We start from the raw sequence: 88,749 nt of genomic DNA, 5'->3' as shown, positions 1-88,749 counted from the left end.
TCGAGGACCTGGTGCAGCGCGGTGATGATGCCCTTGATCCGGGGGTGGTCGGGGGCGACGCCGTAGCGGATCAGGCCGAACGGGGCGGGCATCCGCTCGAAGATGTCAATGGACACACCCGGATCCCGAGCGGCGTCGGACTTCAGCAACGCGTCAGCGGCATAGATGCCGGCAGGGCCGGAACCGACCACGGCGACCCGGAGAGAGCGTGTCATGTCGGCGGACTCCTTCAAGCAGACAGGTGGACGGACAGCGGCGAGGGCACGTGGTAAGGCAACCCTCACCTACGCCGCCCTGCCACAGTAGTCACTCCACCTCTACGCCCCCATGAGCTCGACTAATGGGTCGGTCGGGGCGACGCGTGAACAGGCTCGTCAACGTATCGCCAGGCTGTCACCTGCGAGAGCCCGACCCCGGCGCCGACCTGCGGCGAACCTCTCGTTCTTCCGCAGGTGAGCCGCCGCGGAAGGGCAGCTTGAAGCCGCCCAACTTGCGCCAGCGCGAACGGCATTCACGCCCTCGGGCGTAGATGGGCCGGGCGACGTGCTCATCGAGCTCGAGCGGGACGTCGGCCATAGAAGGACACGGAACCCACGAGGTCCCTCGGCGGCCATGGGCGTGTTGAGTGAGATCAGCACACCAACAACGCTGGGCCTCGCTACATCACGCCACTTGGCCTGCCCATTTCACCCCCGCCCAACAAGATGACGCTCACTGAGCAATCTGAGCGATGACATCACCTCATTGATCCCTGCACTCTGGTCTGCGAACGCGCTGCGGGAGCGGAAGAACTCTTCACGCGACTCTCGAGTGCGGCCGGATCGAAACTGGGGAAGGTCTCGCATGTCGTCCACTCTCTACGGGTTTCCTGACGATTTCGACGTTATCGTCATCGGCGGCGGACCCGCCGGTGCGACCACCGCGGGGCTTCTCGCCCAGCGCGGACGCCGCGTTCTCGTACTCGACCGTGAGCGGTTCCCCCGATACCACGTCGGAGAATCACTCATTCCCGCATTCATGAAGCCCATGGAGGAACTCGGCCTGCTCGATCGCATGGAGCAGATGGGATTCGAGCGCAAGTACGGCGGCACCTTGGTATGGGGCAACAACCAGGTCCCCTGGAACTTCTCGTTCAACAAGGGCGGCTCCTACGAATACTCCTACCACACGCGCCGTGCCGACCTGGACGCGATGATTCTGGACCGGGCACGTGAACTGGGCGCCTTCGTCGTGGAGGAAGCCACAGTGAAGGAGCCCATCGAGGAGGACGGCCGCGTCGTCGGCATCCGGTACGCTCTGCGCGGGCTCGAAGGAACTCACGAGGCAAGGGCTTCCCTGGTCATCGACGCCTCTGGGCAGGCCCGCGTACTCGGCAGGAAGTTCTCCGACATCAGCTGGCACGACCAGCTGCGGAACGTCGCGGTGTGGACGTACTTCGACAACTGCCACCGGCTCCCCGGCGACGAGTGGAGCAACATCCTCATCGAAGGGCTCCAGGACGGCTGGTTCTGGGCCATTCCGATCGACAAGAGCGTTACCAGCGTCGGTTATGTGACGCGTTCGGAGACGGCCGCGGGTGGGAACGACAAGTCTCTCGAAGAGCTCTTCGTCGCCCAGCAGGCACGCACCACCAAGCTCAAGGGCCTCCTGAGCGACGCCCACCAGACCGCGGGTTTCCGCACCGCGCGCGACTGGTCCTACACCAACGAGCGCTTCTACGGAAATGGCTGGGTCCTGGTCGGGGACGCCGCCGCCTTCGTGGACCCCCTGTTCTCCACCGGAGTCGCGCTCGCGACAATGGCGGGCAGCGCGCTGTCGAAGATCGTCGACAAGATCATCGAGTACCCGGAGATCGAGGAGAAGGCGCTCGACCGGTACGCCACCGCGTACCGCGAGTTCTTCGATGACATCCGCAAGTTCGTGGAGCAGTTCTACGATCGCTCGAAGACCAAGGGCTTCTACTTCACCCTGGCACAGGAGATCACCGACCCCGAGAAGGAGAACGAGGCGAGCGTGGACTTCGTCAAGCTGATCTCCGGACTCAGCGGACGGCACGCACTCTTCAATCTCAACTTCGACGACCTCATAGCCGATGCCACGCGTCCATCCATCGCCGGGAACTGACGCTCGGGCTTCCGGACGGGACAGTCGGACGGAATTGAGGGTGCGGCAGTCGCAGTGAACGGAGCGACTGCCGCACGGGAGGGTCTGGAAATGCAAAGCCATCAGATCGAGATGCTCTTTCTCGACCTCACGTTGATACTCCTGCTCGCCCGCGGACTCGGAACCCTGGCAGTGCGGATCGGCCAACCACCCGTGGTCGGGGAGATCCTGGCGGGTATCGCACTGGGCCCCACACTGTTCGGCGGAAGCCTTGCCCATACGCTCTTCCCCTCCGACGTACGGCCGTTGCTTACGGCACTGGCGTCGGTCGGAGTCGCCCTGTTCATGTTCACGATCGGCCTGGAGATCGAACACCAGGCGCTGCGCAGCACCGGCCGGGTGAGCGCGGGCGCCGCGATCGGCTCCACCTTGGTGCCGTTCCTGCTGGGGATCGGTCTGGCCGTCTACCTGCTGCGGGACCACCCCAGCCACAACGTCACCGCGTTCACCGTGTTCATCGGGCTCTCGGTGTCAGTGACCGCCTTTCCCGTGCTGGCGCGGATCCTGTCCGACCGGCGGATCTCCACCACTTCGCTGGGCGGACTGGCGCTGGCGTCGGCCGCGGTGGTGGACGTGGTCGCCTGGGTCGCGCTCGCCGGGGTTCAGGCGGCTGCCGGCGGCGGCTCGGGACACTGGCGTGTGGCGCTGATAGTGCCCTTCGTCGCCGTGCTGGTCCTCGGGGGTCGGCCGCTGCTGCGTCGGATCCTGCTGCCGGGCGGCGTCGCCGGGCCGCTCGGTCCCGGGCAGCTCGCCATCGTGTTCACCGGAGCGCTGCTGTGCGGGGCTGCCACCGAGGCGATGAACCTGCACTACATCTTCGGGGCGTTCCTGTTCGGCGTGGTGATGCCGCGGGAGGGTGCGACGGTACTGCGCTCCACGATCCATGAACGCACCACGCAGATCACCGGTTTCCTGATGCCTCTCTACTTCGTGGTGGCCGGTTTCAATGTCAACCTGAGCGGCCTCGGCCCGAGCCAGCTGGCGGACTTCGGCGCGATCCTTGTCGTCGCCGTGGCCGGCAAGTTCGGCGGCACGTACGTGGGCGCGCGCAGCCAGGGGATGCCGGGCCGCTCGGCCGCCGCCCTGGCCACGCTGATGAACACCCGAGGACTCACCGAACTGATCATCCTGGGTGTCGGCCTGCAACTAGGGTTGCTGGACGGCAAGCTGTACTCTCTGATGGTCGCCATGGCGGTTCTAACCACGGCAATGACCGGCCCGCTGCTGACGATCGTGCTCCGCAAGCCCGTGGGAGTCCCCGCCTGGGATGCGCAGACACAACCTGAGCCGGCTCACGCCGCTGAAGCCTTCTCCTGATCGCGGCCGGCCCGGACGGAGACCAAGGACTGGAGTCGACCCGGCGGGTTCACCACAGTCAGAACGCGACGAGCCCGAGCGGCTGTGCGGGCACGGCTCCTGACCCAGGAGGTCGCCTTCACGCCGCTCGCGGTGTCGACCTGGATATGGCCGCGGTAGACACCGGGCCGCGCCAGGGCGTGCTTCTGCTGATTCCCGACGCGAGTTGCCGACACTTCCCATCTGCGGGTCAGGCACTGGAGTCATTGCACAGCAGTGCAGTGAGCGCATCCCCGTGGACTGTGTACGGCACCCGACACGTAGCCGCGCGTGTCACAGGGAACGGGGCGTCGGCGTCTCGTGTTCGAGAGCCAGGAACGACAGAACGGAAGCCATCACGAGCAAGGTCTGGTTCGTCACCGGTTCGTCGCGCGGTCTGGGTCGCAGCTTCGTCGAGGCCGCGCTGTCTCGCGGCGACCAAGTGGCCGCGACCGCCCGGACGCCGGAAGCCTTGATGAGTTGGTCGGCGCCTATGGCGACGCGGTGCTCTCTCGAGCTGGACGTGACCGACAGGATGGCCGTCTTCCAAAGCGTGACGCGGGCCAAGGAACACCTCGGCCGACTTGACGTCATCGTGAACAACGCGGGCTACACCCGGATCGGCGCGATCGAGGAGCTGACCGAGAAGCAACTGCGCGACCAGTTCGAGACCAACCTGTTCGGCGCGGTGTGGGTGCTGCAGGCCGCGCTACCCTTCCTGCGCGAGCAGGCGCGGGTCACATCATTCAGATGTCCTCAGTCGCCGGGCTCATCGCCGTGCCGCTCGGCGGCGCATACCAGGCCTCCAAGTGGGCCCTCGAAGCCCTGAATGAAACCCTCGCCCAGGAGGTCGCTGACTTCGGTGTCCAGGTGACCGTGGTCGAGCCCGCCGGCTTCGCCACCGGGTCCGGCAAGAACCCGGATCCGCTTGCCAACGGTCACACGGCCGTGGCCAACCCGATCTATGACGGCCTCCGCCAGCGCCTCGCCGGAGTCATGGGAAAGCAGCCCGCCGGCGACCCGGCCGCCGCGGCCCAGGCACTCCTCGAGATCGTCGACTCCGACAACCCGCCCCTGCGGGTGCTCTTCGGCCAGGGCTTCCACCAGATCCTCCAGCAGGTCTACGCCCACCGGCTGGCCCACGGCAAGCTCGAGCAGGAAGATCGGTAACCTCGACCCGAGCCTGCGAGACCTGAGCCGCGTCGTTCCTCTCGGCGGTGACGGCAGACTCGACGCGTGATCGGGGAGTTACACCGATGACGGTACAGACCCCTCGGGAGCGGGTGCCGGAAGCGGCCGCGGGCCGGAATACGGCTCGGCCCGGTCCCCTCGGCTCCGGGCGTGCAGCGTCAGGGTGGCCAGGATGCCGAGCCCGACAGGCACGGTCAGGACGAGGAGGACCGTGGCCAAGGTCCAGTGTGCTTGGACCATCATGCCGCCGAACAGGCCGCTGGCCAGGGCGCCCAGCCGACCCATGCCGTTCGCCCAGCTCACTCCCGTGGCGCGCGCGGACGGCGAGTAGGCGACTGCGGCCACCGCCTGCAGCGCGGCGTTCGCCGCCGGAAGGCAGAGCCCGAGGACGAATGCCGCAACGAGCAGCGCGGCGAACTGCACAGCCCACAGCGCAGCTGCACCGAGGCCGAACACGCCAAGCGCCCACAGCGCTGCCAGCACTCGGAACCGATCGAACCGCTTGAGAGCGAATGCCACGGCGAGCTCTCCCACCAGGCTGGCTCCCCCGAACACCGCGATGGCCGCTCCGGCCTGTGCGGTCGTCAGACCCATGCGCTCGACCAGCAGCGGCAGGTAACTGAGGATCACGAACACGACTCCCAGGCCCACGAAGAAGCACAGCCACAGCAAGACCGTGGTGAGAGCGAAATCCCTGGACAGGATGACCCGCGTCGCCGACCGCGGGCGACGCCGCACTGCGGACTGGTCCAGGACCACGCCCGACAGGTCCTGGTCCGGTCTGACGGCGCAGAGGGCATTTCGCACATCGGACACCGACTGCCTGCGGGCGGCGAGCACGCTCACGGACTCCGGGACGAACAGGACGATCGCCGGGATCAGCAGGAGGGGAGCGAGCCCGCACACACCCATCAGCGTGGGCCAGCCGTACGCGGGAATGAGGGCCGAGGCGAGAATTCCGCCGACGGTGGTTCCGACCGCTACGCCTGCAAAGGCCAGCGTGACCGTCTGGCTTCTGCGCTTGACCGGAGTCCAGTCCGCGACAAGAGCCAGCACGGCCGGGAGGACCGCACCGAGCCCCAGGCACGCCGCGATCCGCAACCCGGCGAAGGCGCCGATATTGTGCGCGAGTCCCATGCAAGCCGTGCCCAGGCCGAACACGGAGATGCCTGCGACCGCGACGACTTTGCGCCCGTACCGGTCGGCGAGCGGACCGACGGCCACGCCGCCGACGACCATCGCCAGCACGCCCAACGCGACGGTGGCGGTCACTGTCGCAAGGGGTGTCCCCCACTCCTTGACGATCTTGGGATAGACGAGGGCGACGACGGTGGAGTCGAGTCCTTCGGCAACCATCATGAGCAGGCCCAACACCACGATGCGCCACTGTCGGCGGCTCATCGGATTCTGGTCGATGAAGTCTTGCGGACTCAACATTGCCGAGACATCCGTAGTCATGGCGGAACCTTTCGTCCGGGGAGAGTGGTTGCAGCAGTCGCGGCCGGCTCAGAAAGAGGCAGCGCGTTGTGACGTGCTCTGCTTGCTGTTGGAGGGCGGTGTGTCGGCGTACACCTGAACGGCCCTACCCGCATACGGATGAACGCGTCGGGATTCTGATGCGCTGAGGGGTGCCGGCGGGCACTCTGCTGTCTGGCAGCCGCTGCGGTGTGGCTACTCTCCCGTCGCGCGGCGCACGGCCCTCCAGCGGTCACGGCCGCCTGCACGGTCACGCCAGGACGTTCACCCGTACGGCCCCGGGGAGGGAGTCCGTACACCGGTCAGGGACACCTTCACGCGCCTGACCTTGGTCGCGGCCTGGCGGGAGGCCGCGGTGCTCTACACCTCTTCAAGGAGAAACCTCGTGAACCTCGCGCTGTGGATCGTCGCCGGGCTGCTGGCTGTTGTCTTCCTCACCGCCAGTACCACCAAGCTGCTCATTCCCAAGGAGAAGCTGGCCGCCTACCCCGCCGGGGGTTGGGTCGAGGATTTCAGCGCCGGCTCGGTCAGGGCCATCGGAGCCGTCGAACTCCTCGCCGCGGTGGGCCTGCTCCTGCCCGCCACGCTCGACATCGCGCCTGTTCTGGTGCCGCTGGCTGCCGTCGGTGCGGCGTTGCTGATGGCCGGCGCGGTCATCACACGCCTCCGCCGTCACGAGGCGGCAGTGGTGGTGGACCTTGTCTACCTGGCCCTGGCGGTGTTTGTGGCCTGGGGCCGCTTCGGCCCCGAGTCCTTCACCGGCTGACCGGGGCCTGCCGCGGTCGTCTCCAGCGGTCGAGCGCGATGCGAGCGACCAAGGCCGACAGGAACGCCCTGCTCGAAGCGGGCTCTGTGGGAAGGGCCTCGTAGCACAGCCAGGCCTCGTGCACCGCGTCATCGACCTCGCCGGCGGGGCCCAGGATCCGGTAGGCAATCGACAACAGCAGTGGCCGCGACTCCTCGAACTCTTCGATCCGGCTCACGCCAACTCCCCCTGCTGCTCCTGCTCGCCGGCATACACGGCGAGGAAGGCGGCGAGCCCGCGCACCCCGCCGCCGCCTGGCCCCAGCCCGGTGAAGGGGACGCACTGCCCGAGGCCTGCCGACAGCGCGCCGTGTGCTCGCAGGGCGGCGGCTGCCAGTTCGCCGGACGGGCGGTGGGCGGAGCCGGGAACGGCGCAGGACATGGAGAGGGCCTCGGCCCAGGCCCGGGACGCGATCTCGGCCTTGCGCGCGTGCGGCTTCGGGTTAGGCATAGCAGCACCCATCACTCCGCTTCCCTTCGGTCGGTTCCGGTTGTCTCCTGCTCCGGTGTGCGGTGCGGTTCCCCGCCGGGTGCGGCGGCACATACCGGAGGGGCGGGTACGCGCCCGCGGGATTCGGCTGGATGGACGACCTGACAGGGCCGACTGTCGGCGGCCGGGGGTCGGCCCGGGGAAGGTGTCGGTACCCGCCGGCCTGCTGTTCGGCGTGAACACGCCGGACCGGCGCCGCCGCCTTGTCGCGCAGGCGGCGGCGCGTCCTGGCGCTGCGGGGTCAGTCCTCGACGTCGCCGTTGATGTGCCGTTGCACGTACTCGTAGGCTCGGTCGCCGAACTGCACACCGAACTCAAGGGACGTCTCAGCCGTCGCCTTGAAGTGCACGCCGGCCCACACGCGGCTGCCAGCGCAGTCCTTTTCGAAGTCGGTCCAGGTCGCGTAGCGCAGCGCGATGTCCTCGGCGGGAGTGATCCCCGGCTCCGTCAGCGTCGAACCGGCGGGGACCGGATGCGTCCAGTCCAGGACGTCGTCGCCGAGGAAGCGCCGCGCAGCCTGCGCCTGTGCGGCGCAGAGCGTCGTGGCGCCGCAAGGGTAGTCAGGGTCGTCCCCTGCGGGCAGATAGCTGGCCCACTGGTCGGCGGGGATGTCGTCGACCGTCCCCTTGCCGGGTCCACCCCAGGCGGTCACCGGGTTGCTGCCGTACACGTGCTTGATCGCGCTGAACGGCCGCACGGCGTCGTACTCGTGCTTCTGGTGCCAGGCGGCGATCAGCCCGTCGAGCTGAGCCACGGAGCTTGTGAAGAGCAGGTGGACCCAGCCGTCCAGGTCCAGATCGTGGGCCATGGCGGCGGCCTTCGTCGACTGGAGGATGCCCAGGTAGGTGTTGTCGAAGAACTCCGTCTTCACCTTCTGCTCGTCGGTGAGTCCGGCCGACGCCTCAAGGACCTCGTCCACCGAGCGCTTGTACTCGCGGGGGTTGGTGTGGTCGAGGTGCTCGGGCGGGGCAAGCTTGAACTGGCCGGGGTCCCCGAAGGTGTAGGCCTTGGCCAGCCGCAGCTGCGGGGTGACGAACTGCTGGACGTTGAAGACGCCCTTGTCGCCCGTCCCGCCACCGATGCGGCGCGCGTGAGGGCCGATCGCCGGCTGCCAGCGCGAGGGGTCGACCAGTTCATAGGCGGTGTTGACGGGCTGATAGCCGGTGTAGTCGTCGTAGGGCTGGCCGTTGTACGCGCGGCCCTCGTCACCGAGGAAGTTCATGCCGTCCCGCTCGCGGGCCTTGAGGGCGGCCTTGCCGGCTGTGTTGCCGATGCCGACCGCAGTGGTCTGGTCCTCCGACTCGTCGTCGGGGTCCAAGCCGATGAAGGTCAGCAGTTGCCCCATGACGTGCGCCCGCTCCGGATACGTGGCTTTCACCACCTGGTAAGAGGCGTGCAGGGCGGCGATGTTCTTGTTCCTGTTGGTGGCGGACTCCTCGGCGGGGCGGCGGCCGATCCGGGAGTGCACGCCGACCGCGGTCGGGTGATAGGGCGCCAGTGCGTCGAACCACGCGGTCTGCAGAACGGCTTGGATCCAGATGATGATGGAGACGTCCTTGGGCCCGATGGTCTGCTCCCGCCCGGACGTGTCGCCGGCCGCGCCGATCAGGTCTCGGTAGAAGTTGCCGCTGTCGAGGTCGAAGGGTCCGGGCTTGGCCATGGTCGTGTTCCTTGTCGTTGAAGATTCGGCAGCTAGTTGGCTGTGCGGGTGTACTTCGCTGCTGGTCCGCGGGCTAGAGGCGCCCGCGGGCAGTTTGGCCACCGCGATCGTGATGTGGTTCGACGCGTCATCAATACGCGGCCGCCGCTGCCGTACGTGACGACGGGAACGACCAAGCCGGGGTGTTCGGCGATGACCGGGTCACCCGGGCCATCGCCGAACACCGGACCCGCGGGTCTGGGCTTGACGCGCGTCAGGATCGTGCTGGTTCGGCCTGCTCGACCGGCTTCTCAGCGGGGGCGCCGGGGGGCGCGGGCAGCGGACCGCGGCGCAGCACCAGGCTGGAGAAGACAGCGCCGGCGGCGAAGATCGCGGTGCACCACCAGAACACCGTGGTGTAGCCGTGGATCGATGCGAGGTGGAGCTGCGCCGGGGTCGGCTGTCCTTGCGCGTGGCTGCCCAGCCAGTTGCTGGTGGCGCTGGCGGCGACCGTGTTGAGCAGTGCGGTGCCGATGGCGCCGCCGAGCTGCTGGCCGGTGCTGACGGACGCCGAGGCGATTCCCGTGTCCTGTAGTGCCACCCCTGCGGTGCCGGTGCGCAGCGCCGCGCCGTAGATCAGGCCCATGCCGGCACCGACGAGCGCGAGCGGCCCGAGCAGGTGCGCCGCATAGCCGGAGTGCACGCCGATCGTGGTCAGCCAGCCCATGCCGGCCGCGCTCATCAGCAGGCCGCCGGTGATCAACGGCTTGGGGCCGTACTTCGGCAGCAACTTGATGGCGCTGACGTTGGCTCCTACGCCGGTGAGCACGATCATCGGCAGCAGCGCCACACCCGAGGTGATGGCCGAGTAACCGAGGTCGATCTGCATGTAGTAGACGAGGAACAGCATGACACCGAACATGCCGGTCCCGACGATCAGCATGGTGAGGTACGCGCCGCCGCGGTTGCGGTCGAGAACGACCCGGGTCGGCAGCAGCGGATGCGCGGCGCGCGTCTGCCAGACCGCGAAAGCGATCAGCAGCGCGCCGCCGAGTGCGAGGAAGCCCCACGTCGAGGGCGTGCCCCAGCTGTGGCTCGCTGCGTTGGACAGGCCGTAGACCACACAGAACATCCCGCCCGACGCGGCAAGCACGCCCGGGACGTCCATCCGGGCGCCCGTCTTGGGCTGCTTCTTCAGCAGCAGCGCGCCTCCGATGAGCGCGATTCCTGCGAAGAGCAGATTGACGTACAGGCACCACCGCCAGCTCAGGGTGGAGGTCAGCGCACCCCCCACGATCAGCCCCAGGCCCGTGCCGCTGGCCGCGACCCCGCTGAAGATACCGAAGGCCTTGCCCTTCTCCTTCGGGTCGGTGAACGTGGTGGCCAGCAGGGCCAGGGCGGCCGGTGCCAGCATCGCGGCGAAGGCTCCCTGGCAGGCACGGGCCGTTACCAGCATTCCGAAGTTGGTCGCGGCGCCGCCGACGGCGGAGGCGACCGCGAAGCCGGTCAGCCCGGTCAGGAAGGTCTGCTTACGGCCGATCAGGTCGGACAGCCGCCCGCAGAACAGCAGCAGGCTCCCGAACGGCAGCGCGTACGCCGTCACGATCCACTGCCTGTCGGCGTTCGTGAACCCCAGCGCATTCTGCGCCGACGGAAGCGCAATGTTCACCACGGTCAGGTCGAGGCCGACCATGAGGTAGGCGGTGCACACGACCGCGAGGATCAGCCAGCGCCTTGGGTCCCCGGCTGCCCCCGAGCTCGGCCCGGCCGCAGGGGCTGCGCTCCGTGCTTCCATGATCATCTCCTTGTTCAATGTTGCATCAAACGGACTTGAGGCCTCACCCATGAGACGGGCACTGCGGCCGGCTTGTGACACGACGGCCGAGCGGGACCGGCCGAACGAGCCCGCACGGCGCAACGCCGCAGCTCCCACCCGCTTCGGCAGCGCCTCCTCGACCGATCGCTGCCGGGCGTAGTCGGCGTCCGCCCCTCGATGCCTTACGCCTGCTTCGTGCGGGTTTCCATGAGACGGAAAGGCTCGTACTCTGCCGCGAGCCGATAGTATGTACAGACATCAATGTATTCCCCATCAGGGAACCATTTGACGCCATAGAGGCTCATGCGCTCGCCGTCATACGCGCGCGGAGCACTTGTCACGAACCGTTCGATGTGCGGCTCTATCGGAGCGGGAACCGCCGACGGCTCCATGCCGCGGCCCGGCGGAGGGGCGAAGCAGACCCGCACGATCTTCGGAGAATCCCAGCTGAGGGTGATATTCGCCCTCATCGACTTCTGAGCGAACTCCAGCATCCGCTGGTCCGGCTCGTGCAATCCGATTTCGCGAAGCATCGACAGGATCGCACTCGGTTCGGGACGGCCTTCGGCAGCGAACTGGAAATACAAATTCATCGTCCTGCGGTTGTAGTCGACCCCTATCATCGCCACTTCGTCCAGGCCGTAGCGGGCGAAAAAACTCGCGTTCTCGGCCACGGCACTCGGCATCGAAGGGATGTCGGCGAGCGCTGACACCTTCTGCAGGTCATCAGGGAAGTGCGCGTAGAGCTTCTTGAACCCGCCGACGACTCCGGCGTCGATGAAGTGCTCCCTGATGGCCCACCGCCCCTGAATGTCCGAGAGCACGGAGCCGACGGGATGGTCCGTCTCGGAGACAAAGCCGTGGGACAGCGCATGGGGATATGGATCGCCGAAGCCTGGAGGTGTAGTGAAGCTGTAGTCCAGCTCTCCTGCGTGGCGCCCGCCGGTCTGGACGCTGAAAACGATCAGAGCCTCCGCGAGTCCTTCCCCGAACGCACTCAGGATCGGCCAGACGTTGTCGCGTGAACAGGCTGCACCCACCAGGTGCGCCGATTCCTCAATGGCCGAGTACAACTCTTCTGCCGCAGTGTCCCCGGACATCAATCCTCCATACTCGGCGCTAGCAATTCTTTCCATAGGGAATCCCGCACTCCATCTCTCCTCGACCATAACTTATGACCGCTACAGATCCGGTGGAAATTCGCTATCCATCCGGTCCAGACGGGGGCTCATGCCGGGTAGCCGCCGAAGCGCCGGTCCCGTCCCCGAAGGTCCTGGAGAGCCGCGTCGAAGTCGGCTCGCGTCATGTCGGGGAACAGGAGGGAGGAGAAGTGCAGCTCGGCGTACGGGGACATCAGCGGGAAGAAGGAGGACATGCGGATCGCACCGCCGGTGCGGATGAGGAAGTCGACCTCTTTCGGAACGTACGCGTTGGCCGCCAGGATCTCCTCGGTCATGACCGGGATCTTCCCGTTCAGCTTGTTGAAGATGCCGACCACCTCGTGCGAGAGGGACATCCCCAGGATGTAGTGGAGAGTGAACTCCGACTCCTTGTTCGACTTGTCCCGAAGCGCCTCCAGCTCGGTGAGGTGGAGGTCGGGAACGAGGTCGAGCGACCCGGAGAACTCGAAGTTGCAGTCGTTGTGACACCGCTTCACCACGTCGTTGAACGCCTCCATGAAGGTGATCACCGCAGACTCGGGACGACTGTGGTTCGCGGCGGAGGAGGCCGTGACGTAGAGGGTCGTGATGCCCTCCTCCTTGGCCCAGCCCATGAACTCGATGAGCTTGTCCGCCATCGCCGTGTAGCCGTCGTCAAGGGAGACGCCATGCGCTTGGGACCAGCGGCGCATTCCGTCCGGCAGCAGCATCAAGGTGGTCACGATGATCTCCTTTGGTTACGTGATCTGTCGATTCGAAAGCATGTGCGTGGGCGTCGACGCTGCGGTCGGGCTCACGCCGCCATCGGCTGCGGCTCGATGCCCATCACGGCGGACAGGATCGGCGGCCGGGTCCAGTCCAGCGGGGACAGGGTGACGTCGAGGCGGTGTTCCGTATCGCCCTCCACCTCCACCGGGCCCGCGGTGGCCAGCAGCAGGGTGAGATCCGGGTCGGCGGCGCTGTCGGGGTGCCGGCCCTGGGCCAGCGCGTGGATGTACCAAATACCCGTGGGGATGCGGGTCAGCGTGAAGTGCCCCGGCGCGGGCGCGTAGTTCCAGGACGCGGGGGCCCCCTGGAGTATGGGGCTGTCGAAGGCGCCGACGTAGACGGGCGAGAGTGCGGTCCCGGCGGCGCGCAGCGCCCCCGTCACAGAGCCGGTGGACCGGGTCGCCGGCACCGGCGCGGGCACGGCTGACGCCGCGTCGGACAAGGTGGGCTCCCGCGTCCCGCGGTCGGCTGCGAGCGACAACTTCCGGTACTGCGTGGGGGAGAGACCGACCGACTCAGTGAAACGGCGGGTGAAACTCCCCGTACTGCTGTAACCGACCCGGGCCGAGACGTCGGCGACGTTGAGCGAGGTGCTCAGGAGCAGACGCTTGGCCTCCTGGAGCCGCACAGCACTCAGGAACCGTCCTGGGGTGACGCCGGTGACCCGGCTGAACGTTCTCAGGAAGTGGTACTTGCTGAGCATCGCGCTCTGCGCGAGCTCATCGAGGCTCAACGGCTCCCAGAAGCGTTCCCGAATGGTGGTGACGGCAGGCTGCACTAGGTGCTCCATGAAGGGCTCCTGATCCCGATCATTAGGCGGTCGGCAGCCGGAGATCCCGGGAGTCACCGCGACGGCGGCAGGGGCCGGCCTGGGCGCAGGTCCGGTAGAGGCGTCGCCGGTGCTCGCAGGTGAGGAATGTCCCTGAAGCTGCGGTTCCTCAGGATTTTCTCGGCCGGATTTCGCGATCAACGATCGCCCGGCGACCGGGGTCGCACCAGGGGTTCAGGGTGTCCGGCGACGGCCTGGCCACATACGGACACCGGCCACTGCGTCAGGCGGATTCGGCACGGACTCGGTCCCGCCTTCGCGCGCTGGTGGACGCAGTACTCAATCCACTGCCTCGCTGCGGTTTTTGGGCAGGCGTGGTGTGCCGAAATCGTGACACGGCCCGCATCGCAGCGCCAAGAGTGCCCCAATGTGACCTGCATCACGGCGCCCCACCGCTTCGAACGCACCCGAGACCCGAGTACATCCGTGCGCGTCCGCGGCTGTATCGGGACTCGACCACCGGTCGTTACGTTCGGCGGCAGGCGCGTCCCCGGGGGAATGGAAAGCACATGACCGCTGAATCCTTCTGATCCGGATCGTGCACCGGTCTTGAATTCACTGCCGCCATCGGAACGGAGATTCAATGAAGGTTCACCTGTGCGCCAGAGACCACTCCCAGGAGATTCCCGCCGCCACCGGATCCGTCCTCTGCGCTCCCTGCATCAAGCAGGTGGAACGCACTCTGCGCATGCTCCCCTCCCTGCACCGGGAGTGCCTGCACCACATAGCGCCGACGCCCAGGCGACTGAATCCGACGAAGGTCTCCGGGAGTCGCAGGCGTGATCACCTGAACGCTTCCGCGCTCGACGCCCGGCACAACCTGCTCACCATCCTCGAGTCCTGGTCGGAGGTCGTCGCACAGGAGCTCGGAGCCGTCACCCCGGCCCGCTCGGTTCCCCAGCTGGCACGCTTCCTGACGCTCAACCTTCAGTGGCTCGCCGCTCAGCCGCCGGCCGCCGACTTCGCGGACGAGATCGAGGGCCTCAGGCTCGAATGCCTTCGCGCCATCGACGCCGAGTCCGGCGCGGCTACCACGCCCGCGAGGGAGTGTTTCATGGACGGCTGCACAGGGACGGTGAGCGCCTCGTCGCGGAGCATCCAGGAAAGCGGAGCAAGCAGCATCACCTGTTCGTCCGGGCATTCCTGGGAAATGCATGAGTGGATCACCCTACGACAGCTCATGAAGCAGCAGAGAAAGGTCGTCGCATGACCAGGCCGCCGCGCCACCGACTCGTGCCAACCAATGTCGCCGCCCTCGCCGCAGGTGTATCCGAGGCGACGATCCGGAAATGGGTGAGTCGGGGAAAAGTCACCCGATACGGAACACCGGGCCGTTCGCAGTTCGACATCGAGGAACTCGCTGACATCGCTCTGCAGCGTCGGTCCCTGGCGTGAGCGGTCCCGCCGCCTCGACCTACTCCTCGCCGCTCAGCGGCAGCGTCCGAGACAGCGCACGGTCCGTCAACTGACGCGCCGCCCCCGTGTAGGCCGCCGGGTCGAACAGGTCGTCCGCGAGGGCGGCCGACAGGCGGTCGTCCTGCCGCAGGATGTCGGAGAGGGTCTCACCCGTGCGAGCCGACCGGGCGGACGCCTCGTTGAGCAGGTCCCGTGACAGGGTCTTCCCGAGCAGCGGCGTGAGGACGGCGCCGATCCTCTCGGAGACGATCTGCCCACCGGTCAGTTCGACGTTGGCGCGCATGCGCTGCGGGTCCACCGTCAGCTGGGAGGCGAGCTCCACCGCCTGGTGCGCGGCTCCTCCGGTCAGCCGCAGGAGGGCGCGCAGCGGCTCCCATTCGGCGTGCCAGGCTCCGGCCGAGCGCTCGTCCTCGGTCAGCATGCAGCCCAGCACGGTGGCCGCGAGCTGAGGGGCCTGGAGCGCGGCGGATCTGATGGCGGTGGCCAGCACGGGATTGCGCTTGTGGGGCATCGCCGAGGAGGTGCCGCGACCGGTGGGGGCGGGCTCGTGGACCTCGGAGACCTCGGTCCGGGTCAGGGACAGCACGTCGACGGCGATTTTGCCGAGGGCCCCGCAGGTGAACGCGGCGGCCGCGGCCAAGTCCACTACGGGTGTGCGCAGCACGTGCCACGGCAGCAGGGGGGCGATGAGCCCGAGCTCGGCCGCGAACGTCTCGGTGAGCTGCTGGACGTAGGCCGCGGGTTCGGCGCCCTGCGCGTGTTCGAGGTATCCGGCCAGCGTCCCGGCGGCTCCGCCGAGCTGGACGGGAAGCCCCTCCTCGCTCAGCCGGTCCAGCTTCTCTGCCGCGTCGAGGACGAGATGGCGCCAGCCGGCCGCCTTGCAGCCGAAGGTCGTGGGCACTGCGTGGAGGGCCAGGGTCCGGCCCGCCATGAGGGTGTCCCGGTGTTCCTCGGCGAGTGCGGCGAGCGCCACCTCGACGCGTCCCAGGTCTGCGCGGATCAGCCGAAGGGTCCGGTGGGCGACGAGCATCGTGGCCGTGTCGAGGATGTCCTGGCTGGTCGATCCGCGGTGCACGTACGCGGCCGCGTCCGGGTCGCGCGTCGCCACCAGTCCGGCGAACTCCCGCACCAGCGCCACCACGGGGTTGGCGGACTGGCGTGACTGCCTGGCCAGGGAGGCCAGGTCGAGCCGGTCGGCCCGGGCCGACTCGGTGATCACTCGTGCGGCAGTTGCGGGGACGGTGCCGAGCCGGGCCTGAGCCCGGCTCAGCGCCGCCTCGGCGTCCAGCATGGCCTGGAGCCACGCGTGATCGGACACTGCGGCCACGACGGGCGCGTCCGTCCAGACCGGCGAGAGCAGACCGCAGTCCAGCGGCGCCGGGGGCGGGACGGCGGCCGCCGTGGGGGCGGTGTCAGTGAGCATGCGTGAGTCCTTGTCCCTGGCGGACGTCGCGTGCGGGCGCCGCTGTTCTCGCCGCGCCGACGAGCGCGTGGTCGCGCAAGGGCCCGGATCCGCAGGCGAGGGCCGCACGGGCGATGGCGTCGGAGTCGGTGAGGGTCACCGAGTTGACGCCGGGCCGAATGCCGGCTGCCGTCACCCAGTGCACCGACTCCGTCGGCACCCCGAAGGCGAAGCGGCGCGGGTGCGGGTGTCCGTTCGCGTCGATCAGGCGGAATGGCCGCTCGGTGACGGCCAGTCCGTCGGTCTCGTGCGTGCCCGCGGAGCGGGTGCGGATGCGGTAGGTGGTGCACTGCCCGGTGGCCAGCAGGTGGCACAGGAGCGGGTCGTCGGTACGGCTGAGCGTGATCTCGGGCAGGCGGGCCTCGACGAGCGCGTCGACGTGGACCTGCGAACCGGGCACGAGAGGGGAGCTGACGGTGTATCCAGCGGCCTCCGCACCCGCGTCCACGTCCGCGTCCACGTGCACGCGCAGGCCGGGACCGATCACGCGCAGCACGTCGGCCTCGATCAGCGCAATCATCTCCTCGACGCGTCGCGCCGGCGGACCGATCGAGAGGTGGGCGTTGAGCGGGGTGTACCAGCCGTCGAGGTCCTCACGGTACGAGTCGCCGTCCAGGCCGCCGTGGTCGACCGCGAGGCGCACCTCGTTGCGCAGGTCCCGCAGGACGTCGAGGGCCGCCTTGAGGGGGCTGTCGACGTTGCCGTTGCGGGCCTCCTCGACGTCCTGGCGCAGGTGGTCGAGGAGCCAGTCGGCGAAGTCCCGGGGGCCGGCGAACTCCCGGTCCCGGTAGGGGTGGGCGAGCAGATCCCAGTCCCACCGGTCCTTCTCGCCGATGCCGTAGGCCTCGAGGACGGCGTCGGTCTGCTGCCTGTCCGGTCCGGCCTGCAGGTAGTCGGCCTGGAACTGCCGGGCTTGGTCGGTGTATCCACGGGAGGTGAGCAGGGTCCGGTAGTAGACAGTCTCGGCCTCCCTGGCGATCAGGGGCCACAGGTCGGCCTTGAAGTCGAGACCCAGGCGGCCGCGGGCCAGGCGCAGTTCCGCGATGCGCCCTGCGGTGAGCAGGAGCGGCTCGTGGCGGCCGTGGGGGCCCTTCTGGTTCTCGCCGCGGGCCTGGTAGGGGATGCCGCGGCGGGACCCGGCGTAGATCAGGGGTTCGCGCCCGGAAGGGCGGTAGACGAGTCGGCCGCCGACCCGGGCGAAGGAGCCGCCGCGGCCGGCGGTGAGCTGGGCCATGTGGTCGAAGAAGTTCAGGCCGAGGCCTCGCAGCAGGACCGGCGTGCCGGGAGTGAGCACGTCGAGGTCGACGTCGGCGGGGTTGGCCGGAGGGATGTGGATCAGCCCCGCCTGCCGCGCCCGGGACGCGAATTCCTGTTCGGCCCGGTTCGGGCGGGCCGGGAGATGGCCCTGGCACAGGATGACGGCGTCGAGCTCGTCCAGGACCGTTCCGTCGTCCAGCGTGACGCGCTGGCGGGGCCCGTGCGCGGCGTCGGTGGCATCGTCCAGGGTCACGACGCGGGCCCGGTGCACGGTAACGGACACTGCGTCGGGGGCTCGGTCGACGATGCGCCGGAACGCCCACCCGAGGTAGCGGCCGTAGAAGGCGCGGGTCGGGTAGGTGTCGGGGCCGAGCTCGCGTGCTTCGGCGAGGACGTGTGCCGGGTGGTCGCCGGTGATCTCGCCCGACTCCAGGGCCACGGCCCACTCGTGCAGGCTCGGCCCCGGCTCCAGCGGACCGCGCAGGTCGACGGAGGCGTCGGTGAACACCGATATCTGTCCGGCCACGGTGTTCATGAGCAGGAGGCGGGACTGATCGGTCCGCCAGACCTTGCCAGTGCCCGGCGGGTAGGGGTCGACGACATGGATGTGGACCGTGCTGCCCTCGGGCGCCGAGCGGGCGTTGGCGCACAGTCGCTCGACCACGGAGAGTCCTCGCGGGCCGGCACCTGTCACACACACAGTGGAATGTCTGGCTGTCATGTCTACCGTTTCTGCCGATGCCGGGCGGAGGGCGAGGACCGCGCTCAGGCGGCCGCGCTGGACGGTCTTGCGGGGACCGGGTCGGGCGGGGTGGTCACCACTCGACCAGCGCGAAACCCGCCGACATGCCGCCGCCGAATCCGGCCATGAGGATCAGCTCGCCGGGCTGGAAGGCGCCCGAGCGGGCGGCCGCGTCCAAGGTGATGGGGATGGAGGCAGCCCCGGTGTTGCCGTAGCGCGCCACCGTCAGATGCGTGGTGGCGTGGGGCAGAGCCAGGTCCGCGACGACGGCTTCGAGCATCACGCCGTTGGCCTGATGCGGGATGAAGTGGCTGATGTCGTCGGGCACGACCCCGGCCTCGTGCAGGAACTGCTTCGTCAGCTGCGGCAACTGCTCCTGGACGAAGCGGCGCACCTCCCGCCCGTCCATCGCGAAGTACTGCAGGCCGGCATCGAGGGTGGCCTGGTCGCAGGGAAGTCGGCTGCCGCCGGCGGGCACCTCGATCAGACCGGCCAGTTCACCGAAGCTGTGCAACGCGAGGTGCCGGATCCGTGAGCCCCGGCGATTCGGGCCGAGGACCAGCGCGCCGGCGCCGTCGCCGAACAGGACGACCGTCTTGCGGTCGACCGGGTTCAGGATGCGCGAGTACAGGTCCGCGCCGATGACCAGCGCGTGGCCGCCGCGCCTGGCGAGCACGCCCTCGGCTGCGGAGAGCGCGAAGACCGCGCCGGAGCACACGGCGTTGACGTCGAACGCGGCCGCGTCGACCGCGCCGAGGCGCTGCTGCACGTAGGCGGCTGTGGGCGGCTGGGGGTGGTCCGGTGTCGAGGTCGCGACCACGATCACTGACAGTTGCTCGGCAGTGATGCCCGCCGAGGCCAGTGCGGCGCGCCCCGCGGCCGCGGCAAGGTCCGAGGTGGCCTGGCCGGGGTCGGCAAAGCGCCGTTCCTTGATGGCTGTCTTCAGGGTGATCCAGGCGTCGTCCACCCCTGCTGCCGCACCGACTTCGTCGTTGGAGACGACCCGTTCCGGCACGTAGGCACCCGTTCCCAGGATCCCGACGTCGGTCATGGTGCTGCCCTCGCCTCTGGTGGTCTGCGGTCGATACCGGACTTGCCGGCGTTGCGGCACAAAAGCGTGCGCGGACGGCCCGTTCAGGCCGTCCGCGCACGGAGAGGGTGCAGGGATGCGACTAGCGCACCTGGTAGACGCGCTTGTGGGCGCGGATCCCGGCCAGCCGGAAGGGGCCGGTGGTCTGCTCCGGGGTGGGGTGGTCGCCGCCGTCGGTCGGGAAGGTCTGCTCGTGCAACTCCCGGTAGCCGGCGTAGTCGACCGGTCGGCGGCGCGCGATGGCCTCGCTGTTCGCCTCGGTCCGCAGGTGCTCGCGGTAGCCGGGGACCACGGTCCCTGCGAAGAACTCGGCGACGCTGCCGGAGCCGTAGCTCAGGAAGGCGACGGCCTGATCGGTCAGGTCGTCCGCCTGGTCGAGCAGCGCGGCGAGGCCGAGGTAGACCGCCGCGGTGTAGCTGTTGCCGACGACCGCGTTGTAGGCCGTGGTCTGCCCGATGGCCCGCGCGATCGCATCCTTGTCGGTGTCGTACCCGCAGGTGTTCAGCAGGTGGGTGTGGGCCTTGTAGGCCATCTTGGTGAACGGTTGGTGGTAGCAGAACGCGGCGAACTCGTCGAGTGCGCGACCGCCCTGCTCCGTGTAGTCCTTCCAGCTACCCTCCACCGCCTGCAGGTAGGCGGTGATGGACTCCTGACCGTCGACCAGGGCCGCGTCCCGGTAGTTGGGCCGCCAGAAGTCCATGACGTCGGCGGTGAACACGCCCGACGGCTCCTCGATGCGCACCAGCGCGGGGTCGGCGGCGACCAGCATGGCCACGGCCGCCGCACCCTGGGTCGCCTCGCCCGGGCTGTCCAGCTCGTACTTGGACACGTCGCTGGCGATCACCAGGACCCGCTGCGTGGGGTCGCGGTGCACCAACCCGATGGCGAACTGCAGGGCGGCGGTCGCCCCGTAGCAGGCCTGCTTGAGCTCGACGACACGGGCGGCCGACGGCAGCCCGAGCAGCGAGTGGACATACACACCGGCGGACTTGGCCTGGTCGATCGAGGACTCCGTCGCGAACACGACGGTCCGGATCTGGTCGGTGCCGTGCCGGGCGATGATGGGCGCGGCGGCGGCCGCGCCCAGGGTCACGATGTCCTCGTCGGCGGCGGTGATGCTCATCGACTGCTGGCCGATGCCCAGGTGGTATTTGCCGATCTCGGTGCCGTTGTGATCGGCGAGCGCCGTGTGCGGGAGGACGAACTCGGACGTCGCGAACGAAAGATCGTGAATGCCGATGGCAGAGACGCTGGTCATGTCCTAAACACCAATCTTTTCCGTCTTGTGGTCGCGCTCCAGTTGGACGTGTGCACGCATGAGTTCACCGGGGTTCGTCTGCGCCGCCAGCAGCGAGAGTTCGCCGCACAGCACCGTCGCCGCCGTGATGACCGCGAGCCGGCGCGCGTTCTCACCGGGTGCGCGCTCGGCCGTGCAACCGAGCCGGGCCAGGTTGGTCTCCACGAACGGGATCCCCTTGCCGTTGCCCACCGTGCCCACGATCAGGTTCGGCAGCGTGCACGAGAAGTAGAGGTCGCCGTCGCGGTCCTCAGCCATGGTGACGCCCTGGGATCCCTCGACGATGTTGGCCGCGTCCTGACCCGTCGCCAGATAGATCCCGAGCAGCATGTTCGCGTAGTGGGCATTCGCCGAGCGGATACCGCCGGCCAGCAGGGTCCCGAGCAGGTTCTTGCGGACGTTCAGCTCGACCACCTTGGCGGCCGTGGTGTGCAGCACCCCGGTGACCACATCGCGCGGCACGAGAAGCTCCGTGACCACGTTCTTGCCGCGGCCGAGGATGCCGTTGATCGCGGTCGCCTTCTTGTCCGTGCAGTAGTTACCGGAGATCGATCCGTAGGAGATCCCCGGCACGGTCTCCAGCAGGTGCCGCAGCAGCGCGTCGGACGCGAGGGTGGCCATGTTGTGCCCGGACGCGTCGCCGGTTGAGAACTCGAACCGGACGAACAGCAGGTTGGCCGTGATCTCGTGCCGGACGCCGATCAGCTCGGCGAACCTGCTGCAGCCGCGCACCACCTCGCGCAGTTCGTCGAACCGCGCGTCGATGATCCGTGCGGCCGTGTACGCGGTCTGCGCGTCCACCGCCTCGACGAGCACCGAACGTGTCATCCGCTCGTCGACGAGGGTCGCGACGATGCCGTGCTCGGCCAGCATGGAGACCTTCGCCCCACGTCCGACGGAGGGCCACAGCGGACTCTCGTAGGTGGCGAGCGGGACGTGGGTCTCGGTGGTGGCGATGTTCCCCGAGATGCGCACGGGGCCCACCCACTTCATCGGGATCCCCGCTATCGCATGTGTCTCAGTCATCGTTCGCTTCCCGTCGGGTGGTGGGGCCGTCGAGGCCGGAGGAACGCCGGGCGAGCCGCCATGTGTCGACGCCTCGGTCGGCGCAGAAGTCACGGAGCTGACCGTGGATCAGTAGGTCGCAGCGGGTCAGGTCAGCGGGGGTGCGGGCGCCGAGCATGGTCTGCAGCGCCGCCAACTGGTCGAGCCAGGTCGAGATCTGCGCGATGAGAGCGGGGACGCCACCGTCGAGCAGGGTGCGCAGGAACCCCCCGGAGACTCCGACGCCGGACGCACCCAGCGCCAGCGCGCGGGCGACGTCGAGCGGGTTGCGGACGCCGCCGGAGGCGAGCACGGGGATGCCGACGCCCTGAGCGTCCAGGAGGCAGGCAGCGGTGGACTGTCCCCAGCCGTCCATGAAGGCGTAGTCGGCGAGCTCCCGCCGGCCGTTTTCGATGCGGGCGAAGTCCGTGCCGCCCCGGCCGCCGACGTCCGCCACCCGCACGCCCAGCTCCTGCAGCAGCAGGACGGTCTCGTGGCTGAGCCCGTTCCCGACCTCCTTGACGATCACCGGGACGTCGACCGCCGCGACGATCTTCTCGATCTGCGGAACCCAGGACGAGAACGAGCGGTCGCCCTCCGGCATCACGGTCTCCTGGGCCGTGTTGACGTGGATCTGCAGGGCGTCGGCCTCGAGGAGGTCCACGGCCCGCCGCGCGTTCTCGACCGAGGCGGTCGCGTTGACGTTGGCCAGGACGAAGCCGTGCGGGTTCTGCTCGCGCAGCACGCGGAACGTGTCGGCGCACGAGGGGTCCTTGAGGTACGCGCTGACCGATCCGGAGGCGATGGCCACACCCGTCTCACGGGCAGCGATGGCCAGGTCCCGGTTGATAAGACCGGTGTTCACGCTGCCGCCGGTCATCGCGTTGATGTAGAGCGGCGCCTGCCAGGCGATGCCGGCGAAGGTCGTTGCCAGTGACACGTTCGACCGGTCGATGCCGGCCAGAGCGTGGTGGACGAACGTCACCTCGTCGAACTGGTTGCGCCCGCTGTGCCCGCGCTGGTGTTCGACAGCGAGCCGGACATGGTCGTCCTTGCGTTCAGCGATCATTCCTCGGTCCCTTCCGCGGCGGGACGGATCGGCAGGGGAAGCACCCCGGCCTCGGCCCACCGTTCGCGTACATGTGAGATCTCGGGCAGCGCCTCGGCGTACAGCAGCGCGATGCCGCAGTCGCCCCCGCCCGCCCCCGAGGGCTTGGCCGCGCCGCCGACGCTTTCGGCGACCTCGCAGAGCGTCGTCAGCGCAGGCGTGAAGATGCCCAGCCGGACCTCGTCGTCCAGACGCGCCAACTCCCCACGGGCACGCCGGATCTGGTGCAGCAGAGCATGATCGTCGCCCTGTTCGAGTGCGTCGATCGCGGCGCGCACGCAGTCGGTGGTAGCTGCCACGAAGCTGCGGTGGGACGGACCGCCCCGCCAGATCCGGCGGTGGAGGTCGGAGACGAGGGATGTGCTGGAGGCGGGCATTCCGGTCCAGCCGACCTCCAGGGACAGGCTCTTGGGCGGCGGCAGCCGGCGCACCGCGAAACCGGGCCAGGGCGCGCGGAGCGCCGCCTCGATGCCCAGGTGCGCGGCCAGGTCGAGCGCTGCGGTTCGGTCGGGCGCCTGGTAGGAGATCCAACCGCCCCAGGTGCTGGCCGCGATGTCTCCGCCCGAGGCGCGGGCGTCGATCTCGGCCGACGCGAGCATAGCCAGGCGGTACCGGGCGTCGAGTGTCAGTTCCAGACCGCAGAAGGCCGCCACGGCCCCGACGGTCGCCACGGTCACCGCGCCGCTCGACCCGAGACCGTACTTCGTGCCCCTGTCGTGCAGCCCGCTGCTGACCGAGACCTCCAGCGAGGACATGGGAAGACCGCGTTCGGCCAGCAACCGGCCCACGACCTCGATCGCGGACACCACGTGGGCCAGGCCGCCATGCGCCCGCCGCCCCTCGTCCGCCCCGCAGGCGCCGAGCCGGCCGTCGTGCCATCGCCACGGCAGCTGCTGCGGACCGATGTCGGAGGAGATCAGGACTGCGGGCCCGTCCGATGCGGAGACGGTGACGGCGACCCGCCGGTCGACCGCCACCAGGATCGCCGGGCTGCCCGGCTCCACTACCGCGTACTCGCCGGCCACGAACAACTTGCCCGGTGCGCTGCGGACGACGGTCCGCTGACGGGTGATCATGCGGCCTCGTCCAGCAGGCGGGCGCCCTGCCCCGGCCCGGCGACGAGCACCCGGGCCTGCGGGGCCGCACCGCGCACGGCCTGGGCCACCCGGTCGGCGTCCGCACGGTGGCACAGCACCTTGACGTTCGGACCGGCGTCCATGGTCGCGTAGGCCGACGTCCCGTCACGTCGCAGCTGCAGCACGGCGTCGAGCACCGTGAGCGTGGGCGGCGACAGGTAGCGCACCGCGGGCCGCGCCGCCAGCATCGTGGCGTGCATGCCGAGCGCGTTCCGCTCCGCGATCTCCCCCACGGCGTCGAGGTCACCGCGGGCGAGCGCCGTCCGCATGTCGGACAGGTCGTCCCTGCTGGAGATGGCCCACGGCCGGTACAGCGGCGAGGTGTCGACGGTCCGCCGCATCGCCTCGCGGCTGGACACGCTCTTCGGCCCGGCGTTGACCACCGCGATGACCAGCGCCGGGTCGAGTCCGTGCGCGGGCGCCGGCTCGGCGAAGGAGCGCAGGTCCGCTTCGGTGGGCGTGGCGGCGTCCAGGGCAGCGTGCCAGACCGCGAAGCCACCGAAGACCGATCGGGATGCCGAGCCAGATCCGCGCCGGGCCAGGCGCGACAGCGCGGTGGCGTCGAGATCGAGCCCGTAAGCGGCGGCGGCGGCGACCGCGAGGGCCGCGAAGCCACTCGCCGAGGAGGCCAGTCCCGCCCCGGTGGGGACGGTGTTGCGGGTGTCCACGACGGCCCGCTCCCGGCGTCCGGCCCACTCCCGAACCAGTTCCAGGAAGGCGGTGACCCGGCCCAGCGGCTCACCCGCGAGCGGCGCGCCGTCGAGCGACACCTGGTCGTCCGCCGCCTCGGGAGCGAGCAGGACGCGGGTGGTCGTCGGGAAGACGTCCAGGGTCATCGACAGGCTGTCGACACAGGGGAGGACGAGTTGCTCGTCGCGCTTGCCCCAGTACTTGACCAGGGCGATGTTCGGGTGTGCGACGGCGGTGGCGCCTGCGGCGGCCTCTGGCTGCCGCGGGCGCACCGATGTGGCCGGGGATTCATCCCGCATGGCTGGCGAGCCCCCTCAGCGAGGCGGTCCAGGTCTGCACCGCGCCGGCCTCGTGAAGCTGACGGGCGACCTCGCGCGCCTGCTCCGGCTGGGTCAGCGCGATGACGCAGCCGCCGAGGCCGCCTCCGGTGATCTTGGCTCCGTAGCTGCCGGCCGTGAGCGCTGCCTCGACCAGGGCGTCGACCCTGTCGGTGCTCAGTCGGGAGGCGCGCAGCAGTTCGTGATAGGCCGTCAGCCGCGTGCCGAGCTCCTCCAACCTGCCCGAGCCGAGGGCCTGAACGGCCTCGAACGTGAGCTGCGAGGCGCCGCGCACGAAGGAGTCCAGCCCTCCGGGGCGGGACTGGAAGCCCTCGCGCAGCATGCCGACCGCGTCCTTGGTCCGGCCCACTTCACCGCTGTCCGCGATGATGAGCAGACCGTCGCAGCCGATGTCCAGGTCCTGGGCCTCGCCCCGTTGGAAGAGCAGAGGGGCGGTCGCGCCGACGGCTCGGGCGTCGACGCCGCTGGCCCGGCCGTGGGCCACGTTCTCCGACGCCTGTACCAGGTCGAAGACCGTGTCCTCGGCCACGTCGAGGTCGAACAGGTCGGCGAGGGCCAGGGCGACCGCGCGCGCACACGCGGCACTGGAGCCGAGCCCCCGGCCGTTCGGCACCGCACCGTCGATGATCACATCGAGATGCGGGCTGTCGGCAACGCCCATGACCGCCATGAACTCCGCAGTCAGCCTGCGCAGGCCCTCCGAGGGCGCGGCAACGATCGGCGTCGCCGCGGCGCCGATCAGTGTGAAGGACGCCCCGCCGGCGTCGTCAGGAGTGCGGGAGGACCATCCGGCGCTGGCAGTGACCGCCAGCTGCGGAACGGGGACGGCGAGCGCCGGAGCTCCGTAGACGACCGCGTGCTCCCCCAGAAGAATGGCTTTCGCGTGGGCGCGGCCGATGCCGACCGAGCGGGTCCGCTGGTTCTGCGACACCCCCTCCGCCTGGGTCGTTAGGGTCAACGCACTCAGCTCCCCTTGTCTTTTCAGCATGTGAGATCGCGTCATCCGAAGTCATGGGCGGGACAGGATCAAGGTGTGATTCGCCGGTCGCGCCGCGGCAGATCAGCCCGCGGGCCAGGACGAAGGCGCCGTGGAGTTCGAGGTATCGCGAGGCAGTGGCCTGGCAGGGCGCAGGCAGCCTCTCCGCATGCACGTGGGCACGCGGAAGTCGAGGGCTGCTGGGCCGATGGAGAGCCTGCTCCGGGGGCCGGCACGGCCGCTCGCGCAAGGCGTTGGTGAATTCCGTGCGCTCGACGTCCGGCCAAAGGCCGACCGACGCGCACTCAAGTCCCCGCCCCAGAAATGATTTTGGGCATGGGTGGTGTAAGGGAATAGTGACACACGTGACTTCCGTGCGCCAAGACCACAGCGAAGTGATGCAGGTCACTTCTTGTGGCACGACGCGCGGCGGAGCAGCCCGACGTCAGCGCACCGCCTCCCGGGCGATCAGGAAAGATCGGCGACCTTGAGGTCGGTGAAGTCAGCCGTGGGCCGCGAAGACATGCTGCGTGCTCCGTGAGTCCAGGATGTTCCGATGGATCTCGAGCGTCGCCGTCGAGCGGTTGAGCGTGATGTAGTGCAGCCCGGGCGCACCCTCGCCCAGCAGCCGCTCGGCCATGCGGGTGGCGTGCTCGACGCCGACGCGGTGGCCGTCGGCGGGCTTGTCACGGGCGCCTTCCAGACGGTGCGCCAGGTCCTCGGGGAAGGCTGCGCCGCTGAGCTCTGCGAACCGGGCGATCTGGCGGGCGTCGGTGGCGGGCATGATCTCAGGGATGATCGGGGTGTCGCAGCCCGCGGCCTCGACACGGTCGCGCAGCCGCAGGTAGTCCTCGACGTGGAAGAACATCTGAGTGACGGCGTAATCGGCGCCGGCCCGGCACTTGGCGACGAAGTGTCGGATGTCGCTGTCCCAGTCCCTCGAGCGCGGATGCTTCTCCGGGAACGCCGCGACGCCGACGCTGAAGTCTCCGCACTCCCGCACGAGGCCCACCAGTTCATGAGCGTGGGTGAAGCCTTCGGGGTGCGGGATCCAGCGGGCGTTGGGGTCGCCGGGCGGGTCACCGCGCAGGGCCAGCACGTCGCGCACGCCGGCGTCCGCGTACCGGCCGATGATGTGGCGCAGCTCGGCGGCCGAATGGCCCACCGCCGTCAGGTGGGCGACGGGTCGCAGGGTCGTCTCGGCCGCGATCCGCTGGGTCAGTTCGACGGTGCGGTCCCGGGACGATCCTCCCGCGCCGTAGGTGACCGACACGAAGGTCGGCGAGAGGGCCTCGACCCGCCGGATCGCGTTCCATAGCGAGACGTCCCCAGCCTCGGTCTTCGGCGGAAAGAACTCGAACGAGAAGGACGGGGCTCCGCCGGTGAAGGCGTCGCGCAGTGTGCTCATCGCGGGCCCCCGGGGTTGAAGTGGTTCGCTGCCGGGTGGTGCAGCACGATGGCTTGCGCGGACTGCTCGGGGTGGAGCCGGAAATCCTCGGAGAGTTTCACGCCGATCCGCTCGGACCGCAGGAGATCGGCGATCTTGACGCCGTCCGCCGGGTCGGGACAGGTCGGATGACTCAGCGAGTAGCGGCACCCTTGGTATTCGGTGCGGAACATGCCGTCCAACTCGTCCGGATCGGCCCCGGATATGCCCAGTTCGACGCGGATCCGGGCGTGCCAGCACTCGGCGAGGGCCTCGGCCAGCTGTACGGCCAAGCCGTGCAGTTCGAGGCAGTCGCGGTAGGAGCTGGACTCGAACAGCTCGGCGATGGCTGCGCCGATCCTCGGGCCGACGGTCACGACCTGCAGGGCCACCACGTCCGTCTCGCCGGATTCCTCGGGCCGGAAGAAGTCCGCGAGGCTCAGACCGCGACCGCTCTGCCGGCGCGGGAAGGTGAAGCGGGCGCGCTCGCTGCCGTGCTCGTCGAGGAGGATCAGGTCCTCTCCCTTCGAGACACATGGGAAGTAGCCGTAGACGACGGCGGCTTCGAGCAGGTTCTCGGTGTGCAGCTCGTCCAGCCAGCCGCGCAGGCGCGGCCGCCCCTCGACGTCCACGAGCTCTTCATAGCCGGGCCCGTCCCCGGCACGTGCCGGCTTGAGGCCCCACTGGCCCTTGAACAGGGCGTCCTCGTCCAGCCAGGACGCGTACTCCTTGAGCGGGATGCCCTTGACGACCCGGGTGCCCCAGAACGGCGGGGAGGGCACGGGGTTGTCGACGGCGATGTCGGAGCGTCCCGGCCCCTCGAACGCGTCGCCGGCGTAGCGAACCTCGCCCTCGTACAGCCCGTGCAAATGCTGCTCGACGTCGGCGCGCCGGAGCTGCTCGACCCTCACGACAGCTTCGCAAGCCGGGGTTCGGCGGTGCGGGCGGCGTCATGACCGTAGGTCTCGTGGATGCGGTCGATCAGATCCGACGGGAGCAGCTTGTATTCCTGGGTGCCCACCGACTCAAGCACGGTGGTGGCCAGGGCGCAGCCGAGCTGGGCGGCCTGCTCCGGCGACCAGGACCACGCGGTGCCGGCGAGGAACCCGGCCCGGAAGGCATCGCCCGCGCCGGTGGGATCGGCGATCTGCTCTGCGGGCACCGCCCGCACCTGCAGGCGGTCGATGCCGGCGCGGGCCAGCGACACGCCGCCCGCGCCCAGCGTGGTGATCCACGTGCCGACCCGGTCGAGAAGCTGCTGCTCGGTCCAGCCGGTGCGCTCCTGCAGCAGCGCGGCCTCGTACTCGTTGGTGAACAGCCACCGTGCCTGGTCGACGAGTTGACGGGCCTGCTCCCGGTCGAGCCGGGTCAGCTGCTGCGAGGGGTCGGCGGCGACGGGGACGCCGAGGCGATGGGCCGTGGCGGTGTGCCGCAGCATGGCGGCGGGGTCGTCGGCGCCGACCAGGACCAGGGCGGGCTCGCCGGTGCGGGCGACGACATCGGCGAGGTCGATGCGAGAGGCCTCGGCCATGGCCCCGGCGTAGAAGGTGGCGATCTGGTTCTGGTCCTCGTCGGTGGTGCAGACGAAGCGCGCGGTGTGCAGATGGTCGCTGACCCGCACCGTGGAGGTGTCGACCCCGTTCGCTCGAAGCCACGCGCCGTAGTCGGCGAAGTCGATGCCGGCCGCGCCGACCAGGATCGGGTCGAGGCGCAGTCGCCCGAGACCGAAGGCGATGTTGGCCCCGACGCCGCCCCGGCGTACCTCGAGCCGGTCGGCGAGGAACGACAGGGAGACCCGCTCCAGCTGCTCCTTGATCAGCTGCTCGGCGAAGCGCCCGGGGAACACCATCAGGTGGTCGGTCGCAATCGATCCGGTCACGGCGATACGCACGGAGAGCTCTCCTTGTGCCTGAGGGCGGGACGATCCGGCCGGCGGGGACGGGGAAATCTGCTGGCGGAAGAGGGTGCGGGGAACGGCGGCTGGGGGTGGCCGCCGCTCCCCGTCGGCTGGCACGGCGGGGCGTCCGGAGGACGCGGGCCGTCAGCCGGCTTCGGCCGCCTTGCGCAGGGCGGCGGCGCGGTGGGTGCGCTCCCAGGTCAAGTCCGGCAGCTCGCGGCCGAAGTGGCCGTAGGCGGCGGTCTGGGAGTAGATGGGGCGCAGCAGGTCGAGGTCGCGGATGATCGCGCCCGGACGCAGATCGAAGACCGTGGCGATGGCGTCCTCGATCCTGTCGACGGCGACCGTGCTGGTGCCGAAGGTCTCGACGAACAGGCCCACCGGCTCGGCCTTGCCGATGGCGTAGGCGACCTGCACCTCACAGCGCTCGGCGAGCCCGGCGGCCACGACGTTCTTGGCGACCCAGCGCACGGCGTGGGCGGCGGAGTGGTCGACCTTGGACGGGTCCTTGCCGGAGAAGGAGCCGCCGCCGCGGCGGGCCATGCCGCCGTAGGTGTCGATGATGATCTTGCGGCCGGTCAGACCGGCGTCGCCCATCGGGCCGCCGATCTCGAAGCGGCCGGTCCGGTTGACCAGCAGGCGGTAGCTGTCGGTCTCCAGCTTGATGCCGTCCAGGGCGAGCTGCGCCAGGACGTGCTCGACGACGTGTTCGCGAATGTCCGGGGTGAGTAGCCCGTCGAGGTCGATGTCGCCCGAGTGTTGGGAGGAGACCACGACGGTGTCTGGGCGGACGGGGCGGCTGCCCAGGTACTCGATGGTGACCTGCGTCTTGCCGTCGGGCCGCAGGTACGGGACCGTTCCGTCATTGCGGACCTCCGACAGGCGACGTGAGAGGCGGTGCGCCAGCTCGATCGGCAGCGGCATCAGCGTAGGCGTCTCGTTGGTGACGTACCCGAACATCAGGCCCTGGTCGCCCGCGCCCTGCTTGCCGAGCTCGTCGGCCTCCTCCTCGCCGGCGGTGCGCGTCGAAGGTCGTGTCACTGATCTGGCCGGCGATCTTGTCCGGGTGCCCCTCGGTCACGGATTCCGAAGTGAAGAGGCGGCGGGACATGACTCTCTCCATGACGGTGGTGGGCGGGCGCATGCGGACGGGGCGCTGGGGGCACACGGCTGGGCTGCGGCGTGAAGACGGCAGGGCCTCTCCGTTCCGGGAGGGACCCTGCCGTCACGGGTACTCGGCAGGCGCCTGCGCCCGACGGGTCAGGCGATCTTCGTCGCGCTGAGGATCGCCTGGACGGGGATGACGTCCGGCGGCACGTCGGAGGCGTCCACGGTGATGGCCTTGGTCACCTTGAACCCGCACTCCTCCAGCCAGCTCTGGTAGACCGACAGCTTCTGCGGTCCGCCCTGTCCCATGGCGCAGCCGATGAAGAAAGCCGGGAAGAAGTCGACGTTGTAGTTGTCGGTGTCGGTGATGTCCTCGGGGTAGACAGGCACCATGATGTGGACCTCTCCGCCCACCTCCAGCGCCTTGTGGACACCCTCGAGGATCTTGTAGAAGTCGTCCTTGTCGAACATGTCGAGGAAGTGCTTGATCAGGACGACGTCGAAGCCTGCGGGAATCACCTCGAAGACGTTGCCGCCGATGAAGGAGCAGTGCTCCTCGACGCCGTGGGCCTTGAAGTTCGCCAGGCACTCGCCCTGCTTCTCCGGAAGGTCGAAGGTCGTCACCCGCATCCCGGGAGAGCCCTTGTGCTGGTAGGTGTGGATCGCACCGAAACCGGTGTTCCCGGCGAGGTCCAGGACCTGGGCGCCGGCCGGGATGTCGACGTTGTCGAAGAACCACGGGTCGATGTTGGTGGTGACGTCGTTCATCAGCGTCGCCCAGGACTCGCGCAGGTCCTTGTGATCGGCCACGGCGCCGTACAGGGTTCCCTCCGACACCCCGTAGAGCTCCTTCAGACCGACGAGCGTGCCGGTGCGCATGCTCTCGGTGAGGTAGAACAGCTGGCGGAGCGCCACTACCTTGATCATGTTCATGTACCGCAGCGCGCGGCGGAGGTCGGCCTCGCCGAGCTCTGCGAGCGCGTCGAGGGAGTAGGCGCCCGAAGCCTCGTCATAGGCGACGAAGCGCTCCTTGACCAGCAGGAACAGCAGCTGCTCCACGGCGTCCGCCTTGGCGCCGACGGCGTCGCCGAGCTGGGCCGCCGTCAGGCCCGGATTCTCCCGAAGCCGGTCGATGATGCCCAGCTCGAAGCAGGACACCAGATTCATGAAGCGCGAGGGGCCCACCATGTATTCGCGGAACCGCGCGAGTGTGGCCTCGGATGTCATTGCATGATCCCTTTCGTATGGGTGGTGCAGTCGCCGGCGGCTGTCGTTCTCCTCAATTCCGCGGTCGGTCCCGAGAGTCGTGCGCCGGGACCGGCGCGTGCCGCCGGACGAGGTTCAGGCCGCGTCCCCCAGTTGCGCCTCGAGGATGCGGGACAGCGCGAGTCGCTGGACCTTGAGCGTGGCGGTCCGCGGCAGCTCGGCCTGGAGAATCTGGACCGGGTCGGCCAGTTGGGGGAACTCGGCGACGGCCGCGCGCCAGCGGTCCCGGTCCAGCGGCGCGTCATCCACGGTGCAGATCACCGGGATCGCCTCGGACTTGGAGCCCTGCACCAGGACGAGCTCACTCAGCTCCTCCAGCCTGCTCAGCACGAGGTCCTCGACCTCAAGGGAGCTGCGCACCCCGGGGATCATGTCGATCTCGCGGTCGAGCATGTGCAGGCAGCCGAGCTTGGTGCGGTAGCCGACATCGCCGGTGCGCCACCAGGCGCCGCGCCGGTTGGAGTCGTAGCGCTCCTGCTCGGCGAAGTAGGTCTTCGCCAGGCCCGGCCACGAGACCTCGATGAAGCCGGGGTTCTTCCCGGACGGCTTCGTTCCGTTCCGGCTCACCACGCGGACTTTCGCCGCGCCGTTCGGCATCGCCCAGCCGACGCAGCGTCCGTTCGCCTTGTGGGCGGAGTTGCGGAAGTAGGCGCGGCCGACGGCTGGGCCGACCTCGCTCTGCCCGTAGATCTGGAAGAACAGGGCCCCACGCCGCTCGGATGCCTTCAGCAGCCGGCTCATCGTCCGGGGGTGGATCGCATCGAAGGTGCTGCTGAAGTACTTCACCGACGCGAAGGGCTTGCGCGGGTCCTCGGTGAGTTCCTCCCACTCCATAAGCGAGTTGGGCAGCGCCTCGACGAACCCCGGCCGGTTCTGGACGAGCTGCTCGGCGACCACCGCAGGGGCGGTCTCGTTCATGAGCAGGACCGGCAGCTCCTTCAGGAGCGCCAGGGACATCGCCGCGACCATCCGGGAATGCACGAAGGGGACGTGGATCGCGACGGTCTCCTTCTTCCGCATCAGGGAGAGCAGTCGCCACTGCGGCTTGAGGCGGATGCCCTGGGTGCGTGCCGTGTGCACGACCAGTTTGGGAAGGCCGGTGGTGCCGGAGGTGTGGGTGATCACGGCGGCCTCGTCGATAGGCCGGAGGACCGGCTCGACCCGCGGCGCGCCGGCGAACTCGGCGAGCGACCGCGTCCCCGGCCGGTCGCCGGCCGCGATGATCACTCTCTTGGTGAGGTCAGCCAGCGGCACCTCGGCCATGAGGTCGAGCTTGCGTCCGTCGGTGAGCAGGGTCGGCTGGTCCACCCGCTTGATCAGCGCGCCGACGGTCGCGGCGTCCAGGGCCGGTGAGAGGTTCACGGGAACCGCCCCGATGCGGGCCGTGGCGGCGGCGAGCATCCAGATGTCGGCGTTGGCGGTCTTGTAGAGCACGACGCGCTCGTCGGGCCGGATGCCCGCCGCCCACAGGCGGGCCGCCAGGTCGTCCACGTGTTCGGCGTACTGAGACACGGTCAGGCGTCGTCCCGCCTCGGGGAAGACGTCCAGATCGTGGTCGAGGGTGATCGGCGTCGACCCGTTCACAGCCGCGGCCATCTCCGGCAGCAGGCCGATGTGCAGACCACGCTTCTGTATCGACTTGTAGGCTGTGGAAGCCTTCACCGGGACTGTCTCCTTTGCGGTGTTCGATGGGCGTGCGGGCTTGGTTCGGTGACCGTGCGTCAGGGCCGCGGCTCTCGGCCGTTTCCGGCGTAGGGGCGGCGAAGGCAGGAGCGTGCAGGTGACTCGGCAGGCTGCGCCCGGCTCGACGCGCGATCGCCAAGCCCCGGCGCGGGCTCAGAGGAGTGGGGGCCGAAGCGGCCCCGCAATGGAGCGCGGCCCCGGCTAGGAGGACCACGTTCACGGCGATCGACCGCGTCTCGGCCCGGTGGAAGTGCGTCAGGGCCGCGCCGATCATCTGGACGACCAGCCCCGTAGCGGCCAACGGCACCAGGACCGGCGCGATGTCGAGCGCACCGGGCAGGACTAGACCCACCGTGGCCAGGGTCTCGAGGGCTCCGATGGCTTTGACGGCCCCGTCGCCGAAGTCCTCGACTCGTCCCCGTCCGCAAGCGGCCAGCTTCTCCCCCGGTTGGAAGAGCCTCATCGCGCCGCAGGCTGAGGGGTTCGGCCGGGAGTTGCGCGCGGGCTCTCAGACTGCGGAGCGGCCGGCCTTGAGCGCCGCCGCGACCTCCACGACGCGTCGGGCCTGGTGACCCGCCGCCTGCAGGGATACCTCGCCGGGCGGACCGTCGGCGGCCACGTGGGAGGCGCCGTAGGGGTTGCCCGCCTTCATCTGGATCGGGTCGGTGTAGCCGGGGGGCACCATGATGCCGCCCCAGTGGTAGAAGACGTTGCCGAGCGCCAGCAAGGTGGCCTCCTGACCGCCGTGGGCGGTGCCCGAGGAGGTGAAGGCCGAACACACCTTGTCGGCGAGCTTGCCCTGCTGCCACAGCCGACCGGCCGTGTCGATGAACGCCTTGAGCTGGGCCGCCGGGGTGCCGAAGCGGGTGGGGGTGCCGAACAACAGCGCGTCGGACCAGTCCAGATCGTCGAGGGTGGCCTCGGCGACGTCGGCGGTCTCCTGGAGGTGCCGACCCCAGGCCTCGTTGGCGCTTATCGCTTGCGGCGGGGCCGTCTCGGCGACGCGGCGCAGTCGCACGTTGGCGCCGGCCTTCTCTGCGCTCTCGGCGGCGGCGTGCGCCAGGGCGTGAACAGTACCGGTCGAGCTGTAGTAGATGACTGCGACGTTGACGGGATCCATGGTCCGTTTCCTTCTGTCGACCGTTCTGCCCCGGTCGTGACGCTGATGCGACTGGAACGTGAAGCAGGCCCCGCCGTGCGACGCTGCGACGGCGTAGACGAATTGACGATCGTCGGTACCGTACGGAGCGTGCCTGGAGGACTGCTCGACTCCCGGTTGAATGAGGACGTGGAGCGTGGTCGGATCCGGCGAGGCGTCGACCGAAAGCAGACAGCTGTCGATGCCCCGCTAACGGGCGATTATCAAGGTGGCGGGCGCCGCGTCATGAAACGTGATGTCCTCGAAGCCCGCCTGGGTGAGCCACGCGTGGTACTGGTCCCGCGTCCAGGTCCCGCCCTGGTTGCTCTTGAGCAGCATCTCGGAGGCGAAGATGAGCGCGAAGGGCGGGCCGCTGCGGTCGCCGTCGACGACGTAGTCGCAGACGACGAGCGCGCCACCGGGCTTGAGGGCCTCCCGGAGCCGGGTGAAGGCCTCGACGTTCCCGTCCGCCCCTTCCTGGTGGGCGACGTGGGAGTACAGCGCGAGATCGTAGGCGGCGGTGCCGAAGTCAGTGGTGTGGAAATCGCCGTCGATGCAGGTGAACCGGTCGGCCACGCCACGCTCCGCCACCAGCTTGCCTGCGATCGCGTTGACCGGTGCCCAGTCGAGCTGGGTCGAGCGGGCGGCGGGGTTGCGCTCCAGCCAGATGGCCGAGTAGATGCCCGAGCCGCCACCGACGTCGAGGATCGAAATCTCCCCTGCCTCCGCCAGGCCCAGTAGGTCGGCGGCGATCACCGCCGCGGGGACCGACTGCGCGGCGATGGCCGGGACCACCCGCTCCCAGTGGGGGTTGTCGGCCACCTCTGTCGCCGCGCCCACGCCCGGCCCGCCGGCGCGGACCACGTCGGGCAGTACCTGCAGGCCGGCCATTTGGTTCAGCTTCAGCTGGGCGAGGCTGCTCAGAGAGGACGGCTTGCCCTCGACCAGGAAGGCAGAGGCCTCGGCGCCGTTGCGGTAGCGACCGTCGTCCAGCTCGACCAGGCCCAGGCTGACGAGTCCGTCGAGCAGCGTCTGGGTGCCGCGCTCGGAGATCCTGGCCGCGACGGCAAGCCGGGAGACGGTATCCGCGCCAGCCTCGAGGTGGGTGAAGAGTGAGTGCGTCGCCGCCGCACCGATGATGCCGGTGGCCCAGTAGCCGTTGATGAGCCGCAAGACGCCGTCCGGCGTCAGTTGCCTGTTCATCAAGCTGGTCCCAGGCTCCGCGTGGACGACGCGTTGGTACGGAGCGCGGGGCGCAGGACGTCCACGACCCGTTCGACCTGGTCCATGCTCAGCTCCGCGTGCATGGGGATGGCGAGATTGCGCTGGAAGAGGTCCGCCGATACCGGGCACACCTGCTTGGACTCGAACACCGGCTGGACGTGACTCGCCCATGTGCCGTGCGCGCAGCCGATGCCCTGGGCGCGCAGCTTGGTGGCGAGCCCCTCACGGTCCACGCTCGGATCCAGCGTCACCATGTAGGTCTGCCAGGCGTGGGTGCGGTCCTCAGGCACGTGCGGCACCGTGAGGAGCTCCTCGTCGGCAAGCAGCTCCGCATAGCGCGCTGCGACCGCGCGTCGGCGCTCCAGCAGCTGGTCGATTCGGCCCAGCTGCACCTGCATGATCGCCGCGGCGATGTCGGACAGCTTGTAGTTGTAACCGACCTCGGTGAACTCCGAGATCGGCAGGCCGACGACCTGCGCCATGTCGAAGATGCTGCCGATGCCGAAGGACGCCAGCAGCCGGGCGTGGTGCGCGATCGCCGGGTCGGTGGCGATCAGCGCGCCACCCTCGCCGCTTGAGGCCCCCTTGCGCCCGTGGAAGGACAGGCAGCCCACCTCTGCCAAGGAGCCCGCCTCGCGTCCCTGGTAGGTCGCGCCGACCGCGCAGGCGGCGTCTTCGACGACGAAGAGGCCGTGGCGATCCGCGAGCGCCTGCAGTTCCGTGTAGTCGGCCGGCAGGCCGACAGTGTCCACGGCGATGATGCCGACGGTACGCGGACCGATCAGGTCCGCCACCGCCTGCGGGTCCACGGTGCCGGTGTCGGCCCGCACGTCGGCGAAGACCGGCACACCTTCGACGTACCGCACCGCCTGGCCTGGGGCCGGGAACGAGTAGTCGGCGACGATCACTTCGTCGCCTGGCTTGACGCCCAGCGTGAGCATCGCCAGGTGGAGTGCGGCGCCGCAGTTGCTCACCGCGACGGCGTCACCCGCCCCGTAACGCTCAGTCAGCATGCTTTCCAGCGCCTTGCCGCGCGGGCCCTGGCCGGCCGGCCATCCGGAGGCGAATACCTCGGCGACGGCCGCGAGCTCCTGCTCACCCAGACTCGCGTGGACCATCGAAATCGCGTCCATCGTGGTCATCTCCCTCTACGCTCCCTTTGCTGTCGCCGACTGCGGATTCAGGCGCGCGGGTGGATCGAAGCGAAGCGGCGTCAGCTGGCTGACGTCGTAACGCCGGCGCATCCGCTCCACCGCGGCGGGGTCCACCGTCTCGCCGGCTGCCCAGATCTCCGCGATCTCCTCGAAGTAGTACTCGTGATCGGGCGACGGGTAGCACTGGAAGAGCATGCGCGCCGGCTTCTCCGTGGCGTTCCTGAACGCGTGCGGAGTACCGGGGGGGATGAACATGCAGCTGCCCTCAGCCGCGCGGATCACTCGATCTCCGCTGGGGGACTCCCAGTCGTGCCAGGCCTCGTCCGTGCGCTCGGTCGGCTCGAACCCCAGCAGGTCCAGCTCCCCCTCCAGGACGTAGAAGAACTCCTGCGAGTGGTCGTGGACGTGCGCACCGACGTCGAAACCGGGCGGAACGAGCACCTCGAAGATCGATATCGAGGAGCCGTGCGCCTGGGTGGCCTTGAAGGTCACTTCCTGCGCTCGGGTGACCAGTTTTCGCCCCTGGCCCGGTGGGAGGATGAGGCCGCTCATGCGATCAGCTTCCTTCTGTCTCAGTCCAGGTTCCGCGGTGCGTCGTCGGCCCACCGGCCCAGTGCCATCTCGGCGGTGATACCGGGGCCGAAGCCGGCGATCAGACCGGTGGCGTCGGGCATCGGGGTGTCCTCCTCGAACAGCCGGCGTGCCGCGTCGAGCACGACCGCGCTGGCGATGTTGCCGTGCTCGCTCAGGGTCGCCCAGCTGTGGCGGAACACCTTGCGGTCGACGTCGAGGAATTTGGCGAGGTCGTCCAGGATGCGCGGGCCACCGGCATGGACGAGGTAGAAGTCGAGGTTGCCGATGTCCCAGCCGTGGTTCGTGGAGAAGTCGCGCAGCACCGGGGCCAGCGGCTCCATCGTCCCGGGCACCCGACGGTCCAGCCGGAAGTGGAAGCCGGTGTCGCGGACCTCGTAGGAGATCCAGTCCTCGGTGTTCGGGATCAGGTAGGAGGAGTTGCGCTCCAGCTCGATGCCGATGCCGCCGTTGCCGCGCACGACGGCGGCGGCGACCGCGTCACCGAACAGCCCGTCGGACAGCAGCGAACCGATGTCGTCCTCGTCGGGCTGGTAGCACAGCGAGCACAGCTCGCACGAGACGATCAGGACGTTGCTGCCCGGGTGGGCCAGGCAGAAGTCGTGGGCGCGGTTGATCGCCGCACCGCCCGCCGCGCACCCAAGCTGCGCGATCGGGATCTGCCGGGTGTCGGACCGCAGCCCCATCTTGTTGATCAGCCACGCGGTCAGCGACGGCATCAGGAAGCCGGTGCACGATACGTAGATGATCGCGTCGATTTCCTGGGGCGTCACATCGGCGTTGCCCAGAGCCTTCTCGATGACCTCGGGGCAGCGCTTCTTCGACTCGAGCTCGTAGATGCGATTGCGCTCCTCCAGCCCCGGGTGGCGGAGGGTCTTCTCGATGGGCTGCACGATGTGGCGCTTCTGCACCCCCGTGTTCCGGATCAGCCGAAGCGCGAGCGGGAGCTGCGGCTTGCCGACATGCACCCGTTCCGCGAATTCCAGAGTCTCTTCCATCGTGATGATGTATTCCGGCACGCTCACCGAGGGCTTGCACAGCCTTGGCATATCTGGAATCTACTTTCTGTAGATGCTACGTGTCTGCTCAGGTCCTGGTACGACGAGGGATTGATCGGTTCGTCGGTCTGTCCGCGCGCGGCGAGCACGGGTGGATCCCGGGCCCGCTGCCGCCTGCGGGCACGCCAAAACGGCGCCGGCCCGGTAGGGCCGGCGCCGTGCCAGTACTGGCCTGGGCGTCGATCTCAGAGGGTGAGGCGGAGCCGCCGGCGGCGAGGTCACGTCAGAACGCCCTCGTACGGGGTGATTCGCCGACGTGCGGCCGGAAGCTGTCCGCCACGAAGGTCGCCTGACGGGCCGGCGGTTCAGCACTCGATCCACTGCCTGGAACTGTTTTTGGGCAGGATCGTTGTGCTGAAATCGTGACACGGATGGCGCCTCCGCGCCAAGAGTGGATCGGAGTGACCTGGATCACTCCGCGGTGCCATTCGGTTCGGGAGCCTGACGATGGATCAGTCGTCTTCGCACGTGGGCGACAGAGGGGTGTCGGGCTCGGAAGCAGCACCGGAGCTCCCGGCGGGCCTGGGGCGGCTCCGAGTCGGCAGGCGGCGGGAACGCGTCGAGGTCCCGCGCGGCAGGCGTGCGCAGGACCACCGTTGTCCGAGTGCTCCTGACTCCCGCCTGTGGGCGGCGCGGGCCGGCGCTCAGTCGATCCCGCGGACGATGGTGCGGTAGTCCTCGTCCTCGTCCGCCCCGGCCAGCAGCAGCGGCGGCGCCCCGTCCACCGTGGCGGCGTCGAACACGGCCAGCGCGTTGGCGCGAAACTCTTGCCAGTCGTCGAACATCGGTGTCTCCTCCGGGGTGTGACACCCCGTCATCTCGGTATCACGGTGGCGTGAGCCGCCGACGCGGAGCGACGCGGGGCAGTTCCTCCCCGTCGAGCGCGGTCAGGGCGTCGGCGACGGTCACCGTCTCGGCGGCGGTGGGGAGGTAGCACAGCAGTCGGGCGCATTGGTCGGCCAGCAGAGCCGCGTCGGCATCGGAGATCCGGGACCGGTCGTGCAGCAGGGTGAGGGTCACCAAGCCGTCGGCGCCCCGACGAACTCGCAGGGTGAGCGGGAGGGAGCCGTGCGCGCCGCTTGCGTGCTCGAGCTCCACTCCGACACCGACGTCGGCGAGCTCGGCACGCAGACCGGCGAGCGGGCGCGGGACGCTCTCCAGGGCGACCAGACTGTCCAACAGTCGTCCGTCCGGCGGCCGGCCGGTCCACTCGCCGATCTGCTCGAGGGGGACCCATTCGTAGGCGGCCAGGTCGAGCGCCCGGTCCCGCAGCACGGCCAGCAGCCGGTCCAGCCTCTGGGCAGGGTCGACCCGCACCACCATCGGCAGGGAGTTGCGCATCGGCCCCAGCAGGCCCTCGGCGTAGTCCAGAGCGATCCCGCGACCCGAGACGGTGACGCCGAAGCCCACCAGCCCGCTCCCCCGCAGGCCCGCCGCGCGGTACAGCAGCAGCGCCCATACGGCCTGCAGCACGCTGGAGTCGGGCATGGCCCGGACCGCGGCCCACTGCGCGGCCGCCCGGGCCTCGGCGTCAGTCAGCCGCACCTCGAGGCAGCCGTACCCGCTCTGCAGGGTGTCCGGACCCGGCTGTGCGGGCAGCAGGGCGAGGGGGCCGTCGGGCACCGCCCGGGTCCAGAAGTCCCGCGCCGGGTCCGTGTCCTGTCGCTCCAGCCAGCGCAGCCAGTCGCGGATGTCGGGCCGGCGCTCGCCGCCGGGCAGGAGGCCGCCCGCAAGGTAGGCGCGACAGAGCCGCTCCAGGAGCCGGGAGACGCTCCAGGCGTCCAGCAGCGCGTGGTGGAAGGTGACGAGCACGCGGCGAGGGGCCGCCGGGTGCGCGCCGTCCCCGTCGGGGTCGATCAGGGTCATCCGCAGCGGGCAGGGGCGTCGCAGGTCGAACCCGCGCAACCGGTCCTGCTCTCGCAGATCATCCCAGTCGATGGTCCCCGCCGGGTGCCGGGCCACCTCGGCGCGGGCGCGGTCGTGGACGACGAGGTGCGGCGGCTCCCCGGCGAAGGCGGACCGCAGCACGCTCTCGCGGTCGACGACCGACTGCCAGGCCGCGGTGAAGCGCTGGACGTCCAACGGCCCGTACCAGCACCAGGTGAACTGTTCGATGTGCCGCCCGCTGGTCGGGTGCGCGAGGGAGTCGAGGAGCGAGTCGTAGCGCGGCCAGGTCGCCGGGACGGGCAGTCGGCTGCCGCGATCCAGGCTGGCGCCGGGGCCGGTGCGCCGGGGCACTGCGCGCGGGTTCCTCTGGCTCGCCATGGGCTCCTCCTCCCTTCGGATCGGTAGCGGCATGCCCGTGAGCACGGTGCTCCCGACCGAGGGGTGGAGCAACCCGCTGACCGCGTCGTGACGGCATCCTGACAGCGTCTCGGGTGCGGCCGGCCGACGCCGGAGGGAGTCGCAGGCGGACCGCAGTCCGAGCAAGCCTCGCCGGATCGCCACGCGACGGCCGCCCAGGAGGATCCGGCGCACCACTCGCCGCCATGGTTCGACGCCCGCGGTCGGCTCGCGAGGAAACAGACTCATAGGACACGCACCGCGCTCGTGGCGGACCGCACGGCCTGGTCCAGCACCAGGCGGCCGAACCGGCTGAGCTCCTCGCGCATGTGCTCGGCAGCCTCCGCCAGGCCGGCGCTCTCGCCCAAGTGAGGCGTGATGGCCTCCTCGTCCAGCAGCGCTTGGTGTCGGCTGACGAGGTTGACGCCGGACTCGTCGGGCTCGATCGACACCTCGCCGGTGTACGCAGCCAGCAGCGGGAGGGTCTCAGTGTGCTTGTAGACGATCAGGCCGGCCCCAGGGAAGCAGATCCTGACGGACTTGGTGCGTCGAGCGCTGCCGTCGGCGGCCAGGCTGCCGATCGACATGACCTGGACGCCCGGGGTGTCCTCCGACACCTCCAACGTCCTCACATGCGGCAGTTCACCAGGCCAGGCCTCGGCCCGGTGCAGGAAGTCGAGAAGCAGCTCGGCGGGGGCCTTGACATGCACGGCCTCCTCGACGCGCAGGGTGAGGCGATCCAACCGCGCCCAGCGCTCGGCGAGCCAGACCAGCCGGTCGAGCTGGGCACGCTTGCCGGCGTGGGTGATCCGGTGCACCCTGGCCACGTCGTCCGGCGCGTCGCCGCCGACGACGAAGGCGCACTCCAGAGTGACCTTGGAGCCGTCGCCGAGCGGCTCCACCGTCCACAGGCCGGTCATCGACTCCAGCGGCTCGGCCGGCACGTCCTGCCGGAACTCCACGCATCGCCGCCCGGCGTCCAGGCGTCTGCTGGACACCCATGACGCGACCGTGTCGCCCACGACGGCCCAGATGCGCAGCCGCTCCCGGGTCCCGTCGAAGTCCAGCTGCTCCACGTGGACGAAGGACGGAAAGAGCAGGGGCCAACGGGACACGTCGGCGATCAGGGCGTACAGCACGCCGGGCGGCGCCGCGGCGGTTGCTTCGCAGACCACACGGTGCACTCGCGCATCCGGCATCATCCGCGCATCCTCCGTCTTCGAACCTTCTCCGCCGCACCCCGTTCCCGCCGCAGCCGCTGCCGCTGCCGGCAGCCATCCCTCGACCATGACCGGGACCGCTCGAACCGGGCTCGCGCCCCGCTCGGGCAAAGCGCGCTCCACCGGGCTCCGACACGGGCTCGAGCGCGACGGCGGACGGTCGCGTCGGAGGTATTGAGCGATGACGGTGTTTCGGCCGGTCAGGTCTCTACGCGGCCTGCTCCGCTGTGCGGCGCGTGATCTGTGGAACCGCCTGGTCTTCTACGGGATGCTGCACGCCCTCGGAGACCCTTATGCCGCCGCGTGCGTGGCGACCTGGGAGCGGCCTTTGGACGAGCCTCCCCCCGGCCACCCGGAGCGGCTGACCGGTCTGCCGCTGACCGCGCTGGAACTCCGACTGGTCCGCGAGATGAGCGAGGTGGGGGCAGAAGGCGACGGACCCGACCTGGACCGGTACCGCTGATCCCGAGGCGGTCTCGTCGGAGGGGGTCTGCCGGGCCTCGGGCAGATGTCCGTTACCGGAAGTCGGCCGGAACGACCGGGACTTCATGCCTCAGCCCTTCAGGCTGACGGCGGGCGCGCCCTTCTCGTCCGCACTCGGGAGAGGGGCGGCGTCTACCTCGTGCGGCTTCCGCACCAGCGCCAGGACCATCATGCTCGCCGCCAGCGCGGTGAGGGCCGCCGTGAGGAAGACCGGATGCAGACCCGCCGCGTAGGCCCTGCGCGTCACGGAGCCGTGAACGCTCTGCTCGAAGATGGTGCCGAGGACCGCGATGCCGACGGCGTAGCCGAGTTGGCGGGCGGTGTTGAGGGCGCCGGAGGCCATCCCCATACGCCGCGGGGCGACAGCGGCGAGTGCGGTCGCCATCATCGTCGGGGTGGACATGCCGACGCCGACACCGGTGACCATCAGACCTGGAAGCAGCGCGGACCAGCCGGACGTCGCGGAGACCGGTTCGAGCAGGAGCGTGCCCAGACCGATGAGGCCCAGGCCGGTGCCCAGCAGGAGCTGCGGGGCAACCCGCTGCCGGAAGCGGTTGGTGGTCGTGGCGACGACGAAGGCCGTCGCAGCCAGTGGGGCGACGGCCAGGCCCGCGTAGAGCGGCGAGAGGTGCAGTGCCTGCTGGAGCCAGAGCGAGGTGTAGGTGAGCTCGGCGAAAGCGGCCGCGCTCAGCAGCATCGCGGCCGCGAGGAGGGCGCTGAAGCTCCGGTTGCGCAGCATCGTGAGGTCCAGCAGGGGGTGCTCGAGCCGCAACTCCAGCACGATGAAGGCGGCGAGAGCGAGCGCGGCCAGAACGAGGGGCACCAGCACGGTCGGGCTGCCCCAGCCGCGTGCGCCGCTCTCGATCAGCCCGTAGGTCAGCGCGCCCGCGAACGCGGTGAACAGCAGCGCCCCACCGGTGTCGATGCGCCCCTCGGGCGCGTGTGGGCGCGGCAGCGCGAGGCGACGGTTCAACGTCATCGCGAGCGCGACGGCCGCGACGGGCAGGTTGATCAGGAAGATGGACCGCCACCCGAGCTGGTCGGTCAGCAGGCCGCCGAGGACCGGGCCGACGGCCGAGGCCGCGCCGTTGACCGCGCCCCACACGCCGAAGGCGGTGCCGCGGTCGCGGCCCTGGTAGGCGGCGGCGATCAGCGCGGTCGTCGAGGTCATGATCGCCGCCCCGCCGACGCCCTGGACTGCGCGGGCCGCGATCAGCGTGGCCCCGTTCGGGGCGAGGGCGCAGGCCAGGGAGGCCGCGGCGAAGAGCAGGAGACCGGAGATGTACAGCCGGCGGTGCCCGAGGCGGTCGCCGAACGAGCCGCAGACCATCAGCATCGCGGCCAGGGTCAGGGTGTAGACGTCCACGACCCACTGCATGGCGGTGAAGGACGAGCGCAGGTCGGCGGACATGTCCGACAGCGCCACGTTCACGATGCTGACATCGACGAGCAGCATGAATGCGCCGAGGGAGACGGCTGCCAGCGGTATCCATTTGCGCACAGTGACTCCGGATTACGGTCGGTTGGAGGGATTTTGAGGGCGCGGTCATCAATCAGAGTGCACGTCAGCGCCTCGGATTCACTCGAACGTCAACTGATTGGGCCCGTGAGCTGGGGCGCTCGTGCCGAGGGCCGTGCGCTCGTGCCCGGATGCGCCGGTGCGCTCAAGCGGTACTGGACCACTTCTGTAGGGCGACGGCGAACAGTGACCGGAGACCAGAGGAGCGAACATGAGCGAGGCGCACGTCGCAGGCCCCGCGCTGCGGATCGAACGCGGGCACGCCGACGACGAGGAGCTGGCTGCGGTGACCACCGTCTTGTGGGCGGTGCTGGCCAGGCGGGACGAGCAGCAGAACGACGAGAATGCGCCCGGGGTGCCGAAGTGGCGGCCGGAGAACCCCGTGGGGGCCTACCGCTCCCCGTACAGCTGGCACGGGGGGCTGTCGCAGCCTGTGGCAGAGCCTGGCCTGGCCGCGTGACCCTCCTCGTCCGAATCCCCTGCACCAGCGATCCCGGCCCTGCCCTGAGGGAGGAAAGCACCGTGACGGCCCCGAATGAAACGTCCCAAGCCCTGTTGGAGCCCGCAGACGCGCGTGGTCGCGTGGCGGAGCTGCACGGCATCCGGGCGGAGGCACTGGCCGGACCGAGCCGGAATGCGACCGAGGCGCAGTACGCCAAGGGCAAGCTGACCGCGCGTGACCGGATCGAGCTGCTGCTCGACCCCGGGTCGTTCACCGAGGTCGGGCAGCTGCGGCGGCACCAGGCGACCGGGTTCGGCCTGGAGGAGAAGCGGCCGTACACGGATGGCGTGGTCACCGGCTGGGGAACGGTGGAGGGTCGCACCGTCTTCGTCTACGCGCATGACTTCCGGATCTTCGGCGGCGCGCTGGGCGAGGCCCACGCGCAGAAGATCCACAAGATCATGGACAAGGCGATCGCGGCGGGGGCGCCGCTGGTGTCGCTGAACGACGGCGCCGGCGCCCGTATCCAGGAGGGAGTGAGCGCCCTCGCGGGCTACGGCGGGATCTTCCGGCGCAACACCCTGGCGTCGGGGGTCATCCCGCAGATCTCGGTGATGCTCGGTCCATGCGCGGGCGGTGCTGCCTACAGCCCCGCGCTGACAGACTTCGTCTTCATGGTCCGCGACACCTCGCAGATGTTCATCACCGGCCCGGACGTGGTCAAGGCGGTCACCGGCGAGGAGATCACGCAGAACGGGCTGGGCGGCGCGGACGCCCATGCGGAGAGGTCCGGCGTTGCGCACTTCGTCTACGACGACGAGGAGACCTGCCTGGCCGAGGTGCGCTACCTGCTGTCGATGCTGCCTCAGAACAACCGCGAGCACCCGCCGTACGTCCCACCCACCGACTCCCCCACCCGGCGGTCCGAGGCGCTGCTGGACCTGGTGCCGGCCGACGGGGGCCGCCCGTACGACATGACCGCGGTGATCGAGCAGATCGTCGACGACGGCGAGTACCTCGAGGTGCACGAGCAGTGGGGACGCAACATCATCTGCGCCCTGACCCGGATCAACGGGCAGGTGGTGGGCATCGTCGCCAACCAGCCGCAGGTGCTGGCGGGCGTGCTGGACATCAAGGCGAGTGAGAAGGCCGCGCGCTTCATCCAGATGTGCGACGCCTTCAACATTCCGATCGTGACACTGCTGGACGTCCCCGGGTTCCTCCCGGGGGTGGATCAGGAACACGGCGGGATCATCCGCCACGGCGCCAAGTTGCTCTACGCGTACTGCAACGCGACCGTGCCGCGCATCTCCCTGGTACTGCGCAAGGCCTACGGCGGCGCGTACATCGTGATGGACTCCCAGTCCATCGGCGCCGACCTGACCTACGCCTGGCCGACCAACGAGGTCGCGGTGATGGGCGCCGAGGGCGCCGCCAACGTCATCTTCCGCCGGCAGATCGCCGCGGCCGACGACCCGGGGGTGATGCGGGCGCGCATGGTCAAGGAGTACAAGGCTGAACTGATGTACCCCTACTATGCGGCGGAGCGGGGGCTGATCGACGACGTCATCGACCCCGCCGACACCCGACAGGTGCTCATCCGCTCGCTCGGGATGCTGCGCTCCAAGCACGCCGAAACGCCCGCCAGGAAGCACGGCAACCCTCCGCAGTAGCAGCGCCCCTGGGAGCGCGGCCGCCCGCCCGTTCCCGTCGCCCGCTCCGTGCCCCTCCAGCGCGGCCGCTCCCCTGCGGCCGCGCTCTCGCGTTGTCCGGCGCCCGTCGACACCGACCGGGACGTTCAGCCGTATATCCCGGTTGAGCCGGGTATCCGAAACTCGGCCTGCCCTCGCGATTCGCGGTGGCCCTGCTGATTCGGACACCGCAGGCCGGGGTTGTTTTCGGCACAGGATTCATCGGCGGATCGCAGAGAGCCTGCGGTGCATTCCTCGAGGGCGCCCGAATTCCGACCTCCCCGGCCGCACACCGCCCTGACCTTCGAGTTCTCTCAACGGCTGCTTGAAGCGCCCTTGCGCCTGCATCCATGAAGAGTCCGGCCCTCCTCGACGTGCGGTGGTGTTTCGTGCGCATCGGCGCGGCGGGGGGGACTATACGAAGACTAATGGCCCGGAAATCGACTCAGCACCGAAGGCAGTCCGACAAGACGCGGAGGAAATCGTGAAAATAAAAGTCCTGGGTGCATTGAACGCGGAGGTCAACGGCCTTCCGGTCGTCCCGACCGCAGGGAAGCCCTGCCAGATCCTGGCTCTGCTCGCCCTGCACCCAGGGCGAATCGTCCCGGTCCCCACGCTGATGGAGGAACTCTGGGGCACCGAGCTGCCCAAGAGCGCGACGACCACGCTGCAGACGTACATCCTCCAGCTGCGCCGCAGGCTCGGCACCGCCCTCGGACCGGACGCTCCTGGCTCCGCCAAGGACGTGCTGGCCACCCGATACGGCGGCTACATGCTGCAGGTCCCCAGCGAGGCGGTCGACGCGTACCGGTTCGAGCGACTCGCGACCGAAGGACGCCAGGCGTTCGAGATCGGCGAGGACGAGCGCGCGGCCAGGCTGCTGCGTGAGGCGCTCGATCTGTGGCACGGGCCCGCGCTGGTGGACGTGGCGGTAGGGCCGGTACTCGAGATCGAGGTGCTGCGTCTGGAGCAGAGCCGTCTGGTCACCCACGAGAGACGCATCGACGCCGACCTCAGGCTCGGCCGACATCTCGAAGTGGTGGCCGAGCTCACTCATCTGATCGCCCACCACCCCCTTCACGAGGGGCTGTACTCGCAGGCAATGGTGGCGCTGTACCGGTCGGGCCGGCAGGCCGCCGCACTCAGCGTGTACCACCGGCTGCGCAAGCGGCTGATCGACGAGCTCGGCGTGGAACCCTCTCCTCAGCTGCAGCGGATGTACCAGGCCATGCTCTCCGTCGACTCGCGCCTGGACCTCGACTCCGCACCGCAGCGGACCTCGACGTTCGACCTGTACGCGGCATAACTGCCGGAAGCGGGGCGATCGGTCTGCCACGGCAGACCGATCGCCCCGCTTCATGAGCGCGACCACTGTCAGTTGAGACTGTACGCAGCGCCCGGCCACCAGTCGGGGCCCAGCATGGACCAGCTGCGGCCTGCGGGAGTGAGCCTGACACCCGTCGTGCCGTCGATCCCCTGCCGTAAACGGGCCAGCGCCAGCGACAGCATCGCCGTCATCCCGTACTTGTTGATCAGGGCGATCCGGTACTCCACGGTCTGCTCCGGCGAGCACAGCATCGCCTCGGCGGACCACTCCCGCCCGGCCAGATTCCCCCGGGCGTCACACACGCCGACCACGACTCGGCGGCATCCGCGGACGCGGTCGGCCTCCGCGGAGCCGGTGCGCAGCACGATGCCCAGTGCGTCGCCGTCCGGCACCGCCCTGAAGATCCGCCGCCACGGGGTGCCGTCGGGCGCATAGGTGGTCAGCAGCACGTACTTGCCCTCGGGGACCTTCCGCGACGAGACCTGCGGTGCGACAGACCGCCGGTTCACTGGTGGCCGTGGTCGCCGGTGAGTTCGGCCTGCTCCGCGAAGGTGGGTTTGGCGATCTGGGACCCTTCGCCGAAGTAGCCCTCGGAGAGCTTCACCCGCAGCTTCTCGCTGGCCGGCACCTTGCGCTTGACGCCGTTCTCGTCCACCGCGGGCGGCAGTTCGGCCGGGCTGAACTGCTCGTGTGCGGTCAGGGTGTACAGGGCTTCCTGCGGGAGCTGCTCGTGGATCTCGACGTACTCTCCGTGGGGCAGGCGCTTGATCGTGCCGGTCTCGCGGCCGTGCAGGACCTTGTCGCGGTCGCTGCGCTGCAGGCCCATGCACCAACGCTTGGTGATGATGAAGGTCACCACCGGGCCGACGAAGAAGAGGATCCGCCAGGTCCAGGTGATCGCGTTGATGGACAGGTGCAGACGCGTGGCGAACAGGTCGTTTCCGCCCGCCGCCAGCAGAATCAGATATTCGGTGAGCCAGGCGACGCCCAGACCTGTGCGGACCGGACGGTTGCGCGGTCGGTCCAGGATGTGGTGCTCACGCTTGTCGCGGGTGAGCCAACTCTCGAAGTAGGGGTAGAACCCGATGACGACCAGCATCACGCCGAAGACGGTCAGCGGGATGAGGACGCCCATTTCCAGGGTGTGTCCCCAAGCGCGGATCTCCCAGCCGGGCATGATGCGGATCAGGCCCTCGGCGAAGCCCATGTACCAGTCCGGCTGGGCGTCCGCGGACACCTGGTCGGGGCGGTACGGGCCGTAGGTCCAGATCGGGTTGACCGAGGCGATCGCCGAGACGAAGGCGATGACACCGAAGATGAGGAAGAAGAAACCCGTGGCCTTGGCCAGGTACACCGGCATGAAGGGCATGCCCACGACGTTGTTCTCGGTGCGGGCGGGGCCGGGGAACTGTGTGTGCTTGAGATACCAGGCGTAGCTGAAGTGGATCACCACCGCGAGCACCATGAGGGCCGGGAACAGCAGCACGTGGATCGAGTAGAGGCGCGGAATGATGTCGTGGCCCGGGTACTCGCCCCCGAACAGGAACATCGTGATGTACGTGCCGACGACCGGTGTCGCGAGCAGTGCGCCCTCGAGGAAGCGGATACCCGTACCGGACAGCAGGTCGTCCGGCAGCGAGTAGCCCATGAAGCCCTCGAACATGCCGAGGACGAACAGGGAGAAGCCGAAGAGCCAGTTGACGTCGCGCGGCTTGCGGAACGCCCCCGTGAAGAAGACGCGCATCATGTGGGTGAGCATGCCGGCGACGAAGACGATCGCCGCCCAGTGGTGGATCTGACGGATCAGCAGACCGCCGCGTACGTCGAAGCTGATGTCCAGTGTCGACTTGTACGCCTCGGACATCCTGATGCCCTGCAGCGGGATGTACGAGCCGTGGTAGACGACCTCGCCCATGCTGGGGTTGAAGAACAGCGTCAGGTAGATACCCGTCAGGATGATGATGACGAAGCTGTAGAGGCAGATCTCACCCAGCATGAAGGACCAGTGGTCCGGGAAGATCTTCCGCAGCTGGCCCTTGGCCATGCTGTAGAGGCCGAGGCGGCCGTCGAGCCAGTCAACGGCCGCCTCCCCCTTGTTGGCCGGCCCGGATATCGCCACTCCACCCACCCCTGTCTCGTCGCTAGGGCTCCGGGGCAACAGCCCCAACATGATCTAACGTATCGCCAAAGTCTATGACCACATGGTCAGTCGGCGGCATCGGGGCTCCTCTTCGGCCTGGTCGGGCGCGTCGGCCGGCCGTGGTGGTCGCACTGGCCCGGCCACGGACCGAAGGGCGGAATCGCGCATGACCGGAACAGGAGGAAGTCCGTCGCGCGAGAGACCTCAGCCGGCATCAGCGACGGGCTGCTCCGCGGAGGGATTGTCCGGACCGGTGGAGAGCCATCCGTGCTCACACGCGCGAGCGCCCGCCTGGAACCTGCTGCGGGCCCCCAGCTGGCTCATCATGTCCGCGATCAGACGGCGGACGGTGCGGTCGGAGACCCCGAGCTTGCGACCGGCGCCCTCGTCCGTGTGGCCCTGGGCGAGCAGACGCAGCAGGGCGCGCTCCTGCTGCGTCAGTCCGTCCTTGTCCTTCACGTTGGCGGTGCCCAGCGGCCTGGCCGCGGCCCAGGTTTGATTGAAGAGCGCATACATGGCCGCGACTGCACCGGCGTTGTTCAGCACGGCGGCCCCCGTATGGGTGGCATCCGGATCGAGCGGAACCACCGCGGTCTCCCGGTCCACGATGATCATGCGCAGCGGAAGGGTCGCGACCGTCCGGACCTCGCCCCCGAGTCTGCTGAGCCAGCGGACGTGCGCGACGGTGCCGGGATCGTTCCGGACCGAGTCCAGGTAGATCGTCCGCATGGTGACGCCCCGGTCGAGTAGCTGCTTGTTGAGAGGACGGCTGGCGTTGCGGGCGTCCTCGGTGTGCGCACCGTCGGGCGCGAAGGTCAGCACCTCGTAACGAGTCTGCGAGGTGAGACGTTCGAGACCTTCGCGGATCGCGTCGATGCCGGTCAGTTCCTGGACGTCGGAGCGACGACTGCCCTGATAGCCGACGTGTTCCGCGAGGATGACGGCCAGCGCCGCCCGCCCCTGCTCGATCTGATGCTGACGGTTGAGCAGGTCCGCCTGCTGGCGTGCGAGAAGTGACTCCAGCCCGACCTCCGGCATGACCGGACGCAGCGTCAGCGGGTCTTCCCAGGACGGTCGGAGCAGAGCGAGGCGGGCGAGCTCGTTCAGTGCCTCACGGACGCGTTGTGGAGTCAGATCGAGGTACGCGGCCAGCTCATCCGGGCCGGCGTCAGGTCTACGCAGCATGGCCATGTACACCGACTCCGTGACGGGCTCCAAGCCGAAGGGCTCAAGCATCTCTGTCTCCACTGGACGCGGGCGGCCCACGGCCGCGATCTGTGTGCCGACGACAATCGTCGGCCGACAACGTGTGCCATCCTGGATCTTGCCATTGACTGCCGACCGTGGGTATTGCATTGATACGACTTAAATGAATGCGGTCGTTCCGAGTACACCGCGAGATCCAGCGCTCTGATCGTGTTCATGCTCGTCAGAGGCTGAGACAGCGTCTTTGTCCCCGGGCTGCGGGCAGTGTGGCAGGCAGGAGAACGTGACGAGTCGCCGACCGAAGTCGGGCGAGTCCTGCGGCCGGCGGGGCTGCGGCCGGCTGGTCGCGACGGATCGAGGCTGATGCCCGATCCGGCACGGGGTCGAATTGCCGCTTCGTCACGTCGGTGGAGACGTCAGGGCGCGCCGACGATCCGGGCGAGACGCGCGACAGGGCCTCTGGTGCGGTTCGTGGTCTTCGACGACCACGAACCGCACCACAGGCCCTGCCTTCCCACGCGAACCGGCCGGGGAGCGCCGACCGGTCCTACCTCTTCGGACCGGCCCCCATCGAGATGAGCTGGAGAGCGGGCTGCCGCTGAACACGCCTCTCCCTGACGGCTCGGTTCAGCGGGCGACGAGTCGCCCTCCTGTGCCCGCGCCGATCGCGCCCAACGTGTCCGGGCTCGAGAGGAGGATCGACCGTTGCAGTCGCCCGAGGGCGGCTGAGGGCTCCAGTCCCAGCTCCTCGATCAGGGTGGCGCGCAGCCGCTGATAGACGTTCAGGGCCTCCCCGCGACGGCCTGAGCGATGCAACGCCACCATGAACTGGCCGTGCAGGCTCTCGTGCATTCGGTAGCGGTTGACCAGGACTGTCAGCTCCGCCAGCAGTTCCCGGTGACGCCCCAGCCTCAGGTCTGCCTCGATGCGCTGATCGAGAGCGTAGAGCCGGGCCTCCTCCAGCCGTTTGACCTCCATGTCGATCTGAGTGCCGGCCTGGATGTCGCTCAGTACCATGCCGGTCCACAAGGAGAGCGCGTCGGCCAGTCGACGGGCGGCGCCCGTGTAGTCCTCGGCGTCCATGGCCCGGTAGCCAGCGCCGGCACGGCGCTCGAACTCCTGGTAGTCGATGTTCCCGCCGCGCGTCTCCAGGCGGTAACCACCGGGGAGGGTCACCAGGATGTCCTTGGCTGTGCACCGATCACTGACCTGGGTCAGCGCCTCACCGATCTGCTCGCGCAGCTGCAGGATGTACGTCTGCAACGTGGTACGCGCGCTGCGGGGCGGGGCTCCGCCCCACAGCTCTTCGATCAGCGTGCCCACGGGGATCATGTGGTCGGCGTGAAGTGCGAGAAGTGCCAGCACCTGCCGCGGCTTGGGCGCCGTCGGCATGATGGGGCGCCCGCCCTCACGGACCGATAGGGCACCCAGTACCTCGATGTCCATGATTTCTCCTGAGTTCTGTCGGTCGTGGCGGGCTCGTTGCGGTCAGACCCAGAGGGGTCAGACGCACGTAGTGCCCTGCCAGATCATGTCGGCCGGGCAAACCGTCGAGGTAGACGTCGCCGTCGCCGTGGCGGCGGCGCTCGGGTCGGCCATGACAGTGGCCGCACACAGGGCGGAGAGAAGCAGAGCGATAACGGCGGAAAAGATTCGCTTCGCACGCATGGAAATCCCCCAGATGAATTGAACAGATGTCGACGAGTGGTCGTCTGATATCCCGGGCTCTGCGGATCCTCAGGATTTTCTCGACCGGCTTGCGAGGTCAACAATCGTCCGAGCGCCAGGTCGGCACCAGGGGTTTAGGGTGTCCGGTGACGGTCTGGCCGCATACGGACACAACAGCGGATCAGGCCGGGTCCGGCCCCGGATCGAATCCCAGCGCCGCCTCTGCGCCGGGCATGAATAGATCAACATTGCACGACTCAATCGTCAGATCGAGTCCAGCCCGGGTCAGTGCCCGTTCCAGCATGATGCGGGCCACCGCCTCCGCCGTTTCCAGGGTGTCGGCGATGACGAAAAGCACGAGATCCATTCCGCTTTCCACGGGGGTGGCGTAGACATGACATATCGTCGCCCCGGGAGTATGGATTCCCGCGATCCGTTTGTGCAGTGATGAGCATTCCGCATCTGTGGCCGGATCCCGTCCAGCCAGCCGTGCAATGACGATGTACATGAATACGACCCTGTCGATGAATTCCAGGATCTGCCAGCGATTCGGACTGGCCGGACCCTGCCCGTCCGCTGGAGGCCTCCTGCGACACGGCACGGAATCCGCTGTCGACCAGGGCCGATCCGCCCGGCAAGAATGCGATGGCAGCCATTTTGCCGTGACAGGCAGCCGGGATCGGGATAATGCGGTCGACTTCGAGTGCGCCTCGAGTCCGCTTCGAGTGGGCCTCGATGCTCAAAGGCCGGGCTGACAGCGGCGCCTCAGCGCTTCAGGCCTGCAGCCGAGAACGGCGGACCAGCTCACTCGGCACAGACCCCGGCCTGGACCGCGCGCTGGTCCATGCGGGAGCCGACGAAGGCTGTGCCCGCGTGGTTCGGCAGCTGTCCACCCCGGCACCGAGCGGTGGGCCCGGTGGATGTGGAGCGAGACCGCGACGGGCGAAGCGTCAGATCGCGCGGCGCATCGGCACCACGACCTGTTCTCCGAGCGCCCGCGGCGACAGCCTGAAGTAGGCGATGTGAGCGAACTTCTCGGACTCCTCCAGCCAGCCGAGAAACACCAACTGCTTGCGCATGCGGCTGAACACGGTCGGAGTCATGTTCAGCTGGCTGGCCAGGTCGCGGCCGGTCTCGCGGACCACGCCGCCGCGGTCCGTCGCGGACAGCGCGTACAACATCACCACCAGACGCTGGGTCGGCGTCAACTCGCCGGTGCGGCGCAGCAGCGCCCGGATGTCGCTCGCTTCAGTCATCGCCACGGCTCCTCCCAACGCTCGCGCGCCGGCGTGTCGGTCGCGCCCGGGATCTCGGGCGGGTTCCAGGATTTCACAGCCTCGCGCTGCTCGACGCCCGGACCGTGGAACGCGATGTACGGACTGATGCTGTACATGCTGATCCGCCCGATCTGACCGGTCTTCACGATGATGCGGTTCTTTGCCAGCTTCCGCAGCATCCGGCCGACCGAATCGGCCGTCATCCCCACCTCCTCCGCGATCGCGGCGGCGGTCATCTGTACGGGCGCCATGCCCGGCGGGGTGCTCCCGATGAACCAGAGCACCAGGAACTTCTCGGCCGGCGTGAAGGCGCGGGAGCTGCATATGGCACGGACCCGCCGCTTGTCGGCCGTGGTGTGCCAGCCGCTGTAGAGGTAGGGCGCGGTGGGAACGATGTTGCCGTGCTCGTCCACGACCCGTCGTACGGCACGCCCCACTGCCCCCACCTTTGGCTCAGTTCGCAATCGACTTGCGGTCGATCCGATGCGACCGACAGACCCGGTCGGACGTACGGAGAATACATGAGCTCCTGGTACATGACGGTACAGATTCAATCAATGATCCAGGCACCCGCAAGCACGCCTCGAGCGGCATGGGGCATATTTGTCATGGCCTGGCTGTATTGTCGAACTTCCTTGCTCCAGTCACCGGTTCAGCTCCAGACCGAGATGACTTCAAGTCAGATTCCGTGACACCAACCGGAATTCTTCCTCACATTTGTGCGACCGAGCCCGAGTCGCCCAGCACTCCACCATCCAGACGAGATGGACAACACTCCTGCAATGTAAGCGACTTGTGCCCGGGACACCCCGACCGGATGCGCTGTCGGGCTCTCACTCGAAGGCGATCAGACCCGCCACGATGTCGGCGGCGGGGGCGCGACGGGCATGGCGATAGCCGACTCCGGCCCAGAGGTGGACCGCCTCAGGGTCGCCTGCGGCCGCGGCGGCCGCCCGCAGGGGCTTGGTGAGGTGATGGACGAAGGGGTAGGAGCGGGGAGCGGTCTCGCCGTGCACGTCAGTGAATCGGTTGCGCAGGGCACGGGCCGGCCGTCCGGTGAAGGCGCGGGTCAGCACAGTCTCGTCGAAGCGCGGGTCGCCGAGCGACTGGCGGTGCACGGCCGAGGTGCCTGCCTCGTCCGCGCACAGCAGCGCGGTACCGATCAGCACGGCTCTCGCTCCGGCCGACAGAACACCGTGCACCTCCCGTGCCGTGCCCAGGCCGCCACCGGCCACGATCGGGAGGCGAACACGGCGCCGCACGGCCGCGACCAGTTCCAGCAGCGGGCGCTCGTCCGGCTCGGCAGCGGGATCGTGGGTCGCGCGGTGGCCGCCTGCCAGCGTCCCCTGGAGGAACAGGACATCCAAGCCGGTCGCCGCGGTTGCCTCGGCCTCGCTCTCGTCAGTCACCGTGCCGATCAGGCATGCCCCGGTCGAGTGGAGCGCAGCGACGACCTCGGCGTCGGGCAGACCGAAGGTGAAGGAGACGGCCTGGATCGGGACCCGCAGATTCAGCAGCGCCTCGATCTTGGCGTCCCAGTCGTCGGTGTCGTCCATCGGCAGTGGGTCGGGAAGGTTCACACCGCGTGCCAGGGCCTCCGGCTGGAGCTCGGCACGGTATGCGGCGAGGGCCGGCAGGTCCGGCGCCACGTCGCGTGCGGGCACGAAGAGGTTGACGCCGAAGGGACGCCTGGTGAGTTCCCGGGTGCGGGCGATCTGTTCGAGCATCTCGGCTGCGGTGCGGTAACCGGCGGCCAGCATGCCCAGGCCTCCGACCGTGCTGACCGCCGCGGTGAGCTCGGGGGTGGTCGGCCCGCCCGCCATCGGTGCCTGGACTACCGGGACGGTCAGCGACGAGTGGTCGAAAGGCTCGGGAGACGTCTGGGGTGACACGAGGCGATGATGCCACGCCGGCGCGGGCCCCGCCGGGTCACTGCGCGACTGTCCCGACCGCGCCTGCAAGCGGAGGCAGATCGTTTGGCGATGACTAGCGGTCAAAACGCGGCACAGATGAATCTCGGGTGCATCGATCTCTGCACGAGCAGAGCGAAGCGTCAGCGCAGGCCCGAAGGAGCCCGCACGGAGGCGGGGTGGGCGGCCGCTCGTCTCCCCCGCGACCGGGCAGGACGTGTCACCGTGGCCCTCCACGCTCGGGGGCGCTGCCCCCGGACCCCCGCCAGCGCCTGGGGCGCGCTGGACCGCCCCCTCCCCGGGGGACGCTTTGGCGCTCCCCCGGCCCCCTCGCCCCTGCCGCCTGCCCTGGGCCACGCCTCGCAAGCTCCGCGCCGCCCACCGCCGTGGCCTGGCGGCCCCGGCTGGGCAGTTGCCCTTCGGACACCCACCAGAAGCAACGGGAAACGGAAACGGGATCAGCCTCGGGTAGGACACCAACCGACGGTAGGGGGCGCTTGCCTGGGAGGCCCGCATGCAACGAGGGGAGCATCGAAAGCACCGACGCGGACACACCGACCTGCTCCTGCCTTTGAAGAGCGAACCGAGGAGAAACGCTGTTGACCTGCGTAAGAGCCGCCACGGTGGCAGTCAAGAGAACGGCAAACCAGATCGAGCAGACAGGTAACCCGCTCCTGCAGTCCCTTTGACCCGATCTGAGGATCGGGTCAACCAGACCCCAGGGACGCTTCGACCTGATCCCAAAACCGTGTCACATGAACCAGAAGTTCATTGCAGGACCATGGAACAGACGCGATGCTGGAGGCTCGGAGGGTGCAACGCGCCGTCAGAAGGTGCTGCTCGGCCACGCGCTCAGGGCACTCGGGCACTTCGTGACCACTGCTCATGGACGATTCGTTCATCAATCACTGTTTCCGGACCCGCTCACATCCACCATGAGTCGGTGCGGGTCCACAGCGAATCCCATCAGGTTCTCGGATCGCCGGAACGAGGCGTACAGCCGCGACAATGCCGGCCTCGGCGTCGACCGTCGCGTCAGCGTCCCTCGCACCTCGACTCGCTCTCAAGCGATGCCTGAGGCTGTCCAGCCATTCTCAAACCCCACCGTGCGGCCGGGGGCGGAGGGTAGAGGAGGACACCATGTCGGACGAACAGTCAGTGCGACTCCACTGTTTCGCGCACTCCGGAGGGGACGTCCCGATCTTCGATCACTGGGCGGCGAACGCCGGCCCCGGCGTGGAGGTGGTCCCGATCTCCTTGCCGGGCGGCGGACGGCGACGATCCGAACCCGGGGTGACCACACATGAGGCGCTGCTCGCCGATGTGCTGCCCCTGTTCACGGACCCGCTGCCCGGCCCATACGTCCTGTACGGTCACGGACTCGGGGCAATCGTCGCGCTCACCGTGACGCGCGCCCTGCACGAGGCGGGCCTGCCGGGCCCTGCGCTCCTCGCCGTCGGCGCCTGCCCGCCGCCGCATGTGCCCGAGCTGCCGGATGCCCGCAGGGCAACGGATGCCGAACTGCTGTACTTCCTGGGCGGTAGGGGCGCTGTGCCGCCCAACAGCGACGAGGGAATCTTCCTACGGGCCATGCTGCCGGTGCTCCGTGCCGACCTGGAGCTCGCCCAGGCGCTGGAAGAGGCGGCCCGCAAGCCCGCTACTGCGGGTCCGCTGACCACCCCGGTACTCGTCGTCGCCTCGCAGGGCAACCCGCTGGCACCGCCTACGATCGCCGACGGCTGGCGGCAGTGGACCGAAGGGCCTTCTTGGCTGCGCACCGTACCCGGCCACCACTTCTTCGTAGGCAACCGTGAACTGCCTCGCCTCCTGGGCCGGGCCTGCCGGGTCACCCGCCGCCTCGTCCGGGAGACCGTGCCCGTCGGCTGAGCCCCACCCTCACGCGGGGGTGATGCCCAGCTCCTGCATCGCCGCAGACGGCGGGCCGCCCTCGGAACGCTCGGTCTTGCGCCCCTTCCTGCCCGGGGAGAGCGTGCGCGGGTCGACCGCCTCGGCCGGCGCGCCCGTGGAGTACAGGCCGGTGCGATCGGTGTCGCGATCGTGCGGCAGCAGCCAGAAGACACGGCGGCGGAAGGTGCCCGAAGCCTTCGAGGGCTTGGCGTCCGGCTCAAGCCTGGCGTAGCCCACCATCCGCCCGTCGCGGTGGTACGCCGGCCGCCCGCGCCGGTTGGGCAGCCGGTCCAGACTCTGCCGCACGTAGTCCAGAGCGTTGATGTCCTCGAGCCATACGAGCTCGGCCTCCTGAGCGATCTCGTCGTCCGCGATGAGAGCGCTCATGCTGTCTCCTCGTCCGCGAGCAGTCCGATGCCCGGGTAGTACTTGCGCTGGTTCGAGAGGATCATGTCCTTGGGCGAGGCCAGACCGACCGTCTCCCTGATCCGCGCCGCAAAGGCCCTCGAGGAGATGGCGGAGACACCCTCATTGTGGCACCAGATCCGGTAGGCAGAGTACAACTGCGCCTGCTCGGCCCGCCGATCGGCGTGCAGGGTGCAGGCGTCGCTGATGAAGCGCCCGGCGTGGTCCTCGGTCTCCGCGTACGCCGTGGTGGCCGACCGGACCCGCCCCGGACCCGTCAGATCGCGTTCCCCGCCCAGGTAGCGGCGCGCTCCGTCGATGAGCCAGTTCAGGATGCCGGGGCCCTCCTCGTTGACCAGGACGTCCGCGAGGTTGTCTATCTTGCGGTCGTCGGAGACCACCCGCTCGAAGGGGATCAGCCGCATCCGGCGCCAGAAGGCGAAACCACCGGTGCCCACTTCGGGCCGGTGGTTCCCCAGCAGCCACAGCTTGTGCGTCGGTTCGAAGCTGAAGAAGTCCTGCCGCATCCGGCGCGCCTTGATCCGGTCACCACCGGTCAGCAGCTTGACTCTGGCCTCGTCGAAGCGGTCGCCCGGCTTGACCTCGCTGCAGACGATGACCCGCCGCCCGTGCAGCTCCGCGAGGTCTGTCGGGTGCCCCTCGTAGGGGCGGGCCATCAGGAAGCCCGGCGGCGCGGCGTCCGCGTAGTCGCCGAGCAGCTTCATCAGCACGTCCAGGAGCACCGACTTGCCGTTCTTGCCCGCCCCGAAGAGGAACGGCATCACCTGGCCGCCGACGTCCCCGGTCACCGAGTATCCGAGCAGCAGGTGCAGGAAGTCGATCACCGCCTCGCCCTCGGCGTCCTCACCGAAGGTGTCGCCGAGGAAGCGCCGCCAGCGCGGCGTCGGCATCACCCGCGGCGCGGACGAGGTGGAGCGCGAGTGGAAGTCCCGGTCGGGATCCGCGGTCCGCAGGACGCCGGTGCGCAGGTCGACGATGCCGGTCGGGGTGCACAGGGCGAACGGGTCGGCGTCCAGCAGTGAGGCGTTGAGGACCATGCCCGGGGCTGTGCGGGCCTGTGTCAGCATCGCGTGCATGCCGCTGGTGCTCAGGGCGCGCCGCCGGTGCTGCTGCAGGGCGGAACTGCCGTGGATCCCGCGCGGGTCGGTGGTGGCGATGCTTTCCGCGAGGTCGCCCGCGGCCCAGATCACCGTCTCGTCCTCGTCGATCTGCCAGCGGTTGCCGTCCCACCGGTACCAGCCGAGTCCTGGCACGTGCTTGTAGTCGCCGGCGTAGATCCGGACGAACAGCTTCGCGTTGCCCCGGTCGGTGAGCGAGTCGGGTACGAGGCCCTCGGCCGACATCACCGGACCCGCACCGGTGTGCCGAGCACCCGTCAGGTTCGCTCTCGCCTGATACGGCGGTGCTGGAAGTGTCGGTGCCGACTGCTCGTCCGGGTACCCGGACGGATGCGCCAGCGCGTGCTGCGGGGTCGGCTCGGCGCCCTGCTCCGGCACGCGCAGCCGCCCCTCGGCGAGGATCTGCCGGGCCACCGCGTGGGCGTCGAAGGGAAGCAGCGCCTCGGCCTGGGCGTCCTGCTCGTGCGCTGTCACCGGCGGCTCCCCAGTGACAGCGGGCGCGCGGATCCGGCCCGCAGACCGCCGTGGATGATCGGCCGGTAGCGCCGTTCCTGTCCCGGACGCGCAACACGGGCGACCGCCTCGAGTACCCGCTCCGCCTCGCCGTGGCTCAGGTGCCCCGCGGCCACCAGACCGCCGACCGTGTAGGCGGCCCGGTTGAGCTTCTCGGAGAATCCGGCACCCTCGCGCACCGCGGCGCACCCGGCCACGTCGGCGAGCAAGCCGGTCAGCACGGCGGTCGTCGCGCGGCGGGCGCCTCCGGCCGCGCCGGCGGCTTGCTGGGCCCGTGGCGCCGGACGCGTGAGCGACACTGCGGCAGCCGGGGCCGGGGCCGATGGAGCGGCCTGGTGCGCCGCCACCAGGTGGCCGGTGCGCTCCAACTCGCCGACCAGCCAGTCCGGCAGGAGGGCGGGCTCCCGTGACGGGCCAACCGGCGTGTAGGTCCCGGCACGAGTGGACGTGCCGGGGGCGATGATGTAGCCGCCGTGCGCGCGGACGTCCACCTGCCAGGCGAGGGCACGGCCCGAGCCGGAGCCGGTGGAGCAGAGCCAGTGCTGCCCCGGCCGGGTCCGGTACCAGACGTGCATGCCTCCGGAGGGAGTCCGCACACGCAGCGTCGCGCTGTCCTCAGCCGGGTCCAATGCGCCGCGCAGTGCGGCGAGCACGGCCAGGCTGTGGAAGCCACTGGCCAGTCCGGTGAGGTCGACCCCGTCGCCGATCGCGATTCCCGGCAGGACCCGGGTCCGCTCCGGCAACGGCTGCTGGTGCGCGTCGATGTCGATGACGACCAACCCGGCCGGCCCGCAGGCGACCCCCACGCCGAACGCGGGATTGCCGCCCCACCAGCGCTCGATGACGTCCCGGTCGAGCGTCGCGGCGTGGAACCCGTGACACCAGCGACCCTCCCGCAGGCAGGAGCATCCCTCGTGGGTGTGGCCCGGCGCGCGGCAGGCCGCGCAGTTCCTGGCCGGTGTCTTGCGCCCTGGCGTCAACGGCAGCACCGGCCACCCGCGGCCCGCGCACCACCAGGCCGCCGCCGCCGCCAGCGGGCCTGCCTGTGGCGGCACGTCGGCGGGCAGTGACCCGGCGAGCAGCCGGGCAGCGTCCTGCTGTGAGTCACTGCCCAAATCCCGCGGCTCAGGCCCCATTTCTATCCCCCATGAGCGACCGAAGCGACTCAACATCGGCCATAGACTAGCGAAAGCGGAGTGAAAGGGGAGGCCCCTGTCTGGACGCGGCCAATCAGCGACGCAAGTGAACGGTCAGCTACCGGCGGTGAACTGATGTCGGCTCAGCCTGTCGCAGAACCCTCCAGGTCAGACACCCGAAGCGCAACTTCCCAGCGACCGAAGCGACTCACTCTCGGTATATGTGCGCACACCCGCGCACGCGGAATGTCCAGACATGTCGACAGCTGAGTCGCTTCGGTCGCTGCAGCGCCACTACTGCGGCTCTGACCTGCACTTTCTCCCGAGCGACCGAAGCTGTCGAGGCTACCGAATCCATCGGCGACTCGACCCGTCCCGCTCCCTCCAGGTCGATCCGGGTACGAGCCCATACCGAAACCACACCCGCCCCACCAGGTTTGCGCGTCCGTTCTCTCGACGGATCCCCGACGCGTCCTCCAGCGACCGGAGCGACCGAAGCGACTCAAGCAGCGGGACGCTCCCGGGTCTCTGGATCCCTGGGTAACTGTCGTGCCGTGACACCGAATTCAGACCTTGATCAGCTTGTTGTCGGATGTCTGCCATGCTGTCTCCGTCCGCAGTACCGGGCCCTCGCTCGGGAAGTACACGGAACGGAGAAGCACATGGCTGACGTCACGGTCGTCCTCAATCAGAAGGGCGGGATAGGCAAGTCCACGATCAGCGTGAACCTGTCCGCCACCATCGCGGAGGTCGTCGGCCGGGCCGACGACGAACTCGCCCCCGTCGCCGCGGTATCGGTCGACCCACAGGGCTCCGCCGTCTGGTGGGCCGAGCGTGTCGGTGACGACCTGCCCTTCGTCTTCACCGACGCCTACGACGACCTCGCCGGGATCCAGCGGCTGCGCGAGGTCACCTCGGTCCGGCACGCCATCATCGACACACCCGGCTGGATGACCCCGGACGCCCGCAGGCCAGGCGCCGATCCCCTCGGCAAGGGACCCATCGCCGACGCGGTCCGTGCCGCCCTGGACGCGGCGGACTTCGTGATCGTCCCGCTCGAGCCCGAGCCGATGGGCTTCGAGCCCACTCAGAACACCATCGAACGGATCATCAAGCCCCGCGGCATCCCGTACCTCGTGGTGATCTCGAACTGGGACCCCCGGGACGGCACCGTCGACTTGGAGGACACCAAGGCGTTCGTCCGGGCGCAGGGCTGGCCGCTGGCCCGAACAGTGATCCGCCACTACAAGCTCCACTCCCGTGCCGCCGCCGACCGCCAGGTCGTCACCCGCTACCCCAAGTCGCGTGTCTCCCAGGAGGCGCAGAAGGACTTCCTCAACCTCGCCCTCGAGCACCAGTTGATGCTCGCCGACGCGCGAAAGGCGGTCTCGGCCTGATGGCACGCCGTGAGTCCCTGGCGAGTCTGCTCAGCCCGGGACAGCCCACCGTCGCGGCCGCCAGGACCGGGGACTCCCCCGCAGCCGTGCTGCTCCCGGTCACCAGGCTCGCCCCCAACCCGCAGAACCCGCGTGAGGACCTCGGGGACCTCTCGGACCTCAAGGACATCGTCGGGATCCAACTGCAGAGCGTCCTGGCCGTCACCCGCGGCGCGTACCTGCGGCTGTGGCCCGAGTACGGGGAAGCCCTGCGCGGCGTCGACCACGTCATCGTCAACGGCTGCCGCCGCCACGCGGCGGCCGTACGGTACGGACGACCCGAGCTGATCACCGTGGTCAACGACGAGGTCGCCGCGAGCCGGGCCCGCCTCCGCCGCGCCTCACTCGACGAGAACGCCAACCGCAAGGACTTCGACCCGATCGAGGAGGCCAGGGCCGTCAAGGCGCTGGTCGAGGAGTACGAGTCGGCCGCGGCCGCCGCCCGGGCCGAAGGCTGGAGCGCCGCCTGGGTGTCGCAGCGCACCAGGCTGCTCCTGCTCGCCCCCGAGGTGCAGTCCAGCATCCGCGCCCGCGCCGCGGGAGGCGAGGGCATGTCGCTGCGTGACGCGCGCTGGCTGGCCGGCCGGCCCAACCTCGCCGAGCTGAGCGCGGCGAGGCAGTTCGACGCGGTGGCGGCGATGAAGGAGCCGGCTCAGGCCGAACGCTTCGCGGCGAGCGCGACGCCGTCGGCGGCGGAGGCCTCGGGCGGAGGCGGAGACGGGGGCGAAGCTGCGGCCGGGCCGGGCCGCGCACCCGTGTCCGATCCGGCTCCGGCGTATACCGCGGTATACGCCGGAGCGGACACGATGCGTCCGACGTCGTCCGGGACTGCGTCTGCGACGTCACCCGTGACCGCGACGCCCTCCTCGCCGCGCGAGCGGGGCGGAGCGCCGTCCCCCCGCCCCGCTCCGGCCGCGCCCGCCTCTCCGCCGGACGTGAACTGGGCCGACCTCGTGGCCGTCACGGACATGCTGTGCGAGCGTCTGGGCACGGCCGAGCTCGGGGGACTCCTCCAGCTGATCGCCGCCCGGCTCGCCCGGCCCGCGTAGCAGCGAACGGGGATCAGGTGGGCCTCGCCGGCATCGGGGCCCACCAACGGAGTGATCGGGATGCCTGCCGCCATGCGAAGCTGACCCGGTGTCCGATCTCCACCCGGAATCCCAGCGGCCCGCAGCCCCGCGCCTGCCGGCCGAGCTCGACGCGTTCTTCGCTTGCACCGAGCCCACCGGCAGTGCGTCCTCGCGTGAGCGCCATGCCTGGACCCGGCGCGAGGTGGCCGTCGCGCTGACCCTGCCCGATTTCCCGCAGGTGAGCACTGTGGCAGACCTCTTCACGACGCCCACGCTCGCCCTGCTGTGGGAGCTCGGCTGCGCGGACCGGCTGCGCACCCGGACGGCGCGGCGCAGCAGGCGCGAGGGCCCCCAGTCGGTCAACACACGTCTCGCTCGCTGGAGTTCACTCAGTCGCCTGCTCGAAGCCTCTGGCTGCAGCGCCGAACTACCGCCGCGGCCGCAGCCTGATCCCCCCGTGGTTCCACTGTCCCCCGACGAGGGCGTGCGCGTCGCCGACGAGATAGAGCCACGACTTCACCGCCGGTTCGGCGGCCGCGACCTGAAGATGGTGCGCCTGCTGGCCGTCGTCGGCCTGATCCTGGACACCGGTGCCCGAACCGCCGAGCTCCATGCCCTTCGCTGGGACGACTTCGGCCCGGAGCTGCGCACGGTCACCCTCGTCCGGCACGGCCCTGGTGCCAACTTCGATGTACCGGCGCTGCGCGAGGTCTACGCCCTGTCCCCGCGGACCCGGGACGCACTCGAGGACTGGCGCGCCGAACGCGACACCCTCGCCGCAGGGATCCAGGGTGCCGACGAGGGCAAGGTCTGGGTGACCCTCTCCTCCTCGCGCAGCGGTCCCCCCGGGCGGAGCCTGGCGTTGGGAGGGCTGGCTCGCACGTACAACACGGTGATCGACTTGCTCGAGGCATGGAGCGAGACATCCCTCCCCCCTCACCTCAAGGACCTTTCTCTCGCACGAGCGCAGTGCGTCGTACCCCTGAGCTCTGAACCACAGCTCTGAACCACTGGGGTGAGCCGAGTACGTCCGTCTCCCCCACCACCCGCGCGAAGCGTGGGTGGTTCCCCTTCCGATCCCGACAGGCCCGCGAAGCGGCCTGGAACCCCTGTTGTACGCCCGCGAAGCGGGTGTACGGGGGGCGAAGCCCCTCACTTCCTGTGCGCGAAGCGCACAGGACACCCGCTCCGCGGGGGGGGTACGACTCAAGACCGCAGAGCTTCTTATCTCAAGATCACTGTTTCGCCGAGGACGGCGGCGCCCCGTCCGACGCGAGCGGTCGGACGGGGCCTTTGACCAGGGGGCCTACGCGTCCCGGGTGCGGAGCAGGGCCGTGCCGAGCACGAGTGCGGCGGCCGTCCAGCCTGCGAGAACGCCGAGACCGGCCCAGGGACCGATCGGCAGCTGCTGCAGATTCCGCGTCGCCTGGACCGCGAGCCCGGCCGGCATCGGGGCCAGCTGCTGCAGATGCCGTTGCCAGGTCGGGTCGGTGACGACGTGTGCCAGCAGCGGGAAGAGGTACAGCAGGCCGAGGACCACGCCGATCGCGGTCGCGGCCTCGCGGACCGCCGTGGCGACGCCGAGCGCCAGCAGCGCGACCAGGACGAGGTAGAGCACGGATCCGACGGCGGCCCTCAGCGTCGCCGGATCGGACAGCGACTGCGTCAGCGACACGTGATAGCCGTGGGCCGGCGTGAAGCCATTGCCCGGCAGGATCAGGCTCCGGGCCACCAGCGAACCGAGCACCGCGACCGATCCGGCCGCCAGCACGGCCCCGGTCAGCACGGTCGCCTTGGCGGCGAGGAGCGTGGTCCGGCGCGGCATCGCCGCCAGGCTGAGGCCGATCATGCCGTCGCTGTACTCGCCGCTGACCGCCAGCACGCCCAGCACCGCCACGACCGCCTGTCCCAGCGTGACGCCGCCGAGCGCCAGCCGCACGGCGTCCGCGCCGCAGCCCGCCACCGGACAGACGGTCGACCTGGCCGTTCCCGCGCCCAGACCCACCGTCAGCACCACAGTGGCCAGCAGCAGCCACCCGGTCCCGCCGACCGTCCGGAGTTTGGTGTACTCGGCGTGGACCGCACGGCGTGCCGCATCCACCATGGCACGCTCGCGCCCGGTCATACGTCCCTCCGGCGCAGCAGCGCCCAGGCGAGCCCGAGGGCTGTCACGGCGTAGCCGCACAGCACCGCCAAGCCCAGCCACGGCGTGAGGGGGAAGTAGCCGTTCGCCGGCGTGTAGACGTCGAGGACCTGGAGGTACTGCGGGAGCGTCTGCTGGATCGCGAAGCCTGCCGCCGGGGTCAGCCGCAGCAGCCACTGCGCCGGTCCGGCCGGCAGCGCCGACGAGACGGCCAGCAGATAGGGAAGAACCAGCGCGACCACCAGGACCGCCACCGTCGTCGCACCGCGCCGCAGCACCGCTCCGAGTGCGACGCCCAGCACTCCCGCCACGGCGAAGAGCAGGCCGGTGCCGACCACCAGCCGCAGTTCGGTCGTCCAGGCCACCGGGAAGAGGACGAAGCCGCTCGACCGTGCCCCCTGCATGCCGATCGGCAGCACCACCGCGGCGGCGATCGTGCCGGCGGCGAAGCCGGTCACGCCCAGCAGGCAGGCCTTGGCCGCCAACACCCTCCCCCGCCGCGGGTTCGCCGCGAGGGTCGTGCGGATCAGCCCGCTCCGGTACTCGCCGGCCGTGGTCAGCGTGCCGAGGACCAGCAGCACCAGGATCCCGGCGAAGCTCCCGACCAGGAACCGTTCGACGCCGATCCCCCCGGCCGTCGCCTGACCGCCGGTCAGCGGCGCGATGTCGCCCGCGCCGCTGAGGGTGAATCCACTGGCGGCGGAGGTGTACCCGGCCCGCACACCCGGCGGGTAGCCACCGGCGTCGCCGAGCTGCCCGCCGGTCCAGCCTCCCGCCCCGGCGCCGGACGGCCACCCGCCGTGCAGCTCGACCGGTCCGAACGCGGCGGTGGCGGCGGCCGGCGCGAAGCCGATGCCGGTACCGGTGTTCTGCGCGGCTGCGGGCGTGGCGACGAAGAGCCCCGCCTGCAGCGTCGTGGGCGCGCCCCTGAGTGTCGCGGTGCCGACCTCGGTCCAGGCCGCGCCGTCGGCGGAGACATACCCCGTGATCAGATCGCCCGCGCGGACCAGCCGCAGCCATGGCTGGGCGTCCGGCGATGAGCCGGGAGCGGCGGTGTCCTGGGTGAAGTCGTGCTGCATCCGCACCCCGTGCGCGCCGGTCAGCATCAGCGCCGCGTAGCGGGAGCCCGAAGTGAGGCCCTCCTTGACGATGATCCCCGCCTTCGACCAGGACGCGAGGCCCGGGACGGTACGCGTGGGGGTCTCGGCGATTTCGCCGGTCAGTGAGCGCACCCGCACGGTGATGCTGCCGTCCCCGTCGAGCGTGCGGTGGACGAAGGTGAAGCCGTCGCTGACGGCCTCGCCGCCGGGGCCGAGCGGCGGCGCGGGCGCCGCGCCGCCGCCCCGGGAGGCGGTGCCGAGCAGTCCGATGAGCACCGTGGCCAGCACCGCGCCGAGCAGGGCGAGCGGCCGGGCACGGACGGTGCGGAACTTGGTCCATTCCGCGTGGAGTGCCCGCCTCATCGCGCTTCCTCCTCGTCCCGCGCGGCCTGGGTGACCGTGCCGCGGTACTGCACGGCGTCCCGGGTCAGCGCCCAGTAGGCCTCTTCCAGGCTCACCCGGTCGGCGCGAACTTCGGAGAACGGCACCCCGGCCGCGACGAGCAGCGCCACCACACGCTCCGCCTCCGTCCCGGTGACGGTCACTGTGTCGGGTCCGGTCGCCGAGGTCTCGACGCCGGCGCGGGCCAGCAGTTCGGCCGCCTGCGCGGGCGCGCCGGTCCGCAGCACCACGCGGCGCCCGGACGCGGCGGCCAGCAGCTCCCGCACGCTCGCGTCCGCGACGACCCGACCCCGGCCGATGACCACGAGATGGTCCGCCGTGTCCTGGAGTTCGTTCATCAGGTGGCTGGAGACCAGAACCGCTCGCCCCTGCGCGGCGAGCGAGGCGAGGAAGCCGCGCATCCAGACGATGCCGTCGGGGTCCAGTCCGTTGAACGGTTCGTCGAGCATCAGCGCCGGCGGGTCGCCGAGCAGCGCCGCCGCGATCCCGAGCCGCTGGCGCATGCCGAGCGAGAAGCCGCCCGCCCTGCGCTTGGCCGCGTCGGCGAGGCCGACCTGCGCGAGCACGTCGTCGACCCGTGCGGCCGGGATGCCTTGCGAGTGGGCCAGCCAGAGCAGATGGTTGCGCGCGGTGCGGCTCGGCTGCAGCGCACCGGCGTCGAGCAGAGCGCCGACCCGGGTGAGCGGGTCGCGCAGACTCCGGTAGGGCTCTCCGCCGATCAGCGCGCGGCCCGCGTCGGGCGCGTCCAGACCGAGCACCGCCCGCATGGTGGTGGACTTCCCCGCGCCGTTCGGGCCGACGAAGCCGGTGACCCGTCCCGGCCGGACGGTGAAGGTCATCCCGTCCAGGGCGATGGTCGTTCCGAAGCGTTTGCGCAGACCGATGACCTCGATCATCGCGCCGGTGTCGTATTCCATGACCGCCACGCTGCGCCGAGGCCCTTCACACGCCCCGAACGGCGTCCGTCATGCCGCTGTTAGGTCGCGGCCCCTAGCCTGGGGAGCTCCGGACCGTTCATGGACTAGAAGACAGCGAAGGAGCCGACAGCCGATGGGAATGACGCCCCCGCGACGAAGCACCGTGCGGGTGCGCTTCACCGCCCTGTACGTCGGACTGTTCCTACTCTCCGGCGCCGCGCTGCTCGGCATCGCCGCCGCCATCGCCTCGCGCGCCTCGCTCGTCGTCTCCCGTGCGCCGGGCGATCCGCCGCTCACGCCGGAGCAGGCGCAGGCGCAGATCGACGTGCTGCACCGGCAGCTGGCCGGGGTCCGGCAGACGCAGACGCACCAGCTGCTGCTGGGTACGTCGGTCGCGCTCGGCGTGATGGCGCTGCTGTCGCTGCTGCTGGGCTGGCTGGTCGCGGGCCGGGTGTTGCGTCCGCTGCGGACGATGACCGCGGCGACCCGACGGATCTCCGCTGACAACCTGCACGAACGACTGGCCGTCCCCGGCCCGGCCGACGAGGTCAAAGACCTCGCCGACACCATCGACGAGCTGCTCGCGCGTCTGGAGGGCGCGTTCGCCGCACAGCGCCGCTTCGTCGCCGACGCCTCGCACGAGTTGCGTACGCCGCTGGCCACGATGCGGGCCTCGGTGGACGTCGCCGTGGCCAAGCCCGGACCGCTGCCCGCGCAGACGGTCGTCCTCGCCGACCGGGTGCGCGCCGAACTCGACCAGGTCGACCGTCTGCTGGACGGTTTCCTGCTCCTTGCCCGCGCGCAGCACGGCGGCCTGCCGCGGCCGGATAAGCTGGACCTCGACGCGCTCCTCTCCGCTGGGCTGGCCGCCCGCGAGGCGTCCCTGGCAGGGCGGAGGGTGACGGTGCGTCACGCGACGGACGGCGGGCCGGTGCTGGTGGGCGGCGACCGCACCCTGCTGAGTCGTCTGGTCGACAACCTCCTCGACAACGCCGTCGCTCACAACGAGGACGGCGGCTGGATCAGCGTCGCCGCGCACGCCGACCCCGAAAGGGTCCGGCTCACCGTCGAGAACGGCGGGGCGCGCCTCGCGCCGGAGGAGGTGGCCCGGCTCGCCGAGCCGTTCCGCCGGGTCGGCCAGGACCGCACCGGGCGACGCGGTCTCGACGGACGGGGCCTCGGCCTGGGCCTGGGCCTGGCCATCGTCGCCGCCGTCGCCGCCGCGCACGGCGGCCGCCTGGAGCTGCACGCGCGTCCGGAGGGCGGACTGCGCGCCGTGGTCACCCTGGAGGCCGCAGCATGAGGGTCCTGGTGGTGGAGGACGCGCTCGCGCTCGCGGAGGTCCTGGTCGAGGGCCTGCGCGACCAGGGCATCGCGGTGGACGTGGCCCATGACGGACTGGAGGCGGCGGCCAAGCTCGATCTCAACGGCTATGACGTGGTGGTCCTCGACCGTGATCTGCCGGGCATCCACGGCGACATCCTCTGCCAGATGATCACCGGCAGGGACGACGGCACGATGGTGCTGATGCTGACGGCCGCGGACTCGCCGGGCGACCGGGTCAGCGGCCTCGGCCTGGGCGCGGACGACTACCTCGCCAAGCCGTTCCACTTCCCCGAACTGGTGCTCAGGATCCGGGCGCTGGCCCGCCGCCGACCGGTCGCCCGCCCGCGCGTGCTGCGCGCGGCCGACGTGACGCTCGACCCGCTGCGCCGCGCGGCCGCCCGCGACGGGCGTCCACTGGAGCTCTCCCCCAAGGAGTTCGCGGTGCTCACGGCCCTGCTCCGAGCTGCGCCGGGGTTCCTCAGCGCGGAGGAGCTGCTCGAACAGGTCTGGGACGAGCACGCCGACCCCTTCACCAACACCGTCGCCGTCACCATCGCCCGGCTCCGCCGCAAGCTCGGCGATCCCCCGGTGATCACCACGACCCCGACCGTCGGCTACCGCATCGGCGGCGCCTAGCGCCGGGGCCGGATCGTCGTCCGTCCCACTTCGGCCCGCTCGACGCAGGGGACGCGCTCCGCACCTCCGGGATTTGACACGGGACTTACACCGGAGCCATCATATGAACGTTCATTCATGAGACACCTCGTTCGGTGAGGCGTCTCCACGGACACAGGCCACTGATCCCACCCGTCGAGAGACGCTCCGGATCAGGACACCTCTTCCCGACATAAGGGTTGAGGCCAAGTGGCTGCGCAGGCGGACCCTCCTTCGGGACGGGCCTCGCGCTACGCCGTGGAGTGCCAAAGCTCTGACGAGTTGGGGTGTGCCGGGCTCGGCTTGCGCGCTTGCGCTGAGGCTTTTCGGTCCGGATTCGGTATGCCCCCTGCCGCTACGACGCCTGCGCGCGTCACGACCGGAGGGAGGCGAGAGCAGTGGATTCCAGTCCGACTAGCCCGGGTCATCAACGACCCCGCATCCGCCTGTCCTCGCTCCACTCCGGCATGCGGTAACCACCTGCCTCCCGACGCACCCGCCGAGGTGCTCGTTTCTGCGCGTTCGCACGCAGGGCGGATGGCTGCTGCATGCCCTCCGAACGGTCCCTTATCGGGGCAAATGGGAGGGAATCGTCATGACCACCACGATCGACACCCGCGACACCCGCGTCGCCGTGCTCGACGACGCGCACATCGGCGACATCCACGGCGCCTTCGGCACGATCAAGCTGGACGACCACGACGCGCGTCGCGGCCTGTCCGCCAAGCTCAAGACGCTGCTGGCAATCGTCGGCCCCGGCCTGATCGTCATGGTCGGCGACAACGACGCCGGCGCCTTCGCCACCTACGGCCAGGCCGGCCAGAACTACGGCACCCACCTGCTGTGGACCCTGCTGCTGCTCGTGCCCGTGTTGTACGTCAACCAGGAGATGGTGCTGCGCCTCGGCGCGGTCACCGGCGTCGGCCACGCCCGGCTGATCCTGGAGCGTTTCGGCAAGTTCTGGGGCGCGTTCAGCGTCATCGACCTGTTCCTGCTCAACGCGCTGACCCTGGTCACCGAGTTCATCGGGATCACCCTGGCCACCGGCTACCTGGGACTGCCGAAGACCGCCTCGGTCGTGGTCGCCGCCGCAATCATCATCGCCTCCGCGTTCACCGGCTCCTTCCGCCGCTTCGAGCGGATCGCCGTCGCGCTGTGTCTGGGGTCGCTGCTGCTGGTCCCGATCTACTTCATGGTCCACCCGGCCGCCTCGCAGATGGCGCACGACTTCGTGGTCCCCGGACTGCCCGGCGGCTCCGGCCAGCTCTCCACCGTGATGCTGCTGATCATCGGCATCGTCGGCACCACCGTCGCGCCGTGGCAGCTCTTCTTCCAGCAGAGCTACGTGATCGACAAGCGGATCACCCCGCGCTTCATGAAGTACGAGAAGGCCGACCTGTGGATCGGCATCGCCATCGTCGTCATCGGCGGCGCCGCCCTCATGGGCGTCACCGCCGCCGCCTTCGCGGGCACCGCCGCCGCCGGTAACTTCTCCGACACGGCCGGGCTCGCACACGGCATCGCCGCCCACGCGGGCAAGGTCGCCGGCGTGCTCTTCGCCATCGCGCTGCTGGACGCCTCGATCATCGGCGCGTTCGCCGTCTCGCTCTCCACCGCCTACGCCATCGGCGACGTCTTCGGCATCAAGCACTCCCTGCACCGGGGCGTGAAGGGCGCCAAGGGCTTCTACGCCGTCTACGCCGGGCTGGTCGCCCTGGCCGCCGTGATCGTGCTGATCCCCGGCTCGCCGCTCGGCCTGCTCACCGAGGGCGTGCAGACCCTGGCCGGGGTGCTGCTGCCGTCCGCCACGGTGTTCCTGCTGCTGCTCTGCAACGACAAGCAGGTCCTCGGTCCGTGGGTCAACGGCCCGCGCACCAACGCCTTCACGGCCGCGGTGGTCGGCGTGCTGGTCACTCTCTCGATCATCCTGACGGCCTCGGTGCTCTTTCCTGACATCACCGCCGCGGCAATCCTCGACATCATGGCTGCTTGCGGCGTCGCGGGCGTCCTGGCCGCCGGTTACGCCTTCACCAAGCGCCGCACCGCCACCAAGGAAGACCTCGTCGACCGCACCGGCCGCGACAACTGGCGGATGCCACCGCTGGAGACGCTCACCCGCCCCGCGATGGCCACCGGCCGCAAGATCGGCATGAGCGCGCTGCGCGGCTACCTGCTGGTCGCGATGATCCTGGTGATCGTCAAGCTGGTCGAGGTCGCTCTCGGCCACTGACCCGGCGTCAGTGTCGGCATGCGGGGCGGGGCGGCGGATTTCAGCCGCCCCGCCCCGCGTCTTTCCCCCGTTCCACGGCCCGGTCCGCGACTGGACCGGGCCCGCACCACCGAAGGAGATCCGGCCGTGCAGAACCTCACCACCGCCGACTTCCTGCTCCGACTGGCCACCGGCGTCTGCTGCGGCGCGCTGATCGGCGTCGAGCGCCAGTGGCGCGCCCGGATGGCCGGGCTGCGCACCAACGCCCTGGTCGCCACCGGAGCCACCCTCTTCGTCCTCTACAGCGTCGCGGCCGGCGACACCAGCAGCACCAGGGTCGCCTCCTATGTCGTGTCCGGCATCGGTTTCCTCGGCGGCGGCGTGATCCTTCGCGGCCGAGGCGGTGTGAGCGGGCTGAACACCGCCGCCACACTGTGGTGCTCGGCGGCGGTCGGCGTGATGGCCGCCTCCGGGCGGATCCAGCTCGCCTTCCTCGGCACCCTCGCGGTCCTGGCAGTGCACCTGGTGCTGCGCCCGGCAGGACGACTGCTCGACCAGGCGCCGGCCTCGGGGTCCGACCCGGACGTCAGCGTGCGGGCCACCGTCCACCTCCGCTGCGCTCGACGCGAGGAGGCCCACATCCGTGCGCTGTTGCTGCAGGCCCTGTCCGCCTCCGCGCTGACGCCCACCGGGCTGCGGGTCAGCCGCGAGGGACAGGACACCGCCGGCCTGCGGGCCACCGTCGCCGTCGAGGGCGAAGCGGGGCACGCGCTCGAACAGGTCGTCACCCGGCTGTCGCTCGAACCCGGCATCCACGATCTGCACTGGCATCTGGAGGAGGACGGCGCAGCCGAGGGCGCGCTGGCCTGAACAACCGGGCAGGCCCGGCGCCCGGCACGGAAGTCGGATCCGTCCGGGCCGGGGTGGGCCCCGAATGAAGGGCGTGGGCAAACTACGCACCGCTGCGGTCGGAGCAGTGACCGGTCTCGGGTCGGCCGCCGCCGCTCTGGCCTGCGGGGACCTGGCGGCGGCGCTCACGGGGCCGACGAGCGCCCCGGTCGTCGTCGTGGGTTCCGCCGCGATCGACCTGACGCCGACCTGGCTGAAGGAGTTCGCGGTCCAGCGCTTCGGCGCCCACGACAAGACCGTGTTCTTCCGCTCCCGACCCAACCGTGCGTCCTGCGGCAGCGAATAAGGACCCGCACGGCCGCGCGGGTCTCACCCCGACGGGCTGCGCCGAGTGGTGGACCCACCCGACCGTGAGTCAGCCTGGACAGAAGGCTCACAGGAGGTTGAGTGCGGTGCTGACGGCCAAAAGCGTGTTCCAGGAGATCCTGGACGACGACGAGGCGTTCCGGCTCTTCTGCTCGATCGCGGCAAGCGGCGAGGCACAGGGCGGGTGGGAGAACGGCCGCATCGCGGTGCTGCTCCCGGAGGAGCTGAGCTATCTCGGGCCACGGGTGGCCCGGCACGGCGCGGACGAGGACAAGCACGGGCGGATCTTCCATGCCCTGTTGCGCAAGCGCGGGCTGACCCCGGTGCCGGTCCCGCCCGAGACCGACTACACCGTCCTCCTGGAGCGACGGGGCATCGGGCTGTCGCACCGGACCCTGAGCGCCGACCGGCCCCTCGAGCCGCAGGACGTGATCGCGTACCTCGCCCACAGCCGGGTGACCGAGCAACGTGCCTCGGAACAGATGCGGCTGCTCGCCCGCCACTTCGGCGACGACCCCGGCATCGGGCGTGCGGTACGCATGATCTGCCGCGACGAGGACAACCATCTGGCCTACTGCCACGAGGAACTGCTCCGGCTCGCGGCCGCCGGCCACGGACGCCGGATCAAGGACCTGCTCGATGCGAGCGCGGCGGTGGAGATCAGGGTGTACCGCGAGGTCAGCCGCGCTGTGATGCAGCGGATGGCCGTCGTGCTTGGCTGGCCGAAGGCCAAGTCGGCGCTGGTCACGGCCGGCATCGACGCCGTGTACGCCTTCGAGCGGCTGGGCGGCTGGCGCCGCATGGTGAGCCTGCGGAGCCCCGAGCGGACCGGTGCACTGGACGGCCCGATGCCCGCCCCCGTCGCTGACTTCGGCTGAGCGGACTTCGGTTGGACTGGGCGCCGGACCGGCGCCCAGTCCACACTGCTCTGCTGACGGCCGTCCTCAGCGGCCGGACCTGCCGTTCCGCATCAGCATGCGGGTGGCGGCCAGGCCGAGGAGGCAGGTCAGCGCTCCGATGATCACATTGTTCCAGATCATGCCCCGACTGGCCGTGTGGCCGATGGTGACGACCCAGGGCGAGATGATCATCCACACGCCGATCGGGACGCAGGTCCAGCTCAGCCGGGCGGCGCGCTCGTCGCCCAGGCTCAGGCCGAGGCCAATCGCCGCGATGCCGAAGCCGAGGATGAGGTTGTTCAGAGTCAGCTCGAAGCTGGCGATGCGGAAGTGCACCACCCAGGGGGAGATCGCCGCGTACAGGCCGGTCAGCACCAGCAGCCCGTCGACGGCCATGGGGCGCCCGTTCTCCATCATTCGGGCGTAGCGCTCGCGCATCTCGGCAGCGTCGGGGTGCGCGTGCATGTCGTCAGTGCGACGTCCAAGATCAGACATCCGTCTCACGTTCCTTCACGCGTGGAATCCGCGCCTCCCCCCGCACATCGCGGTGCGTGCGGAGGCGGGGCCCTGCGAAGGGGCTCGTCGATCTTCTGTCCGCGCGTGGCCCGCTCAAACATCACAGCTCGGTGTCGTTGGTGGGACCCCTGGTGCTGGGGGTGCCCCGGGAGAGCGCCACGGCGAGGCAGACGCGGCAGCCGAACGGGTGGCCCCGGCCGCGCCCTCGCACATCCCGGCCGGGGACGGGCCTACCGTGAGTCATCATGACATCGGCTGTCGCGTACCAAGGCTTCCTCGGCCGGCTCGGCCGGTTCTGCTACCGGCGGCGTGGGCTGGTCGTCGTGCTGTGGGCGGTCGGCACGGTCGTCCTGCTGGTCGTCGGCTTCGGGTTCGCCGCGCCGGCGGACAACGACTTCACCGGCGGCCGCTCCGAGTCGGCCCAGGCGCAGAACCTGCTCAAGAGCCATTTCCCCGAACGCAAGGGCAGCTCGCTCACGCTCGCGATCCACGCCGACTCGGGCGTCTCCGCGCCGGCCGTGCGCGCCCGGGTGGACGCGCTGGTCGGACAGCTGGCCGCCGCCGCGCACGTGACCTCGGTGCGGTCGCCGTACGTCGCGCCCGGACAGATCTCGCGGGACGGCACGACCGCGTTCGCGACCGTTCAGTCCGACACGAATCCGCTGCCCGCCTCCGAGGTCAAGCACCTGATCCAGCAGACCCGGGCCGCTGACGGCGGCGGCGTCAGCTTCGCGCTCGGCGGCGCCGACGTCGTGGGCGCGGAGACGCCCTACGGCGGGGTCTCGGACGGGATCGGCGCGTTGGCGGCGATGCTCGTCATCCTGATCGCCTTCGGTTCGCTGCTGGCCATGGGCCTCACCATGCTCACCGCCGTGGTCGGCATCGGCACCGGTCTGGCGCTGACCTTCCTGCTCGGCTACGTCTTCCCGGCGCCGTCCTTCAGCCCGATCGTGGCGACGCTGCTCGGTCTGGGCGTGGGGATCGACTACGCCCTGTTCATCGTCACCCGCTACCGGGAAGCGCTGGCCGACGGGGAGGAACCCGAGGAAGCGGTGGTGATCGCGATCGCTCGCGCCGGGCGGTCGGTGCTCTTCGCCGGGGCCACCGTCGTGATCGCGATGCTCGGCCTCTTCGTCGTGCAGCAGCGGTTGCTGAACGCCACGGCCGTGGCCGCCTCGGTGACGGTGCTGATGACGATGGTGGCCGCGATCACCCTGCTGCCCGCGCTGCTCGGCTTCGCCGGACGCGGCATCGACCGTTTCAAGCTCCCCTACCTGGGGCGTACCGGCTCGCGCAGTCCGATGGCGGAGCGCTGGGCGCGGGTCATTCAGCGGCACCCGGTCACCGGGCTGATCGCAGGTGCCACCCTGATGATCGTGCTCGCGATCCCCGCCTTCTCGATGCGGCTCAGCTTCGAGGACAACAGCACCGAGCCCCACTCCACCAGCGGCTACGCGGCCCACCAGATCCTCGCCAGGGGCTTCGGGCCGGGATTCGACGCGCCCTTCGTGGTGGTCGCGGAGGTCCCGCCCGGCGGCTCGGGCAGTACTGGGCTGACCGCGCTGGAGTCCGCCGTGGCCCGCACTCCCGGCGTCGCCGCGGTCACCCCCGCGGAGACCAGCAGGGACGGGCAGGCCGTGCTCTTCGTCGCCTATCCCACCACGGCCCATCAGGACGCGGCCACGCCGAAGCTGCTGACCCGACTGCGCGACCAGGTGGTCCCCGCCGCCGTCCAGGGAACCGGCCTGCGGGTCCACATCGGCGGCCCGACGGCCGGGGACGCCGACTTCGCCGCCCAGGTGGGGGCACGGCTGCCGTGGCTGATCGCGGCGGTGATCGGGCTGGCGCTGGTCCTGCTGCTGGTGCTGGTGCGGTCGGTGGCCATCGCGCTCAAGGCGGCCCTGATGACCCTGCTCTCGGTCGGCGCGGCGTTCGGTGTGCTCACCGCGATCGTCCAGTGGGGCTGGCTCGGCTCCGCGCTCGGGTTCCCGACGACCGCGCCGGTGACGGCGTGGGTCCCGCTGTTCATCTTCCCGATCCTGTTCGGGCTCTCGACCGACTACGAGGTCTTCCTCGTCTCCCGAATCCGCGAGGAGTACGACGCCGGCGCCGACACTCGCGAAGCGGTCGCGCGCGGCCTCGGCCGCACCGCGCGGGTGATCACGGCCGCCGCCGCGATCATGGTGACCGTCTTCCTCTCCGTGCTCGCCACGCCCGACGTCGCGGTGAAGGAGTTCGGTCTCGGACTGGCGGTCGCGGTCTTCCTGGACGCCACGGTGGTCCGGATGGTCCTGGTTCCCGCGATCATGGAGCTGCTCGGCAGCGTGAACTGGTGGCTCCCCGGCTGGCTCGACCGGCTGCTGCCACGGATCAGCTGACAGTTCCCGAAACCATGGCGACGAACCCGTTACCGAGGAGGGCTTCTGATGCGCAGCGTGACCTATTCGATGGGCGTCTCACTGGACGGCTACATCGTCGGGCCGGACGGCGGCTTCGACTGGACGGCGCCCGACGAGGAGGTCTTTCGCTTCTGGATCGACGAGATTCGAGAGGTCGGCGTCCACCTGTTGGGACGACGGCTGTACGAGACGATGCTGTACTGGGAGACCGCCGACCAGGATCCATCGCTCGACGACTCGATGCGCGAGTGGACCTCGCTCTGGAAGCCGCTGCCAAAGGTGGTGTTCTCCACCACGCTGTCGGCGGTGCAGGGCCATGCCCGCCTGGCCTCCGGCGGCCTGGCAGAGGAGATCGAGCGGTTGCGAGCCGAGCCCGGGCAGGGCGACATCGCGATCGGCGGCGCGACTCTCGCCGCCGAGGCGGCCGCGTCGGGTCTGATCGACGAGTACCGGGCCGTGGTCTACCCGGTGCTGGTCGGCGGTGGCATTCCGTTCTTTCCCCGGCGCGAACGCCGGGTCGGCCTCGAACTCGTCGAGACCCGCACCTTCAGCTCGATGGTCGTCTACCTCCGCTACCGCGTGGCGCGCTAGGGCCGTTCCTGCGAGCGCTTCGCCGAGGGGCGTGACGCCGTGGGCAGGCGCTGGTCCAGCCAGGCTGCGCCGGCGGCGACGGCGACGAACAGAAGCCCGATCCAGAGGCCGTTGATGATCACCTTCAGGTAGCCCAACACCTTCACATCCGCGAAGGGGTAGGGGTACCAGTCCGAGGAAAGCGGGCCGCGGATGACCGTGAAGATCATGTAGGCGAGCGGGAAAAGGACCGTCAGCTTCACGACTCTCGCCGAGGTGAGGCCCCGCGGGCCGAACGCCAGCCACCCGACGACCGCCATGACCGGCACGACCAGGTGCAGCAGCCGGTCGGCGACCAGGCCCCACGTGTCCAGCTCCAACAGGCCGCCGAGCGCGACGTGGAAGACGATGCCGGTGACCGTGATCGCGACCAGGCCGATCAGTCGGAACACCCCGAACACGGTCGAGGACCTGCCCGGGTTGACAGCAAGCAGCAAGCAGGTGCCGCCCACGATCAGATTCGACTGGACCGTGAAGAACGCGAAGACGTTCAGGGACCGGCCGAGAGAGCTGCCGCCGAACCTCTGGAGCCCCTCGCCCGTCGCGGCCACCACGGGCATGTGGTTCTGCCAGCCCAGCACCACCTCGATGATCACACCGACGGCGACACATGCCGCGGTCGCGGCGAACAAGGCGCGGGCCCACTTCAGTTCCATGATCGAACACTAAGCGGAGCGCGCCGGCTACGCCTCTTCGGCGGCGAGGCTGTCGGCCAGCCACTGCTCCACCGCCGCGACGTGGACGGCGGACGCCGCGGCGGCCAGCTGGGCGTCGCGGGCGGCGAGGGCGGCGAGGATCGCCTCGTGTTCGCGGTGGACGTGCTCGATCGCGCGGCCGACCTGGGTGCCGCGCAGGATGCGGACCCGCTGGGTCTGGGTGGAGAGGATCTCCAGCAGCATGGACAGGACGGGGTTGCCCACCAGGGCGATCAGGGTCCGGTGGAAGTCCATGTCGCAGCGGATGAACTCCTCGACGTCGTCCGCGGCGCGGCTGCGCTCCAGGATCGCGCGGAGCTCTTCGAGGTCGGCCTCGGTGATCCGGGTGGCGGCGAGCGCGGTCGCCTGCGGTTCGAGCAGGCGGCGGACCTGGAGCAGCTGCAGGGCGGTGTCGCCCTGGGAGACGTCGGAGGCGAAGGAGAGGTTCTCCAGCAGCAGGTGCGGCTCCAGGCTGGAGACGTAGGTGCCGTCGCCCTGCTTGGTGACCAGGATCTGCATGGCCGTCAGCGCCCTGACCGCCTCGCGCAGCGAGCTGCGCGAGAGGCCGAGCCGCTGGGCGAGGTCGTCCTCTCGCGGCAGCCGCGAGCCCGGCGGGAACTCACCCGAGATGATCATTGACTTGATCGCGGTGATCGCGTCGTCGGTCAGGGCCATGGAGCGGGTCTCCCGGAAGAGGTGAACGGGGGGAACAGGAGCGGATCCCCGGCCGCTCGCGCGGTCGGGGATCCCCTCAGGGTAGAGGCGCAGGGACTAGTTGATGTCGAAGCGGTCGACGAGGAGGTAGCTGCCGCCGGCCTTGGTCAGCGTCAGGGTGTGGTAGCCGAGGGCGAGATTGCTTGCCTGGTAGAGGGTCTGCTGGGCGTGGCGGGTGGCGGCGTAGGCGTTGACCGTTCCCTGCGAGGCGCCGTCGAGGGAGACCGCGACCGCGCCCTCGTCCGTGTTGGTCTCGGTGAGGAAGGCGATGCCGGTGCCGTAGAAGGAGACGGTGACCGAGTCGCCGTCGGTGGTGGTGACGTGGACGTCGTCGCCGTAGTCGCCGAGGCCGCGACCGGTGGAGCTGCTCCAGGAGCCGGTGTAGCCGAGGGCCGCGTCGTTGTCGTTGACGGTGCGGGTGACCTCGAATCCGTCCAGCGTGGTCCAGCTGCCGCTGCGCTTGACGATCTGGATCGTGTGGCTGCCCGGTGTCAGGCCCTGCGCGTTGTACAGGACCTGCTGTGCCCGGCGGCTGGTCGCCGAGGTGTCGACCTGGCCCTGGGAGACGCCGTCCACGAAGATCTCGACGTTGCCCTGGTCGCTGTTCCTCTCCCCCAGCACCTGGATTCCGGTTCCGGTGAAGGTGTAGCTCGCCGCGTCGCCGTTGACCGAAGTGGCGTGTACGCCGTCGTTGAAGTCGCCGTAGCCGCGGGTGCCGGAGGCGAACCAGGAGCCGGTGTAGGCGATGGTCGGCTCGTCGTCGTCGATGCGGCCGGTCAGCGGCCGGTACTGCGCGCTCGGCCCGGCCGCGGCGATGACCGCCTGCGCGGCGTTCGGCCAGGCGCCGCCGCTGACGATCGTGGCCTGGTTGAAGGTGATGTTGGTGCCGTTGTTGCAGTAGTTGGCGTTGTCCGCGTAGTTGTCGTGGATGGTGATGTCGTGGATCGTCGAGATCCACATGCACATCCAGTTGCTGCCGCCGAAGCGGACCACGTTGTCGTGAGTGTTCCAGTAGGAGCTGCCCTCGTCGTGGTAGAGCATGTTGTTGGTGTGGTTGCCCTCGGCCACCACGTTGCCGGACAGCACGCTGGTCATGCCGGCGTCGCCGCCGCCCTGGCCGCCGAGGGTGTAGATCGGCCCGCCGTCGTTGAGGACGCGCATGACGTCGTGGACGGAGTTGCCGGTGATCTGGTTGCCGCCCGCGTAGTCGTTGCCGTGGTGGCAGGTCGTGTACTTGAGTGTGCAGGAGGCCCAGCCCCAGCCCCAGCCGAGGGAGATGCCGGAGTAGGGGGTGTGGCCGATGTCGTTGTTCGCCACGACGGCGGTACGGGTGAAGCCGGCCCAGACGCCGACGGCGTCCTGGTAGTCCTGGCCGACGTCCGAGATCGTGTTGTTCGACACCGTGTCGCCGCTGGTCATCAGCGCGGTCTGGGTCTGGTAGTAGTCGTCGGCCTCGCCCAGGGAGACCCCGCCGCCGGAGGCGTCGGTGACGATGCTCCCGACGACGGAGGAGTTCTGGGTGCCGTCGGCGAGGTCAACGCCGGTGCCGCCGAGGTGGGTGAAGGTGTCGCGGGTGAAGCCGATGCCGCTGCCGCGGTGGACCTGGACGGCGGCCGGGATGCGGATCGGCGCGTGGCTGACCGGATCCCACAGCACGCCCGCCTGGTTGTCGACGTAGCCGCTGCTGCTGGGCTGGTTCCAGGTGCTGTAGGCGAAGGTGACGCCCTGGAAGCTGATGTTCTGCACCGGCGCTTCGACGTCGGGGACGACGGTGAAGCCGTCGACCAGCATGTAGGTCCCCGAGGTCTTCACCAGTTTGACGATGTGGGAGTGCTTCGCCAGACCGGTGACCGAGACGATCGCCTGCTGCGCGAGCCGCGTCGGCGCGCTGGCGGAGACCGACTGGGTCTTCACGCCGTCGACGTAGACGTCGACGGCGCCCTCGTCGGGCGCGACCTCGCTGAGCACCTGAAGGCCGCTGCCGACGAACGTGAAGCTGACCGAGTCGCCGTTCGTGGTCGTGTAGTGGACGTCGCCGCCCAGGTCGCCGTAGGCACGGCCGGTGGAGGTGGCCCAGGCTCCGGCGTAGGCGGCGCGCGGGTCGGTGTCGTTGGCCGGCGCGAGATGACCGGGCGTCCCGGAGAGGTCCAGCAGTTCCTGTGTCGTGGGCAGTTCGACGTCGGCGGTGGCGAGGTCCTCGCCGCTGCGCGGGATGTAGTAGAGGTAGCCGGCGTTGCCGTCGAGGTAGAACTGGCCGGGCTGGGTGAGCAGTTGGTAGGCGTTCTCTATCCAGGAGACACCGTTGAGCGTGGGCAGTCCGGCTCCGTTGAAGGGGTAGCCGGGGTTGGGGACGCTGGTGTTGTTGTTCGCGAAGCAGGCCGGGTCGACGTGGAGGCTCGACCCGCCGCCGCTGGTGGCGGTGATGCTCTGCAGCGGGCAGCGCATCTGCTTCCAGGCGTTGTTGTCGACGACCTCGATCTGCGACTGGTTGGTGAAGCCGGCATAGGAGCCGTCGGCGGTGGTGAACGAGGAGCCGGAGAGGGTGAAGCCGGCGGGGTTGAGCGGGCCACGGGCGCGCTGCGCGCGGACGCCGTTGACGAAGAGCTGGCGGCTCTGCGTGCCGGAGGGCACGGCGGCGCGGTAGATGTTCTTGCCGCTGTCGTACGGGGTGAAGCCGGTGACCTGGCGAGCGCCGCTGAGCACGGGGGTCTCTCCCGGGTACGCCGTCCAGTTGACGGTGTGTCCGCCGGTTCCGGAGTCCCGTGGGCCGAACGCGAGCGGGCTGCTCTCGGTGTAGGTGCCGCCGCGCAGGTAGACGGTGATGTCGGTGGCCATGGAGGCGTTGGCGGAGCGCACGGCGCTCTGGGCGCCGGTCAGGCTGCAGGGCGCGGTGATCGTGCAGGCGCTGCCCGAGCCGGTGGGCGAGGCGTAGAGGGTGGTGCCGGTGGCCGCGTGGGCGGCGGTCGAGGCGGTCAGCGCGGTGAGGATCAGGGCTCCGGCGGTGAGGCCGGGCGGGGCGGCGATACGTCGATGTATCGACATGATGCTCATGGCACTCCAGTGTCTGCGTGCGGGTGGGAGCTCACGGACTGCTGGTGCTGGTGGTGCGACCGTGGCCCGAGGCGGTTCGGGGAGTTGGCCTCGGGCCACGGAGTCGGGGGGCACGAGCTGGTGGGCTACTCCTGCTTCTCGCCGGAGGCGTAGCGGGAGATGATCAGCGCGACGATGATGATCGCGCCGTTGAGGAACTGGTTCCACAGCGGCGGGACGCCCGCCAGGGTCATCACGTTGACGACCAGCTGGAGCGTCAGCACACCGGTCAGGGCGCCGAAGAGGGTCCCCTTGCCGCCGTTGAGGCTGACCCCGCCGATGACGGTGGCGGCGAAGACCTGGAAGATCCAGCCGCTGCCCTGGTCGGCGGAGACCGAGCCGTAGTGCCCGGTGTAGAGCACGCCGGCGAAGGCCGCGAGCACGCCGCCGATGATCAGGACAACCCAGGTGATCCGGTCGACCCTGATGCCCGCGGTTCGTGCGGCCTCCGCGTTCCCGCCGATCGCGTACAGCGCGCGGCCGTGCCGCAGCCAGGCCAGCGCGGCCCCGCCGACGGCGAAGAGCAGGACGCAGACCCAGACCGCTGCCGGAGCGCCGAGCCAGGAGCTGCTGCCCAGGTACGTGAAGGAGCTCGGCACCTCGACGATCGACTGCCCCTGGGAGACCGCCACCTGAAGGCCGCGCAGCATGGTCAGCGCGCCGAGGGTGACGATGAATCCGTTGAGCCGCAGCTTGAGGATCAGGAAGCCGTTGATCGCGCCGATCAACGCGCCGACCAGCAGGCAGACCGGGACGGCCGTCCAGGTCGGCAGCGCGCCCAGCCCGTGGAACCGGCCGCCATGGGCGGGCAGCACCAGCCACATCGCGATGACCGGGGCGACGCCGATGGTGGACTCCAGCGAGAGGTCCATCTTGCCGACGATCAGGATCAGCGCCTCGCCCAGCACCAGCATGCTCAGTTCGGTGGACTGCTGGGCGACGCCGAGCAGGTTCGCCGAAGTGAGGAAGGCCGGTGAGACGATGAAGCCGATCAGGCCGAGCACCAGCAGCACCGGCACCAGGGACAGGTCCCTGAAGCGCGCCAGGCTCAGGCTCCCCGACCGCCGCGCGGTGGCGGGCGTGGCCGCCGCCGGGGTGGTGCTGCCGGCATCAGTGGTGGCCGTCATCGCGGGGTCCCTTCGTGACGTTCGCGTGCGTGTCTTCGTCCAGGTGGTGCTGCGGTGCGGCGGCGACGCCCTCCATCGCTGCGACGAGTTGCTCGTCGCTCCAGCCGGCCGGGTACTCGGCGGCGATCCGGCCGTGGAACATGGCCACGACCCGGTCGCAGCTGCGCAGGTCGTCGAGCTCGTCGGAGACGATCAGCGCCGCCCGGCCCTGCTCCGCGTGCTGCCGGAACCGGCCGAGGAGGAACTCCTTGGACTTGATGTCCACCCCGTTGGTGGGCCGGATGGCCACCAGCAGCGCGGGCTCGGTGGCCAACGCGCGGGCCACCACGACCTTCTGCTGGTTGCCGCCGGAGAGCGCGGAGACCGGCGTGGCGGCGTCGGGGGTCAGGATGTCGAGGTCGTCGATCATGCGACGGGCGAACTCGCGGGTCCGGGAGGGCAGCATCGTGCCGTAGGGGCCGAGCTGGTCGGTGACGGTCAGCGTCGCGTTCTCGGCGACGCTGCGCCCGGGGACCAGCCCTTGGAGGTGCCGGTCCTCGGGGACGAAGCCGACACCGGCGGCGAGCGCCGCCGGGATGTCGCCGAGGCGGACCCGTCGGCCCGCCACGCTCACCCGGCCGCCGCGCGGTCGGTGCAGGCCGGCGATCGTCTCGCCGAACTGGACGTTGCCGCTGGCGGTGGCACCGGCCAGCCCCACGACCTCGCCGGCGCGCACGGTCAGCGAGAGGTCCGCGTAGGCGCCCGGCAGCGTGAGCCGCTCCACCTCCAGCACGTCAGGACCGCCCTCCGCCACCTGGACGCGTGACGTGGACGGAGTGGCGGCGGGGCCGCCGGTGCTCTCCCCCGTCATCGCCTCGACCAGGGCGTCCTCGGTGAGTCCGGCGACCGGGGCGGTGAGGATGTGCCGGGCGTCGCGGTAGACCGTGACGCTGGTGCAGAGCTCGTAGACCTCCTGGAGGTGGTGCGAGATGAACAGGAAGGCGACGCCCTGCTGCTGGAGCTCGCGCAGCTTGGCGAAGAGGCGCTCGATGCCGCGGGCGTCGAGCTTGGCCGTGGGCTCGTCCAGGATGATGAAGCGGGCACCGAAGGAGAGCGCGCGGGCGATCTCCACGAACTGCCGCTGCTCCACCGTCAGGTCGGCGATGCGGGCGGAGGGGTCGACGTCGACGCTGTACTCGGCGAGCAGCGCGGCCGCCCGCTCGCGCAGCGCGCGCCAGCGGATCGGCCGCAGCGCCGACCCCGACTGGCGGTTCAAGAACAGGTTCTCCGCCACCGTCAGCTCGCTGATGACGGTGGAGTGCTGGTAGACGCAGGCCACCTGGGCCCGCCAGGCGTCGGTGTCGCCGAAGGCGGGCGCGGGCGCGCCGGAGAAGCGGAGGGTTCCGGTGTCCGGCTGCTGCATGCCGGTCAGGATGGAGACCAGCGTCGACTTCCCGGCGCCGTTGCGGCCGACGAGGGCGTGCGACTCCCCCGGCGCGACGGCGATGCCCGCCTCCCGCAGGGCCACGGTGGCGCCGAAGCGCTTGGTGATGCCGACCGCCTCGACCACCGGAACGACGGAGGGGGCGCCGAGAGTCTCGGCCGGGTCCGCCATGGTTGGTGCCGTCCTTTCGCTGAGGGGCTGGAGAGCTGGCTGAGCGCCTGCCTGCGCCTGAAACGCTCAGTGGCCGATGCTGTTGCCCCACAGGGTCTTGTCGTCCACGTTCGCCTTGGTGACGAGCGGGGCGGGGAGTTGGTCCTCGAGACCGTTGGGCAGCTGGATGATCGTGGAGTTGTGGTCGGTCGCGCCGGGCTGGAAGGTCTTGCCCTCGGCGGCGGCCTCCGCGTAGAAGAGGGCGTACTTGGCGTAGAGGTCGGCGGGCTGGGAGATGGTGGCGTCGATCTGGCCCTTGCGGATCGCGTCGAACTCCTGCGGGATGCCGTCGTTGGACACGATCGCGATGTGTCCTGCCGTGCCGGCGGGCTTGAGCAGCCCCTTCTGCTGGAGCAGCGCGAGCGTCGGCTGGAGGAAGACACCGCCGGCCTGCATGTAGATGCCGTTGAGGTCGGGGTTCTGGGCCAGCAGCGTCTGCAGCTTGCTGGAGGCGACGGCGCCGTCCCAGTTGGTGGTGAGCGGGAAGACCTGGATGCCGGGGTAGTTCTGCTTCATGCAGTCGGCGAATGCCTCGGAGCGGTCGCGGCCGTTGATGGAGGTGAGGTCGCCCTCGAACTCGGCGACCTTGCCCTTGCCGCCCAGCTGCTTGCCGAGGAACTGGCATGCCCTGGTGCCGTAGGCGCGGTTGTCGGCGCGGACGACCATGTACACCTTGCCCTTGTCGGGGCGGGTGTCCACGCTGACCACCGGGATGTTCTTGGCTGCGAGCTGGTCCAGCGTCGAGGCGATCGCGCCGGTGTCCTGAGGGGCCATCACGATCGCCTTGGCGCCGGTGTTCTCGAAGACCTGGACGTTGGCCACCAGCTTGGTCACGTCGTTCTGCGAGTTGCTGGTGGGCAGCGCGTTGAGGCCCTGCGAGGAGACCGCGCTCTTGATGTACTGCGCGTAGGAGTTCCAGAAGTCGGAGTCGGCACGGGGCAGGTCGATGCCTATGGCGGGCTTTCCGGCGGCGGCCGAGGTCGACGAGGTGCTGCTGCCCCGGTTGCAGGCGGTGGCGAGACCGCCCACGAGCAGGGTCACGGCAAATGCGGTGGCGGTGCGGGATGTACGGAGGTTCATGGGGATCGCTCCAGGTCCGCAGGGGTGAGGTCGGCTCGGCTGGGTATTCATCGGATTGCCGACCAGCGGCGAGGACGTTACGGCCACATTGCCGTCCCTGACAAGAGCTTTCATCGGATGACTTACCGGGAGCTCGCAAGTCCGCCTCGCTCCCCGCCGGACGAAAGGCCGCTCAATTCCTGACTGAACAGGGCGTTTCCGCTCGCCGCAGTGGGCTTCTCGCAAGAAACATCTGATGACTTGTTGCTCAGTCGCTTCGCCGCCGCGTATGGTCCGTGGCACCGGAAGCGACACATCCGATGTCCGAGGGACCCGCCTGAGACTGCTGCGACTGGGAGCCGCCGGCGCCGCGATCCCACCTCCTCAGCCCATCGAAGCAGCCTGAGAGAGCCTCACATGCTTGGATCCTCGGCGCGGATCACCGCCGTCGACACCTACGACGTTCGTTTCCCGACCTCGCGGTCGCTGGACGGCTCGGACGCCATGAACCCCGACCCCGACTACTCCGCCGCCTACCTCGTGCTGCGCACCGACGCGGGGGACGGGCTGGAGGGCCACGGCTTCACCTTCACCATCGGGCGCGGCAACGACGTCCAGGTCGCCGCGATCCAGGCGCTGCGCCACCACGTCGTCGGCCGCTCCGTCAGCGACCTGTGTGCGGACCCGGGTTCGCTCAGCCGTGACCTGATCGGTGACAGCCAGTTGCGCTGGCTCGGCCCGGAGAAGGGCGTGATGCACATGGCCGTCGGTGCGGTCGTCAACGCGGTGTGGGATCTGGCCGCGAAGCGGGCCGGGCTGCCGCTGTGGCGGTTCCTGGCGGAGGCCGAGCCGCAGTGGCTGGTCTCCCAGGTCGACTTCCGCTACCTGTCCGACGCGCTCACCCCGGCCGAGGCGCTGGAGCTCCTGACGGACGCCCGCGCGGGGCGCGCCGCGCGCACGGCCGCGCTGCTGGAGCGCGGCTACCCCGCCTACACCACCTCCCCGGGCTGGCTCGGCTACTCCGACGAGAAACTGACCCGGCTGGCGAAGGAGGCGCTGGCCGAGGGCTTCACGCAGATCAAGCTGAAGGTCGGCGCCGACCTGGCCGACGACGTCCGCCGCTGCCGCGCCGCCCGCGCCGCGATCGGCCCGGACGTGCGGCTGGCGATCGACGCCAACCAGCGCTGGGACGTGGCCGAGGCGATCGCCTGGACCAACGCCCTGGCGGAGTTCGACCCGTACTGGATCGAGGAACCCACCAGCCCCGACGACGTCCTGGGCCACGCCGCGATCCGGGCCGGCGTCGCCCCCGTGAAGGTCGCCACCGGCGAGCACGTGCAGAACCGCATCGTCTTCAAGCAACTGCTGCAGGCCGGCGCGATCGACATCCTGCAGCTCGACTCCGCCCGCGTCGGCGGCGTCAACGAGAACCTGGCGATCCTGCTGCTCGCCGCGAAGTTCCGCGTCCCGGTCTGCCCGCACGCCGGCGGGGTCGGACTGTGCGAACTGGTGCAGCACCTGTCGATGTTCGACTACATCGCCCTCTCCGGCACCACCGAGGACCGCGTCGTCGAATACGTCGAAAACCTCCACGACCACTTCCTCGCCCCCACCGTCATCCGCGACGGCCACTACACGGCCCCACTCACCCCCGGCTTCTCCGCCCAGATGCACCAGGCATCCATCGACACCTACACCTACCCCGACGGCACCTTCTGGGCCGAGGATCTGGCCACCAACCCGACGGGAGACATTGCCTGACCCGCGTGACCGAGCTGCAGCTCACCGGCGGCGCGGCCGGCGCCGCCGGGGTTCGGCCGGGCCGTTCTGCGAGAATCGGAAGATGCTCGAGTTCCTGCCCGTCACCCCCGAACGCTGCCCCGATCTGGAGCACTTCTCCGCCCGGCACGGAAAGTTCCGCTACTGCTCCTGCATGCGCTGGCGGATGACGAGTTCGGAGTACCAGGCGTCCACCAAGGACTCCCGCGTCGACGCCCTCGCCACCCTGGTCGAGGACGGCGATCCCGTCGGCGTGCTGGCCTACGCGGACGGAGAGCCGGTCGGCTGGTGCGCGGTCGCGCCGAGGGAGAGCTTCCGTGGCCTGGAACGCTACCGCGCGCTCGCGCGGATCGACCAGACGCCCGTCTGGTCCGTCGTCTGCCTCTTCGTGGACGCTTCGGCGCGCCGTCAGGGCATCACGTCCGGGCTGCTGCGGGCCGCCGCACAGTACGCGGTGGCGGCCGGAGCGGGCGTCGTCGAGGGCTACCCGGTCGAGCCCGGCGCGCGTCTCTACACCTACATGGGATCGCCGACCGCCTTCGCGGCGGCCGGTTTCGACGACGTGACCCCTCCCGGGCGGGAGAGGCGCGTCTTCCGCTTCGTGCCCTAGCTGTATTGATCCGCAGCGTTGTTGACTCGGCTGATGGGGGTTTGGCCTCCGAGTGCGGTGTGGCAGCGATGGTAGTTGTAGCGGTGGA

At 69.8% G+C, this 88,749-nt stretch carries 76 protein-coding genes, 3 pseudogenes and 1 riboswitch; of the genes and pseudogenes, 24 read left to right on the top strand and 55 right to left on the bottom strand.

Translation table 11 applies throughout. The features are described 5' to 3' along the window. Positions 1–215, bottom strand: a 215-nt coding sequence (locus ABIA32_RS30055; protein ID WP_370102309.1) for an NAD(P)-binding protein, incomplete at its 3' end; no start/stop codon positions are given. 628 nt (positions 216–843) lie between these two features. Here ABIA32_RS30055 and ABIA32_RS30050 point away from each other — a divergent pair. The 4 genes from ABIA32_RS30050 to ABIA32_RS30035 all read left to right on the top strand — a co-directional run bounded on the left by ABIA32_RS30050 (position 844) and on the right by ABIA32_RS30035 (position 4,668). After that, entirely contained in the window at positions 844–2,124 is a 1,281-nt protein-coding gene (locus tag ABIA32_RS30050; protein WP_370102306.1) for an NAD(P)/FAD-dependent oxidoreductase, read from the top strand. 90 nt (positions 2,125–2,214) lie between these two features. Then, positions 2,215–3,480 (top strand): cation:proton antiporter, encoded by a 1,266-nt coding sequence (locus ABIA32_RS30045; RefSeq protein ID WP_370102303.1) that lies wholly within the window; start codon positions 2,215–2,217, stop codon positions 3,478–3,480. A 274-nt stretch (positions 3,481–3,754) separates the two neighbouring features. Beyond that, positions 3,755–4,327 (top strand): SDR family NAD(P)-dependent oxidoreductase, encoded by a 573-nt coding sequence (locus ABIA32_RS30040; protein WP_370102301.1) that lies wholly within the window; start codon positions 3,755–3,757, stop codon positions 4,325–4,327. After that, positions 4,249–4,668: an SDR family NAD(P)-dependent oxidoreductase gene (locus ABIA32_RS30035; protein ID WP_370102298.1), complete on the top strand. Its 420-nt coding sequence runs from the start codon at positions 4,249–4,251 to the stop codon at positions 4,666–4,668. The genes ABIA32_RS30040 and ABIA32_RS30035 overlap by 79 nt, the downstream gene beginning before the upstream one ends. Before the next feature lie 78 nt (positions 4,669–4,746). Here ABIA32_RS30035 and ABIA32_RS30030 read toward each other — a convergent pair whose 3' ends face one another. Continuing rightward, complete coding sequence (locus ABIA32_RS30030; protein WP_370102295.1) at positions 4,747–6,147, bottom strand: MFS transporter; 1,401 nt, start codon at positions 6,145–6,147, stop codon at positions 4,747–4,749. A 403-nt stretch (positions 6,148–6,550) separates the two neighbouring features. Here ABIA32_RS30030 and ABIA32_RS30025 point away from each other — a divergent pair, with 403 nt between their 5' ends. After that, on the top strand, positions 6,551–6,931 hold the full coding sequence (locus ABIA32_RS30025) for a DoxX family protein (protein WP_370102293.1): 381 nt from the start codon (positions 6,551–6,553) through the stop codon (positions 6,929–6,931). On the opposite strand, the gene ABIA32_RS30020 is transcribed toward ABIA32_RS30025, so the two are convergent. The 7 genes from ABIA32_RS30020 to ABIA32_RS29990 form a co-directional block, all read right to left on the bottom strand. Beyond that, on the bottom strand, positions 6,921–7,148 hold the full coding sequence (locus tag ABIA32_RS30020) for a sigma factor (RefSeq protein WP_370102290.1): 228 nt from the start codon (positions 7,146–7,148) through the stop codon (positions 6,921–6,923). The genes ABIA32_RS30025 and ABIA32_RS30020 overlap by 11 nt on opposite strands. Next, the gene (locus ABIA32_RS30015; protein ID WP_370102287.1) at positions 7,145–7,420 is read right to left on the bottom strand and encodes a hypothetical protein; all 276 of its coding nucleotides are present in this window, start codon (positions 7,418–7,420) and stop codon (positions 7,145–7,147) included. Before ABIA32_RS30015 ends, ABIA32_RS30020 begins: the two co-directional genes overlap by 4 nt. Before the next feature lie 280 nt (positions 7,421–7,700). Beyond that, positions 7,701–9,119 carry a DUF6851 domain-containing protein gene (locus ABIA32_RS30010; protein ID WP_370102284.1) on the bottom strand — a complete coding sequence of 473 codons (1,419 nt, stop codon included), beginning with the start codon at positions 9,117–9,119 and terminating at the stop codon, positions 7,701–7,703. Between the two features lie 253 nt (positions 9,120–9,372). After that, positions 9,373–10,893, bottom strand: a complete 1,521-nt coding sequence (locus tag ABIA32_RS30005; protein ID WP_370102282.1) for an MFS transporter — start codon at positions 10,891–10,893, stop codon at positions 9,373–9,375. 203 nt (positions 10,894–11,096) lie between these two features. Beyond that, positions 11,097–12,014 (bottom strand): aromatic prenyltransferase, encoded by a 918-nt coding sequence (locus tag ABIA32_RS30000; RefSeq protein ID WP_370102279.1) that lies wholly within the window; start codon positions 12,012–12,014, stop codon positions 11,097–11,099. A 128-nt stretch (positions 12,015–12,142) separates the two neighbouring features. Next, the gene (locus ABIA32_RS29995) at positions 12,143–12,796 is read right to left on the bottom strand and encodes an undecaprenyl diphosphate synthase family protein (protein WP_370102276.1); all 654 of its coding nucleotides are present in this window, start codon (positions 12,794–12,796) and stop codon (positions 12,143–12,145) included. Positions 12,797–12,867: 71 nt separating this feature from the next. Then, positions 12,868–13,632, bottom strand: a complete 765-nt coding sequence (locus ABIA32_RS29990; protein WP_370102273.1) for a helix-turn-helix transcriptional regulator — start codon at positions 13,630–13,632, stop codon at positions 12,868–12,870. Between the two features lie 622 nt (positions 13,633–14,254). On the opposite strand from ABIA32_RS29990, the gene ABIA32_RS29985 reads away from it, so the two are divergent. Next, complete coding sequence (locus ABIA32_RS29985; protein ID WP_370102271.1) at positions 14,255–14,881, top strand: hypothetical protein; 627 nt, start codon at positions 14,255–14,257, stop codon at positions 14,879–14,881. A gap of 204 nt (positions 14,882–15,085) precedes the next feature. On the opposite strand, the gene pcaB is transcribed toward ABIA32_RS29985, so the two are convergent. The 24 genes and pseudogenes from pcaB to ABIA32_RS29865 all read right to left on the bottom strand — a co-directional run bounded on the left by pcaB (position 15,086) and on the right by ABIA32_RS29865 (position 42,256). Beyond that, a complete protein-coding gene (gene pcaB, locus ABIA32_RS29980) occupies positions 15,086–16,510 on the bottom strand; it encodes a 3-carboxy-cis,cis-muconate cycloisomerase (RefSeq protein WP_370102268.1) in 1,425 nt (474 codons plus the stop codon). Next, positions 16,500–18,527 (bottom strand): FAD/NAD(P)-binding protein, encoded by a 2,028-nt coding sequence (locus tag ABIA32_RS29975; RefSeq protein WP_370102265.1) that lies wholly within the window; start codon positions 18,525–18,527, stop codon positions 16,500–16,502. The genes pcaB and ABIA32_RS29975 overlap by 11 nt, the downstream gene beginning before the upstream one ends. A 94-nt stretch (positions 18,528–18,621) precedes the next feature. Then, positions 18,622–19,599 (bottom strand): 3-oxoacyl-ACP synthase III family protein, encoded by a 978-nt coding sequence (locus tag ABIA32_RS29970; RefSeq protein WP_370102262.1) that lies wholly within the window; start codon positions 19,597–19,599, stop codon positions 18,622–18,624. A gap of 121 nt (positions 19,600–19,720) precedes the next feature. Further along, positions 19,721–20,896: a hydroxymethylglutaryl-CoA synthase gene (locus ABIA32_RS29965; protein WP_370102260.1), complete on the bottom strand. Its 1,176-nt coding sequence runs from the start codon at positions 20,894–20,896 to the stop codon at positions 19,721–19,723. A gap of 3 nt (positions 20,897–20,899) precedes the next feature. Next, positions 20,900–21,961, bottom strand: a complete 1,062-nt coding sequence (locus ABIA32_RS29960; protein WP_370102258.1) for a hydroxymethylglutaryl-CoA reductase — start codon at positions 21,959–21,961, stop codon at positions 20,900–20,902. Then, positions 21,954–23,048 carry a type 2 isopentenyl-diphosphate Delta-isomerase gene (gene fni / locus ABIA32_RS29955; RefSeq protein ID WP_370102255.1) on the bottom strand — a complete coding sequence of 365 codons (1,095 nt, stop codon included), beginning with the start codon at positions 23,046–23,048 and terminating at the stop codon, positions 21,954–21,956. The genes ABIA32_RS29960 and fni overlap by 8 nt, the downstream gene beginning before the upstream one ends. Further along, positions 23,045–24,163 carry a phosphomevalonate kinase gene (locus tag ABIA32_RS29950; RefSeq protein ID WP_370102252.1) on the bottom strand — a complete coding sequence of 373 codons (1,119 nt, stop codon included), beginning with the start codon at positions 24,161–24,163 and terminating at the stop codon, positions 23,045–23,047. The genes fni and ABIA32_RS29950 overlap by 4 nt, the downstream gene beginning before the upstream one ends. Beyond that, positions 24,160–25,212, bottom strand: coding sequence for a diphosphomevalonate decarboxylase (gene mvaD / locus ABIA32_RS29945; protein ID WP_370102250.1), 1,053 nt, complete (start codon positions 25,210–25,212; stop codon positions 24,160–24,162). Before mvaD ends, ABIA32_RS29950 begins: the two co-directional genes overlap by 4 nt. After that, positions 25,202–26,209, bottom strand: a complete 1,008-nt coding sequence (mvk, locus tag ABIA32_RS29940) for a mevalonate kinase (protein WP_370102247.1) — start codon at positions 26,207–26,209, stop codon at positions 25,202–25,204. Before mvk ends, mvaD begins: the two co-directional genes overlap by 11 nt. Before the next feature lie 520 nt (positions 26,210–26,729). Next, the gene (gene metF, locus ABIA32_RS29935) at positions 26,730–27,635 is read right to left on the bottom strand and encodes a methylenetetrahydrofolate reductase [NAD(P)H] (RefSeq protein WP_370102244.1); all 906 of its coding nucleotides are present in this window, start codon (positions 27,633–27,635) and stop codon (positions 26,730–26,732) included. Then, positions 27,632–28,549, bottom strand: a pseudogene (locus tag ABIA32_RS29930) (vitamin B12 dependent-methionine synthase activation domain-containing protein); the annotation flags it as partial. The gene metF and the pseudogene ABIA32_RS29930, both read right to left, overlap by 4 nt. An 11-nt stretch (positions 28,550–28,560) precedes the next feature. After that, positions 28,561–29,544: a carbohydrate kinase family protein gene (locus tag ABIA32_RS29925; protein ID WP_370102241.1), complete on the bottom strand. Its 984-nt coding sequence runs from the start codon at positions 29,542–29,544 to the stop codon at positions 28,561–28,563. A 150-nt stretch (positions 29,545–29,694) separates the two neighbouring features. Continuing rightward, positions 29,695–30,661 (bottom strand): annotated as a pseudogene (gene metK, locus ABIA32_RS29920) (methionine adenosyltransferase). A gap of 149 nt (positions 30,662–30,810) precedes the next feature. Next, on the bottom strand, positions 30,811–31,884 hold the full coding sequence (locus ABIA32_RS29915) for a methyltransferase (RefSeq protein ID WP_370102239.1): 1,074 nt from the start codon (positions 31,882–31,884) through the stop codon (positions 30,811–30,813). 114 nt (positions 31,885–31,998) lie between these two features. After that, positions 31,999–33,585 (bottom strand): class I adenylate-forming enzyme family protein, encoded by a 1,587-nt coding sequence (locus ABIA32_RS29910; RefSeq protein WP_370102237.1) that lies wholly within the window; start codon positions 33,583–33,585, stop codon positions 31,999–32,001. A gap of 271 nt (positions 33,586–33,856) precedes the next feature. Continuing rightward, a pseudogene (locus tag ABIA32_RS29905) lies at positions 33,857–34,069 on the bottom strand (DoxX family protein); the annotation flags it as partial. A gap of 45 nt (positions 34,070–34,114) precedes the next feature. Further along, complete coding sequence (gene wrbA, locus ABIA32_RS29900; protein ID WP_370102234.1) at positions 34,115–34,726, bottom strand: NAD(P)H:quinone oxidoreductase; 612 nt, start codon at positions 34,724–34,726, stop codon at positions 34,115–34,117. Positions 34,727–34,954: 228 nt separating this feature from the next. After that, positions 34,955–35,947, bottom strand: a complete 993-nt coding sequence (locus tag ABIA32_RS29895; protein ID WP_370102232.1) for a methyltransferase — start codon at positions 35,945–35,947, stop codon at positions 34,955–34,957. Further along, the gene (locus ABIA32_RS29890) at positions 35,947–37,101 is read right to left on the bottom strand and encodes a DegT/DnrJ/EryC1/StrS family aminotransferase (RefSeq protein ID WP_370102321.1); all 1,155 of its coding nucleotides are present in this window, start codon (positions 37,099–37,101) and stop codon (positions 35,947–35,949) included. Before ABIA32_RS29890 ends, ABIA32_RS29895 begins: the two co-directional genes overlap by 1 nt. Before the next feature lie 15 nt (positions 37,102–37,116). Then, the gene (locus ABIA32_RS29885; RefSeq protein ID WP_370102229.1) at positions 37,117–37,674 is read right to left on the bottom strand and encodes a cupin domain-containing protein; all 558 of its coding nucleotides are present in this window, start codon (positions 37,672–37,674) and stop codon (positions 37,117–37,119) included. 20 nt (positions 37,675–37,694) lie between these two features. Continuing rightward, positions 37,695–38,762 carry a type III polyketide synthase gene (locus ABIA32_RS29880; RefSeq protein ID WP_370102227.1) on the bottom strand — a complete coding sequence of 356 codons (1,068 nt, stop codon included), beginning with the start codon at positions 38,760–38,762 and terminating at the stop codon, positions 37,695–37,697. Between the two features lie 653 nt (positions 38,763–39,415). Next, the gene (locus ABIA32_RS29875) at positions 39,416–39,556 is read right to left on the bottom strand and encodes a hypothetical protein (protein ID WP_370102224.1); all 141 of its coding nucleotides are present in this window, start codon (positions 39,554–39,556) and stop codon (positions 39,416–39,418) included. Positions 39,557–39,596: 40 nt separating this feature from the next. After that, positions 39,597–41,036 (bottom strand): condensation domain-containing protein, encoded by a 1,440-nt coding sequence (locus ABIA32_RS29870; RefSeq protein ID WP_370102221.1) that lies wholly within the window; start codon positions 41,034–41,036, stop codon positions 39,597–39,599. A 263-nt stretch (positions 41,037–41,299) separates the two neighbouring features. Continuing rightward, positions 41,300–42,256, bottom strand: a complete 957-nt coding sequence (locus tag ABIA32_RS29865) for an SRPBCC family protein (protein WP_370102219.1) — start codon at positions 42,254–42,256, stop codon at positions 41,300–41,302. A 199-nt stretch (positions 42,257–42,455) separates the two neighbouring features. Between ABIA32_RS29865 and ABIA32_RS29860 the strand changes: the two genes are divergently transcribed. Beyond that, positions 42,456–42,737: a DUF6059 family protein gene (locus ABIA32_RS29860; RefSeq protein WP_370102216.1), complete on the top strand. Its 282-nt coding sequence runs from the start codon at positions 42,456–42,458 to the stop codon at positions 42,735–42,737. A 90-nt stretch (positions 42,738–42,827) separates the two neighbouring features. Here the strand turns inward: ABIA32_RS29860 and ABIA32_RS29855 are convergent, their stop codons facing one another. Further along, on the bottom strand, positions 42,828–44,258 hold the full coding sequence (locus tag ABIA32_RS29855; protein WP_370102213.1) for an MFS transporter: 1,431 nt from the start codon (positions 44,256–44,258) through the stop codon (positions 42,828–42,830). Positions 44,259–44,487: 229 nt separating this feature from the next. On the opposite strand from ABIA32_RS29855, the gene ABIA32_RS29850 reads away from it, so the two are divergent. From ABIA32_RS29850 to ABIA32_RS29840, 3 genes are all read left to right on the top strand, one after another. Then, on the top strand, positions 44,488–44,736 hold the full coding sequence (locus ABIA32_RS29850) for an acyl-CoA carboxylase subunit epsilon (protein WP_370102211.1): 249 nt from the start codon (positions 44,488–44,490) through the stop codon (positions 44,734–44,736). Positions 44,737–44,798: 62 nt separating this feature from the next. Beyond that, complete coding sequence (locus ABIA32_RS29845) at positions 44,799–46,391, top strand: acyl-CoA carboxylase subunit beta (RefSeq protein WP_370102209.1); 1,593 nt, start codon at positions 44,799–44,801, stop codon at positions 46,389–46,391. A 502-nt stretch (positions 46,392–46,893) separates the two neighbouring features. Continuing rightward, the gene (locus tag ABIA32_RS29840; protein ID WP_370102206.1) at positions 46,894–47,715 is read left to right on the top strand and encodes a BTAD domain-containing putative transcriptional regulator; all 822 of its coding nucleotides are present in this window, start codon (positions 46,894–46,896) and stop codon (positions 47,713–47,715) included. 68 nt (positions 47,716–47,783) lie between these two features. Here ABIA32_RS29840 and ABIA32_RS29835 read toward each other — a convergent pair whose 3' ends face one another. From ABIA32_RS29835 to ABIA32_RS29800, 8 genes are all read right to left on the bottom strand, one after another. Next, positions 47,784–48,245 (bottom strand): PPOX class F420-dependent oxidoreductase, encoded by a 462-nt coding sequence (locus ABIA32_RS29835; RefSeq protein WP_370102205.1) that lies wholly within the window; start codon positions 48,243–48,245, stop codon positions 47,784–47,786. After that, entirely contained in the window at positions 48,242–49,780 is a 1,539-nt protein-coding gene (locus ABIA32_RS29830; protein ID WP_370102318.1) for a cytochrome bc complex cytochrome b subunit, read from the bottom strand. Before ABIA32_RS29830 ends, ABIA32_RS29835 begins: the two co-directional genes overlap by 4 nt. A gap of 300 nt (positions 49,781–50,080) precedes the next feature. After that, entirely contained in the window at positions 50,081–51,112 is a 1,032-nt protein-coding gene (locus tag ABIA32_RS29825; RefSeq protein WP_370102202.1) for a LuxR C-terminal-related transcriptional regulator, read from the bottom strand. A 597-nt stretch (positions 51,113–51,709) separates the two neighbouring features. Beyond that, positions 51,710–52,528 (bottom strand): BTAD domain-containing putative transcriptional regulator, encoded by an 819-nt coding sequence (locus ABIA32_RS29820; protein ID WP_370102200.1) that lies wholly within the window; start codon positions 52,526–52,528, stop codon positions 51,710–51,712. 403 nt (positions 52,529–52,931) lie between these two features. Continuing rightward, positions 52,932–53,258 (bottom strand): hypothetical protein, encoded by a 327-nt coding sequence (locus ABIA32_RS29815; RefSeq protein WP_370102197.1) that lies wholly within the window; start codon positions 53,256–53,258, stop codon positions 52,932–52,934. Positions 53,259–53,700: 442 nt separating this feature from the next. Continuing rightward, positions 53,701–54,006 (bottom strand): replication initiation protein, RepL2, encoded by a 306-nt coding sequence (locus ABIA32_RS29810; protein WP_370102194.1) that lies wholly within the window; start codon positions 54,004–54,006, stop codon positions 53,701–53,703. Beyond that, on the bottom strand, positions 54,003–54,464 hold the full coding sequence (locus ABIA32_RS29805) for a MarR family transcriptional regulator (protein ID WP_370102191.1): 462 nt from the start codon (positions 54,462–54,464) through the stop codon (positions 54,003–54,005). Before ABIA32_RS29805 ends, ABIA32_RS29810 begins: the two co-directional genes overlap by 4 nt. A 396-nt stretch (positions 54,465–54,860) precedes the next feature. Next, positions 54,861–55,919: a nitronate monooxygenase gene (locus tag ABIA32_RS29800; protein ID WP_370102188.1), complete on the bottom strand. Its 1,059-nt coding sequence runs from the start codon at positions 55,917–55,919 to the stop codon at positions 54,861–54,863. A 1,158-nt stretch (positions 55,920–57,077) separates the two neighbouring features. Between ABIA32_RS29800 and ABIA32_RS29795 the strand changes: the two genes are divergently transcribed. Continuing rightward, positions 57,078–57,824 (top strand): thioesterase II family protein, encoded by a 747-nt coding sequence (locus ABIA32_RS29795; RefSeq protein WP_370102185.1) that lies wholly within the window; start codon positions 57,078–57,080, stop codon positions 57,822–57,824. A 9-nt stretch (positions 57,825–57,833) separates the two neighbouring features. On the opposite strand, the gene ABIA32_RS29790 is transcribed toward ABIA32_RS29795, so the two are convergent. The 3 genes from ABIA32_RS29790 to ABIA32_RS29780 form a co-directional block, all read right to left on the bottom strand. Next, positions 57,834–58,232, bottom strand: a complete 399-nt coding sequence (locus ABIA32_RS29790; RefSeq protein WP_370102183.1) for a DUF6009 family protein — start codon at positions 58,230–58,232, stop codon at positions 57,834–57,836. After that, the gene (locus ABIA32_RS29785; protein ID WP_370102315.1) at positions 58,229–59,614 is read right to left on the bottom strand and encodes a phage/plasmid primase, P4 family; all 1,386 of its coding nucleotides are present in this window, start codon (positions 59,612–59,614) and stop codon (positions 58,229–58,231) included. Before ABIA32_RS29785 ends, ABIA32_RS29790 begins: the two co-directional genes overlap by 4 nt. Positions 59,615–59,859: 245 nt before the next feature. Beyond that, complete coding sequence (locus ABIA32_RS29780; RefSeq protein WP_370102312.1) at positions 59,860–60,891, bottom strand: bifunctional DNA primase/polymerase; 1,032 nt, start codon at positions 60,889–60,891, stop codon at positions 59,860–59,862. Positions 60,892–61,700: 809 nt separating this feature from the next. Here ABIA32_RS29780 and ABIA32_RS29775 point away from each other — a divergent pair. The 3 genes from ABIA32_RS29775 to ABIA32_RS29765 all read left to right on the top strand — a co-directional run bounded on the left by ABIA32_RS29775 (position 61,701) and on the right by ABIA32_RS29765 (position 64,550). Continuing rightward, positions 61,701–62,435 carry a ParA family protein gene (locus tag ABIA32_RS29775; RefSeq protein WP_370102180.1) on the top strand — a complete coding sequence of 245 codons (735 nt, stop codon included), beginning with the start codon at positions 61,701–61,703 and terminating at the stop codon, positions 62,433–62,435. Then, positions 62,435–63,523 carry a hypothetical protein gene (locus tag ABIA32_RS29770; RefSeq protein ID WP_370102177.1) on the top strand — a complete coding sequence of 363 codons (1,089 nt, stop codon included), beginning with the start codon at positions 62,435–62,437 and terminating at the stop codon, positions 63,521–63,523. Before ABIA32_RS29775 ends, ABIA32_RS29770 begins: the two co-directional genes overlap by 1 nt. An 88-nt stretch (positions 63,524–63,611) precedes the next feature. After that, complete coding sequence (locus ABIA32_RS29765) at positions 63,612–64,550, top strand: hypothetical protein (RefSeq protein WP_370102175.1); 939 nt, start codon at positions 63,612–63,614, stop codon at positions 64,548–64,550. A gap of 300 nt (positions 64,551–64,850) precedes the next feature. On the opposite strand, the gene ABIA32_RS29760 is transcribed toward ABIA32_RS29765, so the two are convergent. Genes ABIA32_RS29760 through ABIA32_RS29750 form a run of 3 tightly spaced genes read right to left on the bottom strand, consistent with a single transcriptional unit; the run spans position 64,851 to position 68,106 of the window. Next, positions 64,851–65,669 (bottom strand): ABC transporter permease subunit, encoded by an 819-nt coding sequence (locus ABIA32_RS29760; RefSeq protein WP_370102172.1) that lies wholly within the window; start codon positions 65,667–65,669, stop codon positions 64,851–64,853. Further along, entirely contained in the window at positions 65,666–67,150 is a 1,485-nt protein-coding gene (locus ABIA32_RS29755) for an ABC transporter permease subunit (RefSeq protein ID WP_370102170.1), read from the bottom strand. The genes ABIA32_RS29760 and ABIA32_RS29755 overlap by 4 nt, the downstream gene beginning before the upstream one ends. Then, positions 67,147–68,106: an ABC transporter ATP-binding protein gene (locus ABIA32_RS29750; RefSeq protein ID WP_370102167.1), complete on the bottom strand. Its 960-nt coding sequence runs from the start codon at positions 68,104–68,106 to the stop codon at positions 67,147–67,149. The genes ABIA32_RS29755 and ABIA32_RS29750 overlap by 4 nt, the downstream gene beginning before the upstream one ends. A 133-nt stretch (positions 68,107–68,239) precedes the next feature. On the opposite strand from ABIA32_RS29750, the gene ABIA32_RS29745 reads away from it, so the two are divergent. The 6 genes from ABIA32_RS29745 to ABIA32_RS29720 all read left to right on the top strand — a co-directional run bounded on the left by ABIA32_RS29745 (position 68,240) and on the right by ABIA32_RS29720 (position 74,388). Continuing rightward, positions 68,240–69,409 (top strand): ATP-binding protein, encoded by a 1,170-nt coding sequence (locus ABIA32_RS29745; protein WP_370102164.1) that lies wholly within the window; start codon positions 68,240–68,242, stop codon positions 69,407–69,409. After that, positions 69,406–70,068 carry a response regulator transcription factor gene (locus ABIA32_RS29740; protein WP_370102161.1) on the top strand — a complete coding sequence of 221 codons (663 nt, stop codon included), beginning with the start codon at positions 69,406–69,408 and terminating at the stop codon, positions 70,066–70,068. The genes ABIA32_RS29745 and ABIA32_RS29740 overlap by 4 nt, the downstream gene beginning before the upstream one ends. 119 nt (positions 70,069–70,187) lie before the next feature. After that, positions 70,188–70,380: riboswitch (M-box (ykoK) riboswitch) on the top strand. Positions 70,381–70,681: 301 nt separating this feature from the next. Beyond that, entirely contained in the window at positions 70,682–72,316 is a 1,635-nt protein-coding gene (locus tag ABIA32_RS29735) for an NRAMP family divalent metal transporter (protein ID WP_370102158.1), read from the top strand. Positions 72,317–72,442: 126 nt separating this feature from the next. Then, entirely contained in the window at positions 72,443–73,165 is a 723-nt protein-coding gene (locus ABIA32_RS29730) for an MgtC/SapB family protein (protein ID WP_370102155.1), read from the top strand. 73 nt (positions 73,166–73,238) lie between these two features. After that, positions 73,239–73,490, top strand: a complete 252-nt coding sequence (locus ABIA32_RS29725; protein ID WP_370102152.1) for a hypothetical protein — start codon at positions 73,239–73,241, stop codon at positions 73,488–73,490. 106 nt (positions 73,491–73,596) lie between these two features. After that, entirely contained in the window at positions 73,597–74,388 is a 792-nt protein-coding gene (locus tag ABIA32_RS29720; RefSeq protein ID WP_370102149.1) for a ferritin-like domain-containing protein, read from the top strand. A gap of 66 nt (positions 74,389–74,454) precedes the next feature. On the opposite strand, the gene ABIA32_RS29715 is transcribed toward ABIA32_RS29720, so the two are convergent. After that, positions 74,455–74,904 carry an SPW repeat protein gene (locus tag ABIA32_RS29715; protein ID WP_370102147.1) on the bottom strand — a complete coding sequence of 150 codons (450 nt, stop codon included), beginning with the start codon at positions 74,902–74,904 and terminating at the stop codon, positions 74,455–74,457. 266 nt (positions 74,905–75,170) lie between these two features. Between ABIA32_RS29715 and ABIA32_RS29710 the strand changes: the two genes are divergently transcribed. Beyond that, positions 75,171–77,303 carry an MMPL family transporter gene (locus ABIA32_RS29710; protein WP_370102144.1) on the top strand — a complete coding sequence of 711 codons (2,133 nt, stop codon included), beginning with the start codon at positions 75,171–75,173 and terminating at the stop codon, positions 77,301–77,303. Between the two features lie 48 nt (positions 77,304–77,351). Continuing rightward, entirely contained in the window at positions 77,352–77,915 is a 564-nt protein-coding gene (locus tag ABIA32_RS29705; protein ID WP_370102141.1) for a dihydrofolate reductase family protein, read from the top strand. Here the strand turns inward: ABIA32_RS29705 and ABIA32_RS29700 are convergent. The 6 genes from ABIA32_RS29700 to ABIA32_RS29675 all read right to left on the bottom strand — a co-directional run bounded on the left by ABIA32_RS29700 (position 77,912) and on the right by ABIA32_RS29675 (position 86,293). Then, complete coding sequence (locus ABIA32_RS29700; RefSeq protein WP_370102138.1) at positions 77,912–78,610, bottom strand: Pr6Pr family membrane protein; 699 nt, start codon at positions 78,608–78,610, stop codon at positions 77,912–77,914. The genes ABIA32_RS29705 and ABIA32_RS29700 overlap by 4 nt on opposite strands. A 27-nt stretch (positions 78,611–78,637) precedes the next feature. Continuing rightward, entirely contained in the window at positions 78,638–79,324 is a 687-nt protein-coding gene (locus tag ABIA32_RS29695) for a FadR/GntR family transcriptional regulator (protein ID WP_370102136.1), read from the bottom strand. A 96-nt stretch (positions 79,325–79,420) separates the two neighbouring features. Further along, positions 79,421–82,405, bottom strand: a complete 2,985-nt coding sequence (locus ABIA32_RS29690) for a hypothetical protein (protein WP_370102133.1) — start codon at positions 82,403–82,405, stop codon at positions 79,421–79,423. Positions 82,406–82,539: 134 nt separating this feature from the next. Beyond that, positions 82,540–83,580: an ABC transporter permease gene (locus ABIA32_RS29685; protein ID WP_370102130.1), complete on the bottom strand. Its 1,041-nt coding sequence runs from the start codon at positions 83,578–83,580 to the stop codon at positions 82,540–82,542. After that, positions 83,564–85,174, bottom strand: a complete 1,611-nt coding sequence (locus tag ABIA32_RS29680; protein WP_370102128.1) for a sugar ABC transporter ATP-binding protein — start codon at positions 85,172–85,174, stop codon at positions 83,564–83,566. The genes ABIA32_RS29685 and ABIA32_RS29680 overlap by 17 nt, the downstream gene beginning before the upstream one ends. Positions 85,175–85,240: 66 nt before the next feature. After that, on the bottom strand, positions 85,241–86,293 hold the full coding sequence (locus tag ABIA32_RS29675) for a sugar ABC transporter substrate-binding protein (protein ID WP_370102125.1): 1,053 nt from the start codon (positions 86,291–86,293) through the stop codon (positions 85,241–85,243). A gap of 396 nt (positions 86,294–86,689) precedes the next feature. On the opposite strand from ABIA32_RS29675, the gene ABIA32_RS29670 reads away from it, so the two are divergent. Next, entirely contained in the window at positions 86,690–88,033 is a 1,344-nt protein-coding gene (locus ABIA32_RS29670) for an enolase C-terminal domain-like protein (RefSeq protein WP_370102122.1), read from the top strand. 82 nt (positions 88,034–88,115) lie between these two features. Beyond that, positions 88,116–88,661 (top strand): GNAT family N-acetyltransferase, encoded by a 546-nt coding sequence (locus ABIA32_RS29665; protein ID WP_370102119.1) that lies wholly within the window; start codon positions 88,116–88,118, stop codon positions 88,659–88,661. Positions 88,662–88,749: the final 88 nt, after the last annotated feature.

Source organism: Streptacidiphilus sp. MAP12-20 (assembly GCF_041262525.1).
GTDB lineage: Bacteria > Actinomycetota > Actinomycetes > Streptomycetales > Streptomycetaceae > Streptacidiphilus.
The sequence above is the reverse complement of the archived record's forward strand: the minus strand, read 5'-3'. Positions and strand labels throughout refer to the sequence as shown.

What these genes read in the sequence shown, in the direction of transcription:
- ABIA32_RS30050 (WP_370102306.1), top strand. Translation starts at nt 844, where the DNA reads ATGTCGTCCACTCTCTACGGGTTTCCTGACGATTTCGACGTTATCGTC.
- ABIA32_RS30045 (WP_370102303.1), top strand. Translation starts at nt 2,215, where the DNA reads ATGCAAAGCCATCAGATCGAGATGCTCTTTCTCGACCTCACGTTGATA.
- ABIA32_RS30035 (WP_370102298.1), top strand. Translation starts at nt 4,249, where the DNA reads ATGTCCTCAGTCGCCGGGCTCATCGCCGTGCCGCTCGGCGGCGCATAC.
- ABIA32_RS30030 (WP_370102295.1), bottom strand. Translation starts at nt 6,147, where the DNA reads ATGACTACGGATGTCTCGGCAATGTTGAGTCCGCAAGACTTCATCGAC.
- ABIA32_RS30015 (WP_370102287.1), bottom strand. Translation starts at nt 7,420, where the DNA reads ATGCCTAACCCGAAGCCGCACGCGCGCAAGGCCGAGATCGCGTCCCGG.
- ABIA32_RS30010 (WP_370102284.1), bottom strand. Translation starts at nt 9,119, where the DNA reads ATGGCCAAGCCCGGACCCTTCGACCTCGACAGCGGCAACTTCTACCGA.
- ABIA32_RS30005 (WP_370102282.1), bottom strand. Translation starts at nt 10,893, where the DNA reads ATGGAAGCACGGAGCGCAGCCCCTGCGGCCGGGCCGAGCTCGGGGGCA.
- ABIA32_RS30000 (WP_370102279.1), bottom strand. Translation starts at nt 12,014, where the DNA reads ATGTCCGGGGACACTGCGGCAGAAGAGTTGTACTCGGCCATTGAGGAA.
- ABIA32_RS29990 (WP_370102273.1), bottom strand. Translation starts at nt 13,632, where the DNA reads ATGGAGCACCTAGTGCAGCCTGCCGTCACCACCATTCGGGAACGCTTC.
- ABIA32_RS29985 (WP_370102271.1), top strand. Translation starts at nt 14,255, where the DNA reads ATGAAGGTTCACCTGTGCGCCAGAGACCACTCCCAGGAGATTCCCGCC.
- pcaB (WP_370102268.1), bottom strand. Translation starts at nt 16,510, where the DNA reads ATGCTCACTGACACCGCCCCCACGGCGGCCGCCGTCCCGCCCCCGGCG.
- ABIA32_RS29975 (WP_370102265.1), bottom strand. Translation starts at nt 18,527, where the DNA reads ATGACAGCCAGACATTCCACTGTGTGTGTGACAGGTGCCGGCCCGCGA.
- ABIA32_RS29970 (WP_370102262.1), bottom strand. Translation starts at nt 19,599, where the DNA reads ATGACCGACGTCGGGATCCTGGGAACGGGTGCCTACGTGCCGGAACGG.
- ABIA32_RS29965 (WP_370102260.1), bottom strand. Translation starts at nt 20,896, where the DNA reads ATGACCAGCGTCTCTGCCATCGGCATTCACGATCTTTCGTTCGCGACG.
- ABIA32_RS29960 (WP_370102258.1), bottom strand. Translation starts at nt 21,961, where the DNA reads ATGACTGAGACACATGCGATAGCGGGGATCCCGATGAAGTGGGTGGGC.
- fni (WP_370102255.1), bottom strand. Translation starts at nt 23,048, where the DNA reads ATGATCGCTGAACGCAAGGACGACCATGTCCGGCTCGCTGTCGAACAC.
- ABIA32_RS29950 (WP_370102252.1), bottom strand. Translation starts at nt 24,163, where the DNA reads ATGATCACCCGTCAGCGGACCGTCGTCCGCAGCGCACCGGGCAAGTTG.
- mvaD (WP_370102250.1), bottom strand. Translation starts at nt 25,212, where the DNA reads ATGCGGGATGAATCCCCGGCCACATCGGTGCGCCCGCGGCAGCCAGAG.
- metF (WP_370102244.1), bottom strand. Translation starts at nt 27,635, where the DNA reads ATGAGCACACTGCGCGACGCCTTCACCGGCGGAGCCCCGTCCTTCTCG.
- ABIA32_RS29915 (WP_370102239.1), bottom strand. Translation starts at nt 31,884, where the DNA reads ATGACATCCGAGGCCACACTCGCGCGGTTCCGCGAATACATGGTGGGC.
- wrbA (WP_370102234.1), bottom strand. Translation starts at nt 34,726, where the DNA reads ATGGATCCCGTCAACGTCGCAGTCATCTACTACAGCTCGACCGGTACT.
- ABIA32_RS29895 (WP_370102232.1), bottom strand. Translation starts at nt 35,947, where the DNA reads ATGAACAGGCAACTGACGCCGGACGGCGTCTTGCGGCTCATCAACGGC.
- ABIA32_RS29890 (WP_370102321.1), bottom strand. Translation starts at nt 37,101, where the DNA reads ATGGACGCGATTTCGATGGTCCACGCGAGTCTGGGTGAGCAGGAGCTC.
- ABIA32_RS29885 (WP_370102229.1), bottom strand. Translation starts at nt 37,674, where the DNA reads ATGAGCGGCCTCATCCTCCCACCGGGCCAGGGGCGAAAACTGGTCACC.
- ABIA32_RS29880 (WP_370102227.1), bottom strand. Translation starts at nt 38,762, where the DNA reads ATGCCAAGGCTGTGCAAGCCCTCGGTGAGCGTGCCGGAATACATCATC.
- ABIA32_RS29875 (WP_370102224.1), bottom strand. Translation starts at nt 39,556, where the DNA reads ATGTTCGACGACTGGCAAGAGTTTCGCGCCAACGCGCTGGCCGTGTTC.
- ABIA32_RS29870 (WP_370102221.1), bottom strand. Translation starts at nt 41,036, where the DNA reads ATGGCGAGCCAGAGGAACCCGCGCGCAGTGCCCCGGCGCACCGGCCCC.
- ABIA32_RS29865 (WP_370102219.1), bottom strand. Translation starts at nt 42,256, where the DNA reads ATGATGCCGGATGCGCGAGTGCACCGTGTGGTCTGCGAAGCAACCGCC.
- ABIA32_RS29860 (WP_370102216.1), top strand. Translation starts at nt 42,456, where the DNA reads ATGACGGTGTTTCGGCCGGTCAGGTCTCTACGCGGCCTGCTCCGCTGT.
- ABIA32_RS29850 (WP_370102211.1), top strand. Translation starts at nt 44,488, where the DNA reads ATGAGCGAGGCGCACGTCGCAGGCCCCGCGCTGCGGATCGAACGCGGG.
- ABIA32_RS29830 (WP_370102318.1), bottom strand. Translation starts at nt 49,780, where the DNA reads ATGGCCAAGGGCCAGCTGCGGAAGATCTTCCCGGACCACTGGTCCTTC.
- ABIA32_RS29825 (WP_370102202.1), bottom strand. Translation starts at nt 51,112, where the DNA reads ATGCTTGAGCCCTTCGGCTTGGAGCCCGTCACGGAGTCGGTGTACATG.
- ABIA32_RS29820 (WP_370102200.1), bottom strand. Translation starts at nt 52,528, where the DNA reads ATGGACATCGAGGTACTGGGTGCCCTATCGGTCCGTGAGGGCGGGCGC.
- ABIA32_RS29815 (WP_370102197.1), bottom strand. Translation starts at nt 53,258, where the DNA reads ATGTACATCGTCATTGCACGGCTGGCTGGACGGGATCCGGCCACAGAT.
- ABIA32_RS29810 (WP_370102194.1), bottom strand. Translation starts at nt 54,006, where the DNA reads ATGACTGAAGCGAGCGACATCCGGGCGCTGCTGCGCCGCACCGGCGAG.
- ABIA32_RS29795 (WP_370102185.1), top strand. Translation starts at nt 57,078, where the DNA reads ATGTCGGACGAACAGTCAGTGCGACTCCACTGTTTCGCGCACTCCGGA.
- ABIA32_RS29790 (WP_370102183.1), bottom strand. Translation starts at nt 58,232, where the DNA reads ATGAGCGCTCTCATCGCGGACGACGAGATCGCTCAGGAGGCCGAGCTC.
- ABIA32_RS29785 (WP_370102315.1), bottom strand. Translation starts at nt 59,614, where the DNA reads ATGTCGGCCGAGGGCCTCGTACCCGACTCGCTCACCGACCGGGGCAAC.
- ABIA32_RS29775 (WP_370102180.1), top strand. Translation starts at nt 61,701, where the DNA reads ATGGCTGACGTCACGGTCGTCCTCAATCAGAAGGGCGGGATAGGCAAG.
- ABIA32_RS29770 (WP_370102177.1), top strand. Translation starts at nt 62,435, where the DNA reads ATGGCACGCCGTGAGTCCCTGGCGAGTCTGCTCAGCCCGGGACAGCCC.
- ABIA32_RS29760 (WP_370102172.1), bottom strand. Translation starts at nt 65,669, where the DNA reads ATGACCGGGCGCGAGCGTGCCATGGTGGATGCGGCACGCCGTGCGGTC.
- ABIA32_RS29755 (WP_370102170.1), bottom strand. Translation starts at nt 67,150, where the DNA reads ATGAGGCGGGCACTCCACGCGGAATGGACCAAGTTCCGCACCGTCCGT.
- ABIA32_RS29750 (WP_370102167.1), bottom strand. Translation starts at nt 68,106, where the DNA reads ATGGAATACGACACCGGCGCGATGATCGAGGTCATCGGTCTGCGCAAA.
- ABIA32_RS29745 (WP_370102164.1), top strand. Translation starts at nt 68,240, where the DNA reads ATGGGAATGACGCCCCCGCGACGAAGCACCGTGCGGGTGCGCTTCACC.
- ABIA32_RS29740 (WP_370102161.1), top strand. Translation starts at nt 69,406, where the DNA reads ATGAGGGTCCTGGTGGTGGAGGACGCGCTCGCGCTCGCGGAGGTCCTG.
- ABIA32_RS29735 (WP_370102158.1), top strand. Translation starts at nt 70,682, where the DNA reads ATGACCACCACGATCGACACCCGCGACACCCGCGTCGCCGTGCTCGAC.
- ABIA32_RS29715 (WP_370102147.1), bottom strand. Translation starts at nt 74,904, where the DNA reads ATGTCTGATCTTGGACGTCGCACTGACGACATGCACGCGCACCCCGAC.
- ABIA32_RS29710 (WP_370102144.1), top strand. Translation starts at nt 75,171, where the DNA reads ATGACATCGGCTGTCGCGTACCAAGGCTTCCTCGGCCGGCTCGGCCGG.
- ABIA32_RS29705 (WP_370102141.1), top strand. Translation starts at nt 77,352, where the DNA reads ATGCGCAGCGTGACCTATTCGATGGGCGTCTCACTGGACGGCTACATC.
- ABIA32_RS29700 (WP_370102138.1), bottom strand. Translation starts at nt 78,610, where the DNA reads ATGGAACTGAAGTGGGCCCGCGCCTTGTTCGCCGCGACCGCGGCATGT.
- ABIA32_RS29695 (WP_370102136.1), bottom strand. Translation starts at nt 79,324, where the DNA reads ATGGCCCTGACCGACGACGCGATCACCGCGATCAAGTCAATGATCATC.
- ABIA32_RS29690 (WP_370102133.1), bottom strand. Translation starts at nt 82,405, where the DNA reads ATGTCGATACATCGACGTATCGCCGCCCCGCCCGGCCTCACCGCCGGA.
- ABIA32_RS29685 (WP_370102130.1), bottom strand. Translation starts at nt 83,580, where the DNA reads ATGACGGCCACCACTGATGCCGGCAGCACCACCCCGGCGGCGGCCACG.
- ABIA32_RS29680 (WP_370102128.1), bottom strand. Translation starts at nt 85,174, where the DNA reads ATGGCGGACCCGGCCGAGACTCTCGGCGCCCCCTCCGTCGTTCCGGTG.
- ABIA32_RS29675 (WP_370102125.1), bottom strand. Translation starts at nt 86,293, where the DNA reads ATGAACCTCCGTACATCCCGCACCGCCACCGCATTTGCCGTGACCCTG.
- ABIA32_RS29670 (WP_370102122.1), top strand. Translation starts at nt 86,690, where the DNA reads ATGCTTGGATCCTCGGCGCGGATCACCGCCGTCGACACCTACGACGTT.
- ABIA32_RS29665 (WP_370102119.1), top strand. Translation starts at nt 88,116, where the DNA reads ATGCTCGAGTTCCTGCCCGTCACCCCCGAACGCTGCCCCGATCTGGAG.